70 protein-coding genes and 1 pseudogene are annotated in these 82,591 nt (G+C 68.3%); 28 read left to right on the forward strand and 43 right to left on the reverse strand.

The window, feature by feature from the left end:
• Nucleotides 1–18: 18 nt before the first annotated feature.
• Nucleotides 19–789, reverse strand: coding sequence for a hypothetical protein (locus NBG84_RS12315; RefSeq protein ID WP_250919417.1), 771 nt, complete (start codon nucleotides 787–789; stop codon nucleotides 19–21).
• A gap of 264 nt (nucleotides 790–1,053) precedes the next feature.
• Here NBG84_RS12315 and NBG84_RS12320 point away from each other — a divergent pair, with 264 nt between their 5' ends.
• The 3 genes from NBG84_RS12320 to NBG84_RS12330 are packed head-to-tail and all read left to right on the forward strand — an operon-like array spanning nucleotide 1,054 to nucleotide 4,066.
• The gene (locus NBG84_RS12320) at nucleotides 1,054–2,316 is read left to right on the forward strand and encodes a magnesium transporter MgtE N-terminal domain-containing protein (RefSeq protein WP_250919418.1); all 1,263 of its coding nucleotides are present in this window, start codon (nucleotides 1,054–1,056) and stop codon (nucleotides 2,314–2,316) included.
• Nucleotides 2,309–2,890, forward strand: coding sequence for a DUF1003 domain-containing protein (locus NBG84_RS12325; protein WP_250919419.1), 582 nt, complete (start codon nucleotides 2,309–2,311; stop codon nucleotides 2,888–2,890). The genes NBG84_RS12320 and NBG84_RS12325 overlap by 8 nt, the downstream gene beginning before the upstream one ends.
• Before the next feature lie 42 nt (nucleotides 2,891–2,932).
• Entirely contained in the window at nucleotides 2,933–4,066 is a 1,134-nt protein-coding gene (locus NBG84_RS12330) for an Mrp/NBP35 family ATP-binding protein (protein WP_250919420.1), read from the forward strand.
• Between the two features lie 190 nt (nucleotides 4,067–4,256).
• Here NBG84_RS12330 and NBG84_RS12335 read toward each other — a convergent pair whose 3' ends face one another.
• The 5 genes from NBG84_RS12335 to sigE all read right to left on the reverse strand — a co-directional run bounded on the left by NBG84_RS12335 (nucleotide 4,257) and on the right by sigE (nucleotide 9,354).
• The gene (locus NBG84_RS12335; RefSeq protein ID WP_250919421.1) at nucleotides 4,257–4,949 is read right to left on the reverse strand and encodes a hypothetical protein; all 693 of its coding nucleotides are present in this window, start codon (nucleotides 4,947–4,949) and stop codon (nucleotides 4,257–4,259) included.
• Between the two features lie 121 nt (nucleotides 4,950–5,070).
• Nucleotides 5,071–5,517 carry a sec-independent translocase gene (locus NBG84_RS12340; RefSeq protein WP_250919422.1) on the reverse strand — a complete coding sequence of 149 codons (447 nt, stop codon included), beginning with the start codon at nucleotides 5,515–5,517 and terminating at the stop codon, nucleotides 5,071–5,073.
• 263 nt (nucleotides 5,518–5,780) lie between these two features.
• On the reverse strand, nucleotides 5,781–7,502 hold the full coding sequence (locus tag NBG84_RS12345) for a S1C family serine protease (RefSeq protein ID WP_250919423.1): 1,722 nt from the start codon (nucleotides 7,500–7,502) through the stop codon (nucleotides 5,781–5,783).
• Between the two features lie 107 nt (nucleotides 7,503–7,609).
• Nucleotides 7,610–8,590, reverse strand: coding sequence for an anti-sigma factor family protein (locus NBG84_RS12350; protein WP_250919424.1), 981 nt, complete (start codon nucleotides 8,588–8,590; stop codon nucleotides 7,610–7,612).
• Complete coding sequence (sigE, locus tag NBG84_RS12355; protein WP_250919425.1) at nucleotides 8,587–9,354, reverse strand: RNA polymerase sigma factor SigE; 768 nt, start codon at nucleotides 9,352–9,354, stop codon at nucleotides 8,587–8,589. Before sigE ends, NBG84_RS12350 begins: the two co-directional genes overlap by 4 nt.
• Nucleotides 9,355–9,527: 173 nt before the next feature.
• Between sigE and NBG84_RS12360 the strand changes: the two genes are divergently transcribed.
• Complete coding sequence (locus NBG84_RS12360; RefSeq protein WP_250919748.1) at nucleotides 9,528–10,163, forward strand: O-methyltransferase; 636 nt, start codon at nucleotides 9,528–9,530, stop codon at nucleotides 10,161–10,163.
• 477 nt (nucleotides 10,164–10,640) lie between these two features.
• Here the strand turns inward: NBG84_RS12360 and NBG84_RS12365 are convergent, their stop codons facing one another.
• Nucleotides 10,641–10,808 (reverse strand): DUF3117 domain-containing protein, encoded by a 168-nt coding sequence (locus NBG84_RS12365; protein WP_073809075.1) that lies wholly within the window; start codon nucleotides 10,806–10,808, stop codon nucleotides 10,641–10,643.
• A 321-nt stretch (nucleotides 10,809–11,129) separates the two neighbouring features.
• Here NBG84_RS12365 and chcB point away from each other — a divergent pair, with 321 nt between their 5' ends.
• The gene (gene chcB, locus NBG84_RS12370) at nucleotides 11,130–11,930 is read left to right on the forward strand and encodes a 2-cyclohexenylcarbonyl CoA isomerase (protein ID WP_250919426.1); all 801 of its coding nucleotides are present in this window, start codon (nucleotides 11,130–11,132) and stop codon (nucleotides 11,928–11,930) included.
• A 47-nt stretch (nucleotides 11,931–11,977) separates the two neighbouring features.
• Here the strand turns inward: chcB and NBG84_RS12375 are convergent, their stop codons facing one another.
• The gene (locus NBG84_RS12375; protein WP_250919749.1) at nucleotides 11,978–12,574 is read right to left on the reverse strand and encodes a DNA-3-methyladenine glycosylase I; all 597 of its coding nucleotides are present in this window, start codon (nucleotides 12,572–12,574) and stop codon (nucleotides 11,978–11,980) included.
• 14 nt (nucleotides 12,575–12,588) lie between these two features.
• A complete protein-coding gene (locus NBG84_RS12380) occupies nucleotides 12,589–13,011 on the reverse strand; it encodes a DivIVA domain-containing protein (RefSeq protein ID WP_425608624.1) in 423 nt (140 codons plus the stop codon).
• Nucleotides 13,012–13,064: 53 nt separating this feature from the next.
• Here NBG84_RS12380 and folP point away from each other — a divergent pair, with 53 nt between their 5' ends.
• On the forward strand, nucleotides 13,065–13,925 hold the full coding sequence (gene folP, locus NBG84_RS12385) for a dihydropteroate synthase (RefSeq protein WP_250919428.1): 861 nt from the start codon (nucleotides 13,065–13,067) through the stop codon (nucleotides 13,923–13,925).
• Nucleotides 13,926–14,134: 209 nt separating this feature from the next.
• Here folP and NBG84_RS12390 read toward each other — a convergent pair whose 3' ends face one another.
• Entirely contained in the window at nucleotides 14,135–14,884 is a 750-nt protein-coding gene (locus tag NBG84_RS12390) for an LOG family protein (protein WP_250919429.1), read from the reverse strand.
• Nucleotides 14,885–14,955: 71 nt separating this feature from the next.
• Nucleotides 14,956–16,035, reverse strand: a complete 1,080-nt coding sequence (gene dapE / locus NBG84_RS12395; RefSeq protein ID WP_250919430.1) for a succinyl-diaminopimelate desuccinylase — start codon at nucleotides 16,033–16,035, stop codon at nucleotides 14,956–14,958.
• Between the two features lie 221 nt (nucleotides 16,036–16,256).
• On the opposite strand from dapE, the gene NBG84_RS12400 reads away from it, so the two are divergent.
• On the forward strand, nucleotides 16,257–17,240 hold the full coding sequence (locus NBG84_RS12400; RefSeq protein ID WP_250919431.1) for a hypothetical protein: 984 nt from the start codon (nucleotides 16,257–16,259) through the stop codon (nucleotides 17,238–17,240).
• 293 nt (nucleotides 17,241–17,533) lie between these two features.
• Complete coding sequence (locus NBG84_RS12405) at nucleotides 17,534–17,998, forward strand: ATP-binding protein (protein WP_250919432.1); 465 nt, start codon at nucleotides 17,534–17,536, stop codon at nucleotides 17,996–17,998.
• Between the two features lie 326 nt (nucleotides 17,999–18,324).
• Here NBG84_RS12405 and dapC read toward each other — a convergent pair whose 3' ends face one another.
• Both dapC and fdxA read right to left on the reverse strand, forming a co-directional pair.
• A complete protein-coding gene (dapC, locus tag NBG84_RS12410; RefSeq protein ID WP_250919433.1) occupies nucleotides 18,325–19,419 on the reverse strand; it encodes a succinyldiaminopimelate transaminase in 1,095 nt (364 codons plus the stop codon).
• A gap of 126 nt (nucleotides 19,420–19,545) precedes the next feature.
• Nucleotides 19,546–19,866: a ferredoxin gene (fdxA, locus tag NBG84_RS12415; RefSeq protein ID WP_250919434.1), complete on the reverse strand. Its 321-nt coding sequence runs from the start codon at nucleotides 19,864–19,866 to the stop codon at nucleotides 19,546–19,548.
• Nucleotides 19,867–19,981: 115 nt separating this feature from the next.
• On the opposite strand from fdxA, the gene NBG84_RS12420 reads away from it, so the two are divergent.
• The 4 genes from NBG84_RS12420 (at nucleotide 19,982) to NBG84_RS12435 (ending at nucleotide 23,231) form a co-directional block, all read left to right on the forward strand.
• Nucleotides 19,982–20,995, forward strand: a complete 1,014-nt coding sequence (locus tag NBG84_RS12420; protein ID WP_250919435.1) for a GNAT family N-acetyltransferase — start codon at nucleotides 19,982–19,984, stop codon at nucleotides 20,993–20,995.
• 75 nt (nucleotides 20,996–21,070) lie between these two features.
• Nucleotides 21,071–21,919, forward strand: coding sequence for a transglutaminase-like and tetratricopeptide repeat-containing protein (locus NBG84_RS12425; protein WP_250919436.1), 849 nt, complete (start codon nucleotides 21,071–21,073; stop codon nucleotides 21,917–21,919).
• A gap of 196 nt (nucleotides 21,920–22,115) precedes the next feature.
• Nucleotides 22,116–22,439: a DNA glycosylase AlkZ-like family protein gene (locus NBG84_RS12430; protein ID WP_250919437.1), complete on the forward strand. Its 324-nt coding sequence runs from the start codon at nucleotides 22,116–22,118 to the stop codon at nucleotides 22,437–22,439.
• A 75-nt stretch (nucleotides 22,440–22,514) separates the two neighbouring features.
• A complete protein-coding gene (locus tag NBG84_RS12435; protein ID WP_250919438.1) occupies nucleotides 22,515–23,231 on the forward strand; it encodes a DNA glycosylase AlkZ-like family protein in 717 nt (238 codons plus the stop codon).
• Nucleotides 23,232–23,400: 169 nt separating this feature from the next.
• Here the strand turns inward: NBG84_RS12435 and NBG84_RS12440 are convergent, their stop codons facing one another.
• From NBG84_RS12440 to NBG84_RS12455, 4 genes are all read right to left on the reverse strand, one after another.
• A complete protein-coding gene (locus tag NBG84_RS12440; RefSeq protein ID WP_250919439.1) occupies nucleotides 23,401–25,455 on the reverse strand; it encodes a peptidoglycan binding domain-containing protein in 2,055 nt (684 codons plus the stop codon).
• A 234-nt stretch (nucleotides 25,456–25,689) separates the two neighbouring features.
• Nucleotides 25,690–26,100: a DUF6113 family protein gene (locus tag NBG84_RS12445; RefSeq protein ID WP_250919440.1), complete on the reverse strand. Its 411-nt coding sequence runs from the start codon at nucleotides 26,098–26,100 to the stop codon at nucleotides 25,690–25,692.
• Nucleotides 26,097–26,987: an N-acetyl-1-D-myo-inositol-2-amino-2-deoxy-alpha-D-glucopyranoside deacetylase gene (gene mshB / locus NBG84_RS12450; RefSeq protein WP_250919441.1), complete on the reverse strand. Its 891-nt coding sequence runs from the start codon at nucleotides 26,985–26,987 to the stop codon at nucleotides 26,097–26,099. The genes NBG84_RS12445 and mshB overlap by 4 nt, the downstream gene beginning before the upstream one ends.
• 176 nt (nucleotides 26,988–27,163) lie before the next feature.
• Nucleotides 27,164–27,358, reverse strand: coding sequence for a hypothetical protein (locus tag NBG84_RS12455; RefSeq protein WP_250919442.1), 195 nt, complete (start codon nucleotides 27,356–27,358; stop codon nucleotides 27,164–27,166).
• Between the two features lie 158 nt (nucleotides 27,359–27,516).
• On the opposite strand from NBG84_RS12455, the gene NBG84_RS12460 reads away from it, so the two are divergent.
• Nucleotides 27,517–29,646, forward strand: coding sequence for a prolyl oligopeptidase family serine peptidase (locus NBG84_RS12460; protein ID WP_250919443.1), 2,130 nt, complete (start codon nucleotides 27,517–27,519; stop codon nucleotides 29,644–29,646).
• 138 nt (nucleotides 29,647–29,784) lie between these two features.
• Here the strand turns inward: NBG84_RS12460 and NBG84_RS12465 are convergent, their stop codons facing one another.
• The 14 genes from NBG84_RS12465 to NBG84_RS12530 form a co-directional block, all read right to left on the reverse strand.
• A complete protein-coding gene (locus NBG84_RS12465; protein ID WP_250919444.1) occupies nucleotides 29,785–30,705 on the reverse strand; it encodes a hypothetical protein in 921 nt (306 codons plus the stop codon).
• A gap of 193 nt (nucleotides 30,706–30,898) precedes the next feature.
• Nucleotides 30,899–31,933 carry an ABC transporter ATP-binding protein gene (locus NBG84_RS12470; protein ID WP_250919445.1) on the reverse strand — a complete coding sequence of 345 codons (1,035 nt, stop codon included), beginning with the start codon at nucleotides 31,931–31,933 and terminating at the stop codon, nucleotides 30,899–30,901.
• Nucleotides 31,926–32,939, reverse strand: coding sequence for an ABC transporter ATP-binding protein (locus NBG84_RS12475; protein WP_250919446.1), 1,014 nt, complete (start codon nucleotides 32,937–32,939; stop codon nucleotides 31,926–31,928). Before NBG84_RS12475 ends, NBG84_RS12470 begins: the two co-directional genes overlap by 8 nt.
• A gap of 10 nt (nucleotides 32,940–32,949) precedes the next feature.
• Nucleotides 32,950–33,930 (reverse strand): ABC transporter permease, encoded by a 981-nt coding sequence (locus NBG84_RS12480; protein WP_250919447.1) that lies wholly within the window; start codon nucleotides 33,928–33,930, stop codon nucleotides 32,950–32,952.
• Nucleotides 33,923–34,846, reverse strand: a complete 924-nt coding sequence (locus tag NBG84_RS12485) for an ABC transporter permease (RefSeq protein WP_250919448.1) — start codon at nucleotides 34,844–34,846, stop codon at nucleotides 33,923–33,925. The genes NBG84_RS12480 and NBG84_RS12485 overlap by 8 nt, the downstream gene beginning before the upstream one ends.
• A gap of 161 nt (nucleotides 34,847–35,007) precedes the next feature.
• Nucleotides 35,008–36,636 (reverse strand): peptide ABC transporter substrate-binding protein, encoded by a 1,629-nt coding sequence (locus NBG84_RS12490; RefSeq protein WP_250919449.1) that lies wholly within the window; start codon nucleotides 36,634–36,636, stop codon nucleotides 35,008–35,010.
• 132 nt (nucleotides 36,637–36,768) lie between these two features.
• On the reverse strand, nucleotides 36,769–37,704 hold the full coding sequence (locus NBG84_RS12495) for a GNAT family N-acetyltransferase (RefSeq protein ID WP_250919450.1): 936 nt from the start codon (nucleotides 37,702–37,704) through the stop codon (nucleotides 36,769–36,771).
• 217 nt (nucleotides 37,705–37,921) lie between these two features.
• Nucleotides 37,922–39,031, reverse strand: coding sequence for an ABC transporter ATP-binding protein (locus NBG84_RS12500; RefSeq protein WP_250919451.1), 1,110 nt, complete (start codon nucleotides 39,029–39,031; stop codon nucleotides 37,922–37,924).
• Nucleotides 39,028–40,104: an ABC transporter ATP-binding protein gene (locus tag NBG84_RS12505; protein ID WP_250919452.1), complete on the reverse strand. Its 1,077-nt coding sequence runs from the start codon at nucleotides 40,102–40,104 to the stop codon at nucleotides 39,028–39,030. The genes NBG84_RS12500 and NBG84_RS12505 overlap by 4 nt, the downstream gene beginning before the upstream one ends.
• A 10-nt stretch (nucleotides 40,105–40,114) precedes the next feature.
• Nucleotides 40,115–41,092, reverse strand: coding sequence for an ABC transporter permease (locus NBG84_RS12510; protein WP_250919453.1), 978 nt, complete (start codon nucleotides 41,090–41,092; stop codon nucleotides 40,115–40,117).
• A gap of 107 nt (nucleotides 41,093–41,199) precedes the next feature.
• Complete coding sequence (locus tag NBG84_RS12515; RefSeq protein ID WP_250919454.1) at nucleotides 41,200–42,993, reverse strand: ABC transporter substrate-binding protein; 1,794 nt, start codon at nucleotides 42,991–42,993, stop codon at nucleotides 41,200–41,202.
• A 99-nt stretch (nucleotides 42,994–43,092) separates the two neighbouring features.
• Nucleotides 43,093–44,130, reverse strand: a complete 1,038-nt coding sequence (locus NBG84_RS12520; RefSeq protein WP_250919455.1) for an ABC transporter permease — start codon at nucleotides 44,128–44,130, stop codon at nucleotides 43,093–43,095.
• A 1,553-nt stretch (nucleotides 44,131–45,683) separates the two neighbouring features.
• Nucleotides 45,684–47,585 carry a translational GTPase TypA gene (gene typA / locus NBG84_RS12525; RefSeq protein ID WP_250919456.1) on the reverse strand — a complete coding sequence of 634 codons (1,902 nt, stop codon included), beginning with the start codon at nucleotides 47,583–47,585 and terminating at the stop codon, nucleotides 45,684–45,686.
• Nucleotides 47,586–48,020: 435 nt separating this feature from the next.
• On the reverse strand, nucleotides 48,021–51,146 hold the full coding sequence (locus tag NBG84_RS12530; protein ID WP_250919457.1) for an ABC transporter family substrate-binding protein: 3,126 nt from the start codon (nucleotides 51,144–51,146) through the stop codon (nucleotides 48,021–48,023).
• Nucleotides 51,147–51,476: 330 nt separating this feature from the next.
• On the opposite strand from NBG84_RS12530, the gene NBG84_RS12535 reads away from it, so the two are divergent.
• The 6 genes from NBG84_RS12535 to NBG84_RS12560 all read left to right on the forward strand — a co-directional run bounded on the left by NBG84_RS12535 (nucleotide 51,477) and on the right by NBG84_RS12560 (nucleotide 59,131).
• Nucleotides 51,477–51,731 carry a hypothetical protein gene (locus tag NBG84_RS12535; protein ID WP_250919458.1) on the forward strand — a complete coding sequence of 85 codons (255 nt, stop codon included), beginning with the start codon at nucleotides 51,477–51,479 and terminating at the stop codon, nucleotides 51,729–51,731.
• Between the two features lie 37 nt (nucleotides 51,732–51,768).
• Complete coding sequence (locus tag NBG84_RS12540) at nucleotides 51,769–52,590, forward strand: hypothetical protein (protein WP_250919459.1); 822 nt, start codon at nucleotides 51,769–51,771, stop codon at nucleotides 52,588–52,590.
• 1 nt (nucleotide 52,591) lies between these two features.
• Entirely contained in the window at nucleotides 52,592–54,520 is a 1,929-nt protein-coding gene (locus NBG84_RS12545; protein ID WP_250919460.1) for a fumarate reductase/succinate dehydrogenase flavoprotein subunit, read from the forward strand.
• Complete coding sequence (locus tag NBG84_RS12550; RefSeq protein ID WP_250919461.1) at nucleotides 54,517–55,314, forward strand: succinate dehydrogenase/fumarate reductase iron-sulfur subunit; 798 nt, start codon at nucleotides 54,517–54,519, stop codon at nucleotides 55,312–55,314. The genes NBG84_RS12545 and NBG84_RS12550 overlap by 4 nt, the downstream gene beginning before the upstream one ends.
• Before the next feature lie 680 nt (nucleotides 55,315–55,994).
• Nucleotides 55,995–58,127: a TPM domain-containing protein gene (locus tag NBG84_RS12555; protein ID WP_250919462.1), complete on the forward strand. Its 2,133-nt coding sequence runs from the start codon at nucleotides 55,995–55,997 to the stop codon at nucleotides 58,125–58,127.
• 290 nt (nucleotides 58,128–58,417) lie between these two features.
• Complete coding sequence (locus NBG84_RS12560) at nucleotides 58,418–59,131, forward strand: PspA/IM30 family protein (protein ID WP_250919463.1); 714 nt, start codon at nucleotides 58,418–58,420, stop codon at nucleotides 59,129–59,131.
• A 152-nt stretch (nucleotides 59,132–59,283) separates the two neighbouring features.
• Here the strand turns inward: NBG84_RS12560 and NBG84_RS12565 are convergent, their stop codons facing one another.
• The 5 genes from NBG84_RS12565 to NBG84_RS12585 form a co-directional block, all read right to left on the reverse strand.
• Nucleotides 59,284–61,899, reverse strand: a complete 2,616-nt coding sequence (locus NBG84_RS12565; RefSeq protein WP_250919464.1) for a SpoIIE family protein phosphatase — start codon at nucleotides 61,897–61,899, stop codon at nucleotides 59,284–59,286.
• Between the two features lie 147 nt (nucleotides 61,900–62,046).
• Nucleotides 62,047–62,463, reverse strand: a complete 417-nt coding sequence (locus tag NBG84_RS12570; protein WP_250919750.1) for an ATP-binding protein — start codon at nucleotides 62,461–62,463, stop codon at nucleotides 62,047–62,049.
• An 888-nt stretch (nucleotides 62,464–63,351) separates the two neighbouring features.
• A complete protein-coding gene (locus NBG84_RS12575; RefSeq protein WP_250919465.1) occupies nucleotides 63,352–63,762 on the reverse strand; it encodes a (deoxy)nucleoside triphosphate pyrophosphohydrolase in 411 nt (136 codons plus the stop codon).
• 226 nt (nucleotides 63,763–63,988) lie between these two features.
• Nucleotides 63,989–64,168 carry an SPOR domain-containing protein gene (locus NBG84_RS12580; protein WP_250919466.1) on the reverse strand — a complete coding sequence of 60 codons (180 nt, stop codon included), beginning with the start codon at nucleotides 64,166–64,168 and terminating at the stop codon, nucleotides 63,989–63,991.
• Between the two features lie 493 nt (nucleotides 64,169–64,661).
• Entirely contained in the window at nucleotides 64,662–65,414 is a 753-nt protein-coding gene (locus tag NBG84_RS12585; RefSeq protein ID WP_250919467.1) for a GntR family transcriptional regulator, read from the reverse strand.
• 277 nt (nucleotides 65,415–65,691) lie between these two features.
• Here NBG84_RS12585 and NBG84_RS12590 point away from each other — a divergent pair, with 277 nt between their 5' ends.
• Nucleotides 65,692–67,083 carry a glycoside hydrolase family 18 protein gene (locus NBG84_RS12590; RefSeq protein WP_250919468.1) on the forward strand — a complete coding sequence of 464 codons (1,392 nt, stop codon included), beginning with the start codon at nucleotides 65,692–65,694 and terminating at the stop codon, nucleotides 67,081–67,083.
• Between the two features lie 373 nt (nucleotides 67,084–67,456).
• On the opposite strand, the gene NBG84_RS12595 is transcribed toward NBG84_RS12590, so the two are convergent.
• Nucleotides 67,457–68,500 (reverse strand): DUF4190 domain-containing protein, encoded by a 1,044-nt coding sequence (locus NBG84_RS12595; RefSeq protein ID WP_285366653.1) that lies wholly within the window; start codon nucleotides 68,498–68,500, stop codon nucleotides 67,457–67,459.
• A gap of 326 nt (nucleotides 68,501–68,826) precedes the next feature.
• Nucleotides 68,827–70,410 carry a S8 family peptidase gene (locus NBG84_RS12600; protein ID WP_250919470.1) on the reverse strand — a complete coding sequence of 528 codons (1,584 nt, stop codon included), beginning with the start codon at nucleotides 70,408–70,410 and terminating at the stop codon, nucleotides 68,827–68,829.
• Nucleotides 70,411–70,828: 418 nt separating this feature from the next.
• On the opposite strand from NBG84_RS12600, the gene NBG84_RS12605 reads away from it, so the two are divergent.
• Nucleotides 70,829–71,173, forward strand: a complete 345-nt coding sequence (locus NBG84_RS12605) for a DUF4326 domain-containing protein (RefSeq protein ID WP_250919471.1) — start codon at nucleotides 70,829–70,831, stop codon at nucleotides 71,171–71,173.
• Nucleotides 71,174–71,513: 340 nt separating this feature from the next.
• Here the strand turns inward: NBG84_RS12605 and NBG84_RS12610 are convergent, their stop codons facing one another.
• Nucleotides 71,514–72,932 (reverse strand): DUF234 domain-containing protein, encoded by a 1,419-nt coding sequence (locus NBG84_RS12610; protein ID WP_250919472.1) that lies wholly within the window; start codon nucleotides 72,930–72,932, stop codon nucleotides 71,514–71,516.
• A gap of 62 nt (nucleotides 72,933–72,994) precedes the next feature.
• Entirely contained in the window at nucleotides 72,995–73,279 is a 285-nt protein-coding gene (locus tag NBG84_RS12615) for a hypothetical protein (RefSeq protein ID WP_250919782.1), read from the reverse strand.
• Between NBG84_RS12615 and NBG84_RS12620 the strand changes: the two are divergent.
• Nucleotides 73,245–73,340 (forward strand): annotated as a pseudogene (locus tag NBG84_RS12620) (TIR domain-containing protein); the annotation flags it as partial. The gene NBG84_RS12615 and the pseudogene NBG84_RS12620 sit on opposite strands and share 35 nt — an antisense overlap.
• Entirely contained in the window at nucleotides 73,337–74,038 is a 702-nt protein-coding gene (locus tag NBG84_RS12625) for a hypothetical protein (RefSeq protein WP_250919473.1), read from the forward strand. The pseudogene NBG84_RS12620 and the gene NBG84_RS12625, both read left to right, overlap by 4 nt.
• Before the next feature lie 369 nt (nucleotides 74,039–74,407).
• Here NBG84_RS12625 and ychF read toward each other — a convergent pair whose 3' ends face one another.
• Nucleotides 74,408–75,496, reverse strand: coding sequence for a redox-regulated ATPase YchF (ychF, locus tag NBG84_RS12630; protein WP_250919474.1), 1,089 nt, complete (start codon nucleotides 75,494–75,496; stop codon nucleotides 74,408–74,410).
• Nucleotides 75,497–75,721: 225 nt separating this feature from the next.
• On the opposite strand from ychF, the gene NBG84_RS12635 reads away from it, so the two are divergent.
• The gene (locus tag NBG84_RS12635) at nucleotides 75,722–76,318 is read left to right on the forward strand and encodes a DUF6542 domain-containing protein (protein WP_425608625.1); all 597 of its coding nucleotides are present in this window, start codon (nucleotides 75,722–75,724) and stop codon (nucleotides 76,316–76,318) included.
• Nucleotides 76,319–76,442: 124 nt separating this feature from the next.
• Here the strand turns inward: NBG84_RS12635 and ppgK are convergent, their stop codons facing one another.
• Nucleotides 76,443–77,183, reverse strand: a complete 741-nt coding sequence (gene ppgK / locus NBG84_RS12640) for a polyphosphate--glucose phosphotransferase (RefSeq protein ID WP_250919475.1) — start codon at nucleotides 77,181–77,183, stop codon at nucleotides 76,443–76,445.
• Nucleotides 77,184–77,213: 30 nt separating this feature from the next.
• Nucleotides 77,214–78,218, reverse strand: coding sequence for a 4-hydroxy-3-methylbut-2-enyl diphosphate reductase (locus NBG84_RS12645; RefSeq protein WP_250919476.1), 1,005 nt, complete (start codon nucleotides 78,216–78,218; stop codon nucleotides 77,214–77,216).
• An 88-nt stretch (nucleotides 78,219–78,306) separates the two neighbouring features.
• On the opposite strand from NBG84_RS12645, the gene NBG84_RS12650 reads away from it, so the two are divergent.
• From NBG84_RS12650 to NBG84_RS12665, 4 genes are all read left to right on the forward strand, one after another.
• Nucleotides 78,307–79,734, forward strand: coding sequence for an APC family permease (locus tag NBG84_RS12650; protein WP_250919477.1), 1,428 nt, complete (start codon nucleotides 78,307–78,309; stop codon nucleotides 79,732–79,734).
• A gap of 267 nt (nucleotides 79,735–80,001) precedes the next feature.
• Nucleotides 80,002–81,210, forward strand: coding sequence for an exodeoxyribonuclease VII large subunit (gene xseA / locus NBG84_RS12655; RefSeq protein WP_250919478.1), 1,209 nt, complete (start codon nucleotides 80,002–80,004; stop codon nucleotides 81,208–81,210).
• 416 nt (nucleotides 81,211–81,626) lie between these two features.
• Nucleotides 81,627–81,863 (forward strand): exodeoxyribonuclease VII small subunit, encoded by a 237-nt coding sequence (locus tag NBG84_RS12660; protein WP_250919479.1) that lies wholly within the window; start codon nucleotides 81,627–81,629, stop codon nucleotides 81,861–81,863.
• A gap of 129 nt (nucleotides 81,864–81,992) precedes the next feature.
• Nucleotides 81,993–82,583, forward strand: coding sequence for a malonic semialdehyde reductase (locus NBG84_RS12665; protein WP_250919480.1), 591 nt, complete (start codon nucleotides 81,993–81,995; stop codon nucleotides 82,581–82,583).
• The last annotated feature ends 8 nt before the right edge of the window (nucleotides 82,584–82,591 follow it).

An 82,591-nucleotide genomic window follows, 5' to 3' on the forward strand; every position in this document is an offset into this window, starting at 1 on the left:
CCCCGCGGGTCAATACGCCTAGTCGCTGGACTTCGGGAGCTGCTTCCCGTAGTCCACGGTCTCCTCCTTGGTGGGTGGCACCAGGGTGAAGTCCACATCCCACTCCCCCAGGGTGAGAATGCCCTTCCCGCCGGCCCGGGCGAACTGCAGCGGGTAGGGCTGGCCTTCCAGCGCCACGTCGAGCACACCGCCCGCGCCCTCCTCGGCCTGGACCTTGATCGCCTGTACGCCGCCGACCTTGGTCCGGTCTCCCTTGCTGAGCTTGCCCTGCATCCCCAGCAACCCGTCGAGGAGCACGTCCATGTCCGTGAAGCCACGGAACCTGTCGTACGCCGGGTCTCCCTGAGGCACCTTCACATACTTGTCACGGAGCTTGAGCGCCGCCTCCGCGTCCGTGTTGCTGGAGCCTTCGCCGGATGTGCCGTCGTCATGGGTCCAAAACCCCGCATCCGCCTTGAGATAGAGGTCATCGCCGACCCTCAGCAGCTCAAAGGCGTTCTCCGCCGTGGTGACGGAGCCGGTGCCGCCGTCCTGCTTGAGCCGCATGTTCAGCTTGTAGGTGCCGCCCTTGCTCACCAGCGTTCCCGACAGCCGCACCGCGGACGCGGCGTCCGCCGTGGCGCGCGCCTTGCTCTCGATTTCCATGGCGGAGAGCTTCCCCACACCGTTGGTTCCCTTGTCCGGGTCCTTCTTCTCCTCGCACGCCGTGAGGGACACGGCCAGCCCGGCGCAGAGCACCACACACAGCACGCTCTTGCGGACGCGGGAAACCGGGGGGAGGGGAGTCACCGGCACACTGCCTCTCGTCTGCTCGGCAGCTGGTCGCCAGCTGCTTCGCCTGCGGATTGTCGGGGAGCAGACCGCAGCGTACCGGGGTGGCAGCCGAGCTTGAGCAGCCCCGTCGCGGGGACCGCGGACAGCCGCCGCCGTCCGGGGTCCGGACTCCTTACGGACCCCGGACGGCAGCGGTACGGAACGGTACGGGCTAGCCTGAACCACCTGAAGAGCAGTGTTTCCGACGAAGCGTCGCAGACCGGGACGGAGGTGTGGATCATGGCCGCGAGCGTCACCCGTGTCTTCGTCTCCCATCTCGCCGGACTGCCCGTCTTCGATCCCGGCGGCGACCAGGTGGGCCGGGTTCGGGATCTGGTCGCGATGCTGCGGGTGGGCCGGCGTCCGCCCCGGCTGCTCGGCATGGTGGTCGAGGTGCTGAGCCGTCGTCGGATCTTTCTCCCCATGACACGGGTCACCGGAATCGAATCGGGCCAGATCGTCACCACCGGCGTACTGAACGTCCGTCGATTCGAGCAGCGGCCCACCGAGCGGCTCGTCCTCGGTGAGCTGCTGGACCGGCGGGTTCAGTTGGTGGACAGCGAGGAAGGGGCCACCGTCCTCGATGTGTCCATCCGGCGGCTGCCAGCCCGCCGCGACTGGGAGATCGACAAGGTGTTCGTCCGCCGGGGCCGGGGCGGTGCGCTCCGGCGCAAGGGCGAGACCCTGACGGTCGAATGGTCAGCGGTGACGGGCTTCTCCCTGGAGGAGGACAGCCAGAGCGCCGAGAGCCTGGTCGCCACCTTCGAGCGGTTGCGCCCGGTCGATGTCGCCAACGCCCTGCACCACCTCTCCCCCAAGCGCCGCGCGGAAGTCGCCGCGGCACTCGATGACGACCGGCTCGCCGATGTGCTGGAGGAACTGCCCGAGGACGACCAGGTCGAGATCCTCGGCAAGCTCAAGGAGGAGCGTGCCGCGGACGTACTGGAGGCGATGGACCCGGACGACGCGGCCGACCTGCTCTCGGAGTTGCCCGAAGAGGACAAGGAGCGGCTGCTCGCCCTGATGCGTCCCGACGAGGCGGCCGATGTCCGTCGACTGCTGTCGTACGAGGAGCGCACGGCGGGTGGTCTGATGACCACCGAGCCGATCGTGCTGCGGCCGGACGCCACCATCGCCGACGCCCTCGCCCGCGTACGCCAGCAGGACCTCTCCCCCGCGCTCGCCGCCCAGGTCTATGTGTGCCGTCCCCCGGAGGAGACACCGACCGGTCGGTATCTCGGCACCATCCACTTCCAGCGGCTGCTGCGCGACCCCCCGTTCACCCTGGTGGGATCGATGGTCGACAGCGATCTGCCACCGCTGGCTCCGGACACCCCGCTGCGGGCCGTGACCAGCTATCTCGCCGCGTACAACATGGTCGCGGCCCCCGTCGTCGATGAGAGCGGGTCGCTGCTCGGCGCCGTGACGGTGGATGACGTGCTGGACCATCTGCTGCCGGACGACTGGCGCGAGACGGATTTCGAGGAGTCCGAGCATGGGTAGCGGCGGCGAGCGCGAGGAAGCCAAGGATCGGCTGCTGTCCGGGGCGAGCGCCGCCCCGCGCTCGCGGGTGCGTCTCGACCTGCCGCGGGCATCGCGCCGTACGCTGCTGCCGGAGTACGACCCCGAGGCGTTCGGCAGGCTCTCGGAGCGGATCGCGCGCTTCCTGGGAACCGGTCGGTTCATCGTCTGGATGACGCTGACCATCATCCTGTGGGTGGTGTGGAACATCTGGGCCCCGGAGCCGCTGCGCTTCGACCAGTACCCGTTCATCTTCCTGACCCTGATGCTCTCCCTCCAGGCCTCCTACGCGGCCCCGCTGATCCTGCTGGCACAGAACCGCCAGGACGACCGGGACAAGGTCACCCATGAACAGGACCGCAAGCAGAACGAGCGCTCCATCGCGGACACCGAGTTCCTGACCCGGGAGATCGCCGCCCTGCGGATGGGCCTGGGCGAGGTGGCCACACGGGACTGGATTCGCTCCGAGATCCAGGACCTGCTCAGGGAGACAACCGACCGCCGGGCCCTGCTGCCGCCCGAGGGCGGGGCAAGGAGTGATGAAACCGACCGGTGACGGGCTTCCCGGGGGCGGCATGCGGCGCCGTACCATCGTCGTATGGCTACGGAAGACGCGGTGCTTGAAGCACTGGCGACGGTGAACGACCCCGAAATCCACCGACCAATCACCGAACTCGGCATGGTCAAGTCGGTCGTGGTGGGGACGGACGGCGCGGTGGCCGTCACGATCTACCTCACCGTCTCCGGCTGCCCGATGCGCGAGACGATCACCAACAATGTCACCGAAGCGGTGCAGCGCGTCGATGGAGTCACACGCGTCGATGTCACGCTCGATGTGATGAGTGACGAGCAACGTCGCGAACTGGCGTCCTCCCTGCGGGGCGGCACCGCGGAGCGCGAGGTGCCCTTTGCCCAACCCGGCTCGCTGACCAGGGTCTACGCGGTCGCCTCCGGTAAGGGCGGAGTCGGGAAGTCCTCGGTGACGGTGAACCTGGCCGCGGCGATGGCAGCCGACGGGCTCAAGGTCGGCGTCGTCGACGCGGACATCTACGGTCACTCGGTGCCCCGCATGCTGGGCGCGGACGGACGTCCCACCCAGGTCGAGAACATGATCATGCCCCCGTCGGCACATGGGGTGAAGGTGATCTCGATCGGGATGTTCACCCCGGGCAACGCCCCGGTGGTGTGGCGCGGCCCGATGCTCCACCGCGCGCTCCAGCAGTTCCTCGCGGATGTGTACTGGGGCGATCTGGACGTCCTGCTGCTCGATCTGCCCCCCGGTACCGGCGATATCGCCATCTCGGTGGCCCAACTGGTACCCAATGCGGAGATCCTGGTCGTCACCACTCCCCAGCAGGCAGCGGCCGAGGTGGCCGAGCGGGCCGGCTCCATCGCGGTGCAGACCCATCAGAAGATCGTCGGTGTGGTGGAGAACATGGCGGGCCTGCCCTGCCCGCACTGTGACGAGATGGTCGATGTCTTCGGCAGCGGCGGCGGCCAGCGGGTCGCCGAGGGACTGACCAAGACCACCGGCGCCCATGTGCCGGTGCTGGGCTCCATCCCGATCGACGTACGGCTCCGGGAAGGCGGCGACGACGGCAGGCCGGTGGTGCTCACCGATCCGGAGTCCCCGGCCGGTGCGGCGCTGCGCGCCATCGCGGGCAAGTTGGGTGGCCGACAGCGCGGGCTGTCCGGGATGAGCCTGGGCATCACCCCGAAGAACAAGTTCTAGCGATGGTCCCTGCCGAGCGGGTCCTGCCGATGTGAGCCCGCCCGGCGGCTTCGTCCGAAGATCCGTGGCCCCGGGCGGGAGCCCACGGAAGCGGACCGCCCTGCCCGCCCGTCGATCGACGGGCGGGCAGGGCGGAAACCCGTGCCGAAGGCACTCGACGTCAGCCGTAAGGCGGTCAGCCGTACAGCGGTCAGACGTACGGGCCGAGGTCGCGCACCTCGGAGAAGCCGAGGCCGTAGGCGCTCATGCCGCGCCCGTAGGCCCCGATGTGCACTCCGCCGTGGGTGGACCCCGCCAGCACCCAGCCGAACTCCGACTCACGGTAGTGAAACGTGGTGGGTTCCCCGTCCACGGGCAGTGAGAGCGTGGACCAGGCCGATCCGCTGAGGTCGTCCGCCAACTCGAACGCGGTCTCCGTCTGCTGGTCCAGCCAGTCGTCCCGCAGGGTGTGGTCGAGCTGGGGAGGCCAGGTGTGGGCCAGTAGGCCCGAGCCGGCCAGCCAGGCGGCGGATGAGGCCGTGGTGGCGTCCAGCACCCCCGTACCGTCTCCGCTGCGCCGCACCGGGCTGGCGGCCACCGTGATGACCACCGCGAACCGTTCCTTCTCCACGGCGGTCGCCTCGGTCCGTATCGACGGCTCGTCGCCATGGCCCATCGAACCGTGCTGAACCACTCCGTCGGCCGCGGAGCCGACCTGCATCAGCCAGCGCGGGCCGGTGAAGGCATCGTCCAGGCCGTACCAGGGGAACTGCGCGCGGGCGTATGCGTCCGGCGTGCCCTGGGCCGCGGTCCCGGTGCGCTCCGCTTGGTGCGGGTCCTCAGCGCCGGGAGCGGGGGATTCATTGGCCGTGTTCTGCGCCGTCAGCCGACTGGTCGTCTCCATCTACCGGGCCGCCTCCTCTGTGTCCGAGGTCTGGAGCGGACCCGCCCCCCTCGGGCGTCCTCGCGTCCTGACAGATGGAGAGAATAGCCACCCGGCCCCGGGTCGCAGGGATTGACCGTGCTCAGGTGGCGTCGGAGTCGAACGGCGGACGCTCGTCCTTGACGGACTGATCGCGCTTCTTGAGCAGGTCGGGGGTGCCGGATGAGCCATTGACAGCGGCCGGGACCGAGGGGGTCGAATCGGTGTCGTTGACGGCGTCCGCGACCTCGTTGAGATCCTTGCTGAAGTCGAAGGAACTGCGCAGTTCCTTCAGCTCACGCAGGTCGTCGCTCTCGCTCATGTGCTTGCGGATGAACGTCTTGGGGTTCAGGTCCTCGAATTCGAAGTCCTTGAACTCCGGGCCCAACTCGCTCCGGATGTCGTGCTTGGCGTTGTCGGAGAACTCGCGGATCTTCCGGATGAAGCCGGCGACATCCTGAATGACCTTCGGCAGCTTCTCGGGGCCGAAGATGAGCACGGCGAGCACCACGAGAGTCGTCAGCTCCAGTACGCCTATGTCATTGAACACCCTGTCGCTCCTCGTGTTCTCCGCTGATTCCCCGGCTCGGAGGGCGGACGGGCGTCCGAGCCCGATCCAAGGTACCCGCCAGGACTTCCGAGAGTCACGTGCTGGTATGCCCTCATCCGCGATTGGCTCTCGAAGGTCACCGGTCGTTCATCCGTCGTTGGCGGCACAGGCCCTCCCCCGGAGCCGTGAGGCGTCCTCGCTGCCCGGGGTCGTTGGGCCGTGCCCGCGAGTGGAGTGGCGGTGGGCCGCCGGGCTGGGCCGGGTCAGGTGCCGCCGGCGGAACCGAGGGTCAGCGTCAGAGATCGTTCCTTGCCCGCTCGGGTGAGGGTCAGCTCCAACGTGTCCCCCGGCCGATGGGAACGGATCTTGACGATGAGCTCCTCACCGCTGTGCACCCGCTGGCCGTCGACCTTGGTGATGACGTCGCCCGGCTTGACGCCTGCCTTGGCACTGGGCCCGCCCGGTGTCACGGACGGGGAGTCGTCCTTGCCCTTGTCGCCGACGCGTGCGCCGTCGCCGGTGTACTTCATGTCGAGGCTGACACCGATCACGGGGTGAGTGGCCTTACCGGTGTTGATCAGTTCCTCGGCCACCCGCTTGCCCTGGTTGATGGGGATGGCGAAACCGAGCCCGATGGAACCCGACTGGCTGCCTTCCCCGCCGCCGGTGTCCGCCGCGCGAATGGCGCTGTTGATGCCGATGACCCGGGCCTGGGTGTCCACCAGCGGACCGCCGGAGTTGCCGGGGTTTATCGGGGCGTCGGTCTGGAGCGCGTCGACATAGCTGACATCGCTGCCGTCGCCCTTCTCGCCACCCGCGGTGATCGGGCGCTCCTTGGCGCTGATGATCCCCGAGGTCACGGTGTTCTGCAGGTCGAAGGGGGCTCCGATGGCGACGACCGGATCACCGACCCGCACATTGTCGGAATTGCCCAGCGGCAGCGGGGTGAGTCCGGAAACGCCGCTGACCTTGACGACGGCGAGGTCATAGCCGCTGTCCTTGCCGACGAGGGTCGCGCTGGCGGTCTCGCCGCCGCTGAAGGTGACGGAGATGGCGCCGGAGGCGCCTGCCGGGTCGACGACATGGTTGTTGGTGAGGATGTGGCCCTGGCGGTCCAGTACGAAGCCGGTGCCGGTGCCCTGCTCGCCACCGCCGCTGACATGGAGGGTGACCACGCTCGGCAGGGCGCGGGCGGCGATGCCGGCCACACTGCTGGGGGCGCGGTCCCCGTCGTCCGGTGGGGCCTGATCCAGTTCGATCTGGGTGATCCCGCCGTTGCGCTCGACATAGGCGCCGATTCCCCCGCCGATGCCACCCGCGACCAGGGCGAGGAGGACCGCCCCTGTCAGCAGCGCACCGGTTCGTCTGCCCTTTCCGCGGCCCTTGACGGGTTCGCCGGGCTGGGTGAGCGGCGCGAGACTCGGGGTGCTCCAGGGGTCGTAGTGGAACTGGACGCTCCCCGGCTGGGGCGGGGAAGCCGGCTGAGGGTCCGCCGATGGAACCTGGGCGCTGTAGGGCGCTGGTGGCTCGGTGCCTTGGGGTGTGGACGTGCCGTGAGCCGGGGTGGGGGACGGACGCTGCACGGGCGGCGCGGGCGCCCAGGGGCCTGGTCTGCCGTACGGCGGGGTGCTGTAGCTGTCCGGCTCGTGCAGCGGCTGCGGGCGGCCCTGATCCCTGGGCGGGCCCGCCAGGGGCTCGCTGGGGCCTGCTACGGCGGGTTCCAGCGGGGCGGACGGTGACTGGGCGGACATCGGCGGCGGAATCATCACTGCCGGCGGGCCGGATGGCGGGTACGGGGCGTCCGCGGGGTGGTGCGGGTCATCCGGACGGTGGTGCGGCACGGGCGCCCCTGACCTTGTCTCAGCCGAGGCGGCAGCGTCCCCTGGCGCCGGCGACGAGTCCTGCGGTGCGGGATACGCCGTACCGCCGGGGCGGGGGCGGCTCCACCACTTCGCCTTGGCGCCCATGGGCTTCCCGTCGTCCATGCACTCTCCGCATACTGCAGTCCGCCGCGGCGCCCCCGCGGGCACCCGTCCAAGGATTCAACCAGGTTTCGGAATGCCTGCGCAGGGGTCGGGTGGGCGACCGGGTGTCAACGAGCCGGTGGATGCGTTGGAGCGCGAAGGTGGGAGGGGGACGGGGTCACCCATGGGGTGACGCCATGGGCGGTGGCGAGTTGGAAAACCGAGCCCGTGGGTCGTATCAGCGGGGTGGGGGTGAGGCCGCCGAGCGTGGTCACCGAGGTGATCGGGCCAACAGCCGGGGTGACGAGCGGTTGGTTCAGCGGGCCGGGAGAGAGCGGGCCGGACACCGAGAGTCCGATCGCCCGCCCATCGGACCTGGTGGGCGCATGCCCCGAGCCACGGCGGCGCTCATACTCGGTGCTCCGTACGGAAGCCGCCGTGGAGCCGTTGCTCACTCCTGGGTTTCCGCTGGCGGCAGGCCCCAGCGGGGTCACCTTGTTGCCCGTGTTGCCGCCGCGGGGACCGGCCGCCAGAGATGCCTCCAGCGGCAGCGCGCCACCGAGCGCGATCGCGGCGAAGGACACCGCGCTCGCGGCGGCGAAGGCGAATCTGCGACCTCTCCAGGGAGAGCGGTCGGCCTCGCGCCCTACGTCATGGATGCGGAAGCCACGCGGACCGGGGTGCCGGGCCCCGCTGGGAGCGAGGGGCAGCACCCCGGTACCCAGATGGCCGCCCGGGACATAGCCGAAGGTCTCGGTGTGGCGATCATCGGGGCGACCGGTGGAGGGTGTCACCCCGCCGAAGACGGGTCCGGTGTCCCGTCCTGCGGAGGCACCCTGGAAAGGTCCCCTCCCCGGGTCACCACCTCCTGGCCCCCCGGGCAGCCCCTGGAGCCGCGCCAGCAGCCCCTCGGAGACGGGTGGGGGCGCCGACTGCGCGAAGACGCTCTTGAGTCGGCGCTGGGCGTCTGCTTCGGCCTTGCACTTGGGACAGGTCGCCAGATGGGCGAGCACCCGGTCCCGGACGTCGTGTTTGAGCTCGCCGTCGACAAGTGCGGCGAGCCGGTCCCCCAGATGCTGCTCCGCTGGGGTGGGGCCTGTGCCACTCACGCCGGTCCGACCTCCCCTGCGAGTCCTACCGCTCCCGCCAGGAGACGCTGCTCGGCGCGGGCCTCGGGCGAGCGGTGCTTCAGGGCCTTGCGCAGATGCGAACGCCCCCGGTGGATACGGCTGCGGACCGTGCCGAGCTTGACGCCCAGGGTCGCGGCGATCTCCTCGTAGGAGAGTCCTTCGATGTCACAGAGCACCACAGCGGCACGGAATTCGGGCGCAAGGGTGTCCAGCGCCTGCTGCACATCGGCATCGAAGTGAGTGTCGTTGAACACCTGCTGGGGGGAGGGCTCCTTGCTGGGGAGCCGCTCGGCCGCGTCATCGCCGAGCGCATCGAAGCGGATGCGCTGCTTCCTACGGACCATGTCCAGGAAGAGATTGGTGGTGATGCGGTGGAGCCAGCCCTCGAAGGTGCCGGGCGTGTAGGTCGACAAGGAGCGGAAGACACGCACGAAGACTTCCTGCGTCAGGTCCTCGGCGTCGTGCTGGTTACCCGTGAGGCGGTAGGCGAGGCGGTAGACCCGACCGCTGTGCGTGCTGACGATCTCCTCCCAGGTGGGCGGCGTCCACGCCTGCGATTCCGCATCCGATGCGAAGGTCGCGGTTGTTGCGGAGTCGGCGATGGCGGAACGGTCAGCGAAGTTGGTCACGGATTTCGGCTCACCCGGTGACCTGAGGAAGCGCCTGAGCACTCCTCTCCGATCCGCAGGTGCAGCCGCACCTCCCCTATCGGCTCTGGTGGTGTCCAGCGGAGCCCCTACCATAGCCACCTCGCCCGTTAGCTCCGGATAAGAATCTTTACGCGAATTTGGGTGCTGCTTACCGCTCTGATCCATTGCGCCCCCCTGCCCCGTACAACGGCTGGTCCCATCAGCGGGTTCCCAGAGCCAGCGGATACAGTCAACGTCGCGTTCAACTACGGGGACAGGAGAGGCCCATTACCGCAAACCGGCAGACAAGCTGGGCGTTCGCCGACGCCTTTGTCGCCGAGGACGACGCACTGCACTGGGCCCGTGAGCGGGCCCGGGAGTCAGGAGTCCCCTCGGTGTCGCCAGGCACCGGCGCCGCGCTGCGACTGCTGGCCGCGACCGCGGATGCGAAGTCGGTGGCGGAAATCGGTACGGGAACGGGTGTGTCCGGGATCTATCTGCTCCAGGGGATGCGCCCCGACGGGGTGCTGACCACGGTGGATCCGGAGCCGGAGCGACAGCAGTTCGCCCGCGAGGCGTTCCGGGAGGCCGGCTTCGCCGGGAACCGGGCCCGCTTCATTCCAGGCCGCGCACTCGACGTGCTGCCGCGGCTCGCGGACGGCGGGTACGACCTCGTCTTCTGCGACGGGGACCGAATCGAGTCCCTGGAGTACCTCGCCGAATCGTTGCGTCTTCTACGACCGGGTGGGCTGGTCTGCTTCGAAGGCGTCTTCGCCCGTGGTCGTACGGTCGACTCGGCGGCGCAGCCCGCGGAGGTACTGCGACTACGGGACTTGCTGCGGGCGGTACGAGAGAGCCAAGAGCTCCTGCCCTCACTCTTGCCGGTGGGCGATGGACTGCTGTGCGCGGTGCGCCGGGGGTGAGCCCGGTCCGCCCACCACGGGCGGTCGAGGACACCGGTGGGTGATGGCTCCCCACCTCGCGTTCCCCTGATCCGCGAGCACGGGATGCGCGCTCAGGCGGGATGCGCGCTCAGGCGGGATGCGCGCTCAGGGCAGCCCCAGGGGCCTGCAACAAGGTTCTTCACGCCAGGGGCAGATGCGGTGCCTCCGCGCGCACCGAGCCCGGCTCTGGCGACGGCCTTCCGAGGGAACGGTCACCCCTCGCGCCCGTGGCAAGCCGCAAGGGGTCCTTGGACGGATTCCCCTACCGGGCCCGAACCCCGCACTGGCCGAGGGATCAACCCGCCAACCCGCCGCCGCATGGGGCGCGCGGCGAGATCGGCCGGCCCGGCCCGGGCCGCTCCGGGTGGCGTGGGGAGTGCGCACCGGCGGAACGCGGCTCGCCCCGACACCCACCAGGGGCGTCGGGGCGAGAAAAACACGTCGGGCGCTCGTGGGTCAGCCGACGACCTGCTTCAGGGCATCGCCCAGCGCTTGGGCCTCGTCCGGGGTCAGCTCGACGACAAGCCGACCACCGCCTTCGAGCGGAACGCGCATGACGATGCCCCGCCCCTCCTTGGTCACCTCGAGCGGGCCGTCACCCGTCCGCGGCTTCATGGCCGCCATGCTCGTTCCCCTTCCTGAAACCAGCTCATCGTCAGCCGACGCCCCTGGCTAGGCACGAGTCACCGGCATCGAACACATTGCTTCCAGGTCATTATCCCGCATCCCAGGACCCGATGACCAACATCGGTTGGCATCGCTTAGGCAACGCGCTCTCGCAAAACCACCCAATTCGCCGATCCTCCTGCGATACTTCGCCGCCGCCACCGCCATCCGGGCCCGAGATCTCCGCCTCGCACTTTGACGCAGGTCACATGCTTACGGCCCGAAATCTCCGCCATGCTGTGCCGTGCACACACCGCTGAGCCGCAAAGGGGATCTGACATGGCCGACTCCGTGCTGTACGAGGTGAGCGACGGACTCGCAACGATCACGATCAATCGGCCCGAGGCCATGAACGCGATGAACACCGGATCCAAGGTCGCCCTTCGGGACTCGGTGCTCAGGGCCGCCGATGACCCCGCCGTCAGAGCGGTACTGCTGACCGCGACCGGGCGCGCCTTCTGTGTCGGGCAGGATCTCAAAGAGCATGTCTCCGAGCTGGCGCGGGCCAAGGAGACGGGCTCCACCGATGTGATGAGCACCGTGCGGGAGCACTACAACCCGGTGGTCCGGGCCATTGCCACCATGCCGAAGCCGGTCGTCGCCGGGGTCAACGGGGTGGCGGCGGGGGCGGGTCTCGGGCTTGTGCTGGCCGCGGACTACCGGGTCGTCGCCGACACCGCGAAGTTCACCACGGCCTTCGCCGGGATCGCCCTCACCGCGGACACCGGGATCTCCTGGACCCTGCCCCGGCTGATCGGCGGAAGTCGGGCCGCCGATCTGATGCTCTTTCCCCGTTCGTTCTCGGCGCAGGAGGCCTATGACCTGGGCATCGCCAACAAATTGGTACCTGCCGACGAGTTGGCGACCGAGGCCGCTGCCGTCGCCCGGGCGCTGGCCGCGGGCCCGACCCTGGCCTACGCGGCGATCAAGGAATCCCTCGCCTTCGCCGCGGAGCACTCTCTGGACGAGACCCTCGACAAGGAGGATGAGCTCCAGTCGCGAGCGGGACTGTCCGAGGACCATCTGATCGCCGTACAGGCGTTCGTCGCCAAGGAGCAGCCGAAGTTCCTGGGCCGTTAGGCCATTCGGGGCATCGTCCGGCGGCTTGCCGCTGCGGCGGGCGGTGGCTAGGGGCCATCCGCGACGGCGGCCGAGGGGGCTGCGGCGCGGGAGACACAGCCGTTGAGATGGTCGTCCACCAGGCCGCAGGCCTGCATCAGGGCATACGCGGTGGTGGGGCCGATGAAGCGGAGGCCCTTCTTCTTGAGGGCCTTGGCCAGGGCGGTCGATTCATCGGTGATCGCGGGCACATCGGCGGTGGTCCGAGGTGCCGGGCGGGTCGCGCCGTCCGGTGCGTAGGACCAGATCAGCGTGTCCAGCTCTCCGGGGGTCCAGTCGGCGAGCGCCCGTGCGTTGGCGAGGGTCGCCTCGACCTTGGCCCGGTTTCGAATGATTCCCTCGTCGAGCAGAAGGCGCTCCTGGTCGGCGTCGGTGAACCGGGCCACCGAGGCGATCTCGAAGTTGTCGAAGGCCCGGCGGAAGCCTTCCCGCCGTCGCAGAATCGTGATCCAGGAGAGGCCGGACTGGAATGCTTCCAGGCAGAGCCGCTCGAAGAGCGCGTCATCTCCGTGGACCGGTCGGCCCCACTCGTCGTCGTGGTACGCGATGTAGTCATCGGCTGACAGCCCCCAGGGGCAGCGCAGCCTCCCGTCCGGGCCCGCCATCAGACCGCCGCCGCTCACTGCGAGGACTCCTGACCGGGCTCGGTGAACATGTCGGGCCGGCCCACAGCGGTGGCCTGCACCCCGGCCAGCGCCGACTCCAACTCGGCGATACGGGCGTCCCGCTCGGCCAGCTCGGCTCCCAGGCGGCCGAGCACATCGTCGACATCCGCCATCCGGTAGCCGCGCAGCCCGACCGGCAGTCGCAGGGCCTCCACATCCGCCCGGCCCACCGGCCTGGTCTCGGGCAGCGGATCGACGAGCTGGTCGGGTGCGGCCTCCGGCAGGGCGGCGCTATCGCCGCCACCGATCACAGCAAGCGTGACCGCACCGACGACCACAACCATCGTGATCAGCAAGAACAAGAACACGGACGACCCTCTCCCCGACTTCCGGGCGCTTCCCGGACGGAAACCGTTCCCCGGCTCTGATCGTGCCACGCCGGTGTGACAGTTAGGGTCTCAGCCGGACGACCTGAGGAGGAAAACAGCTGATGCTGCGGCTGGGACAGCGTGAATTCGGTCCGCACGAGCCAGTGATCATGGCGATCGTGAACCGTACGCCCGACTCCTTCTACGACCAGGGCGCGACCTTCCGCGACGAGCCCGCGCTCGCCCGGGTCGAGCAGGCGGTGGCGGAGGGCGCGGCCATCATCGACATCGGCGGGGTGAAGGCCGGTCCCGGAGAGGAAGTCACCGCCGCTGAGGAAGCCCGCCGAACGGTCGGTTTCGTGGCGGAGGTGCGGCGGCGGTTCCCCGATGTGGTGATCAGCGTCGACACCTGGCGGCATGAGGTGGGCGAGGCGGTCTGCGCGGCCGGCGCGGATCTGCTGAACGACGCCTGGGGCGGGGTCGACCCCCGGCTGGCCAAGGTCGCGGCGCGCTATGACGTGGGGCTGGTGTGCACCCACGCGGGAGGAGCCGAGCCACGGACCCGGCCGCATCGGGTGGCGTACGACGATGTGGTCGCGGACATCCTGCGGGTGACGCTGGGCCTGGCCGAGCGGGCGGTGGAGCTCGGGGTGCGGCGGGACGGGATCATGATCGATCCCGGGCATGACTTCGGCAAGAACACCCGGCACTCCCTGGAGGCGACCCGCAGGCTGGGGGAGCTGGTGGAGACGGGGTGGCCGGTACTGGTCTCGCTGTCGAACAAGGACTTCGTCGGGGAGACGCTGGATCGCCCGGTGAAGGAGCGGTTGACCGGGACGCTGGCGACGACCGCGGTGTCGGCCTGGTTGGGCGCGCGGGTCTACCGCGTCCATGAGGTGGCCGAGACGCGCCAGGTGTTGGACATGGTGGCCACCATCGCGGGCCACCGGGAGCCCGCGGTGGCCCGCCGGGGCCTCGCCTAGCGCTGGCAGCCCCCGTACCGGCGTGGACGGCTCCCAGTAGATGGTGCGTGCCTTGGCCGCACCCATGCCGGCGGGCCGTCCGTCACCGTCCGCCGTCATCCGGCGGCACCCAGCCAAGGGAGGCCCGGGCCCGATGTGCGGGCCCGGGAACCCCGGCCGGGGCCGCGGTGGACCCGGTGGTCCTGCTGGGCGGCCTCAGACGGCGGACCTCACAGGCCCGTCTCCTTGGTCACCAGCGACACGGCTTCTTCCACGTCGTCCGTGACGTGGAAGAGCAGCAGGTCCCTCTCCGACGCCTTGCCCTGGCCCACCACGGTGTCGCGCAGCCAGTCCACCAGGCCGCTCCAGTACTCCGTACCGAAGAGCACGATCGGGAACCGGGTGACCTTGCCGGTCTGCACCAGGGTGAGGGCTTCGAAGAGCTCATCCAGGGTGCCCAGACCACCCGGAAGCACCACAAAACCGGACGCGTACTTCACGAACATTGTCTTTCGGACAAAGAAGTAGCGGAAGTTCACCCCGATGTCGACGTGCTGGTTCAGCCCCTGCTCAAAGGGCAGCTCGATGCCGAGCCCCACCGAGATGCCATTGGCCTCCCGCGCGCCCCGGTTGGCCGCCTCCATGGCGCCGGGGCCACCGCCCGTGATCACCGCGAATCCCGCGTTCACCAGAGCTGTGCCGATCCGGATGCCCGCCTCGTACTCGGGGGTGCCCGGCTTGGTGCGGGCCGAGCCGAAGACGCTGATGGCGCTGGGCAGTTCGGCGAGTGCGCCGAAGCCCTCGACGAACTCCGACTGGATGCGCATCACCCGCCAGGGGTCCGTGTGCACCCACTCCGAGTCACCCTCGGTGTCCAGCAGCCGCTGGTCGGTTGTCCCTGGCTGCACCTGGTCCCTACGACGCAGCACCGGCCCCTGTCGCTGCTCTTCCAGCGCCCGTGAACCTTCGGGGTTGCCCATGACCTGCTCCCTCCGCCGAACATCAATTGCTGGAGCAAGGGTAGGTCGGCGAAGGCGACGAGGAGGGAAACTCAGGACGTCAGCCAGTCATGCAAGCGCGTCTCACAGTGTGTGATCTTGTCGATGGCCACATGTTCGTCCCGCTTGTGGGCGTAGAGGGCGTCACCCGGTCCGTAGTTCACCGCCGGTACTCCCAGGCTGCTGAAGCGCGAGACGTCGGTCCAGCCGAACTTGGGTCGGGCGCTGCCCCCGACGGCCTTCATGAAGGCCGCGGCAGCCGGGTGGGAGAGACCGGGCAGCGCGCCGCCCGAGTGGTCGTCCACCATGAACTCCGCCACCCCGCAGTCGGCGAAGACCTCCCGGACGTGCGCCAGGGCCTCCGCCTCACCGCGGTCGGGCGCGTAGCGGTAGTTGACGGTGACGGTGCAGACGTCGGGGATCACGTTGTTGGCCACCCCGCCCTCGATGCGTACGGCGTTGAGGCCCTCGCGGTACTCCAACCCGTCGATCACCGGTCGGCGCGGTTCGTAGGCGGCGAGCCGGTTCAGGATCGGCACCGCCGCGTGGATCGCGTTGGCCCCCATCCAGCTGCGGGCCGAATGCGCCCGCTCCCCCGTCGTCCGCAACAGCACGCGCAGCGTGCCTTGGCAGCCGCCCTCGACCTCCGCGTCGGAGGGTTCGAGGAGCACCGCGAAGTCGCCCTCAAGCCACTCGGGGTGGGCGTCGGCGACCCTGCCCAGGCCGTTGAGGTGCGCGGCGACCTCCTCGTTGTCGTAGAAGACGAAGGTGAGGTCGCGGTTGGGGGCGGGGACGGTCGCGGCGATCCGCAGCTGGAGGGCGACACCCGACTTCATATCGCTGGTGCCGCAGCCCCAGAGCACTCCGTCCTCGTCGAGGCGGGACGGCAGGTTGTCCGCGATGGGCACGGTGTCGATGTGTCCCGCGAGAATGACCCGCTCGGCGCGCCCGAGGCGGGTGCGGGCGATCACGTTGTTGCCGTGTCGGTCGACCGTGAGGTGCGGCAGCGCCCGCAGTGCCTGCTCGATGGCGTCCGCGAGCGGCTTCTCGGTGCCGCTCACGGACGGGAAGTCGACCAGGGCCGCGGTGAGCGCCGGGGCATCGAGGGTGAGGTCAAGTGCGGGTTGAGGCATGGCGTCGACGATAGCGCGAGGGGTGCGGACGCGATTCGGGCCAAGCTCCGACGCTGGTGGCCTCAAGCGCCTTCGCCGCGCCGAGGGGCCGCTGTGCGCCCCTGGCCGGCGACCGCGGAGGGAGACGTTCACCACCCCGGGCCGCGGCTCACCGCGCACCACTCGTCGAAGACGCCGGTTCGAACGGGACCGGCTCGGACAGCTGCTAGTACGGTGGGCGTGTGCCCGAGACCGCCTCCTCCGTCCGGCGCGGCCGCCTGCCCCGTTCCGCGGTTGCGTTCTCCGTCCTGCTGGCCGTCGCCGGCTATGTGACCGTGCAGTATGTCGCCGGGGACCGTCCGGCCCGCTGTGTGGTGCGCGCCGCCGCCACCGGTGATGGGCCGACCTATGAGTTGAGTACGGAGATGGCCTCGAACGCGGCGACGATCTCGGCCGTCGGCACCAGCCGTGGACTGCCCGAGCGGGCGGTCACCATCGCGTTGGCCACCGCCATCCAGGAGTCGTCACTGCTGAACATCAGGCACGGTGACCGGGACTCGCTCGGCCTCTTCCAGCAGCGGCCGTCGAAGGGGTGGGGCACTCCGAAGCAGATCCTGGACCCGGTCTACTCCACGGAGAAGTTCTACGACGGGCTCGTGGCGGTCCCCGGTTACTCCCGGCTGCCGTTGACCGTGGCCGCACAGCGCGTACAGCGCAGCGGCTTCCCCCAGGCGTACGCCAAGCACGAGCCGAACGCCACCCTGCTGGCCGCCGCGCTCACCGGTCGTACGGATGCCGCGCTGACCTGCGCTCCCGGCCAGGGCAGCGGGTCCGGTGACCCGGCGAAGGTGCGGGCGGAACTGCTACGGGCCTTCGGGCCCGAAGTGGCGCCCAAGGCAATGGCCCAAGGCGCTCCGGGCGCATCCGGTGCGGCAGGCGGTAGCGAGGTCTCCATCCCGGTGCCACCCGCCCTGGTGGCGAGTGGCGGAACCGGCGGCAAGGCCTCACAGCGCGGCTGGGAGTTGGCGCACTGGGCGGTGGCGCGGGCGGACGGGCTGCGGATCGAAGAGGTCTCCTACGGGGGCAAGGTGTGGCGCGCCGAGGTCGCCAGGGAGTCGGGTGCGGGCTGGCGCGCTGGCTCCGCCCCCGGGAGGGGCGAGGACGGCGGGGCGGGCAAGTCCGCCCAGACCGGGCAGGACGAGGTCCGCATCCGTCTCGCACGGTAGTCCGGGCATTCACCCGAACGGGGAATTGAGCCCTATCACTCCAATGCATCAGCGCCGCATTCGACACAGGCCGCACCCCTTGCCGTAAATCCCTTGAAGAACAAGGGAAGTGACGGTTCGCCAGCTTTTCGAACGAGGGAATGTTTGCCCGTCTTTATCCAGGACCGATAATGCGACACATTACCAACTCTTTACCTTGTGACACCGCAACTTCCCCCGCCCCCTGAGCGGTTGTCAGTGCGTCCGATCACCCAGACCGGGCTCCCAAACATCCTTCTGTCTCAAGGAGCATCATGTCCCTCCCCCTGGCCCGTCGGATCGCCCGTGCCGCGCTGATCGTCGCCGCGGGTGCAGTTCCCGTGGTCGGTGCGGCCGGCTCCGCCAGTGCCGTGGAACTCCAGGAGGCCGCCCCGCTCGGCAGCCTGACCGCCGTGGACGCCGAGAGCCTGAGCGGTGCCGTGGACGGCGCCACTCAGAAGGCCTCCGACCTGGCCGGCAACACCGGAGGCAATGCCGTCAAGCAGACCGTCCCCGCCGCCGGAAAGACCCTCGGGGAGGCCGGGAAGACCCTGGCCCCGACCGCCCAGAAGACCGCTGGCGAGGTTGCGGGCACCGCGGGCACCGCCCTCGGCGAGGCCACGGGTGGCACGGGCGAGTCGCTGGGTGGCGCCCTGCCCACCAACCAGCTCGTCGGCGGTCTGCCCGCCGGCGGCCTGCCGACCGACCAGCTGCCGCTGACGGGCCTGCCGCTCGGCTGATCGGCCCGCGTTCGGCGGCCCTGGCGCAACTGCCGCCGCCCGCCCACAGCGGTACGGCAGGAGCACCGAAACCACCGCGGCGCCATCTCGGTGGCTCCGCGGTAGGGGCGTCCGCAAGACGCCGTGCGGGTTGTACGGCAAAGCCCCTGCGGGATGCATGACACAGAAGGGTCCTGGGAGTTCATCCTCCCAGGACCCTTTTCGACTACCTCGGGCGAGCGGTTGCCTCGCGCACTGCGAGCGCGCTCGCACCGCCCTCGCGCCTCTTGCCCAGCCCAGGCGGTGCGGTCCCAGGCGTTACGGTGTCGGGCGCTCCGGCCGAGTCTTCAGCCCAGTCTCTTCACCGCGGCTTCGACCCGCTCATCGGTCGCCGTGAGGGCCACCCGGACAAACCGCTCGCCAGCCGTCCCGTAGAAGTCACCGGGCGCCACCAGAATGCCCAGCTCAGCCAGGTGCGCCACGGTCCCCCAGCACGGCTCATCGCGCGTCGCCCAGAGGTAGAGGCTCGCCTCGCTGTGCTCGATCCGAAAGCCATGGCCCTCCAGCGCCGTCCGGAGCACGGCTCGCCGGGCCGCGTACCGCGCCCGCTGCTCGGTGACATGGGTGTCGTCGCCGAGCGCTGCGATCATCGCCGCCTGCACCGGGGCGGGGATCATCATTCCGCCGTGCTTGCGGATCTGGAGCAGCTCGCCGAGCACCGCTGCGTCACCGGCGATGAACGCGGCCCGGTAGCCGGCCAGATTGGAGCGCTTGGAGAGCGAGTGGACGGCGACCAGACCCTCGTAGCCACCGCCGCAGACATCGGGGTGGAGCACGGAGACCGGTTCCGCCTCCCAGCCCAGTTCCAGATAGCACTCATCGCTGAAGATCAGCACGCCGTGCTCTCGGGCCCAGGCGACGATCCGCGTCAGTTCGTCCTTGGCCAGTACCCGGCCGCTGGGGTTGGAGGGCGAGTTGAGCCAGAGCAGCTTGAGATCGGTCGGGTCCAGCTCGGTGGGGTCGTCGTAGACGACGGGGGTGGCTCCGCAGAGCCGGGCTCCGACCTCGTACGTCGGGTAGGCGAGCTGCGGATAGCCGACGCGATCGCCCGGGCCGAGACCGAGTTGGGTGGGCAGCCAGGCGACCAGTTCCTTGGAGCCGACGACGGGCAGCACATTCGTCGGCGCGACATCGACCGCACCGAGCCGGTGTTCCACCCAGCCGGTGAGCGCGTTCCGCAGCGGGACCGTGCCCCAGACCGTCGGATAGCCGGGCGAGTCAGCGGCCTCGACGAGGGCCTGCTGGATCAGTGCGGGGACGGAGTCGACCGGGGTGCCGACCGAGAGGTCCACGATGCCGTCGGCGTGGGCGACAGCCCTCGCCTTGTAGGGCTCCAGCCGGTCCCAGGGAAAGACAGGCAGACGCGAAGAGACTGCGGACACGGGACTTTCTTCTCTCTCGTAGGGCCGGGAGGGCGCGCACCTTGAAGCCCTGGGCCCTCGCCCGGGGCTCTCGCGTCCCGGTCCCGCGCGGACGACGACCGCACGGGACCGGACGACTTGCCGGCCCTAGCCGTTCTGCGGCGGGAGGGAGGCGACGAAGGGGTGGTCACGCTCGATCAGACCGAGCTTGGAGGCACCACCGGGAGAACCCAGCTCGTCGAAGAACTCGACGTTCGCCTTGTAGTAGTCCTTCCACTCCTCCGGGGTGTCGTCCTCGTAGAAGATCGCCTCGACGGGGCAGACGGGCTCACAAGCCCCGCAGTCGACGCATTCGTCCGGGTGGATGTACAAGGACCGGGAGCCCTCGTAGATGCAGTCGACGGGGCACTCCTCGATGCACGCCTTGTCCTTGACGTCTACACAAGGCTGCGCGATGACGTAGGTCACGCTGTCGTTCCTCTCGGTAGGGCTCTGGCATTGCGCGGGAGCGCGGCGTCGTCGATGCCCACATCTAGTATCTCCGTTCCTGACGACGATCCGAACAGGAGGGGCTTGCACAGCTGTGGAAATCATTGGCTCTGGACGGCTCGAAGTCCGTATTACACCCCATGACGTGGGCAAACGCGTATCAATCCGACGTCTCACCGACCCCTCGGTGGGTGGTGAGAAGTTCACCGACACGATCGGCGTTCTCACATCCTGGGACAAAGGTGTGCTCCTCGTCACACGGCGGACGGGGGAGAGCGTCCACATCTCGGAATCGGCGCTCGTCGCGGGCAAGGTCGTACCCCCGGCGCCCGCCCGCCGGCGCGGCCCTGCGGCGAACTTCCCCGAGCTGGCCCGGGTGACGGCTCGGGCCTGGCAGCCCGTGGAGAGCGAGCGCCTCGGTGACTGGGAGTTGCGAGCGTCCGGTGGGTTCACCCGCCGCGCGAACTCCGCACTACCGCTGGGCGATCCAGGCCTGCCCCTCGACGCGGCTCTCGCCCATGTGCGCACCTGGTACGACAAGCGCGGGCTGCCCGCGTACATCCAGACGGCGACCGGCGCGGCGGGCACTCAGGAACAGCTCTGCGCCCGACTGGAGGCAGCGGGCTGGCACCGCGAGGTGTCGGCGCTGGTACGGATCGCAGCGCTGGCACCCATCGCCGATCTCGACGCACCCGTGGAGCGGGTCGTGCTGTCGCGCTCCGTCGACGAGGCCTGGCTGCACCGCTATCAGCGCTCCGGACAGTACGGGGACCACCTGCGCCAGGTGCTGGCGAGCGGCCCTTCGGTCTGGTTCGCCTCAGTCGCGGCCACCGGTTCCGCCGAGGCGGCTGAAGGGGCGCCAGCGGCCATCGGGCGATGTGTCGTCGACGGGCGTTGGGCCGGGTTCATGGCCGTGGAGACGGACCCGGGTCAGCGTCGACAAGGACTGGCCACCGCGGTGATGACCGCTCTGGCCAGGCGTGCGTTGGACGAGGGCGCGTCGGCGGCCTGGCTCCAGGTGGAGGCGGACAATGAAGGGGCGCGGGCGCTGTACGACAGGATGGGCTTCGCCACCCATCACAGCTACCACCACTTCCGCTCGGTGTAGCCGGGCCCGGAGCGGGGACCCTGGCGAAGCCGGGTACACAGACCAGGCCCCCGCCTGGACGGACAGGGACGGCATATGCAGGACGATGGCACCGACCACCGCGAGCGGTTCGCCGAGGAGGCACGCTCCGAACGTCCCGACCTCTCGCTGTTGTGCCTGCTGCTGGGAGCGGTCGCGGACCCGAGACTGGGTGACGCGGGGGTGGACGCCGCGCAGATGGAGCTGGACCGTCTCGCCGGGCTCCTCCCCTACGGGGCCAAGAGCCCGCGCGGCTGGGCGACGGCGCTGGCCGCCCTGCTCGGCGACCGGCTCGGTTTCCATGGCTCCCCCGGCGACTACCAGAAGCTTGAGTCATCGCTGCTGCACGAGGTGCTACGGAGCCGCCGAGGGCTGCCGATCCTGCTCTCGGTGGTCTGGATCGAGGTCGCGCGGCGAGCGGGCGCACCCGTCTACGGAGTGGCCCTGCCCGGGCACTTCGTGGTCGGTTTCGGCGATCCGCAGGAGTTGGGCGGTCCCGACGCACGGGTGCTCGCCGACCCCTTCGGCGGAGGCGCTCCGCTGACCGGGCCGGACGCGGAACGCCTGGTCGTGGGGGCGACGGGCACCCCGATTGAACCCTCGGCGCTCTCCCCCGCACAGCCGCTCGATGTGGTTCTGCGCGTCCTGAACAACATCAGGGCCTGGGCGGCCGTTCGCCCCGAACGGTCCGACGTGGGGCTCTGGGCGGTGGAACTGTCGCTGCTGCTGCCCTCGCATCCGGCGCGGCTGCGCTATGAGCGGGCGCAACTGCTGGTCCAGCGCGGCGACTTCCTGACCGGGGCGGCCGAGTTGGACGCCTACGCGGAGGTGGTCGCGGCCGTGGAGCCTTCGGCCGCTGAGGCGCTCAGAGGGCGGGCCCGGGCGGCTCGGGCGAGGCTGAACTAGAGCTCATCGGTCCGCCGGGACGGAAGCCGGGCACTGATCGAGCGCCGATGCCCGTCGTTGCCGGCCCGGGTGCGGCCGTGCCGGTGGCAGCGGTGGACCGGCGCCCGTTGTGCCGTGCCGGCTCGGCGCCGAGGGCGCGTGGCGGCATCGGAGGAGGCGGAGGACGGCAGCGTCGGCGGAGCCCGGCCCGGAGCAGGTGCGGCTGTCGCGTGCCAGGTCGCAGGCGTTGGGCGGCGCGGTACGCGAGAGCTCGGCGGTGGCGGTCGTACGGCGTGTCTTCGCCATTCAGGCGCAGGACGCCGTCGCCGCCGATCCGGGCATTCGCGCACGGGCCGACGGCATCGGCCCCGAGGAGATCCGTCGGGCGTACGAGGATGAGCGCGGCATCGTCCGGACCTGGCTGATGCGCGGCACCTTGCACACCGTCCCCAGCGAGGACCCGCGGGTGGGTCCTGGCGCTGCTCGCACCCCGGCTGATGGCGGCCGCCGGTCATCGATACCGCGCGCTGGGCCTCGATGAGGGGGGGGGCCGGGAACGCGGCTGGGCGGTGATCCGGAACGCGATCACCGCCCAGGGACCGCTCACCCGGGGCGAATGGGCGGAGCGACTCGTCGCGGTGGGCATCCCCCGACCGGTCAGGCCCCTTTTCATCTGATCCGCCATGCGGCGCTCTCCGGGATCATCTGCCACGGCCCCCGCCGCGGGTCCGACGCGGGCTTCGCACTCCTGGACGACTGGCTGCCCCGCCGTGAGACCCAGCCACCCCGGTGGGAAGCGGAGGACGCCGTGGTGGAACTCGCCCGCCGCTATCTGCACGGTCACGCTCCGGCCGAGGCGGCGGACTTCGCCGTCTGGTCGGGGCTGCCGCTCACCACGGCGCGCCAGGCGTGGCGAACGCTGGTGGCGGGCGGGGAGATCGCCCCCTACGGTGCGCACGGCCTCACGGTGCCGGTGGACAGTGCGACAACGCCCCAGGGCGTCGACGCCGGTGATGTACGGCTGCTGCCCGCCTACGACGGCTGTCTGGTGGGCTGTCGCAGCCGTGCCCAGGCCGTACCGGACGCCTTTGAGCGCCAGGTGTGGCCCGGGGGCGGGCAGATTCGACCCACCGTGGCGGTGGACGGCCTCACGGTGGCCACCTGGAGCCGTGGGCGCCGTGAGACGGTTCGCGGCAGCGTGCGGATCGAACCGTTCGGGTCGCTGTCCGCGCGGGTCGAGGAGGGGGCGGCACGGAAGGCAGCCGCCGTGGCCCGTTTCTTCACCCTTCCGAGTGAGTCGGGAGAAGGGCGGCCCCGGGAGGACGAGCGCTGATCCGCCGGCCGGAATCACTCCCAAGCGGTCTCTCCACAGGCGGCTCCCGCCTCATCGGCTGGCCCTGTCTCACCGGCTGGCCCTGTCTCATCGGCTGGGAAAGGCCCGATGCCCGGCAGCCCCTGCGAGGAGCGGACCGGGCATCGGATGGAACAGCGGCTGACGGGGCTCAGTTCGGGTTGAGTTCGATCACGGCAACACGCTCCTGCGGCGTCTTACCGCGCAGTGCCGGACCCATTGCCTGGGCCACGTCATCGGCATTGAGCTGGTGCTTCTTGCCATCACCCTTGGTGATCATGACCCCGTCGAAGATGCCTCCGAGAAGCTCTTCGATCGCCTTCTTGTTGTAGACCTCCACCAGCTTGCCGTCGATCGGCTTCATCGACAGGATCCGCGGCAGCGACTTGGCCGGGCCGAACGGGATCTCCCTGCCCCCGGCTGTGATCAAGATCCGATCGGACATCGCCGGCTTCGCGAACTCCTTCATCGCCCGCTCGATCTCCGCCTGGCTGACGGTCGGCTCACGAGAGACGACGGGCAGTTGGATCGCGTTCGGTCGGCCGGTCTCGACCTGGGCCCGGTAGGCGTCCTTCACGGAGGTCATCGATCGGGCGACATCGAGCCCGTTGCCCGGCTTGCCCGGTACGGCTGTGACCTTGTTCGGTTCAAAGGTGATCGTGCCCTCGACCGCCGAGCCGGATTCACCCGCGAGATCGGCGAGCGCGACGCTCAGCTTCTCCTCGTCGACGACGATCTCCGGTTCGGCGACGCGCTGCTCACCGAAGAGGGAGCCGATCACCGAGATCGGGTTGTAGTCGCTGCCCGCGGCCTTGCGGACCGTGGTCTGGCTATCCAGCGACAACCCCGCCTTGTCGGGAGGGAGCTGCACCTTCTTGCTTCCGATGGTGAGCTGAAGCGGGGTGGCGGCGCGCTTGCCGAGGGCGTCGTCGAGCTTGACGACCGCCTGTTCCTTGGTGCCACCACCGATGTCCACACCGAGGACCGTGGTCTTCTTCGGCACCTCGGAGTGGTTCAGCAGCAGGCCCGCGCCATAGGCGACGCTCAGCAGTCCGATCACCCCGACGCCCAGGAGCACCACCTTGGAGCGCCCCTTCTTGGCCGGGGGTGGCGGTGGTGCGGGGCGCGCGGCCGGGGTTCCCGTCGCGGTGGAGGCCCCACGACCCGAGCCAGCACCGGCGGGTGCGACCGGACCGCCGGGACCGCCGGGACCGCTGGGGAAGTCCGCCGGGGCGAAGTCTCCACCCGGGCGGCGCCCATGAGGACCCGAGCCGGTGGCCCCGGCGGGCACCGGGTCAATGCCGCTGGTCAGGGTGTCTCCGGAGACCTGGCTGCCCGGAGCGGAGGCCCCGGCGGCATCGGGAATCGGCTTCTGGGGGGTCAGTACGGCGGTGTCATCGGACATTCGGGGCGCTGGCGGGCTGGGCGCGGCCCCCCGAGCGGTGGCTCCTGGACCTTCGGCACCCCGCGGGGGAGCCGCGGGACCTCCGGTCTCCTGGCCGCCCGCTCCACCGCCCTGGCGGGAGCGGACCGGCATATTGCCCTGCGCCGGCCCGGCGGTCGCTCCTGTCGGATGCTGACGCGCCGTGGCCGATGTGCCGGCGTTGGCGGCCAACTCGTCGAGCGAGCCGGGCGAGCCCTTCGATCCGCCCGTCTGCCCCGGGACGGTGTGCCCGGTGTCCCGGTCTCCCCCTGCGGGCGAGGGAATCCCGGCCCCGTTCGTACCGCCCTTGCGGGGTGCGAACCAGTCGCTTGACGGGGACTTCTCCCCTGGCTGCGCCGGCACCAGGGGCGGCGCGGGGGCGACGGGGCCGCCTATCGCCGGCATGGCGGTGGTCCGTTCGGCATCCTGTTCAGCGGGTGCGCCCGGCGCCTTGGTCGATGCCTCGACCTCGGCTTCGCTCATGGGCTTGCGCATGACGACGGGCGGGATCGGCCGCGAGCCCGGAATGTTGATCCGGATGCGGGTCGTCAGCGTGGTCTCGGTCCTGGGTTCGGGCTTCGGCTTGCTCAGGGACTGCACACGGGCATCCGGCCTGGGGTCACGAGCCGTATCGGCGGCATCGGCCGCCGCTCCGTCCGGAGCGTCCTGCGTCGGGTGCAGCGACGGATACTGGCGCGATCCATAGGGCGGTGTCCCTGAGGGGTACGCGGCTCCTCCACGCCCCTGGGGCCCGGAGGACGAACTGTCAGTTTCACGACTCAAAGCAGGTTCTCCCGGTTGGCTTCGCCGCCCGTTTCTTACTGGATAGCTACTGATGTGGGCGGCTCGGCGGCGCGCACCACCATACTGGCCGCCAAGGACACTCGCCGTGCGGCTGGGAAAGCATCATCCCGTCGACCGTACGGGGATGGTCAGTTCGAGGGTGTACCACCCTCCGTGGCGGTACACCCTAGAAGTCCGCCGATCCACCGTTTGCCGTGGGGTCGCCACAGGGCCTTATGTGTCAAGTCGAGGTTTATCGCCGCCCGGTTGCGTGGTGCGCACCAGCGTGGCGCACATCACAGCGAGGGCCATACCGACGACGATGTACGCAAGTGGTCCGATTCCGGCCGAGAAGAGACCATCGCCTTCGGCGCGCCCGGTGCTGAGGGCGATGATCGCGATCAGCCAGCCCGCGGCCGATGAGATCGCGCCGAACTGGGTGTCCGTCGCCCGTGCGGAGCCGTAGAAGAGAGCGGCGGCGGCCAGGAGGGCGAGCAGCAACCCACCGGGGAACCAGGCCCCTTGGATGAGCGAGCCCGCGATACCGACGACCGCGCCGAGCAGGGCGAGCCCCAGATAGGCCGCGATCCGGCCGGGTCGCGCCGGCCTGGTGAGCCATGCCCCGGGGGCTTGCGGGGGGTTCATCCGGTCACTCCCGCGAAGAGGTCGCGTTCGCGTTCGCCCTCGGGCGCGCCCGGCGCGCCCTGTGCCAACTCGTAGTACTCCGTGGCGAGGATCGGCTGCCCGAGCCGGTTGGAGAGCACGAAGTTGGTTCCGACCACGGTGATCTGGGTGGCGTGGGCGGCCATCGCCGCGGCCTTGCGCTCCGCGTACTTCGTCCCGTCGATCTCGGCGGTGATCCGTGCGTCATCGACCACGCCCGGGACGTCCTCGATCGGTGCGATGCCCACGAAGCCGGCGTCAGCATCGGCGTGGAGTCGGGCGAAGGCCTCTTCCGCCACCGAGCGCGGCACCCGGTTCCAGTAGACCTTGGTGATGGTGTGCGGTTCACCGAGGTCACGGCGGTAGGCACGCTCCGCTGCCAGCTCGACAGCGCGCATGGCCACGCGGTGCGCCTGGATGTGATCGGGGTGTCCGTACCCGCCGGTGGGGTCGTAGGTCACCAGCACCTGGGGACGTACCGAGCGGATGATCTCCACCAGGTGTCCGGCGGCATCGTCGACCGGGGTCGCCCAGAACGCGCCTTCGCGGCGGTTCTGCTCGGTACCCATCATCCCGGAGTCGCGGAAGCGCCCGGGACCGCCGAGGAAGCGGTGGTCGGTCACACCGAGCTCCTTCATCGCGGCGGCCAGTTCGCCTATGCGATGGGGCCCGAGCTGATCTTCTCGGTCGGGCGCGAGATGGGCGAGGTCCGGCGGGATGACCTCACCCTCTTCTCCGAGGGTGCACGTCACCAGGGTGACCTGGGCGCCGACGGCGGCGTACCTGGCCATCGTGACGCCATTGTTGATCGACTCATCGTCCGGGTGTGCGTGCACCAGGAGCAGACGACGGGTGGAGGGATCCTTCATACGGGACAGCCTACGAGGGCGAACCGCACCGCCGGGCGAGAACGTGCGGCCCTCCGTGGCTGGATTTGCAACTCCCGGTGGTCAGAAGCGACGACTGGGACGACAGAAACAACCGCGAAGGACCGCAGAAGGATCACAAGAGCCGCTGAAGGCGTCGCCGGGACGCGGGAACGTGGTTAGAACTTGAAGTCGCCAATCATTCCGGCGACGTTCGTGGTCAAGTCATTGATCGTCGGGGCAATGGACGAGCTAGCGAGATAGAACCCGAGCAACACGCAGATCGCCGCGTGCCCACCTTTGAGTCCGGACTTCCGGATCAGCAGGAACATGATGATCGCCAGCAGCAACACCGCCGAAATCGAGAGGGCCACGGCGGTTCACCTCCACAGATATTCGGTCGGGGGACAGGCAGGTCGCATGAGCCAGGTGGTTCCTACCCACCTTGCGCTACGGATCATAACTATCCGTGCCAACGCATCGATCGGTGCACGGCAGCACACGGGGGCGCACGACCGCTAGGTTCGGTCATATGACCATGAGGACGCAGCTCTCCTTTCCGCGCCAGTACGCCAGGACCCAGCGCTACACGCTGGGCGCACCCCGGTCCTTCACCATCTCCCCGGACGGTTCTCGGGTGATCTTCATCCGCTCCCCGTCCGGTACCGACCGGCGCGGTCAGCTGTGGGTCATGGATCTCGAAGCCGGCACCGGTCAGACCCGGGAGAGACTGGCCGCCGATCCTGAGGTCCTCCTCGGTGGCACGGACGAACAACTGTCCACCGAAGAGCGGGCACGGCGCGAACGGAGCCGCGAGGGCGGCACCGGAATTGTGGCCTACGCAGTGGATGGGGCAGCCGAGTTGGCCGCGTTCGCCCTGTCAGGGCGGCTGTTCACCGCCGAGTTGCGGGCCGGCACCACCCGCGAGCTGCCCGCGCACGGGCCGGTGGTCGATCCTCGGCCGTCTCCTGACGGCCGCCGTATCGCCTATGCGTCGGGCGGTGCGCTGCGGGTCGTGGAGGCCGAGGGCGAGGGGGACCGGGCGCTCGCCGAGCCCGAGGGGGAGGATGTCTCCTACGGGACTGCGGAGTTCATCGCGGCCGAGGAGATGGGGCGGCTCAGGGGCTTCTGGTGGTCGCCGGATTCGGACCGGCTGCTGGTGGCGCGGGTGGACCAGCGCGAGGTGCGGCGCTGGTGGATTCCGGACCCGGCACATCCCGATCGGGCCCCGGAGCGATTGGCGTACCCAACAGCGGGAACGTCCAATGCCGAGGTACGGCTGTTCTTGGTTTCCCTGGAGGGCGAGCGCCGGGAAATTGGCTGGGATCGTACTCAGTTCCCCTATCTCGCACGAGTGCACTGGTCAAAGGCAGGTGCACCGATCCTGCTAGTCCAAAGCCGGGACCAGCGAATTCAGCGCTATCTAGCGGTGGATACCGAAAGTGGTGACACCCGGACCGTCCATATTGACGAAGATTCGGCATGGCTGGATCTATGTGATGGAGTACCGGTATGGGGCCCCGGCGGCGCCCTGGTGCGAATCGTCGATGTAGGCGGCGCACGGGTACTGGCGGTGGGCGACCAGATGTGGACGGGGCCCTCGCTCCAGCCGCGAGCGGTGCTTGACGTCGGCGAGAACGACGTCCTGCTACTGGCGGCGGCCGGCGAGGAGGCCGCCCACCCCGAGATCGGCGAGATCCATGTCTACCGGGTGACCGAGCAGGGCATCGAACGCGTTTCGGAAGGGCGGGGTGTGCATACGGCCGTCCGCTCGGGAGCGCTCACCGTGTTGGCCTCGGCCCGTCTTGAGGCCCCCGGGACCTCGTACCGCCTCCTGCGGGACGGCGAGGCCCTGGCATCCATCGCCTCCCATGCCGAACGGCCGGTACTGACCGCGCGACCCCGACTGAGCGAGGTGGGGGTACGGCGGATTCCGTGCGCGGTGCTGCTGCCACAGGAGTACCAGGAGTCGGACGGGCCGCTTCCGGTACTGCTCGATCCCTACGCCGGGCCGCGTGGTCAACGCGTCTACGCGGCCCAGAACAGCCATCTCACCTCCCAGTGGTTCGCGGACCAGGGATTCGCGGTGATCGTCGCGGACGGACGTGGCTCTCGGGGCCGCTCCCCGGCCTGGGAGAAGTCCATCAAGGATAACTTTCCGCTGACTCTGGACGACCAGATCGACGCCCTGCACAATCTGGCGGAGCGCTATCCGCTGGATCTGGGGCGGGTGGGGATTCGGGGTTGGTCCTACGGGGGCTATCTGGCGGCGCTCGCGGTGCTGCGCCGACCGGACGTGTTCCACGCCGGGATCGCGGGCGCTCCGGTGACGGACTTCCGGCTCTACGACACCCACTACACGGAGCGCTATCTGGGGGACCCCGCGGCTCAGCCCGCGGTGTACACGGCGAACTCACTGGTGACTGAGGACGGGCTGAGCGCTCCGGAGAACCCGGCCCGGCCGCTGATGATCATCCATGGGCTGGCCGATGACAACGTGGTGGCGGCCAACAGTCTGCGGCTGTCATCGGCGCTGCTGGCGGCCGGGCGGGAGCATGAGGTGCTACCGCTGAGCGGGGTGACGCATATGACACCGCAGGAACAGATCGCGGAGAACCTCCTCCTGCTCCAAGTGGGCTTCCTGAAGCGCGCCTTGGGCTGACCACCCGCACGGCCGGTGCCGGCCAGCGGGCTCATCCGGCCCGCGGGCGCGGGCCGGGGCGACTGGGCGGAGGCCGTTCGGCAGGGGGAGCCCGCCACCGGGTGAGGCCTTGCGCGCGGGGAGATCACCCGCGCCGACTCACCATCCCGGTGGGCGGCAGGACGGCGGTGGCGGACCCAGGGCCTGGGGCTCGGTGGGCGCCAGGGCCGCCTGGGGCTTGTGTCCCACCAGCAGCACCAACACCATCGCCCCGGCGGCTGCCTCGAACCCCCAGGACAGCACGATCAGCTTGTCCTCGACCGATGACTGGTCGAGCCGCCCCATCCACTGGTTGCGGAGCCCGGTGCCCGCTCCCCGTATCCCCGCCGCCAGGACGAGCATCCCGCCCACCAGGCCGATCGGGCGAGTGCCGCCCAGTGCCGCCACCAGTGCGAGCAGTACGGTGACCGCCGTCAGCCAGCCCGGCGGGATGCCGAGGAGCGGCAGCAGCGCCGACTCGCTACCGGTGAAGCGGTCGGCATAGTGATCGTGGGGGGACAGTGCGGCGGTACGGATCTCCCAGGCCGCGAGGACCACGGCAGCGGCGCCCAGCAGGATCGAGACCAGCAGCGGGGTTCGCCCGGGTAACCGGCGCGGCTGGCGGGCGCCCGCCAGTGCGGTGATCAGCAGGCCCACGCCCAGCCCCAGGGAGCCGAAGGCGGTGTAGACGGCCCGTATCCGCAGTTCGTCCGTGGCCCGTAGATCCATCCAGGAGGAGGTGAGCACCCATAGGCCCGGTAGTCGTACCGCGATGGTGACCAATCCGGCCGCCACCAGCGCACCGGCGGTGACGCGGTGCCGCACGGCCGAGGCCAGGACCGTGAGGTACACCAGCAGGAGAAGCAGATCCTCCAGGGTCGTCGTCAGGGACAGGGTCCGCAGCTGGCCGGTCCAGAAGTTCCATAGATCGAGTGAGGACCGCGCTGCCGACAGGTCCCGGACGAGCCAGCCGCCCTCGATCGCCGCGAGCACCGCGCAGAGCGCCGCTCCGGTGATCTGGGCTCCCCTGGTAAGAGTCACCCTGCGATCCTGCATCCGCCCTGGGCGGCGGGACAAGAGCGTGCTCGGACGACCGACCGGCCGGGAGGTTCTTCAGGAACCCCCGGCCGGTCTACGGCACCCGCACGGCCGTACCCGTCCGAGCTTGCCCGGTCCGTATATCGGGACCGCGACAGACACGTTGCCCCTAGGTAAAACGCCCCGGAGCGCTGCTTCACTCCGCGGTGGGCACCACCTTCTTCTCCTCCGCGAAGTGGCAGGCCGACGGGTGCTGGGCCGGGCCCGGCTCGGCCAGCCGGAAGACTGCGGGCACCGCGAGCAGCGGCACCTCCAGGGCGCACCGCTCCTGTGCCTTCCAGCAGCGGGTGCGGAAGCGGCAGCCGGACGGGATGTTCGCCGGCGAGGGAACATCGCCGCCGAGGATGATCCGTTCGCGGTGCTCGCGCGCCTCGGGATCGGGGACCGGGACCGCCGAGAGCAGCGCTTGGGTGTACGGGTGCGTGGGGTGGTCGTAGATCTCCTCGTCGCGCCCCAGTTCCACCACCCGCCCCAGATACATCACGCCGACCCGGTCCGAGATATGCCGCACGATGGAGAGGTCATGGGAGATGAACATCAGGGTCAGATCGAACTCGTCCTGAAGTCCGGCGAGTAGGTTGATGACCTGCGCCTGCACCGAGACATCGAGGGCGGAGACGGGCTCATCGGCGACGATGATCTCCGGTTGGAGCGCGAGGCCGCGGGCGATGCCGATGCGTTGGCGCTGGCCACCGCTGAACTGATGCGGATAGCGGTTGATGTACTCGGGGTTGAGGCCCACCACGTCGAGCAGTTCCCGCACCCGACGCCGTCGATCCCCCTTGGGCGCCACCTCGGGGTGGATGTCATAGGGCTCGCCGATGATGTCGCCGACCGTCATCCGGGGGTTGAGGGAGGTGTAGGGGTCCTGGAAGACCATCTGGATATTGCGCCGGACCGCTTTCAGCGCGCGTCCGGAGAGCTTGGTGATGTCCTCGCCCTTGTAGCGGATGGTGCCGGCGGTGGGGCGCTCCAGATGGACGATCATCTTGGCGAGGGTGGACTTGCCGCATCCGGATTCGCCGACGATGCCGAGTGTCTCTCCGGTGATCAGGTCGAGGTCGACGCCGTCCACCGCCCGGACCGCGCCCACCTGCTTCTTGAAGAGGATTCCCTGGGTGAGCGGATAGTGCTTGGCCAGGTCGCGGACTTCGAGGATCGCCTCAGTCATCGGTTGCCGCCTCCTCTCCTTCCAGTGTGCGCTGCCAGAAGTGGCAGGCGCTGGCTCGCTCCCGGGACACCTTGTACAGCGGCGGCTCATCGGTTCGGCAGATGTCCTGGGCCAGCGGGCAGCGCGGATTGAAGGCGCAGCCGGGTGGGATGTTCATCAGATTGGGTGGTAGGCCCTTGATCGCGTAGAGCTCCCGTCCCTTCTGGTCCAGACGGGGAATCGACCGGAGCAGTCCGCGGGTGTAGGGGTGTGCGGGCGCCTGGTAGATGTCATGGACGGGAGAGGTCTCCACGATCCGTCCCGCGTACATCACGGCGATCCGGTCGGCGACGTCCGCGACGACGCCGAGGTCATGGGTGATCAGGATCAGTCCCATGTTCAGTTCGCTCTGGAGCCCCGCGAGGAGGTCCATCACCTGGGCCTGGACGGTGACGTCAAGGGCGGTGGTGGGTTCGTCGGCGATGATCAGGGCCGGTTCCAGGGCCAGGGCCATCGCGATCATGATGCGCTGGCGCATACCGCCGGAGAACTGGTGCGGATACTGCCGTACGCGCTCCTTGGCACCGGGGATGCCCACCCGCTCCATCAGCTCGATGGACTTGGCGCGGGCGTCCTTCTTGGACATGCCCCGGTGGACGGTGAACATCTCGGCGAGCTGGTCGCCGACGCTCAGCACCGGGTTCAACGAGGAGAGCGCGTCCTGGAAGATCATGGCCATCTCGGAGCCACGGATCTTGCGGCGCTGCTCCTCCTTGAGCTTCAGCAGGTCCTGGCCGCGGAAGAGGACCTGCCCACCGGCGATCTTGCCGGGGGGTGTGTCGAGGATGCCCATGATGGCCTGGGCGGTGACGGACTTCCCGGAGCCGGATTCGCCGAGCACGGCGAGCGTCTGGCCCTCGTCGACGGTGTAGCTGACGCCGTTGACGGCCTTGGCCACTCCATCGCGGGTGTGGAACTCGACCTGGAGATCGCGCACGTCGAGCAGGGGGGCGGTGCTCGTGCTCATGACAGGCTCCTCAGCGCAGCTTCGGGTCGAGGGCGTCGCGCACCGCGTCGCCGAGCATGATGAACGCCAGCACGGTGATCGCCAGGGCTCCGGCCGGCCAGAGGAGCATGTGCGGGGCATTGCGGATATAGGGGGAAGCGGAGGAGATGTCGATGCCCCAGGAGACCGTGGGCGGTTTCAGTCCGGCGCCGAGGTAGGACAGGGTCGCCTCCAGGGAGATGAAGGTGCCCAGCGCGATGGTGGCGACGACGATCACGGGCGCCACCGCGTTGGGCGCGATGTGCCGAAGGAGCAGTCGGCTGTTGGAGGCGCCCAGCGCCCGTGCGGCTTGGACGTAGTCGTTCTGTTTGGCGGTGATGACCGATCCGCGCGCGATCCGGGAGATCTGCGGCCAGCCCAGCAGCACCATGAATCCGACCACGGGCCAGACGGTGGTGGAGCTCACCACGGAGAGCAGCACCAGCCCGCCGAGGATCACCGGGATGCCGAAGAAGATGTCGGTGAGACGGGAGAGGATCGAATCCCAGCCGTCGCCGAAGAAGCCCGCGAGTCCGCCGAGTACGGAGCCGAGGAGGGCCACGCCCAGGGTGGCGCAGACGCCGACGGTGACCGAGGTGCGGGCCCCGTAGACCACTCGGGTGTAGACGTCGCAGCCCTGGCCGTTGTAGCCGAAGGGGGCGCCGGGCTGGGAGCCCTGTTGGGCTTTGGCGAGGTCGCATTGGAGCGGATTGCCGGAGGCGATCAGGGACGGCCAGATCGAGATGATCACGAGGAAGACGATGATCAGGCCGGAGATGATGAAGACGGGGTTGCGGCGTAGATCGCGCCAGGCGTCGGACCACAGGCTGCGGGGTTTGCCTTCGGGGCCGGTGCCCAGTGGTCCGCCCGGGGTCCTCTCAAGCGTCTCGCCCTCGCTGGTGGCGAGGTCCATCGCACCGCCCGCGCCGGTGGATGCGATCGCTCCGTCGTCGTCGTACCGCGGCTCAGGCATAGCGGATCCTTGGGTCGAGTACGGCGTACAGCAGGTCCACGATGAGGTTGGCCAGCAGGAACACCAGCACCAGCACGGTGACGAAGCCGACGACGGTCTGGGTGTTCTGGCGGACGATGCCCTGGTAGAGCTGGTAGCCGACGCCATGGATGTTGAAGATGCGCTCGGTGACGATCGCGCCGCCCATCAGTGCGCCGATGTCCGTTCCGATGAAGGTGACCACCGGGATCAGTGAGTTGCGCAGCAGATGCCGGGTGATGACCCGGCGTCTGGGCAGGCCCTTGGCCTTGGCGGTACGGACGTAGTCGGAGCGGGCGTTCTCGGCGATGGAGGTCCGGGTGAGCCGGGTGACGTACGCCAGCGATACGGACGCGAGCACCAGCCCCGGGATCAGTAGCTCGTTGAAGGGGGCCTCGGGCGATACCGCGGGCTTGATGATGCCCCACTCCACCCCCAGCAGCAGTTGGAGGAGGAGACCGGTGACAAAGGTGGGGACGGAGATCACCACCAGGGTCAGCAGCAGAATGGTGGTGTCGATGGGGCGGCCGCGGCGGAGCCCGGTGAGTACGCCGAGGGTGATGCCGATGATGATCTCGAAGCAGATGGCGACGATGGTGAGTCGGATGGTGACCGGGAAGGCCGAGGCCATCAGTTCGGTGACGGGCTGGCCGTTGAAGGCGGTGCCGAAGTCTCCGGTGAAGACATGGCCCATATAGGTCAGGTACTGCTGCCACACGGGCTTGTCGAGCCCGAACTCCTTGCGTAGCTGGGCCGCGGTCGCGGGGTCGCACTGGCGCTGGCCGCAGAGACCGGCGATGGGGTCGCCCATCACATTGACCATGAGGAAGATCAACAGCGTGGCGCCGAAGAAGACCGGGATCATCTGCAGCAGACGCCGGATCACATAACGTCCCATGAAGGGCTCCAGGGGTCGTGTTCATGGTCAGTGCCGGATCTCACGGTCGAGCCCTCGGTCGCCGGGGTCACCGGGTCACCGGGTCACCGGGTCACCGGGTCACCGAGGAAGGGGTGCGGCCCGGCGCGGGTGGGTCACGCCGGGCCGGTCGCCCTCGGCCGTCAGTTGACCTTGATCTCGTCGTAGACGGGGACGCTGAACGGGTTCAGCTTCACGTTGGAGATACGCGTCGAGTAGCCGGCGCTGCCGTTCTGGTACCAGAGCGGAATGGCCGCCATCTGGTCCCGTACGACCTCCTCGGCCTGCTTGAAGGTCTCCACCGCCTTCGCGGTGTCGCTCTCGGCGTTGGCCTGGTCGACGAGTTTGTCGAACTCGTCGTTGGTCCACTTGCCGTCGTTGGAGGAGGCGTTGGTGTAGTAGAGCGGCTGGAGGAAGTTCTGGATCAGCGGGTAGTCCATCTGCCAGCCGGCCCGGAAGGGGCCGGGCATCTTGGACTGGGTGATCTGGTTGCGGAAGTCGGCGAAGGTGCCGATGGGGTTGCCGACACAGGCGCGGTCATTGCCGAGGGCGTTGTTGATGCTGTTGCAGACGGCGTCGACCCAGTCCTTGTGGGAGCCGGTGTCCGCGTTGTACGAGACCCTCATCGAACCGCCCGGGATGCCGCCGCCCTCCGCGACCAGCTTCTTCGCTTCGGTGGGGTTGTAGTCACAGGCGTCGCCGCACAGGGTGTCGCTGAAGCCGCCGTCCTCCCCCAGTACCGGCGAGGTCCAGTCCTTCGCGGGGGTGCGGGTCTTCTGGAAGATGGTGTCGGTGATCTGCTGGCGGTTGATCGCCCGGGAGAGTCCGGTGCGCAGCTTCTCACCGTTCGGCCCGTTCCACGCGTCGTCATAGAACGGGAAGGCCAGGGTCTGGATGATGCCGGCCGGGGTGTTGATGTACCGGTCGCCGAGGTCTGCCTTGACGTTCTTCAGCTGCGAGGCCGGAACGTCGTCGACGAGATCGAGATTGCCCGCGGTCAGATCGGTGTAGGCGGTGTTGTTGTCCGTGTAGACCTTGAGGTCCACACCGCCGTTCTGGGCCTTGTCCGAGCCGGGGTAGTCGTCCCACTTGCGCAGGGACATCTGGGAGCCACGGGAGTAGGAGTCGACGGCGTAGGGGCCGTTGCCGACGGGCTTGGCGAGCCAGGAGTCATGGTCGCTGAAGAACGCCTGGGGCAGGGGGGCGAAGGCGGAGTAGCCAAGGGTCTCCGGCCAGGTGGAGAACTTCTGGCTGAGCTTGACCGTGAAGGTGCGCTCGCCGGTGACCTTGAGGCCGGAGAGGGTCTTGGTGGTCGGCTCGCCGGAGTCCGGGTGAATCTTGTCGTACCCCTCGATGTAGCCGAAGAAGTAGGCGTTGCGCTGGTTGTTCCTTAGGTCGGCGCCGTAGTTCCAGGCATCCACGAAGGACTTGGCGGTCACCGCCTCGCCATTGCTGAAGGTCCAGCCGTCCTTGACGGTGATGGTGAAGTTGGTCGAGTCGGTGGTGTCGATCTTCTCGGCGAGCATGTCCTGGGCTTCGCCGGTCTTGGGGTCGTATCGCTTGAGGCCCCGGAAGAGCATGTCGAGAACCTTGCCGCCCTGCACCTCATTGGTGTTCGCGGGCTCCAGCGGGTTCTGCGGATCGCCCCAGGAAGCGCTGACGATTCCGCTGGCGCCACCGCCGCCGCTGTCGCCGCCCCCTCCGCAGGCAGTCGCCGTGAGGGCGACGGCCACCGCGCATACGGCCCATCTGGCGTGCGTGGCTCCACGCATGGAGTGCCTCCCAGTCCTAAGTCTCACTTAGAACGGATATCACCCCATATAGGGCTATTCTGCACGTCAGCCGCCGCCGTCTGGACGAAGGGTCGGCCCCTTCGACACCGCACCGGACGGCGAGGCACCTGCCTAGGGGACGGCCGGTAGGGTCACCTCCCAGGTGTCCACGGCGAAGTGGGTCGTCATCCCGTGTGACTCGTACAGCCGCAGCGCACCCGTCTCGTTCCCGATGTCCACACCGAGGCCGAGGGTGTCCCGCCCGAGCCCCGCGTACACCCCGAACGCATGGCGCAGCAGATGGCCGGCGATGCCCCGGCCCCGCGCTTCCTTGCGCACCCCCAGATTGCTGATCCAGCCCATGCTCTCCCGATCGTTGCGGGTCAGCAGCACGGCCACATCGCCGGTACCGGGAAGCGAGGCGATCCACACCAGCGACCAGTCGATATGCGCGCCACGGTCGTCCAGCCACTGCTGGTAGGTGCGCGTCTGGTGGTCGAAGTGCTCCGCGAACGTCTCCTCGATCAACCGGTGCGCCGCTCTGCGGTCCGTCTCCTCGCGGCAGTCCCGCAGGGTGAGCCCTGGAGGCGGCTCGGGAAGCAGATCGACGGTGGGGGCCAGTTCCCTGGTGAGAGCGTGATAGCGGCGTACGGTGTGCCAGCCTCGGTCGATGAGGAGGGTGGTGTCCAGGGTCGGGCGGACATTGAGATGCATATGGACGACGGCCTTCTTCGCGCCGTTGCCCGTGGCCCGGCGTATGGCGTGCGCCTCCATCAGTTGGAGCAGATACTCCCCCGCGTCCTGGTGCCCGGGGAGGATGTACTGGTCCATATCGATGCGCTCGGCGCCCGAGTCATCCCACATCAGTCCGTAGCCGACGAGTTCACCGCCGCGGAAGGCGAGCCAGGAGTTCTCCTCCAGGGCCGCCTCGGGGTGGCTGAGATCAGCCTCCACCTCATGCTGATCCGTCTCCGCCCGCCCGATCTCGGCGAGGTCCACGGCATTGAGCAGTCGGCAGATCTCCGCCGCGTCCCCGGGAACGGCGGGTCGCACGATCAGTTCATCCATCGGATCAGGGTCCGCCGGGTGACAGGGGTGGTGCAAGGTGTTTTCGGCGAGCCCGAGCGGGCCCCGAGCGGGCTGACCCGGTGGCGGAGTGGTCCGGGCGGGGATGAAGGAAGGAGCGCCATCCTCCGCGGTCAACCCCGTCGCACGGCTGAGGCCGCGGGTACCTCCTGGTGTTGCAGGAGGTACCCGCGGCCTCAGCCGTGGGGAAAGCGGTCGTTCAGTGCTTCTCTTCCAGCGCGGCGAGCGCCGGGTCCATCACCACGTCCTCGGTACGGGCCTCGATCGACGGCTCCTCCGGGAAGTGGCAAGCCGTCAGATGCCCATCGCGGCTTCCCGCGATCTGCACCAGGGGCGGCTCCTCGGTCGCGCACTTGTCCTGCGCCTTCCAGCACCGGGTACGGAAGCGACAGCCGGACGGCGGCATGATCGGCGAGGGAACATCGCCGGAGAGCCGGATCCGCTCCTTCTTCGCGGAGTCCACATCGGCCTCGGGCACGGCCGAGAGCAGGGCGTGGGTGTAGGGGTGACGCGGCCGGGTGTAGAGGGAGTCGCGGTCGGCGACCTCCATCACCTTGCCCAGGTACATCACGGCCACGCGCTGCGAGAAGTGGCGCACGACGGCGAGGTCGTGAGCGATGAAGAGGAAGGAGATGCCCAGTTCGTCCTGGACCTTCTTGAGCAGGTTGACGACCTGCGCCTGGATCGACACATCGAGCGCCGAGACCGGCTCGTCGGCGACGATCAGCTTCGGTTCTAGCGCGAGCGCCCGGGCCACACCGATCCGCTGCCGCTGGCCGCCGGAGAACTCGTGCGGGAAGCGGTTGTAGTGCTCCGGGTTGAGACCCACGGTCTCCAGCAGCTCCTGGACCCGCCTCTCCCGCCCACCGGGCGGGTTGATCCCGTTGACCTCCATCGGCGACTTGATGATCGTGCCGACGGTCTGCCGCGGGTTCAGCGAGGAGTACGGGTCCTGGAAGATCATCTGGATCTCGGACCGCACCGGGGCCATCTGCTTGCGGGTGGCCCGGGTGATGTCCCTACCGGCGTAGGTGATCTTCCCGCCGGTCGGGTCCATCAGCTTGGTGATCAGTCGCCCGGTGGTGGACTTGCCGCATCCGGACTCTCCGACGAGGCCGAGGCTCTCACCGGAGTACACCGTCAGGTCGATGCCGTCGACGGCCTTGACCGCGCCGACCTGGCGCTTGATGGGGAAGCCGCCGTAGATCGGGAAGTGCTTGGTCAGTCCCTCGACGGTGAGCAGCGGCTCACCCGCGGCGGTGGTGTTCGTTTTTCCCTGCTGCTTCGGCAGGGCGACGTTCTCGCTCATGTCTGCGTCTCCCTACCGAGGCGGGGCTCGATCTGGTCGATGAAGATGGTCTGCTTCTGGTCCTCGGTGAGGTGGCAGGCCGCTGCGCGGCCCTCCGCCAGCGAGGGGCGCTCGCTTGAGCAGAGTCCGCCGCTGACCTCGTTCCTGAAGGCGCAGCGGGGGTGGAACGGGCAGCCCGACGGCGGGTTGAGAAGGCTCGGCGGGGAGCCGGGAATCGGCATCAGCGCCTCGTCCAGCGGGCTGGACAGCCGCGGCATCGAGCTCAACAGGCCCCAGGTGTAGGGGTGCTTCGGCGTCTGCAGCACCTCACGGACCGAGCCGCGCTCCACGGCCCGTCCCGCGTACATCACCAGCAGGTCGTCGGCCATGTTGGCGATGACGCCCAGGTCGTGGGTGATGAAGATGATCGCCGAGCCCATCTCCTGCTGGAGGTCCTTGAGCAGGTCGAGGATCTGGGCCTGGACGGTCACGTCGAGCGCGGTGGTGGGCTCGTCCGCGATCAGCAGATCGGGGTCGCAGATCAGTGCCATGGCGATCATGGCGCGCTGGCGCATACCGCCGGAGAACTGGTGCGGGTAGTCGTTGAAGCGCGTCGCGGGCTGCGGGATGCCGACCTTGTCCAGCATCTCGATGGCGCGGGCCTTCGCCTCCTTCTTGGAGGCGCCGGTGTGCTTCATGTACGGCTCGGCGATCTGGCGGCCCACCGTGTAGTACGGCGAGAGGGCCGTCAGCGGGTCCTGGAAGATCATCGCGACCTTGTTGCCGCGAAGCTTCTCCATCTCCCGCTCCGGGGTGCTGAGCAGCTCCTGCCCGTCGAGGTGGATCTCGCCGTCGATCGCGGTGGTCTTGCGGTTGTGCAGACCGAGAACGGTCAGGTTGGTCACGGACTTGCCGGAGCCCGACTCGCCCACGATGCCCAGCGTCTTACCGCGTTCGACGTCGAAGGAGAGGCCGTCAACCGCGTTGACGATGCCGTCCTCGGTGGAGAACCGCACCCGCAGGTCGCGGACCGAGAGGAAGGCCCCCGGCCCGGTCGGGGCCGGTGTGTCTTCGGTCTTGGTCAGAGTGGTCACGGTCGTTCTCCTAGGCGAGGCGCACGCGCGGGTCGATGTAGGCGTAGGCGAGGTCCACGAGGATGTTCAGAATCAGGATGAAGAAGGCTCCGAACAACATCACGCCCATCGTCAGCGGCAGGTCCTTGTCCAGCGACGAGTTCACTGCCAGCCGTCCGATGCCCGGCAGGTCAAAGGTGAACTCAGTCACCACGGCGCCTGCGAGGAGACCGCTGAGGTCCATGCCGAGAATGGTCACGATGGGGGTGAGCGAACCACGCCAGGCGTAACGGAAGAATACGTACCGCTGCTTCATGCCCTTCGCGCGGGCCGTGCGGACATGCTCTTCCTGAAGCTGCTCGATCATGGTCGAGCGCGCCATACGCGTGTACTGAGCGGTGAAGATGGTCGCCATCACGGCCCAGGGGATGAGTAGTCCAACCACCCAGCCGGCCGGGTCCTCCGTGAAGGGCACATATGACGGGTTCTCCATCCAACCCGTGCTGTAGACCATGATTCCCAGGACGATCGGGCCCAGGAAGTAGATCTGGAACGAGCTGAGCAGCATCGACGCGCCGCTGACGACCTTGTCGATGATCGTGCCGCGCTTCCAAGCAGCGAGCAGACCAGCACCGAGCCCCAGGGTCAGGAAGATGACCAGGCCGCCCACCGTCAGCGAGAGCGTCAGCGGGAAGCGGTCCATGATCGAGTCCCAGACGAACTCGTTCGAGGAGAAGGAGACACCCAGGCACGGCGCGGGGCAGTGACCGACGGCGAAGTCTCGACCGTTGACGATCCCGCCCATGAACTCCCAGAACTGGGCGGTGATGGGCTTGTCGAGCCCGAGGTTCTCGCGGATGACCGCGATGTTCTCCTTCGTGCAGGTCTTGCCGCAGGCGAGTTCGGCGAAGTCCTGGGGAATTGTGTAGAACAAGAAGAACGTGAACGCCGCGATCAAGAACATGATCGCAACGGCACCGGTCAACCTGCGGATGAGGAACTGAAGCATCTCGGGAGGCTGCTCTCTTGGGAAAGGCGGCGGGGGGTGACATACGTGGGCCCTTGGGGGTGCGCTCCGCCTGGCGCGCACCCCCAAGGATCATCCGTGCGGGGTTGTTACGGGTTGATCAGGTACAGGTCGTTGATGTCGATGTAGCTCGACTCGGTGCTGTACTTGGTGCCACCCACGTTGGAGCCGGAGAGCTGGAGCTGCTTCGAGTAGTAGACCGGAGCAGCCGGGTTGATCTCCTCCACGATGCGGTGGTGGATCTCGGCCCACTTCTTGGCAGCGGCCTCAGGGGCGAGCTTGACGGCCTCGTTGATGCCCTGGGTGACCTTCTCGTCCTTGATGTGCGAGTAGTTCGAGCCACCGTCGGAGACCAGGTCACCGTCGTAGACCGGGGTGACGACCGTGCCCGGGGACGGCCAGTCCTGGCCCCAACCGGTCATGTACAGGTCGAAGCTGTTGTTCAGCTTGCCGACCTGCTCGTAGAACGAGGCGCGGTCGATTTCCTTGGCCTGGACGTCGAAGCCGACAGCGTTCAGCGCCTCCTTGACGATGACCATCTGCTTCTGCCCACGCGGGGTGTTGGAGTAGGCGTAGCTGAGCTTGGTGCCCTTGGCGACACCCGCTTCCTTCAGCAGCTTCTTGGCCTTCGCGGGGTCACCGTTGGGCTTCTTCTGCTTGCCGAACGGGTCGTACTTCGGGTCGAAGCCCGGCAGGGTCGGCGCGAACAGGCCACCGGCGAGCTCACCGCCGTACTTGCCGCCGTCCGCCGCGATCATGCGCTTGTTGGGCAGCGCGTAGGTGATGGCGTCGCGGACCTTCTTGTCCTTCATCCGGTCCAGGTTGAAGGTCATCTGCCAGACGTAGGGCTGGTAGCCCTTGACGGTGCGCTTGTTGACCGCCGGCTTGGAGATGACGTCACGCATCTGCGCGGGGTCGACCGAGTCGGTGAACTGGATCGCGTTCTTCGCGTCGCCCTGGTCAGCGATCAGACGCTTGGTCTGGCTGGACTGGTCGATGGTGGTGGTGAAGTCGTAACCGTCGACGTACTGGTGGCGAACCGCGTCCGTCTTGGGGTCCCAGTTGGGGTTCTTCACCAGCTTCATGGACTTGCCGGCCTTGTACTCGGCCAGCTTGTAGGGGCCGAGCGAGGCCGGCGCCTTGTCGTACTTCTCCTTGGTGTCCGCCTTCGCGGGCACGATGCTGTAACCGGCCATGGCCAGCGCCTGCGGCAGGTCGGGCTGCGGGTCGGCGAAGTTGAAGACAACCGTCTTGGCGTCCGGGGTCGCGAGCACGGTGTCGGGCAGGTGCTTGCCCTTGTACGGACCCTCGGGCAGCGCCTCACGGTACTTGGCACCGGAGAGCCAGCTCTGGATGTAGCTGGGACCGTCGAAGATGAACTTCGCGTAGGTGCGCTCAATGGTGTGGCGGACGTCGGCAGACGTGATCACGTTGCCCTTGTCGTCCTTGATGCCGTCCTTGAGCTTGTACGTCCAGGTCTTACCGCCGTTGGACTTCTGACCGGAGTCGGTGGCGATGTCACCGACGACCGTCAGGTTGCCCTTGTCGTCTTCCTGGAAGTTCGTCAGACCGCGGTGGATCAGGTTGGAGAACTGACCGGCGTCGGAGACGTAGATCTGGCCCGGGTCCATGTGGCTCAGGTCGGACTGCATGTAGACATTGATGGTGCCGCCGTTCTTGGCACCTTCGACGGGGGCCGCGGGGCCGTTGGACGCGGCGGCGTCCCCGTACTGAACCGGGTTGGACTGAGCAGCCGCGTCACTCTGCGACTTCGACTCGTCCTTAGTGCTTCCGCTGTCCTTGGAGCAGCCGGTGAGCGCCAGGGAGCCGGCCGCGGCGGCGACGACTATGACGCGCGCAGAGCGCGAACTAATGGGCTTCATGATGCTCGATGCACCTACCTGTCCTTTGTTGTTCATCAAGAGCTGCCTGACCGTCCGGTTGCCCGGCGCGAGGGCGGCAGCCACCCTCGCCCGTGGACGTCACCGTCCGGTCTTGGGGTCGAACGCGTCCCGGACCGAATCGCCGAGAAGGTTGAACGCAAGGACGAACACCACCATGGCGACGCCCGGGAAGAACATGAACGCCGGGTTCTGCTCGTAGATCTCAGAGCCCGTGGCGAACATCCGGCCCCAGTCGGGGGTCGGCTCCACGAAGCCCACACCCACGTAGGAGAGGAAGGCGATGGTCAGGATGGAACTGGGCAGCTGATAGGTGCCCTGGACCAGGATCGGGGTGACGATGTTGGGCAGGATCTCCTTGCGGACGATCCGCCACCGGGAGGCGCCGGAGACCTTGGCGGCCTCGACGAACTCCCGCTCACGCAGGGACAGTACGGAGCTGCGCACCAGACGGGCCATGCCCATCCAGCCCAGGAACCAGAGCACGAGGATCATCACGACCGCGCGCAGGTAGGTCGGCGTCTCATCGGTCGGAGAGACGAACAGCGCGGTGACGACGGGCATGAAGGCGATGAAGAACAGCTGGTTCGGGAAGGCCAGGAAGAAGTCCGTGGTCCGGCCGAGCCAGTAGTCGACCTTGCCGCCGAAGTAACCGCTCACCATGCCGACGAGTACGCCGGTGAGCACACAGAGGAAGGTCAGGACAAGCGCCATGTAGAGCGAGGTGCGCATCCCATAGAGCAGCATGGTGAACACATCGCGACCCAGGTTGGGCTCGACGCCGAACCAGAAGTCCCCGGACATGCCGCCGAAGACACCGGTGGGCAAGGAGAACTCGTCGAGGAGACCCTCGTAACCCGGTTTGTCCGCATAGAGCGTGTACGGGTCCTTGCCGTAGAGCTTGGAGATCACCGGAGCCAGCGCGGAGACGACGAAGAAGAGGATCACCACTACTGCGGAGACCATTCCGACGCGGTCGCGCTTGAAGCGCGTCCACATCAACTGCCCGGGCGACCGGCCAGTGTGGTTTGCGCCGTCGCCAGCGTCGTTCTTGGGCGCGGTGTCTTTGTCCAAGGCGACGGAGGCGTTCGATGCCTCAGTCTCGATTGGACTGGTCATGATGTGTCCATTCACGGGTGTCGGGTGACCCGCGGTCCTGCGCACGGCGACCGAGACGGACGAGCGTTGTGCACTCGTACGCCAGAGCTACCGCATGACGATCCCCCAGTCGGCCACCTCAACAGGCGTGACCGAGCTGCCTTTCGCCGCTGAATTCCTCAACGGACAAAACGGCCGGAAAGATCATCAATAGGGATTGATTCCACCCTCAGGATCGCGAGCCGAGCGGTTTGCCGGGGCTCAGGATCGGTGGTCGCCGCCGTCGGCGGCCAAACCGGATGGAATGCGCTGGAAACCGGCCGTAATCGGCATCGGTGACGACCCGACCCCACTGGCGCTCGTGGCACCGCGCATGGGTTCCTCCTCATGAGTCCACGTGTTCACTGCAAGGTTGGGTACATGACACCCGCCGACACCCCTGACGGCGAAGAGCTGTACCCCGTGTGCTCGTGAGTCGGCGCTCCCCACAGCGCATGACCCGTTGACCCGAGCTCAGTGAAGCCAACTATTGGGTAAGTTCGGGCCGTAAACCACACTTAAAGCATCTCGTTTTGGCAACATCAGCGAGAGCCCGAGGACCAAAATTCGGACAAAGGGATCACAGACAGACACCCCCGAAACGGACTGTTAATACAGGTTTCCGGTGAGCTACGCCCGATAGTCGGACGTGGTTGATGAGAAAACCTGTTGACGAACAGTCCCTCACCGATGGTCCAATCCCACAGTTTCCCACGCATGAGGTAGAGGCAAACGGCCCGGGGGGTCCCCGCCGAAAAGGAGCCCGGCGCCGGCCGACGAAGCGGGGTACGCAAGGCGCACGGCGGCGAACATAGCCGGACGAAACGCTTCGAGCGCGGGGTGTGCGCGCCCGGGGCACCCGCGAGTGCGGGCGAGGCAAGGCCCACCGCGGGACAGAGGGCACTCTCTCGGGGCCGCTGATGATGGTCTGGACCAGAGGGGTGGATGGGGCTAGCGAGGCCCAGGAGAGCGCCCCAGCTGGATTCCATCCGTGAGAGCCCCGAAGAGGCGCCTACCCGGGGGGTTTATGAGCTCTAGGTCGACTTGAATCGATGAAGGCCCTTTTGCACGAGCCGCCTGAGGGAAACCCAAAGGCCCGGAAGCCTGGCTGAGCCCGGGACGGACGGGACGGACAGGACGGATCAACGGACTGAAGACTCGCGAGCCGGGCGGAGGATGCTGCGGAAGCCGGAGCCGAGTCGGCACCGGCATGGGGAAGCCGGGCCGAGCCGACGCCGACTTCGGGAGGCCAGGCCCAGCCGGCACCGGCATGGGGAGGCCAGGCCCAGCCTGCGCCGACTTCGGGAAGCCGAGCAGAGTTGGCGCCCGCGAATCTCTCGCCATGCTCGGGCCGGGTGTCAGAGCTGAACTCCGCGCCGTATCTGCGCTGCTCCGGACCCGCGGCGCAGGCCCGTCCCGTGTTTGGCACCCACCCACTCGCGACTGACGGGAACAGCGAACGGCCGGGTTCGGCTTCTCGCTGCCGAACCCGGCCGTTTCAGGGCCGTACGAGAGGCGCAAGCGCCTCCTGGGGACTAGCCGTGCTTGGCGCGGGAGGCGGCACGGGCCCGCTCGCGCCCGTCCAGCTTCACCTTGCGGATACGGACCGCTTCCGGGGTCACCTCGACACACTCGTCATCGCGGCAGAACTCCAGCGACTGCTCCAGCGAGAGCTTGCGCGGCGGAACGATCGCCTCGAAGGAGTCGGCCGAGGCGGAGCGCATGTTGGTGAGCTTCTTCTCCTTGGTGATGTTCACGTCCATGTCGTCGGAGCGGGAGTTCTCACCAACGATCATGCCCTCGTAGACCTCGGTGCCCGGGTCCACGAAGAGAACACCGCGCTCCTGGAGGTTGGTCATCGCGAAGCCGGTGACCGGACCGGAGCGGTCGGCGACCAGCGAACCGTTGTTACGGGTGCTCAGCGGGCCGAACCAGGGCTCATGGCCCTCGTGGATGGAGTGGGCGATACCGGTACCGCGGGTGTTCGTCAGGAACTCCGTGCGGAAGCCGATCAGGCCACGGGACGGGACGACGAACTCCAACCGGACCCAGCCGGAGCCGTGGTTGGACATGTTGTCCATCCGGCCCTTGCGGACGCCCATGAGCTGCGTGACCGCGCCCATGTGCTCCTCGGGGACGTCGATGGTCATCCGCTCCACGGGCTCGTGGACCTTGCCCTCGACCTCGCGGGTGACCACCTGGGGCTTGCCGATGGTGAGCTCGAAGCCCTCGCGGCGCATCTGCTCGACCAGGATGGCCAGTGCCAGCTCACCGCGGCCCTGCACCTCCCAGGCGTCCGGACGCTCGGTCTCCAGGACGCGGAGCGAGACATTGCCGACCAGCTCGCGGTCCAGTCGGTCCTTGACCTGGCGGGCGGTGACCTTGCGGTCCTTGACCGCGGCCTTGTTCTCCGCGCCCTTGCCCGTGCCACCACGGCCGACCAGCGGCGAGGTGTTCGTTCCCACGGTCATGGAGATCGCGGGCTCATCGACCGTGATCAGCGGCAGTGCGATCGGGTTCTCCGGGTCGGCCAACGTCTCGCCGATCATGATGTCCGGAATACCGGCGACGGCGCAGATGTCGCCCGGGCCCGCCACCTCGGCCGGCCTGCGGGTGAGCGCCTCGGTCATCATCAGCTCGCTGATGCGGACATTGGCGATGGTGCCGTCGCGCTTGATCCAGGCCACGGTCTGGCCCTTGCGCAGCTCGCCCTGCTCGACGCGCAGAAGCGCGATACGGCCGAGGAAGTTATCGGCGTCCAGGTTGGTGACATGGGCCTGGAGCGGCGCGGACTCATCGAACTCGGGGGCCGGCACGGTCTCCAGGATGGTGGAGAAGAAGGGCTCCAGGCTGTCGCTGTCGGCCGGGACCGTACCGTCCGCGGGCTTGGTCAGCGAGGCGACCCCGTCCCGGGCGCAGGCGTAGACGATCGGGAACTCGATCTGGTCCTCGTCGGCGTCCAGGTCGAGGAAGAGGTCATACGTCTCATTGACGACCTCGTCGATGCGGGAGTCCGCGCGGTCCGTCTTGTTGATGCAGAGAATGACCGGCATCCGGGCCTGGAGGGCCTTGCGGAGCACAAAGCGGGTCTGCGGGAGCGGGCCCTCGGAGGCATCGACCAGCAGGACGACCGCATCGACCATGGACAGACCGCGCTCGACCTCACCACCGAAGTCGGCGTGACCCGGGGTGTCGATGATGTTGATCGTGATGGGCGCACCCCCCACCTTGGGGTGGTACTTCACCGCCGTGTTCTTGGCGAGGATCGTGATGCCCTTCTCACGCTCCAGGTCGTTCGAGTCCATCACCCGGTCGTCGATGTGCTGGTGGGCGGCGAAGGCGCCGGCCTGCTTCAGCATGGCGTCGACCAGCGTGGTCTTGCCGTGGTCGACGTGGGCGACGATGGCGACGTTACGGATGTCGTGGCGCGTGGGCATGACTGGCTAGCGCTTCTCTCGATTGTGGGATGCGGCGTTTTCCTCTGTACGCCCCGCCGAGGCATACGCGCCACGGCTCTGTCCCATGGTACGGGGCTGGCGCGTCCGGGGCTTCCCGGACCGGTGGAGATGCGGTATCGCAGCCGGGGTGGGGACCGCGTAGAGGTGGGGAAACGCGGGACGCCGAGCGCCTTGAACAAGGGTCAACGGAGGGACACGATCTTGCCCGCCGGGGGTCACGGCGGGCAAGGGAGTTGAGCCAGTTCTGGGCTTCCAGAGCGCCGCTGAAGTGCACTGATGCCTAATGATCTTGAACGGTGATCGTCCACCGCCCACCGGCCGGGAACCCTCACCGGCCGCTGCCCCTGGGAACGGCTACCAACTCGCGGCTCTCATCGGGGCAACCGTTCGATGAATCCGCCGATCCCGGTTCCGCTATCTCCCATCTGTCCCGCTCTTCCTCTCCGTCCCGCCCTCCCCCTCCGCACCACTGCCGTCTTCCGCGGCACGGCTGCTTTCCGCCGCGGCACTCTTGCCCGTACGAACGTTTTTGTCCGCACGACCGTTCTTGTCCGAGGCCGCCTCGGATTCGTTCCCCTCGGCGCTCTCCGCCCCGCTGTCGCTCCCGGCGTTTTCCGCCCCGCTGTCGGTGCCGGCGCTTTCTGCCGCGTCCGGGCGGGCCGTCTTGGCCGTGTCGGCACTGCGCACGGGTCCGGACTTGGGCACCGAGCCCTTGGTGAATCCGATGTCCTGGTAGCGCGGTGCCGCGAATCCAAAGGCTCCGGCGTTACGGACGCTCGGCTTGGCGGCGACCAGTTCCGGGCGCTGATAGAGGGGGATGGATCCGGCCGCGGCCCAGATCCGGGCGTCGGCCCGGCGCATCAGATCGCGGGCGGCGTTCTCGTCCAGTTCGGCTGCCGCCTGGTCGAAGAGTTGGTCGATGTAGTCCGTACCGACGCGGGTGTAGTTCTGCTCCACCAGGAGCGAGCCGTCACTTGCGGGCTCGGGCTTCGCGTAGATGGGGCGGGCGTCAGTCGCCGGATAGGCGGTGGCGGGCCAGGAGTAGAGGGCCAGGTGGTAGTTGCCCGATGCGATGTGGTCCCGGAAGTAGCTCTCATCAGCGACCTTGATCACCTCGGTCTGGATGCCGATCCGGTCCAGCATCCGCGAAATCTTGTCACCGACCGAACGCAGTGCCTCCGAGCCGGGCCCCGAAGGAAGGACGAAGCGCAGCGAGAGCGCCTTGCCGTCCTTTCCGAGCCGCCCGCCCGCCGCGACCGGGGCAGCCGTGCCGGCGGGTGCGTACGCTCCCGCCTTACCGCCCTGTTTGCGCTGGTGGGCCTCTGCCGCGCCATCCGCTCGGCGCTGCATCGACAGGTCTTGGAAGTCGACCGGCGCGGGGGCGAGGATATGGGTACCGCCGGTACCCCCCGCTCCCGAGCTCTTGAGCGGACTGAACTTCTCATCGCCGACGATGTAGAGGCCCTCGTTGGAGGCGGCGTCCGCTGCGGTGTTCCTACCGTCCGCGTTCTTACCGTCGGTGCTCCTACCGCCTGCGTCCTTACCGTCCGCGTTCCTACCGTCTGTGCTCTTACCGTCCGCGCTCTTACCGGCCGTACCGTCGGACTTGTTCTTCGATCTACCGTCCGCCGTGCTGCCTGCCTTGGTCTTGCCGTCCGCTGCTCGCTTTCCAGCGGTGTTCTTGCCGTCGTCCGCCTCCCCGGTCCCCGAGGAGGCGGCCTCGGCAGGGTCGCCCGAGGTGGTGGTCCCGACCTCGCCGCCCGCCTTGGCGGGTTCCGGCTTCTTCAGAGCACCGCCGGGCACCCAACCAGCGTCAGCGAGCAGCGCCTGCGCCTCCTGGGTGTTCTGCTCACCGAGAGCGCCGCTGTTGTCCGTGTATGCGCGCTGCCCGGCCAGGGCGAGATGACTGCCTGGCGGGGTGGCCGGTAGCCCCAGCGGGCCCAGCACGGTCTTCGCGAGCTCCTTGCGGTCCAGTGCCCGGGCGACGGCCCGACGCACCCGGTCGTCGGCGAGCGGGCCTGTCTCACCGTTCAGCGCGAGCTGGGTGAAGGCCGGCTCAAGAGACTTGCGGACCACGTAGCCGGGCAGTCCTCGCTGCTCCACGGCGTAGACCTCGATCGCCCTGGCGGTCTGGGCGCGAGCGGCCTGTGCGGTCTCGGCCACCTCCTCATCGGAACCATGCGCCAGGGCCCAGGACAGCAGTGCGGAGGCCGGTGTGACCGCGGCCGCCGGGCCGTGTGTCATCAGATGGGCACTCTGTGCGATCGATGTGTCGGCGCCCTGAGCGGATTCGGCGCCTTGGGCGGGCTTGGGGGCCGGGTTTCCGTTCGGCCCCTTCTTGGGCTGCTGACCACCCGCGCCCTTGTCCCGCTTGGCCAGGGCGATCCGGTCCACCGTGGCCCGGTCGATCTCGGCGATGTCGACCTTCCGCGCGGCGAGTGCGGCGGCGCGCTTCCCACGCGGTACGGCAGTGAGCACCAGACGGTCCAACTTGGCCTGGTCACCCCACCAACGGGGGTTGCGTTCCAGGGTCGCGGTCCCTGCTTTACGGTCGATGGCGCCCAGCTGAAACGGTCCTGCGGTGGCTTTGAGCGTCTTGCGCGCCCCGTCGTTGAAGGCGTTGGGGCTCCCGGTCACCTCTTTGGGGTAGAGCGGGGTGAAGAGGGACTGCCAGTCCGCGTAGGGCTTCTTGAAGGTGACCTTGACCTCCAGGTCATTGGCACCCTTCTGAATCTCCTCGATCCGCTCATAGCCGGCATTGCGGGCGGTCCAGTACGCGGTGTCCCGACCGCTGAGCGCACGCCACTGCGCGGCGAAGTCAGGCGCGCCGATCTCCCGGCCGTCGCTCCAGACGGCCTTCTGGTTGAGCTTGTAGAGCACCACCTGCTTGGGCTCCCGCGCAACGATCTTCGCCGACTCCACATAGTCGGGGTTGCGCTGCGGACGGCCATTGCGATCGAGGGTGAACAGGGCGGGCAGCACGGCACCCGCGATCCGCGAGGTGCCGGCGTCCGCGTCCGCCTGGAAGGTGTTGAGGGTGGTGGGGACGGCCTCGATCGCCCAACGCAGGGACCCGCCGTGGCCGACGGCCTCCCGCTCGGCCGCCGCGATGTCCTGGGCCGCGGCCTTGCCCGTACCAGCGGAGTCGTCCGACGTGCATCCAGCCAGCACGGGGAGTACGAGAACACCGCTGGTCAGCAGCGCCAGGGAACGCGGCGCGCGGAAGGCTCCGCCGTAGCTCCGCGGGGCCTTGGCCGCCAGGGCCCGGACGCCTCTCCCGGCGGCTCTCCGGACCGCTTCGAAACCGGTCCGGACTCGCGCATCGCCCCTCTGGCCGCACGCATCGCCTCCCTGGCCGTCGGCCCCCGGGGCGCGGACGAGCCCGGTCTTCGCGGGAGCCTGGCTGACCTGAGGGGCACGACTCGCCCCGGGGGTCGGGGCGGTCTGGGAGGCAGGGGAGGTCCCGATGGCCCCGGAGGTCCTGGCGGCCAGGAAAGTCCAGGAGCGGGCCCTTCCGCTCGGCTCGTCGGCCTGGGGCATGGGCTTACCTCTTCATCCTGTTTCGCGGATTTTGGGATGATCACACCGATTCCGGCTCACTGAAGTGGACGGGGAGCGTCCAGGGGCGCAGACACGACGCTCCCGGCCCCAAAAGTCACCCGTGCGGCGCAACGGGTGTCCCTAGCGCAACAGAACAAATAGCAGGAAAACGGGGAGAATAGTCCGCAACCCATGAGGGGTGCGTCGACTGCGCTTGCGATGAGAGGCGATGAGAATCCCGCCCGTCCCCTTCCCAAGCGGGGGACGAAGCGCAACACTCGCAGGCGCATGAACGACGCCACCCGCACCCTGCGGAAGTGAGGGCAAGTCATGTCCCAGCAGGTCGATCTGACCACGATTCAGCAATGCCTCGACGAGCTGGTCCAGCGTGTCGAAAAGCTGGAACGAACCGTCGATCAGTTGAGTGGCGCGGGTGATCAGCGACGCGATTCAACGGCGGCCAGCGGGCAGCGGCCGCCGAACCGCGCCGAGCTGGTCACCATCCCCGATGTTCCGTACGACAACACGCTGTGGACAGACTCGGACGACGAGGGTCTGGGCGTCCGCGACAGGCGTGCTCCCTGATCCGGCCTGGCCGAAAGGCAGGCCCTAGGAGACCTCGTTGGCCACTGGTACCGAACCGACACAAGTCAATACCGGCGTTCGCGGCCCCACCCGCGCCACCATCGGCTCCCGCCATCTGCGGACCGACCGATGGTGGCTCGCACCGGCCCTGACCGCGGGCGGACTACTCGCCTTCATCATCTATTCGACGTGGCGGGCGTTCGCCAACGCGGACTACTACGCGGCGCCGTATGTCTCGCCGTTCTACTCGCCGTGCCTGGCGGAGAACTGCGAGCCGATGAAGGGCGGCCCCAACTGGGAGATCTTCGGCAGTTGGTGGGGCCTCTCCCCCGCCCTGCTGATCTTGATCTTCCCCTTGGGATTCCGGCTGACCTGCTACTACTACCGCAAGGCTTACTACCGGGGCTTCTGGGCCTCGCCGCCGGCCTGTGCGGTCGCCGAACCCCACAAGAAGTACTCCGGCGAGACCCGCTTCCCGCTGATCTTCCAGAACATGCACCGGTACTTCTTCTATGCGGCAATCCCGGTCGCCGGCATCCTCACCTATGACACGGTGCTCACCTTCCGCGACGAGAACTACGAATGGGGCCATATGGGCCTCGGCACTCTCGTCTTCCTGGTGAACATCGTGCTCATCTGGGCGTACACACTCTCCTGCCACTCCTGCCGGCACATCATCGGCGGCCGGTTGAAGCACTTCTCCAAGCATCCGGTGCGCTATCGCCTCTGGGGCTGGGTCGGCAAGCTGAACGATCGCCACATGCTGCTCGCCTGGGCATCGCTGATCAGCGTCGGACTCTCCGACTTCTACGTCTATCTGATCGCGTCCGGTGCCTTCGACGATCCGAGGTTGTTCTGAGATGACAGAGTTGGAACGACAGCAGTGGGACGTCGTGATCGTCGGCGCCGGCGGCGCCGGTCTGCGGGCCGCCATCGAAGCCCGGGAGAGGGGCGCCCGCACCGCGGTGATCTGCAAGTCCCTGTTCGGCAAGGCCCATACGGTGATGGCGGAGGGCGGTATCGCCGCCTCCATGGGCAACGTCAACTCCGGCGACAACTGGCAGGTGCACTTCCGCGACACCATGCGTGGCGGGAAGTTCCTCAACCAGTGGCGGATGGCCGAGCTGCACGCACAGGAAGCACCGGACCGGGTCTGGGAGTTGGAGACCTGGGGTGCGCTCTTCGACCGCACCCATGACGGAAAGATCTCCCAACGGAACTTCGGCGGACATGAATATCCCCGACTGGCCCATGTCGGCGACCGGACCGGCCTGGAGCTGATCCGTACCCTGCAACAGAAGATCGTCTCGCTCCAGCAGGAGGACAAGGCGGAGTTCGGGGATTACGAGGCCCGGTTGAAGGTCTTCCAGGAGTGCACGGTCACCCGGGTACTCAAGGACGGCAATCGGGTCTCGGGCACCTTCTGTTACGAGCGGGAGACCGGGCGCTTCTTCGTCCTGGAGGCCCCCTCGGTCGTCCTCGCCACGGGCGGGATCGGCAAGTCCTTCAAGGTGACCTCCAACTCCTGGGAGTACACCGGGGACGGGCAGGCGCTGGCGCTGCTCGCGGGTGCCCCGCTGCTCAATATGGAGTTTGTGCAGTTCCATCCGACCGGCATGGTCTGGCCGCCTTCGGTGAAGGGCATTCTCGTCACCGAATCGGTCCGCGGAGACGGCGGAGTGCTGCGCAACTCCGAGGGCAAGCGGTTTATGTTCAACTACATCCCCGATGTCTTCAAGGAGAAGTACGCGCAGACGGAGGAGGAGGGCGACCGCTGGTACGAGGATCCGGACAACAACCGACGTCCCCCCGAACTGCTGCCGCGCGATGAAGTAGCGCGTGCGATCAACTCCGAGGTGAAGGCGGGCCGCGGCTCGCCACACGGTGGAGTGTTCCTCGATGTGTCGACACGGATGCCAGCCGATGTCATCCGGCGCCGACTGCCCTCGATGTACCACCAGTTCAAAGAACTGGCGGATGTGGACATCACCGCCGAAGCCATGGAGGTGGGCCCGACCTGCCACTATGTGATGGGCGGGATCGCGGTGGAATCCGACAGCGCGGCGACGCTCGGGGTTCCGGGCCTGTTCGCGGCGGGCGAGGTCGCGGGTGGAATGCACGGGTCGAACCGATTGGGCGGCAACTCCCTCTCCGATCTGCTGGTCTTCGGCCGCCGGGCCGGGTGGCATGCCGCTGACTACGCGGCGGCGCTCACCCCCCGACCGTCGGTGGACGAGGGGCAGATCGACAGAGCGGCCGCGGAGGCCCTGCGTCCGTTCAGCGCCGTGGCGCAGGACGACGGAGCACAGCCGGAGAATCCGTACACCCTTCATCAAGAGCTCCAGCAGACGATGAACGACCTGGTCGGGATCATCCGACGCGGTGGTGAGATGGAGCAGGCGCTGGAACGGCTCGGCGGCCTACGCGCCCGCGCACAGCGCGCCGGGGTCGAAGGGCACCGGCAGTTCAACCCCGGCTGGCACCTCTCGCTCGATCTACGGAACATGCTGCTGGTCAGCGAGTGCATCGCGCGGGCGGCACTGGAGCGCACGGAGAGCCGCGGCGGCCACACCCGCGAGGACTGTCCGACGATGGAGCGTGAGTGGCGACCGGTGAATCTCCTGTGCCGGCTGGTGGATCCCACCGAGGGGCTGGCCGCGACCGATCCCCAGCGCGGCCAGATCGCGCTGGAACGCACGGCCACCGAGCCCATCCGTCCTGACCTACTCGCTCTCTTCGAGAAGGAAGAGTTGGTCAAGTACCTCGCCGAAGAGGAGCTGTACCAGTGAGTGCGACTGCTTCCACCCAGTACACAGCGCACTTCCGGGTGTGGCGGGGTGATCAGGACGGCGGGCAGTTGGAGGACTTCTCCGTCGAGGTCCACGAGGGAGAAGTGGTACTCGACATCATCCACAGGCTCCAGGCCACCCAGGTCTCCGACCTCGCGGTCCGCTGGAACTGCAAGGCCGGCAAGTGCGGGTCGTGCAGCGCCGAGATCAACGGCCGGCCTCGGTTGCTGTGTATGACACGGATGTCGATCTTCACCCGCGAGGAGACGATCACGGTGACGCCGCTGCGGGCTTTCCCCGTGGTGCGCGATCTGGTGACGGATGTGTCGTTCAACTACACCAAGGCACGGGAAGTACCGTCCTTTGTGCCGCCACCCGGGGTGGCGGCAGGTGAGTACCGGATGCAGCAGATGGATGTGGACCGCTCGCAGGAGTTCCGCAAGTGCATTGAGTGCTTCCTCTGCCAGGACACCTGCCATGTGGTGCGTGACCACGAGGAGAACAAGGAGGCCTTCGCCGGGCCGCGCTTCTTGATGCGGGTGGCGGAGCTGGACATGCATCCGCTGGACGCGGCCGCAGAGACCGGGCTCGACCGCAAGAAGACGGCGCAGGACGAGCATGGCCTCGGCTACTGCAACATCACCAAGTGCTGTACCGAGGTCTGCCCCGAGGGGATCAAGATCACGGACAATGCGCTCATCCCGCTGAAGGAGCGGGCGGTGGACCGGAAGTACGACCCGCTGGTGTGGCTCGGCAGCAAGATCGGCCGGCGGGGAGGCGGCGGCCAGGACTGACGATGTGACCGGGGCCCGCGAGCGCGACCGCGCCGGGCCCCGGGGCCGACCGGCAGCCCACCGCGCCGAGGTCGGGTCCGCACAAGGCCGGACCGGGGCAGGGCGGCTGCTTCGGTTCCGGGGAACCGGCCCGGTACCGCCCGGCCTCGGCCGCCCCGGTAAAGCATCTGCTGACAGCGGCTGCCGGCCAAGGGGCGATACCCGGGATCGCATCGGCTGACGGCCGCGAGGGGGGCCATCCAGGCATAACGGTGTGAGCCACCGGACGGCCCTCGTACTCAGGGTTGCCCCGGGCGGATGTAACGGTGCGCGCTGCGGGCGCTCGGCGCCCCGGCCGGCCTGCCGCTGCGCGGTGGATCGGTCCTTGGCGCCCAGGCGGACGATCCAGGCCCGGACCGCGCGCCGCGCGAGCGCGTAGAGCTGTGCCTTCACTGATTTCCCCCGTCAGTGGATCCTTGGCACCCCACGTTAGACACGACCACTGACATCGGTGCTCATGGGCGAGCCCCCTCGGTCATCGCCCCCGCGCTGACCAGGGGGTCGGCCCACCCACGCCCCGTCGCGCCGGGCACCGGGGAAGCTACCAGGAGCACCCCTCCCACGGGTTCCGCGAACAGCGGCCTCCTCATACGGCCGGTGTCCGGTCGCGCCGACCAACAAGCGGACATAGCCTCCCAAACGTGACACGAATAGCCACCCGGGTTCTGCTGGCCGTACTGGTGGCGGCGTGGTGGCTGATCGTGCCCGCCGTTCCCGTCGCCGTCGCCGATGATCCCGCCGCCCTCTCCCGCGAAGGACAGATCACCGACCGGGTGGATGCCCTGGGTGATCGACGTCCACAGGTCGCTCAAGCGCTTGACCGGCTCTTCGCCCAGGAGCAGCTCCAGCTCTTCGTCGTCTACGTAGGGGACTTCTCCGGCCGTTCGGCACAGGAGTGGGCTGACGCCACCGCACAGCGCAACGGCCTGGGTCAGAGCGATGCGCTGCTGGCCGTGGCCACGCGTGATCGGCAGTACGCGTACTGGGTGGCTGCCAGCTCACCCATGACCGATGCCCAACTCGCGCAGGTCGCGGGAGTGGCCATCGAGCCCGCACTGCGGCAGAGCGACTGGGCCGGTGCCGCGATCGGGGCGGCCACTGGCTATACAGCCGTACTGAGCGGTCGCCCGGTCCCGACGCCTGCCATCACCCCCGGGGATCCCGACCCGGGCGGATCGTCCGCCGGAACGGGAGCCGGTGATCTGGTACTCCCGATCGCGCTGATCGGTGGCGCCGGCGCGATCGGCGCGTACGCCCTGACGAAGCGGAGAAGGCGCACGGCCACACGGACGACCCCGCAGAGTGGACGGGAAGGCTGGAGCAGCAACATCACGCCTCCGCCGAAACCGCTGCCCGAGCTGGATCAGGAAGCCAGGCAAGCGCTTGTCGAGACCGACGACGCCGTACGCACCAGTCAGGAAGAGCTGGGGTTCGCGGTGGCCCAGTTCGGTGATGCGGCGGCCCAACCGTTCCAGGAGGCCCTCGCGTACGCCAAGGATGAGCTGACCGCGGCCTTCCGGTTGCGCCAGCAACTCGACGACGCTCATCCGGAGGACGACGAGACCCGTCGACGGATGCTTGACCAGATCATCGCGCGCTGTGCGGACGCCAATCGGCGACTGGACGCCGAATCGGAGGACTTCGATCGGCTGCGTGCCCTGGAGCACAACGCTCCGCAGGCGATCGCCAGCGCCGAAGCCTCCTTCAGCGATCTCGACGGGCGCGTCATCACGACGGAGGCGACTCTGTCGGTGCTGCGTCAGCGGTACGCGCCATCGGCATCCGCCCCGGTCGATGCCGACGCGGAGCAGGCGAGGGAGCGACTCCTCTTCGCCCGGGCGGGCCTTGAACGCGCCCGTACCGCGATGGAGGCGGGCGACAACGGCACTGCCGCCGTGCAGGTGCGAGCGGTGGAGAGCGCGCTGGATCAGGCGGACCGGTTGATGGCCGCGGTCGACCGGCGCGCCCAGGAACTCGCTGAGGCGGCCGGGAAGCTGCCGGGTGCGCTCACCGAGACCGACAGCGATCTGGCCGAGGCCGGCGGACTGCTGAAGGGGACGACCGCGGGTGTGCCGACGGCGACGCTTCAGGGGCGGATCGCCCGGGCGGAGTCGGTGGCTGCAGAGGTACGTGCCCAGATGACGGCGGGGCCCTACGACCCGATCGACGCGCTGCGACGGGTCGAGGAGGCGGATGCGGCCCTCGACGAGTCACTGGCCGGGGCACGGGAGAACGAGCAGGGCACCCGACGGGCAAGGGCGCTCCTGGACCAGGCGACGCTGGCTGCCCGGTCTTCGATCGGCGCGGCGGTCGACTACGTCACGACGCATCGCGGGGCGGTGGGCAGCGAGGCGAGGACCCGGCTGGCGGAGGCTCAGCGAAGGCTGAAGCGCTCGGGCGAACTGGCGGGGGCGAACGCTGGGGTGGGCGGCCCGGTGAGTGGCGGTGCCGAGGGCGGCGGTGTCGGGGGCGGGCCGCAGGCGGCGCTCGCCGAAGTCCAGCAGGCGGACGTACTGGCGCGGCAGGCGCAGAGCCTGGCCGAAGCCGATGTACGCGGGTTCGGGAACCAGTTCGGGCCGAGCGGTGTACCAGGAGCAGGAAGTCCGGGAGGTGGGCTCGGGGGCGCGGTGCTCGGCGGGATCATCCTCGGCGGGTTGTTCGGCGGGGGAAGGGGTGGAAGCCATGGTGGGGGTTTCGGCGGCGGCTTCGGCGGCGGTCCGGGGAGCTTCGGCGGTGGGGGTACGCGCGGTCGGATGGGTGGTGGTCGGTTCTGACACTCTCCGCCGTGCGGGCGTCCCGGCTCTTGCTGCCGGTTCCGTCATCACGAACGCTGCCCTGCTCGACTCCGTTCTCAGCCGTTTCAGTCGTTTCAGTCATTTCAGCGGCGGGCGTGGGTGGCAGCGCGTTCCCGAAGATCGACATCGCAACAGCCATCGATCCCCTGGCCGCCGGAGGGGCCCCCTGCTGGGTGGCGGCCTGTTCGGCAACCCGGGCAACAGCCCGTACGGCAAGCCAGGAAGCCGCCGCTGGCGCGTGACCAGCGGCCCCCACAAGGAGAAGCGCCATGACCAAACAGACCATCCTCGGCCGGGTCTCGCAGTTGGCCAGAGCCAACATCAATGCCCTGCTCGACGAGGCGGAAGATCCGCAGAAGATGCTCGACCAGCTGATCAGGGACTATACGAGCAACATCAGCGAGGCGGAGCAGGCGGTGGCGGGCACGATTGGCAATCTGCGGCTGATGGAGCAGGACCACCAGGAAGATGTTGGCGCTGCCCGGGAGTGGGGCGGCAAGGCACTGGCCGCCAGCAAGAAGGCCGACGGGTTGAGGACCGCCGGACAGAGCGCGGACGCGGACAAGTTCGACAATCTCGCCAAGGTGGCACTTCAACGGCAGCTGCAGTCCGAGAAGGAGGCGCGGACAGCGGAACCGACCATCGCGTCCCAGACGGAAGTGGTCGAGAAGCTGAAGAGCGGGCTCGACCAGATGAAGATCAAGCTCACCGAGCTCCAGGCGAAGCGCGACGAACTGGTGGCCCGTTCCCGTACCGCTTACGCGCAGAACCAGATGACGGACTCACTGAAGAGCATCAATGTGCTCGATCCGGCCAGCGAGATATCGCGGTTCGAGGACAAGGTGCGCCGAGAGGAGGCAAAGGCCATGGGGAAGCAGGAACTGGCGGCCTCTTCGCTGGATGCGCAGTTCGAGCAGTTGGACAGCCTCGGCGACACGGCGGAGGTCGAGGCCAGGCTCGCCGCCCTGAAGGCCGCGTCCTAGCGGTCCGCCTCCCCCTGTCCTGGCGTCTGAGCTGTGATCTGCGCGTGGGTGCCCGGGCGCACGCGCCTCGCCACGGCGGCGGCGTCCTCGCCCGTCCTGTGGGTGTGGGATCGGGCGCCGCGGCTCGTTCCATGGGGCTGCTGGGTCGTGCTTCAGAACATGCTCAACAGCTGCTCCACCGTGGGTTCGGCGGGCGAGCCGCCGTCAGGAAGGGCGAGTTCGAACCACACGGTCTTGCCGCGCGGGGTTCGGCGCGAGCCCCAACCAGCGCTCAGCATGCCGACCAGTTGGAGCCCCCTACCGCCTTCGTCGGTGTCGCGCGCTCGTCGGCGGCGCGGCTGGACCAGTCCCGAATCCCACACCTCGCAGACCAGAGTGCGATCGCGCAGCAACCGCAGCCGAATCTCGCCCTCGCCGTACCGCAGGGCATTGGTGACAAGTTCGCTCACCAAGAGCTCCACGGTGTCAACCAGGGCGCCGAGGTCCCAGGAGAGCAACTGCGCGCGGGTGAGTTCGCGGGCACGGCCCACCGAACGCGGCTCACGGGGCAGCAGCCAGTCACCGACCGCTTCGGCGGGCAGTCCTTGGACCTTGGCCATCAGCAGGGCGATGTCATCCTCACCATGCCGGGTGTCGAGCGTGTTCAGCACATGGTCGCAGACGTCCTCCAACGATTTGGAGAGATGGGCGGCTGGCGCGGCCGGCGGGGAGCGGTGCCCCGGCGCGGGTCGGGAGGGGTCGGTGAGGGCAGTGCGCAAGGCCAGCAGCCCATCGTCGAGCGGCTGAACCCGCGATTCGACGAGCCCGTCGGTGTAGAGCGCGAGCAGTGCCCCCTCGGGGAGTTCGACTTCCACCTCTTCGAAGGGTTCGCCACCGACGCCGAGCGGCATCCCGGGGGGCACATCGAGCAGCAGGGCCTCTTCACCGGGCTCGACCAGGATCGGCGGCAGATGCCCGGCGTTGGCGAAGGTGCAGCGTCGGGTGACCGGGTCATAGACGGCGTAGACACACGTTGCGAGATAGACCTCGGAGAGGTCAGCCTCACGCGACTTATGAGCTACCCGAGCGGACTGCTGTGCCCCAGTGGGGCTGCCAAGGCCGCGTGCGACCTCATCGAGCGCGGACAGTACCTCGGCCGGTTCCAGATCGAGCAGTGCCAGCGTCCTGACCGCGGTGCGCAACTCGCCCATGGCCACGGCTGCCCGCAGACCACGGCCCATCACATCGCCCACGACGAGCGCGGTGCGGTGGCCGGGCAGTTCGATGACGTCGAACCAGTCGCCGCCCACCTCGGTCGCGGTGTTGCCCGGGAGGTAGCGGCAGGCGATGTCGAGCCCGGCGGCCTCGGGGTCGCCCGGCGGGAGGAGGCTGCGCTGGAGGATGAGTGCTCGCTCGTGTTCCCGACGGTAGAGCCGGGCATTGTCGATACAGACCGCGGCGCGGGCGGCCAGTTCGGTGGCGAGCGATCGGTCCCGCTCCCCGAAGGGCTCGCTTCCCTTGGCCCGGGAGAACTGCACCAGTCCAACGACCGTGTCGTGGGCCATCATCGGCACCGCGAGGGTGGATTGGACGAGGCTGCCGTCCTCGCCGGGTATCAACTGGACGCGCGCGGTGCGCAGGGCATTGGCGCAGGGAGAGTTGAAGGTGTAGCGGTGCACCTCGCCGACGGAGGTGGGGGTGTTGCCCCGGGAGCCGCATCCCGGGGTCGTGATCAGCGGGGCGTCGGAGACGGCGCTCGCGAAGGCGACCCGGCGCAGTGCGGCGGTGCCTGCTCCCGTGCCCTCGGCCCGAGGGGCGTCCCAGCGTCCGGGGGGAGACTCCTCACCGGTGAGCAGGCCTTGGTAGAGATCGACGGAGGCGAGGTCACAGAAGCCAGGGACCGCGACGTCGAGGAGTTCGCGTGCGGTGGTCTCCAAATCGAGCGAGTTGCCTATGCGTGCGCTCGCCTCGTTGAGGAGGGCGAGGTTGCGACGGGCGCTCGCTGCCTCACGGGCGGCAACGTTGCGGCGTGTGACATCGGTACCGATTCCGGCTACGCCGACGGGACGCCCGGAACCGCTGTGGACCCGGTAGAGGTTGATGGACCAGTGCCTGCGGTCGTTGCTGTTGGGCACCGAGCCGACGAGTTGGAGGTCGATCGCCGACTCGCCGGTCTCCAGGACGCGGCGCAGCGCTGCTGCCATCCGGTCCGCCTCGGGGCGAGAGAGGTAGTCGTAGACCGTCCTTCCCCGATGGTCCTCGGCAGTGCCGCCGAAAAGGATGGCGAGGCGCTGATTGGCCCGCTGAACCCTGAGGTCAGTGCCAAAGAGAAGAAACCCAAACGGGGATTGGCCGAAAATGGCCTGCGAAGCGGCAAGGTCGGTTTCGATCCGGCGCAGCGCGCGGACGTCCACGACGATACAGAGAGCCGCCCGGGCGCCGGTCTCCGTCTCGCTCGGCATCACATAGATCTCGGCAACCCCATGGGCTCCGCCCGCTCCTGGCAATCGGAAGGGGACGAGCCCGGTCCACTCCTTGCCGTCAAGGATCTCCAACACCTGGCGCCGGCCGCGTGGACGCAGCTCCGCCGGGATGAAGACCTCGATCGGGTCCTTGCCTCTGACCTCGGCAGCTGTGACGCCAAAGAGCTCGACCGCACGCTGACTCCACTGGTCGATCAGACCATCAGGCCCAATCGAGAAGGAGGCAGCCTTGATGTAGTCATAGATCGAGCCAGGCGGGCTGCTCTGCCATACGACATCGCCTGTCGTCCCGGATATCTCGCTCACGCGACCGTCCCCTCCAGCTCACCGCACCGGACCGGCCATGACCGCAGTATTCAGCACTACGGCTCTGACGCACACGGCGTTCACGATCACAGCACGGTCTCGTTCATTTTGCGCCGAACGAGCTGTGATCGTTGTCCCTTCACACTTTTAACCAGTCAGTGCCAGCTCGAACCACACGGTCTTACCCCCAGTGTCCCGCCTAGTCCCCCATCGCCGGGTAGAGCGCGCGACAAGTTGCAGCCCACGCCCGCCTTCGTCATCGGGCGACGCGGCCCTTTCCGTAGGAGGATCTGGCAGCGGATCGGACACCTCAACGAGGAGGAAGGGAGCGCTCTCAGTCGGTTCCCGATGTATGAGACGAACGCCGATGGGGCCCGAGGCATAGCGCAAGGAGTTGGTCACCAGCTCGCTGACCAGCAGTACGGTCACATCACGAACGCCCGGATCCAGGCCCCAGGTCCGCAGGGTGTCACGTACGACATGGCGAGCGGCGCGTACGGCATTGGCCTCGGCGGGGAAGGTCCACTCGGCGCGTGTTCCGTCGATGTCGATCACGCCGCTCACTTCCCGGATCAGCAGCAGACCCGCATCCCTTACAGGGGGGTCAATCAGCACATACCCGATATTTGGGGCACGGTATCGCGATCGAACCGGCAAGCAGCTGGCCGTTGGCGCAAACGGCGTACGGGGAGATGGGGCCGCCTTTCGCCGGCTCGGACACCGGTCTGCGGGACTGAGCCACTCTCACCTGTGGGTGCTTGCGGGGGATGGACAGGCAGCGCACCCGCTAGCTCGGGTGGGCCGGCCCACCCATTTGGGCTGCGTCCCGTCGGGGCCATCCAGCCCAACCCGCCACTCAACCCAGCACTCAAGCCGTCACTCAAGCGCCGCCCAAACCGCCGCTCAAGCCGCCGCCCAAACTGCCACTCAACCCAGCACTCAACCCGGCACTCAAACCATCATCCGGTACAGCAGCCCACCCGCCGTCCGACCGTCCGGAGAGAGCCGGGAGCCGGTAACCGCGGAGCCGAGTACCCAGCAGCCGGCTCTCGGTTGGGGCCGGGCCACCCGCGGCGGGGCGCTCCTCACCGTCTTTCGCCTGGCACCACGCTTCCACCGCCCACGCATCACCTACACAGCCCAGAAGCAGACATGACTGCGCATGCCTTCGCCCTCAGAGCCGTTCGCCAGACGGTTCGGCCAAGGACGGAGGCACCTCACGGCCCACCGGTCCCGGGACACACATCCCAGACCGCCCCGCCTTGGGCCGGTACCGGTACCCACGCGCCCACCCCTCAACTGAGGGGGTCACCCGAACCCGACGCTCACAGCACCCGACCCTCACAGCACCCGTCACCGGCCGCCCCGAACTCCCACCGACCGGAACGCTCGCCCACACGAACGACCAGACGACCGAACGCCCACGGCCGATGGCGCCCCTCACTGCACTGCTCACTTCTCCGGTTGCCAGGCACCGCGAAGCAGCCGGGCAGCTTCGGCCACCGCGGGGCGGTCCTGGTCAAGCCAGTCCACGGTGTCGGTCTCATCGGGCGTGAGCCAGCGCAGGGCGTCATGGTCTTCCAGTGGCTGAGGCTCACCTGCGACGAGTCGGGCCGTCCACACCTGCAGCACATATCCAGGCTTGAGCGGCCACTCACCGGGGATCCGCGCCAAGGGCTCCGCCTCGACACCCAGTTCTTCACGCAGCTCACGGACGAGAGCGTCCTCGGGACGCTCCCCCGGCTCCAGTTTGCCGCCCGGCAGTTCCCATCGGCCGGCCAGTTCCTCAGGTGCGCTACGACGGGCCGCCAGCAACCGCCCGCGGTCATAGAGGGCTCCGGCCACCACCACGCGATCAGTCATATGCGCGAGCGTACTGCGCCGGATTCCACGGCCTGCTCGAATACGACGGCCGTCCCAGGGAAGGCCCGCGAGGCGCTCACTCAAGAAACCCACGAAGGAGCTGCCCATGGAGCCGCCAGGTGCCCTCTCTGGAAGCTGAGCCGCACCCGCCGTATCGGGCACCGACGCACCGGGCTGAGGATATGTTCGAGCGAACGGTCCGCCGGTGTTCACTTCAGCACTCCGCTCAGAGGGTGGTGCGCCCAATGCGCTCGACCCAGTAGAGCTGTTTGTTCCCCTTGCGGTCGAGTGAAGTGACCATCCGCTGAGCCTCGTCCTCGGTGGCGTACCGACCGACGCGATAGCGATTGCCGTTGTCGTCCTGGCGTATGACGAGCCAGGGGAGCACAGCGCTGGTGTCACTCATCGCACCCCTCCATCAGTTGATCCATCTGACCGTAAAAATCGCCAGGAAACCGCAGTGCGCATATGCCCGAGCCTACGCCTGACCTTCACTCAGCGGATACGGGTTTACACAAAGAGACAGGAATCAGGGGGCGTAAACCTGAGAATGCGCCCCATGAAGCCGACTCGGACCCCACCTTGCCCTCCCGATCTCTTCGACCGCACCTACTTCGGCACTTTTCCCGTGGCCGCCCCTCGCCCACGAAGGCCGGCACCCGCAAGCAACCGGCAATCCACCCGGGCCGGCGCCCATCCGGGCAGGCATCCACACATCTGACGCCCCATCGACACCGCCACCCGCCATCGACCGAAGGCGCCAGCCACCGAAGACTCACGCCGCCGAAGACTCCGTCCACGGGTGAGGACGCCATCGCCAGAGCCGTGATTGACCAGAACACAGCACCGCAGTTCAGCAGAAGGGGGTCACCGCACACATCGCGCGCGGCGCTCCGGGCTCACTTCACCGGGAGGTGGTAGGCAACCCGGAACCGATCCGCGAGGACGACAACATCCGCGGTCTCAACCGCTCGCCCGGATGCGTAGTACGTACGCTCCACCACCATCACCACATGCCCGGGTACCCCCCCAAGCGCCAAGAGCTCTTCCGCCAACCCCGGTCGAGCGCCGACCTCCTCCGAGACGTTGTCCACGATGACGTCGATGGCCGCCATCCGCTCGACCACACCACGCCCACCCAGCGGGCCCTCCTCGGGCAGCATCACCGGTGTCCGGCCGGTGACCGACAGCGGTTCCCACGAGGTGGAGAGCATCGTGGCTTCTCCACCGTCCCGAAAGACATAGCGCGTCCGCATCACCCGCGCCCCGATCTCAACATCGAGCCGGGCAGCGATCTCCGCGCTCGCCGCCTCCTGCTCGCTACGTGACGCCCAGGTGCTGCGGGCACCCTGCTCCGCCTGCTCCTGGCGGAAGAGGTTGGCGCCGGACGAAGGGCGGTAGCCCGAACGGGAGATACGCCGTGGGACCGGGCGCTCCCGGACATAGGTGCCAGACCCCGAGCGCCCCTCGACCAGACCTTCGGCCATCAGGACCTTGCGCGCTTCCAGCGCGACCGTGTCCGAGACTCCGTACTCCTCACGGATTCGAGCCTGTGAGGGAAGACGGGTGTGCGGCGGCAGAGAACCCTCGACGATCTTCTGTCGAAGGTCGCCGGCAACGCGCAGATAGGCGGGCTGCTCACCGAATGTCACTGACCACTCCCCTCGTCCTGACAGACAGCAACAGGGTGGCAACGCCAGGTTGTTGCCCGCAACTGTGGGCCAGAGTTTCACTCGAAGTGATGACTTGGGCCCCTACGCCCGATTCCCATGCGCCTCAGCCGTCACGTATCGCGGATACGGCCGATCCTCCATTACCAAACCATTGACCTTATTGGTACAGACCAATACCGTCCTGAGCTGCACGACGCCCGTTCACGGAGATGTCCCGGCGCACGACCACGTCGAGACACACACAGGAATGAGTAACATGCGTCGAAGAACCCTTGTTCGTACGGCAGTTGCCGTCTGCTCGCTCTCCCTGGTCGCGACCGTCGCCCCCGCGGCAACAGCCGACCCGGCAGGTACGGCCGCCACCTCACGAGTAGCCGCCCTGGCCTCCCAAGGTGACGATGACGACGACAAGCGCTCGTACAAGCGCATCGGCTACTTCACTCAGTGGGGTATCTACGGTCGCAATTTCCAGGTCAAAGACATGGACAAGACCGGTCAGGCAGCCAAGCTCACCCATATCAACTACGCCTTCGGCAATGTCAGCCCCGACGGCAAGTGCTACATACCGAACGTGCCCGGCGAGGGTGACTCCTGGGCCGACTACGTACGCCCGGTGGATGCGGCCAACTCCGTCGACGGTGTCGCGGACGACTGGACCCAGCCGCTCGCTGGAAACTTCAACCAGCTGGCTGAGCTGAAGGCCAAGCACCCCGGTCTGAAGGCACTGATCTCGCTCGGCGGCTGGAGCTGGTCCACCCACTTCTCCAACGCGGTCCTCACCCCCGAGTCCCGCAAGGCGTTCGTCTCCTCCTGCATCGACCTCTACATCAAGGGCAATCTGCCCGTGGACGGCACGCGCGGCGGAGTCGGCGCGGCGGCCGGGGTCTTCGACGGCATCGACCTCGACTGGGAGTGGCCCGCCTCGTCGGGCGACGCCGACACCCCGTACCGCCCCGAGGACAAGAAGAACTTCACCGCCGTGGTGAAGGAGTTCCGCAACCAGCTCGACGCCTACGCCAAGAGCGAGGCCCAGCGGAAGGGCAAGAAGGCCAAGCACTACGACCTCTCGGCCTTTGTCCCGACCGCCACTCCCAAGATCGACGCGGGCTTCGAGGTCCGCAAGATCATGCGTGACCTGGACTGGGTCAACCTCCAGGGCTACGACTTCCATGTCTCGGGCGAGGCAAACACCAACCAGCAGTCCGCGCTGAGGGCGAAGAACGACTGGAGCGTCGACCAGACGGTAAACGACTGGCTGGATCGCGGCGCACCCGCCCGCAAGCTGGTGATGGGTATGCCCTTCTACGGTCAGGGCTGGACCGGGGTGACCGGCGGCGGTGATGGCCTGAACCAGCCGGCGGCCCGTCCCGCGCCGGCGACATACCAGGCAGGTTACGAGGACTACAAGGCCCTCAAGAAGCTCGCCGATTCGGGAACGTACAAGGTCCACCGCGACAAGAAGAACGGGCACGCCTGGCTCTTCGACGGCACCACCCTGTGGACGTACGACGACCCGCAGGTGCTGCGCGCCAAGACCGAGTACATCCGTGAGGAGGGTCTCGGCGGAGCCATGATCTGGTCCCTCGACGGCGACACCGCGGATGGCGAGCTGATGGGCGCCATCGACCGCGGGCTCAAGCGCCGCTGACGATACGCGCTCCCCGGACGGTGTCCGGGGAGCGACCGGAACGAGGTCGGTGTTCCAGGCTGTCGACGGCCTTGGAGCACCGGCCTCTTCCGTACGCCGTCATCCGTCGGGGCCGTGTCCGCACCCACCTGCGCACCCACCTCCGTATGCACGTCCGCGGAGGCAGACCGTCCGCCGCACTGGAGGACAACCCGTTGACGCGCCGTGAGCAACCACCCACGAGGCGGACTCCGCTGAGGCACCGGGAGGAGTGCTCCGCACGGCAACCTGCACGGGACGGGAGCACGCCCCCGCAGATCGTGTCCGCCGAGTCGGCCATTGACCGCGCCCAGGGGATACATCCCTCGTGACGCGGTTCCGGCCGCCGTCACCACTAGAGGGAACTGTCGTCCTCGGTCTCATCGATCGGCGGTACGGTGGTCAGGCCGATGGCGTCCCGGATGGCGATCTCCGTCTTCTCCCTGAGCGCGTTGTCACCCACTTGGGTGTGCTCCCAGAAACTCTCCTCATTCTTGGCCAGAGCCGCCTTCTCCCAATGGGTGCCGGCTCGTTCGAATTCCTGCGCGCGCCGGATCGCGGCGCCGGACACGCTCGGCGGCCAGTCGTACTGACGCAGGGCCCGCGCCTGAGCGGTGAAGGCGCCGGCCATCTTCCCCGCCCACTGCTGATGCGCCCGCACCTCCTGGGCGAACTCGGCATCCGGCATCAGATAGTGGGCTTGCAGTACCGCGCCTTCGGCCCGGAGATAGGCCTGCTGGTGAGGATCGAGAACCGAGGCGTCACGGCGTACGGAACCCAACGTCGTCTCGCCCTTCGCGGTGGCGAAACCGCAAGTGATCTTTCTGTCGCCAAGACGCCAACTCTCCCGAGTGGGAAGGTAGTAGTAATAGTCCATATTGCCCGGGACCTCCCAGTGGTCCATGGCGTAGTCGTCATTGATCTCCTGGCAGCTCTTCTCCGCCAGGGTCTCCAGTCGACGGGCACCGGGGAAGCCATCGAACCCCGTGATCTTGAGATCACCCGCGATCTCAGCCTGGTGTTCGCCGTCGCAGTCCACCGCCTCGACGGCTTCGGTCTCCTTCTCCTCGCTCGCGCCCCGGCCCGGCAGGTTGAAGCAGTCGCCCGCGCGAAGATCCAGGGTGCTACGGGAACGGGACGTCTCATCCATCTCGTCCTTGAACCCCTCCCAGGCACTGCCCAGAAATCCGGTCACCAGCAGAGTGAGGGTCAAGAGGGTGCTGAGGGCCGAGAGAATCGTGCCGGCTATCGCCATGCCCTTCCCGCGCTCACCCCTACGGCGAATCTGCGACAGGGAGATCAGCCCGAAGATCAGACCGAGCGGTGGCACACAACAGACGATGCCACTCACCAGGGAGACGATGGAAAGCCCGTTCACCGGGGGGGTCGGCGGCACCATGGGTACGGTCGGGAATGATGGGTACGGCTGATTCGGCTGGTACGCCGGGTGTGGCTGCTGCGCTGGGGGCGGCTGGTGCGGCTGCTGTCCGCCCTGCTGCGATGGGTCCACGGAACGGCGCTCCTCGTCGGAAATGAAGTGGGCCAGGGGTAGGCCGAAATCGTATAGACCGACCAATAGTCCACTCCGCGCCGGGTCCGGCACCGGAAGGGGGCGGTCGCCATGGCGACCGCCCCCACCCTGAGCAGTAACTGCACTTCCCTACAGCAGTTCTGATACTGCGTTGTCAGCGCGCCGCGGCATAGGGATCAGAAGCCGCATGGGGATCAGAACTGGAGAGCCCAGGAGTCGATCTTGCCGACATCCTGCGCGGCGTTGTCGCTGACCCGTAGCTTCCAGGTTCCGTTGGCGACCTCCGACGATGCGTTCACCGAGTAGGTGGTGTTGACGTTGTCGGTGCTGCCGCCCGCCCCGTACGCCTTGAGGTTGTAGACGGTTCCGTCCGGCGCCACGAGATCGATCCGCAGGTCACCGATGTAGGTGTGCTTGATGTCAACCGGCACGCTGAGCGCCGCCGGAGCGTTCCCGGCGACCGCGCTCACCGTGACGGGGGACTCGGCGGTGGCGTTGTCGTTGATCGCGTAGTCGGTGAGGTTCTCGAACCTCTTGCCCGGCGGGTTGGTGTTGCCGGTGCCGACGTAGAGCAGCCGGTTCGGGGATCCCGTACCCGGCGAGCCGACCACGGAGGGGGTCGCGGCCGTGGTCAGGGCCGTGGAGACCTGCGCGGGGGTCGCATTGGGGTTGGCCGCGAGGTAGAGGGCGGCAGCACCGGCGACATGCGGGGCCGCCATCGACGTACCGGAGATGGTGTTGGTTGCCGCGTCGCCGGTGTGCCAGGCGGAGGTGATGGACGAGCCGGGAGCGAAGATGTCCAGCACGGTGCCGAAGTTGGAGAAGCTGGAGCGGGCGTCGGTGTTGGTCGTGGAGCCGACGGTGATGGCCTCGGTGACCCGTGCGGGTGAGTAGTTGACGGCGTTGGCGTTGGAGTTGCCGGCGGCGATCGCATAGGTGACGCCGGAGGCGATGGAGTTCCGTACGGCCGCATCGAGTGTGGCGTCGGCGCCGCCACCGAGACTGAGGTTGGCGACGGCCGGCTTGACCGCGTTCTGGGTCACCCAGTCGATGCCGGCGACAACGCCCGCGGTCGTACCCGAACCGGCGTTGTTGAGGACCCGGACACCGACGATCTTCGCCTTCTTGGCGACGCCATGGGCGGTTCCGGCGACCGTTCCGGCGACATGGGTACCGTGCCCGTTGCCGTCCTGGGCGACGTTGTCATTGTCGACGGCGTCATAGCCGTCGCTGGCCCGACCGCCGAAGTCACCGTGCGATATCCGTACACCGGTGTCGATGATGTAGGCGGTCACCCCCTCGCCCGCGGTGTCGGGGTAGGTGTAGCTGGCGTCGAGGGGGAGCCCGCGCTGGTCGATCCGGTCCAAGCCCCAGGACGGCGGGTTGGGCTGGGTGGCGGCCACCGTGAAGACGCGGTTCTGCGCGACGGACGCGACCGCGGGGTCCGCGGCGAACTTCTTGGCCTGGGCCTCGGAGATCTGGACGGCGTATCCGTTCAACGCCTCGTGGTACGTCTGCCGGATCTTCGCACCGTACTCGGCTGCGAGGGCCTTGCCTGCCGGGGACGCGGCATCGGCGGCGGAGTCGCGCAGGGTGACGATGTAGCTGTCCTTGATGACGCCGGGGGCGCCCGCGTTCTGGATGGTCCCTTCCGGTGCTCGCTCAGCTCCGGTGGCGGCGGTTGCCGGCAGAGCGGAGACGGCGCCGAAGGCGAGTGCGGCAACTGCGATGGCACTGATCGCAGTAAGTCTTCGACGCGGGGTGCGCGGCACTGACATGTGAGGGGTCCTCCTCAGTAGTGGCACAGAACATGAGCGTAGTCAGGTGCATGACAACAGACTCCTGGCAATGCGCGGCGAGTTCGCCATGTACATGCCCTGCCGTCGAGCGAAAGATTGGCCGATCCATAGGAATCCCACAAGGGTGCGGACGACGATGTAACACGTGCGCCACACATGTCACTGGGCGTTAACGGCGCCTGGACAACCTCGGACAGGGCACTGGAGCCTCGCCGATCCCCCGCCCTGCCCGACCGGGCGCGAGTGACCGCCCCCTTCCAGATGAACCCTGCCGACCTGCGTCGATGGGCGTTCCCGCCGCCCTTCGCGCAAGCCCCAGAGGTCCGCCGAGCCCCGCACATGGGCGGACGCCCGACTTCCTCTCGCGAAGACTCATCGAGGGCAGCAAGATTCTGTTGTGGACAGAACGACGGTGATCAATCTGAAGGGCCATCGGGGAGACCCCGAATATGCCGATGTGGTGTACGTGGGCCGGCCCATGCATCGCGGCGGTTGGCATCTCGACGGCTCCCCGCTCGCGAGCCCCTACCGCCCCGGCGCGGACGGCACCCGCGAGGAGGTCGTCGAGAAGTACCGCGCCCATCTACTGGCCCACCCAGAACTGCTCGCCCTCCTCCCCGAGCTGCGCGGGCAGCGGCTGGGCTGCTGGTGCGTCCCGGAGAAATGCCATGCGGAGGTCATCGCCGAACTGGCGGACGCGGGGGCGGGAACCGATACGGGGACGGATATCGGTGGAGCGTGAAGGCGGAGGCGTTCATGGGTGGTACGGAAAGGCGAATCGTCGCGCCCACCGTCTCCACGCCCACACGTACGCCACCATCACCCGCACCGCGCCAGGCCCGTCACAGTCCTCAACACTCAAGGCGCAAATCGCTCATAGAACCTGAGTGTGGACTCACACAAACCCGAGCCCGCTGCCGTGAGTCCGCTCTCGCGCGGCGAGGGTCCAGTACACCCAGGAGTCATCCGCCTGCGGGTTGACGATGACCCGTCGTGTACGCGATCAATTCGTGGGAATCCTCTGCCACGGCTGCGGCCCGATCGCACTGCCCAACTCCCTCGCCTCGTCTGCCATCCGCCGCCTACCGCTGCCAGGCGATCAGCAAATCGCCTGGACCATAGGCGGCACCAAGCCCTGGACAGTCGACCCCGCTGCGCGAGACCGCCAGGACTGGAACAGGTTCGCCGGTGAGGGCGGCCCGGTGTCGATGGAGAGCTGCCAGGTCGTGCCGGTCGAAGGGCGACCGTTCCAGCCACTTGATGGAGCCGACAAAGAGGAGTTCCTTGGCGATGGGGGAGCGGTCCGCCCCGACGATGTCGATCTCGACGTCGTTGGTACGGGTCCAGTAACCGCCCACCGCGGGGGCCGCAGGCAGCCTGCCATCGGGCAGTATCCGCGCCAGGGCCTCGCGGACAAGGGGCTCGATGGCTCGGCCGCGCCAGCTGGTCCAGTTCTCCCGGATGCGCGCCAAGGTGAGATCGCCCCGCCCCCGCTCGATCTCCTCCATGGACGGGCCGAGCAGGTGCAGCCAGAACCGCAGGTAGGGATCGGCCACCCGGTAGCGGCGATCCTTCGAGGCACGCAGCGATACGGGCAGCTCCGCTGCGACGATCCGCTTGCCCGTAAGCAGCTCCAGGGCTCTCTGCAGGGGCGTGGCCCCGATTCCGCCGGCCGCCCGGGCGATGTTGGTGAAGGTCCGCTCGCCACTGCCGATAGCCGCCAGCACCGTACGCGCCTGGGCCTGCGGAGGGAATTCGGCAGCCAGCGAGCGCTCGGCCGACACCAGCAGGGCCGAGACCGGGTCACTCAGTGCCTCGTCGAGGAAGTCCCACAGCCCTGCGCCTCGCGGCCACTCCGCGCAGATCAGCGGCAACCCACCGGTGACCAGTGCGGCATCGAAGGCTTCCGCCGGTTCCAACCCGAGCATCTCCCCCACCTCGGCGGGGTTCAGCGGCCCCAGCACCATCTCCCGGCCGCGCTGATGGAAGGGGCGCCCGTAGCTGTTCAAGGCCTCCATCATCGACAGATCGGAGCCGATGAGGACCAGCAGCACCGGCTTGGTCTCCAGTACCCGATCCCAGGCCCGTTGCAGCATCCCCTCAAAGGCGCCATCGGCGTCCATCAGGTAGGGCGCCTCGTCGATGACCAGCACGCTCGCCCGGTCGGCGGGCAGCGCCGCGGCCAGCACGTCGAACGCGGCGTCCCAGCTCTCCGGCCGGGCAGCGGCCACGAGCCGCGCCATCGGCAGCGTCGATGCTCGGGCGTCCCGGGCGAGCCGTGCGAGGTCACCGCCAGGGGACGCACCAGTGGCCGCGTAGAACAGGAACGGGGCCCCGGAGCGCTCCGCGAACCGCTCGACCAGGCGCGACTTACCCACCCGGCGCCGCCCACGCAACATCACGCATCGTCCGGGCCGCTCCCCACCAGCCCCTGCCGCCACCTTCTGCAGTTCTCGCTCCAATGCCGCCAGCTCCTGCCGACGACCTACGAAGTCCGCCATGACCACCAACCTCCGCGCATGACACTAACAAGAAAGTTACTAACATAGATGTTAGTGAGCAATCATGTCAGCTGCCGTTCACCCTCACGGAGCCATGAGTCTGCGTGCCGAACGGCACCGGACCGGTCGCGCACAGCAGGGCCCAGCCGGACATCCCAGACGAACGCGAGTGCACCGGCCACGCCGATGCGGTCGTCAGAGTTCACGCTTTCGCTGTCCAGGCGGACACCGAGGAGGTGGTCGGCGATCTCCCCCTGGAGCACGGACTCCAGCAGCCGCCTGGTCAGCCCCCGAAGCGGTCTGCCCTCGCCAGACAACACCGGGGTCCAGTTCACCGCACGCGACAACAGCGGTACGGTCCACCAGCGCTTCGAGCGCGAGCGCCGGCGCTCGGACGGCGGACGATGACCGAGCAGGACCACGTCACCGTCAACGATCCGCATGGCCCGGTGAACAACGGCTTGGGGCCCCAGTACGTCTTCTACGGCGTCGGTGCGGACTGGATGATCCGCAAAGGGGCCGAGTCCCTCCGGATCATCCGCGAGGACCGGATGCGCCTGGCCGACCGGTTCGTTTCGCCGGCGGGCTACCGCATCGCCGCCTGGGACGGACACGGCCGGGGAGGAGCGATGTTCGACCGCGAGGAGGAAGTAGGGGTTTCGGATCGGCTCCTCCTGTTGCTGGCGGCGGTGGGCCTGAAGCCGGACATGGACGAGTACACGGTGTTCGTGCACCGTGTGGTGCGGAGCCTGGAAGCAGCGGGGCTGGACGAGGCCGCGGAGGAGATCAGGCGGACCCTTCTCCCGGAGCCCGACGAGGACGGCGGCGAGGGGCCGGAGGACGGGCCTTCGGGCGAGGGGGGCGCCACAGGGCCCTGGCCGCCGCGCTTCCCAGACCCGGAGAGCTCGCCATTCACCGACGCGGGCACGTTCACGCCGGGGGCGGCAAAGATCGATACGGGCGAAAGGAACCAAGGCCGGCAGGAGACGAGCGAGGACGGCATGACACCTCCGTCCGGCAGCCCGCACCGGCCCGCCGCACCGCGCGCACGGGAGGAGCCCGCCGCACCGCGCGCACGGGAGGAGGATGACGAGGACGGAAGCTGATCCGGTCTGCCGCCGGCTCTCCATGGCTCCCCTTCGCCGCACACTGCGACGGGGAGCCCTTCCCTGTCCCCGGGAACTGGGCAGAACCGTCACTCGCGGGGACGCCGGCCCGGACAAAGGCGGGGAGGAGAGGGAGCGGGAGGTGCGAATGTGTTTCCGCGAAGGCCTTCGGAGCCGTGAAGAACGTGTGAGCGCGGACTGCTCGACTGCCCCGACCCCCTACGGAGCTGCGGCCCATGAACCAGCACGGGAGCCACCCTGGCCCTGCACCGTCCCCGCATGGGAAAGCCCAAGGGCCCGACCCCGAAGAGTCGGACCCCTTCTGAACTGCACACCTGCGAGATCGCGTCACATTACGTAAGGCATCGATCACACATTGAACCGGAACTCCACCACGTCCCCGTCCTGCATCACATAGTCCTTGCCCTCCATGCGCGCCTTCCCCTTGGCGCGGGCCTCGGCGACCGACCCCGTGTCGACCAGGTCGCCGAAGGAGATGACCTCCGCCTTGATGAAGCCCTTCTGGAAGTCGGTGTGGATCACACCGGCGGCCTCAGGAGCCGTCGCGCCCTTCCTGATGGTCCAGGCGCGGGTTTCCTTGGGGCCTGCCGTGAGGTAGGTCTGGAGGCCGAGGATGTCGAAGCCGACTCGGCTCAGAGTGGCCAGGCCCGGCTCCTCCTGGCCCATGGACTGAAGGAGCTCAAGCGACTCCTCGTCGTCCAACTCGATCAGCTCGGACTCGATCTTGGCGTTGAGGAAGATCGCCTCCGCGGGGGCGACGAGTGCGCGCTGCTCGTTCTTGAAGTCCTCGTCGACCAGTTCGTCCTCGTCCACGTTGAAGACGTAGAGGAACGGCTTGGTGGTCAGCAGATGCAGCTCGTGCAGCAGCGCGCCCTGCTCGGTGCCCTTGGTGACGCCGGCCGAGAACAGGGTCTGCCCCGACTCCAGGATCTTCTGGGCGGCCTCAACCGCTGCCAGCACCGCCACCTTCTCCTTCTGGAGGCGGGATTCCTTCGTCAGTCGTGGAACGGCCTTCTCCACCGACTGGAGGTCCGCGAGGATCAGCTCGGTGTTGATTGTCTCGATGTCGTCCTTCGGCGAGACCTTGCCGTCGACATGCACCACGTTGTCATCCTTGAAGGCGCGGATGACCTGGCAGATCGCATCGGACTCGCGGATGTTCGCCAGGAACTTGTTTCCCAGCCCCTCTCCTTCGCTGGCACCGCGCACGATGCCGGCGATATCCACGAAGTCGACGGTGGCCGGAAGGACGCGCTGCGAGCCAAAGATCTTCGCCAGCGTCGCCAGCCGGTCGTCGGGAACTCCGACCACACCCACGTTCGGCTCGATCGTGGCGAACGGGTAGTTGGCCGCCAGCACGTCGTTCTTGGTCAGGGCGTTGAAAAGGGTCGACTTACCGACATTCGGCAGGCCGACGATTCCGATCGTGAGCGACACGTTGGCGACTTCCTGAGTGGGGATGCTGGGTGAAGACCGGCCCGATCCGGGCGATCTCGGTCGGCCCGGACGAGGGCCGACCACTCAGTTTACGGGCGGGCCGAGGCCGGCGGAGACGGGATCCTACGCCGCATGGTGCGACCAGGAGTCGAACTCTTCGCCAAGGTCCCCCAAAGTGCGTGTCCCGTGCCGGCTTCTTCCCCGCTCGCAACCTACTTTGGTGGCGTGGAGCAGCACAGGACGAGTCATCCCCAGCGCCGGCAACGGCCGCAGCCCCCTCTGTCACCGCAGGGACCGCTCTCACCGCAGAGCGCCCTCGTGGACGGCCCCGCCGTGTACGGGCTTCGGCCACCCGCCCCAGCACATCCCGACTCCCCGCTGATCGTCGCCCTGCGCCGTTTTCCCGCGCCCCGGCTGACCGGTCTGGGGGCCGGTCTCTTCGCCAGCATCGCGATGCTGTTGATCGGCTCACTCGACTGGTTGCTCTTCGACGGCTCCGCCGTGGTGTACGGGATCTTCTACCTGCCCGTTTGCGCTCTGACCGCGCTCTGGGTGCGGGAAGCGGACCTGGTGACCGCGCCGATCAGCGTGCCCATCGCCTTCGCTGTCGGCGTCGTACCCATCGCGGGGGGAGAGGGAGGCATCGGCGGTCAGATCATGGCCGTGGTCACCTCGCTCGCCGTCCACGCCGGGTGGCTCTACGGCGGCACCCTGGTGGCCGGGGTGATCACCTGCGTACGGAAGTTCCGGGCGATGGGGCGGCGTAAGCGCCGGGTGCGTACCAGCCCCGCTACCCCTCCCGGGCATCATCAGCCCCGGTGACACCGTGGGTCGGGTCTTCACCGGCGACGGAACGCGCGCTGACGGTTGGCGGGGCATGGGCCTGGTGTGTCGGGGGTCGGCGCACCCGGCACAGGCTGCGCCGACCCCCGCGGTGCTGTGCCTGCTAGTCGGCCTTCGACGCCATGGCCGCGCCGACGATCCCCGCGTTGTTCTGCAACTCCGCCGGAACGATCTCCGCTCGAATCCCCTCGATGAGCGGAAGGAACTTATCCGCCTTACGGCTCACCCCACCGCCGATGATGAACAGTTCGGGCGAGAACAGCATCTCCACATGGGCCAGGTACTTCTCCACCCGGCGTGCCCAGTGATGCCAACCGAGGTCCTCGTCCTCCTTCGCCTTCGTTGAGGCGTGTGTCTCGGCATCCCGGCCGTGGAGCTCCAGATGGCCCAGTTCGGTATTGGGTAGCAGTCGCCCCTCCATGAAAACGGCGCTTCCGATGCCCGTACCGAAGGTCAGCATCATCACGGTGCCGGTGCGGCCCCGCCCGGCGCCGAACGTCATCTCCGCGATGCCCGCCGCATCCGCGTCATTGAGCAGGGTGACCGGGGCGCCCCCCAGCCGTTCGCTCAGCAGCTGTGCCGCGTCCGTGTCGATCCAGCCCTTGTCGACATTGGCCGCTGTACGGGTCACCCCATGGGTGACGACGCCGGGAAAGGTGATGCCCACCGGGCCCGACCAGTCGAAGTGCTTCACCACCTCGGCGACGCCGTCAGCCACCGCGTCGGGCGTCGCAGGGTGCGGTGTCAGCACCTTGTGGCGTTCCTCTGCCAGATCACCGCGCTCAAGATCTACAGGAGCGCCCTTGATTCCCGATCCACCGATGTCCACTCCGAACACGTTCATGGAACCCACGGTAAGGGCAGCTCCGCACTGTCACGCGTCAGAGCCGCCGGATGCCTTGGCAACCAGTTCCGCGGCCTCGGCGCGCAGATCCCGGCGGAGCTCCTTGGGCAGCGAGAAGGTGATCGACTCCTCGGCCGCCTTCACCAGCTCAACGTCCTCGAAACCGCGCTGGGAGAGCCATTCCAGTACGCCCTCGACGAGGATCTCCGGAACGGAGGCACCCGAGGTGACCCCTACCGTGGAGACGCCTTCCAGCCATGCCTCGTCGATCTCGTCAGCGAAGTCGACCAGATAGGCGGCGGAGGAACCCGCGCCCAGGGCCACCTCGACCAGGCGTACCGAGTTCGACGAGTTCTTCGAGCCGACCACGATCACCAGCTCGGCCTCGGCGCCCATCTGCTTGACCGCGATCTGACGGTTGGAGGTGGCGTAGCAGATGTCGTCGCTCGGCGGGGCGATCAGCTGCGGGAACCTCTCCTTCAGCCGGTCCACCGTCTCCATCGTCTCGTCGACCGAGAGAGTGGTCTGGGAGAGCCAGACGACCTTGGACTCATCGCGGACCTCGACCTTGGCGACATCGTCCGGGCCGTCGACCAGCGTGATGTGGTCCGGGGCCTCGCCTGAGGTGCCGATGACCTCCTCATGGCCCTCGTGGCCGATGAGCAGGATGTCGTAGTCCTCCTTGGCGAACCGGACGGCTTCCTTGTGCACCTTGGTGACCAGCGGGCAGGTCGCGTCGATGGTCGCCAGTCGGCGGTCGGCCGCCTCATCGTGGACGACGGGGGCGACGCCATGCGCGGAGAACATCACGATGGAGCCCTCGGGGACCTCCGCCGTCCGATCGACGAAGATCGCGCCCTTCTTCTCCAGGGTCTGCACGACGTACTTGTTGTGGACGATCTCGTGGCGGACGTAGATCGGTGAGCCGTACTGCTCAAGGGCCTTCTCAACGGCGATCACGGCACGATCCACTCCCGCGCAGTAGCCACGGGGAGCGGCGAGGAGGACGCGGCGGGCAGTAGGCGTAGCAGTCATGGACCCATCGTAAGGCCGCTCAGAAGAGGCGGGAGATCACCGACTGGGCAAAGACTGATGTGCGGACAGCGAACGGACGGAGGGCCGGATGGCCACGGCGGGAGTCTCTGGGACGGGCGGAGAGGGGCGGGGCGGCGGTGGCGCCGGCGCGGACAGGGGTCAGGGGGCGGGTCAGGAGGGCGGGGAACTACGGCGCACCTTGGGCTTCCGCGACCTCGTCGTCTACGGATTGCTGTTCATCGCCCCCATGGCTCCCGTCGGCGTGTTCGGCACTCTGGACGCCCGATCGCACGGTGCCGTCGCGTTGGTCTATGTCGTCGCCACGATCGCGATGGCGTTCACGGCGGTGAGCTACGCGCAGATGGTACGAGTCGCTCCGCAGGCCGGTTCCGTCTTCACCTATGCGCGCAAGGGGCTCGGGGATCGGTTCGGGTTCATCGCCGGGTGGATGATGCTGCTCGACTATCTGCTGATTCCGGCGGTCGCGTATCTGTTCGCCGGAATCGCGATGGAGGCCCTGGTCCCGGACGTCGATCGGTGGGTGTGGACGGCGATCGCGGTCGTGGTGACCACGCTGCTCAATCTCTGGGGGGTGCGGGCCGCCGCCCGGGTCGGGTTCGCCGTGCTGGCGATGGAGATCGTGGTGCTGGTGGTGTTCGTGGTCTCGGCGGTGGTGGTGCTGGCGCGGGACGGGGCGCAGCGCGGCTGGTTCTCGCCCTTCACCGGGGACGGCGATTTCTCGATGGCCGCCGTCCTGGGTGCGGTCTCGGTGGCCGTCCTCTCCTATCTGGGGTTCGACGCCATCGTGTCCTTCGCCGAGGAGGTGACGGGCGGGTCGCGCAAGGTGGCGCGGGCGGTGCTGTTCTGTCTGGTGCTCGCGGGGGTGCTGTTCATCGCGCAGACCTATCTGGTGGCGCTGCTACAGCCGGTTTCGTCGGCGGAGTTGGCCGCGGAGCCCGCGAAGCAGGGGGCGGCGTTCTATGAAGCGGTGGATGTCTCGGTCGGCACCTGGCTGCATGACCTGATCGCGGTGAGCAAGGCGATCGGGGCGGCGTTCGCGGCGTTGGCGGGGCAGGCGGCGGCGGGACGGCTGCTGTTCGCGATGGCGCGGGACCGCAGGCTGCCGCGTGGGCTGGCGCGGACGGATTCGGGGGTGCCGCGCGTGGCCCTGCTGCTGGCGGCGGTGGTGACGCTGGTGGCCGCGGTGTGGGCGGCCCGGCGGGACGACGGGCTCGACCATCTGGTGTCGGTGGTGGACATCGGGGCGCTGACGGCGTTCGTCCTGCTGCACGCCAGTGTGGTGGGGTGGTTCGTGGTGCGGCGCGGTGAAGGCGGCACGGGGCGGATCGATTGGGGCCGGCATCTGGTGGTGCCGGTGCTGGGGGCGGCGATCCTGATCGCGGTGATGGCGAGGGCGGCGGGGTCGGCGCAGGTGGTGGGAGCGGTGTGGCTGGGGGTGGCGTTGGTGGTGCTGGTGGTGCGTTGGGCCCGGAGTGAGCGTCCGCGAACGGGCTGACGGGCTGAACGGGCTGGACCGAACTGGACCGAACTGGGCTGGGGACCGAGCTGATGGCCGGATCGAGCCGGGTCGCGGGACCCTCGTACGGGGTTGCCGTGGATGCGCCCCGCGCCTTGGGGTCGGGGGTGATCCCTTAAGGCGTCCCTTCGAGCGTCCCCCGGAGCGTCTCCCCGGGTTCGATGCGCAGAGCGCAGAGCTCGCGGCGGCGAAGCGCACCCTGGAAGACACCGGGCAATGTCGGAGGGGGCCGATACGCTCGTTCGTATGGCTCTCAACACATCCCCCGACGCCCCTCTCCCCGTCGGTGAGGTGTCCCGGCTCATCGGAGGGTGGATCGACCGGCTCGGGGCGATCTGGGTCGAAGGGCAGATCACCCAGCTCTCCCGGCGCCCGGGACAGGGGGTCGTCTTTCTGACCCTGCGGGACCCCTCGCACGATGTCTCCGTCGCCGTCACCTGCTACCGACAGGTCTTTGACGCGGTCGCCGACGTGGTGAGCGAGGGCGCCAGGGTGGTGGTGCACGCCAAACCGGAGTGGTACGCGCCGAGGGGTCAGCTGTCCCTGCGGGCCGTGGAGATAAGGCCCGTCGGCATCGGTGAGTTGCTGGCCCGGCTGGAGCAGCTGAAGCGGACCCTGGGCGCGGAGGGCCTTTTCGCCGCCGAGCGGAAGAAACCCCTGCCGTTCCTGCCGCACCGGGTGGGACTGGTGTGCGGCCGTGCCTCCGCAGCCGAGCGGGATGTTCTGGAGAACGCCAGACGACGTTGGCCCGCGGTCCGGTTCGAGGTGCGCAATGTGGCCGTGCAGGGGGTGCATGCCGTCGCCCAGGTCATCCAGGCTGTTCGGGAGCTGGATCAGGACCCTTCGGTGGATGTGATCATCGTGGCGCGCGGCGGCGGCAGCGTGGAGGATCTACTGCCGTTCTCGGACGAGCGGCTGGTGCGCGTCGTCCATGAGTGCCGTACGCCCGTGGTGTCCGCGATCGGTCATGAGCCCGACTCCCCGCTGCTGGATCTGGTTGCCGATCTGCGGGCATCGACCCCGACCGACGCTGCCAAGAAGGTGGTGCCGGACGTCGGTGAGGAGTTGCAGCGAGTGCGTCAGCTTCGGGATCGGGCGCTGCGGACGGTCCGTGGGGTGTTGGAGCGGGAGGAGCGCGGGTTGGCCCATGCGCTGGCTCGGCCGGTGATGGAGCGTCCCCAGCGGATGGTGGAGGAGCGCGCGGCCGAGGTGGAGGCGCTGGTGGCGCGCGGTCGGCGGGTGCTGGGCCATCTTCTGGACCGTGCGGACTCGGAGCTCGCGCACACCAGGGCGCGGGTGGTGTCGCTCTCCCCCGCCGCGACGCTGGAGCGGGGGTACGCGGTGTTGCAGCGCGGCGACGGTGCGGTGGTGCGTTCCCCCGGTGAGGTGGCCGCGGGCGATGAGCTGCGGGCTCGGGTGTCGGCTGGCGAGTTCGCGGTGCGGGTCGCGGAGTGAGGCGGCCAGAGGGCTTGCCGACGGCTCCCCCATGTGCCGGTACGGGGGTGATTGGGGGCCACTCGGGGAAGGGGCCTGGCTGCCGCGGTCCGCGAGGCGGATTTCGACGTATCCAGGTCATGAGGCCGGTGGGCGCGGTCCCGGATGGGGTGAGCGCCCAACGGGGAGAGCCGCGTCGGCCGGGCGAGCGCGCCGCGGTCCGAGTGGCGGCGGGGTATCAAGGGCGGCTTGGCGCGCGGACCGCGTCGGGGCCACGACGGCACAGAGCAGTACACATGAAGAGCGGTACAGGCATGAAGAGCGGTACAGGTACGGAGCAGTACCGGTGGAGTGCGGTTCTTGAGGTCACGCGGGTCTGAGGCGGGGCCTCGCGTCGAGGGATTCAAGAAATTCAAGGGATATCGAGGGTGGATGAGATGACGGCGAACACGGACGAGGCGACTCTCGGTTATGAGCAGGCGAGGGATGAGCTGATCGATGTGGTGCGTCGGCTGGAGGCCGGCGGTACGACGCTTGAGGAGTCACTGGCGCTGTGGGAGCGGGGTGAGGAACTGGCCAAGGTCTGCCGCCACTGGCTGGAGGGCGCACGCGCGCGCCTGGATGCCGCACTGGCCGGTCCCGACGCCGAGGACGAAGAGGGCGGAAAAGCCTAAAAGCCCTGGTGGGGCGGGTGGCGGCTGGTGAGGTGTGTCACAAATCCCGGATTAGTTGAAATTTAATGTACTCAGCTACGGTTATGCCCGGTCGTACACCCCCACGAGCACCGAGAGGCACTCCGACGCATGAGCATCGTCCTTGACCCCACCGCCCAGGACCTCCTCTTCCGCGAGGCGCGCACTGCCAACACCTTCACCGACGAGCCGGTGAGCGATGAGCAGGTTCAGGCGATCTACGACCTCGTCAAGTTCGGACCGACGGCCTTCAACCAGAACCCCCTGCGCGTCGTGCTCGTCCGCTCGGCAGAGGCCCGCGAGCGACTGGTCTCCCACATGTCGGAGGGCAACCAGAGCAAGACCGGCACCGCGCCACTCGTCGCGATCCTCGCCGCCGACAATGAGTTCCACGAGGAACTCCCGTCGCTGCTGCCGCACTTCCCGCAGGCCAAGGATGTCTTCTTCGCCGAGCGCCCGGTCCGCGAGGAGGCCGCCAGCCTCAACGGGGCCCTCCAGGCCGCGTACTTCATCGTCGGCGTGCGCGCCGCGGGTCTCGCCGCAGGCCCGATGACCGGCTTTGACTCCGCCGGTGTCCAGAAGGAGTTCCTGGACGACGACCACACCCCGCTGATGGTCGTCAACATCGGCAAGCCGGGCGAAGACGCCGCCTTCCCGCGCTCACCCCGGCTCGCCTACCACGACGTGGTGACCAGCGTGTAAGCACGCCC

Source organism: Streptomyces albipurpureus (genome assembly GCF_023701525.1).
In the GTDB taxonomy this organism is placed as follows: Bacteria; Actinomycetota; Actinomycetes; order Streptomycetales; family Streptomycetaceae; genus Streptomyces; species Streptomyces albipurpureus.

Coding starts and splice junctions, on each gene's coding strand:
- NBG84_RS12320 (WP_250919418.1), top strand. CDS start 1,054: ATGGCCGCGAGCGTCACCCGTGTCTTCGTCTCCCATCTCGCCGGACTG.
- NBG84_RS12325 (WP_250919419.1), top strand. CDS start 2,309: ATGGGTAGCGGCGGCGAGCGCGAGGAAGCCAAGGATCGGCTGCTGTCC.
- NBG84_RS12330 (WP_250919420.1), top strand. CDS start 2,933: ATGGCTACGGAAGACGCGGTGCTTGAAGCACTGGCGACGGTGAACGAC.
- NBG84_RS12335 (WP_250919421.1), bottom strand. CDS start 4,949: ATGGAGACGACCAGTCGGCTGACGGCGCAGAACACGGCCAATGAATCC.
- NBG84_RS12345 (WP_250919423.1), bottom strand. CDS start 7,502: ATGGACGACGGGAAGCCCATGGGCGCCAAGGCGAAGTGGTGGAGCCGC.
- sigE (WP_250919425.1), bottom strand. CDS start 9,354: ATGGTAGGGGCTCCGCTGGACACCACCAGAGCCGATAGGGGAGGTGCG.
- NBG84_RS12365 (WP_073809075.1), bottom strand. CDS start 10,808: ATGGCGGCCATGAAGCCGCGGACGGGTGACGGCCCGCTCGAGGTGACC.
- chcB (WP_250919426.1), top strand. CDS start 11,130: ATGGCCGACTCCGTGCTGTACGAGGTGAGCGACGGACTCGCAACGATC.
- NBG84_RS12375 (WP_250919749.1), bottom strand. CDS start 12,574: ATGGCGGGCCCGGACGGGAGGCTGCGCTGCCCCTGGGGGCTGTCAGCC.
- folP (WP_250919428.1), top strand. CDS start 13,065: ATGCTGCGGCTGGGACAGCGTGAATTCGGTCCGCACGAGCCAGTGATC.
- NBG84_RS12390 (WP_250919429.1), bottom strand. CDS start 14,884: ATGGGCAACCCCGAAGGTTCACGGGCGCTGGAAGAGCAGCGACAGGGG.
- dapE (WP_250919430.1), bottom strand. CDS start 16,035: ATGCCTCAACCCGCACTTGACCTCACCCTCGATGCCCCGGCGCTCACC.
- NBG84_RS12405 (WP_250919432.1), top strand. CDS start 17,534: ATGTCCCTCCCCCTGGCCCGTCGGATCGCCCGTGCCGCGCTGATCGTC.
- NBG84_RS12425 (WP_250919436.1), top strand. CDS start 21,071: ATGCAGGACGATGGCACCGACCACCGCGAGCGGTTCGCCGAGGAGGCA.
- NBG84_RS12435 (WP_250919438.1), top strand. CDS start 22,515: ATGGGCGGAGCGACTCGTCGCGGTGGGCATCCCCCGACCGGTCAGGCC.
- NBG84_RS12445 (WP_250919440.1), bottom strand. CDS start 26,100: ATGAACCCCCCGCAAGCCCCCGGGGCATGGCTCACCAGGCCGGCGCGA.
- mshB (WP_250919441.1), bottom strand. CDS start 26,987: ATGAAGGATCCCTCCACCCGTCGTCTGCTCCTGGTGCACGCACACCCG.
- NBG84_RS12460 (WP_250919443.1), top strand. CDS start 27,517: ATGACCATGAGGACGCAGCTCTCCTTTCCGCGCCAGTACGCCAGGACC.
- NBG84_RS12470 (WP_250919445.1), bottom strand. CDS start 31,933: ATGACTGAGGCGATCCTCGAAGTCCGCGACCTGGCCAAGCACTATCCG.
- NBG84_RS12475 (WP_250919446.1), bottom strand. CDS start 32,939: ATGAGCACGAGCACCGCCCCCCTGCTCGACGTGCGCGATCTCCAGGTC.
- NBG84_RS12480 (WP_250919447.1), bottom strand. CDS start 33,930: ATGCCTGAGCCGCGGTACGACGACGACGGAGCGATCGCATCCACCGGC.
- NBG84_RS12485 (WP_250919448.1), bottom strand. CDS start 34,846: ATGGGACGTTATGTGATCCGGCGTCTGCTGCAGATGATCCCGGTCTTC.
- NBG84_RS12490 (WP_250919449.1), bottom strand. CDS start 36,636: ATGCGTGGAGCCACGCACGCCAGATGGGCCGTATGCGCGGTGGCCGTC.
- NBG84_RS12495 (WP_250919450.1), bottom strand. CDS start 37,704: ATGGATGAACTGATCGTGCGACCCGCCGTTCCCGGGGACGCGGCGGAG.
- NBG84_RS12500 (WP_250919451.1), bottom strand. CDS start 39,031: ATGAGCGAGAACGTCGCCCTGCCGAAGCAGCAGGGAAAAACGAACACC.
- NBG84_RS12510 (WP_250919453.1), bottom strand. CDS start 41,092: ATGCTTCAGTTCCTCATCCGCAGGTTGACCGGTGCCGTTGCGATCATG.
- NBG84_RS12515 (WP_250919454.1), bottom strand. CDS start 42,993: ATGAAGCCCATTAGTTCGCGCTCTGCGCGCGTCATAGTCGTCGCCGCC.
- NBG84_RS12520 (WP_250919455.1), bottom strand. CDS start 44,130: ATGACCAGTCCAATCGAGACTGAGGCATCGAACGCCTCCGTCGCCTTG.
- typA (WP_250919456.1), bottom strand. CDS start 47,585: ATGCCCACGCGCCACGACATCCGTAACGTCGCCATCGTCGCCCACGTC.
- NBG84_RS12530 (WP_250919457.1), bottom strand. CDS start 51,146: ATGCCCCAGGCCGACGAGCCGAGCGGAAGGGCCCGCTCCTGGACTTTC.
- NBG84_RS12535 (WP_250919458.1), top strand. CDS start 51,477: ATGTCCCAGCAGGTCGATCTGACCACGATTCAGCAATGCCTCGACGAG.
- NBG84_RS12545 (WP_250919460.1), top strand. CDS start 52,592: ATGACAGAGTTGGAACGACAGCAGTGGGACGTCGTGATCGTCGGCGCC.
- NBG84_RS12560 (WP_250919463.1), top strand. CDS start 58,418: ATGACCAAACAGACCATCCTCGGCCGGGTCTCGCAGTTGGCCAGAGCC.
- NBG84_RS12575 (WP_250919465.1), bottom strand. CDS start 63,762: ATGACTGATCGCGTGGTGGTGGCCGGAGCCCTCTATGACCGCGGGCGG.
- NBG84_RS12580 (WP_250919466.1), bottom strand. CDS start 64,168: ATGAGTGACACCAGCGCTGTGCTCCCCTGGCTCGTCATACGCCAGGAC.
- NBG84_RS12590 (WP_250919468.1), top strand. CDS start 65,692: ATGCGTCGAAGAACCCTTGTTCGTACGGCAGTTGCCGTCTGCTCGCTC.
- NBG84_RS12595 (WP_285366653.1), bottom strand. CDS start 68,500: ATGGTGCCGCCGACCCCCCCGGTGAACGGGCTTTCCATCGTCTCCCTG.
- NBG84_RS12600 (WP_250919470.1), bottom strand. CDS start 70,410: ATGTCAGTGCCGCGCACCCCGCGTCGAAGACTTACTGCGATCAGTGCC.
- NBG84_RS12610 (WP_250919472.1), bottom strand. CDS start 72,932: ATGGCGGACTTCGTAGGTCGTCGGCAGGAGCTGGCGGCATTGGAGCGA.
- NBG84_RS12625 (WP_250919473.1), top strand. CDS start 73,337: ATGACCGAGCAGGACCACGTCACCGTCAACGATCCGCATGGCCCGGTG.
- ppgK (WP_250919475.1), bottom strand. CDS start 77,183: ATGAACGTGTTCGGAGTGGACATCGGTGGATCGGGAATCAAGGGCGCT.
- NBG84_RS12645 (WP_250919476.1), bottom strand. CDS start 78,218: ATGACTGCTACGCCTACTGCCCGCCGCGTCCTCCTCGCCGCTCCCCGT.
- NBG84_RS12650 (WP_250919477.1), top strand. CDS start 78,307: ATGGCCACGGCGGGAGTCTCTGGGACGGGCGGAGAGGGGCGGGGCGGC.
- xseA (WP_250919478.1), top strand. CDS start 80,002: ATGGCTCTCAACACATCCCCCGACGCCCCTCTCCCCGTCGGTGAGGTG.
- NBG84_RS12660 (WP_250919479.1), top strand. CDS start 81,627: ATGACGGCGAACACGGACGAGGCGACTCTCGGTTATGAGCAGGCGAGG.
- NBG84_RS12665 (WP_250919480.1), top strand. CDS start 81,993: ATGAGCATCGTCCTTGACCCCACCGCCCAGGACCTCCTCTTCCGCGAG.